Here is a 112,749-nt window from a genome sequence, read left to right on the forward strand (position 1 = left end):
GTTTGAAGCGCCCTCTGCCCATCTGCAATATCGAGGCTGCATTCGTCGCAGGACGGGATGCGGCGGCAGGTCGGGAGCACCGCCGTCAAGCGTATGGAGCCGGCCCGCCCGGCTTGGGAGGATTGCTTATGTTGTTGAATGGAAAGACCGCGGTTATTTCAGGCGCCGCCAGCAAGCGTGGCATCGGCCGCGCCACGGCGGAACTTTTCGCCCGCCACGGCGCCCGCGTCGCCATCGTGGATTTGGATGAAGCCGGCAGCATCGAAGCCGCGGCCTCGCTTGAAAAAGTGGATGGCGGCGAGCATCTCGGCGTCGGCGGCAATGTGGCGGATCGCGCCTCCTGCGAGGCAGCCGCGCAAAAAGTCATCGCCGCTTTCGGCAAGATCGATATCCTCATCAATAATGCCGGCATTACGCAGCCGGTGAAGACGCTCGATATCACCGGCGCAGACTGGCAGCGCATCGTCGATGTCAACATGACCGGTGTGCTGAATTTCAGCCAGGCCTTCATTCCCAATATGCGCGACAATGGCGGCGGCTCCATTGCCTGCATGTCATCGGTCTCCGCGCAACGTGGCGGCGGCATTTTCGGCGGGCCGCATTATTCGGCGGCCAAGGCGGGCGTTCTCGGTCTCGCAAAGGCCATGGCGCGTGAATTCGGCCCCGACGGCATTCGCGTCAACTCCGTCACTCCCGGCCTGATCCGGACCGACATTACCGGCGGCAAGCTGACCGACGACATGCGCCGCGACATTCTCAAGGGCATTCCGCTCAACCGTCTCGGCGACGCCATCGATGTCGCCAATATCTATCTCTTCCTCGCCTCGGACCTCTCCTCCTACGTCACCGGTGCGGTTGTCGACGTGAATGGCGGAATGCTCATTCACTGAAAACCACCTTTCGAAGCCGGGAAACCGGCTTCGATTTTTCTGACCGGGAGGAGGAAACCATGGCTCAGGGATATCGGCACGCAGATGCAACGAAGGAAGCGGCGCTGGCGAATGTATCGCTGGCGGAACGCGCCTGGCGCATCCGGCGCAACGCCCTTTTGATGGGTGAGGTGCAGGGACAGGGTTATGTCGGCCAGGCGCTCGGTATTGCCGATGTTCTGGCGGTGGCCTGGTTTCACACCATGCGTTACCGGGCGGACGATCCGCACTGGGAAGGCCGCGACCGGTTTCTGCTCTCCATCGGCCACTATGCGATTGCGCTTTACGCAGCGCTCATCGAGGCGGGCGTCATCCCGGAAGACGAGCTGGAGACCTATGGCTGCGACGGCTCGCGCCTGCCCATGTCCGGCATGGCCTCCTATACGCCGGGCATGGAAATCACCGGCGGATCGCTCGGCCATGGGCTTGGCATTGCGGTGGGCATGGCTCTCGGCCTTAAGCGCAAGAATTCCGACCGATTCATCATCAACCTGATGTCGGATGGCGAATTGGGCGAAGGTTCCACCTGGGAAGCCGCCATGGGGGCATCCCATCACAGGCTCGGCAATCTCATCAATCTCGTGGATTTCAACAATCAGCAGGCGGACGGCCCTTCCCGCGAGATGCTGTCCTCCGAACCCGTGGACGCCAAATTCGCGGCCTTCGGCTGGCATGTGCAGCGCGTGGATGGCAACGATATCGACAAGGTTCGAGATGCCTTCGATATCGCCATGTCACTTACCGATGATAGGCCGCGCGCCATCATTTTCGATACCCGGATGGGCCGCGGCGTGCCCTTTCTCGAAAACCGCGAAATCACCCATTTCATTCGCGTGGAAGCACATGAATGGAAGCTGGCGCTCGACGCGCTTGAAGAAGGACGGCCGCAATGAGTGCAGCAGCTCCGCAGAAGCGCCTCACCACATCGGCGATGATCGCCTCCATCGCCGCCGAAGGCCAGCCGACACGGCCTGCGCCCTTCGGTCACGCTCTTGTTCAGCTGGCGAAGGAACGCGAGAATATTGTCGGCCTCACCGCCGATCTCGGCAAATATACCGACCTGCATATTTTCGCCAAAGCCTTTCCCGAACGCTTTTATCAGATGGGCATGGCCGAGCAGCTCCTGATGAGCACTGCGGCCGGTCTGGCGCGCGAAGGTTTCGTGCCCTTTGCGACCACCTATGCGGTCTTCGCCGCCCGCCGCGCCTATGATTTCATCGCCATGGCGATTGCCGAGGAAAACCTGCCGGTGAAGATCGTCTGCGCCCTGCCCGGCCTGACGACGGGTTACGGCCCCAGCCATCAGGCAACCGACGATCTGGCGATTTTTCGCGCGCTGCCGAACATGACGATCATCGACCCGGGCGATGCGACCGACATAGAAGGCGCGGTGCCGGCCATTACGGATTATAACGGCCCCGTCTATATGCGCCTGCTGCGCGGCCAGGTACCGGTGGTGCTCGAAGAATATGGCTATCGGTTCGAACTCGGCAAGGCGAAGCTTATCCGCGATGGTGCGCAGGTCCTTTTCATATCGTCCGGCATATTGACGATGCGGGTTCTCGAAGCGGCTGCCCTGCTTGAGAAGGAGGGCGTCGGCTGCGCCGTGCTGCATTCCCCCACCATCAAGCCGCTCGATACCGCCTCGATCTTCGCGGAAGTGGACCGGGCGGATCGTCTGGTCATCGTGGCGGAAAACCACAGCGAAATCGGCGGGCTTGGAGAGGCCGTGGCGATGGCGCTGATGAAAAGCGGCCGGGCGCCGCGCCTGCGGCAGATCGCCCTGCCCGATGCTTTTCTGGATGCGGGTGCCTTGCCCACCCTGCATGACCGCTACGGCATCTCGACGGCGATGATCGTGGCGCGCGCAAGGGCGTGGCTGGAGAATGAAAGTTTTGAAGTACCGCACGGTTCGGTCTAAAGGCTGAAGCTGAAACATGGTGCGGAATCAGCCGGAGGGAGCCGGCGGTTTCAAGGGAGTGGAGCGCGTTATCCGCGTGATCGGACAACGCCGAGGGTGTTTGAATCCAGGGAGGAGAAAAATGAGTATTTCCATCAACAGGCGTATGTTCCTGACCGGTACCGGACTGGCACTGGCGGCGCCGGCCATTCTGACGACGGCCCGCAACGCCCGGGCCGCCACGACGTTGACGCTCGGCCATGGCGCGGCGCCCGGCAATCCGCGCACGATCGCGGCCACGAAATTCGCGGAACTCGTTGCCCAGAAAACCGAAGGCCGCGTGGCGATCAATGTCGCCGGTTCGGAAACGCTTGGCAGCGACGCCGCCATGCTGACCAGCCTGCGCACCGGGGCGCTGGATTTCACCGCCAACAGCCAGGGTCCGGTTTCGAGCGTTGTTCCAGAACTCGCGGCGCTCGGCCTGCCTTTCCTGTTCAGCAACGCCGATCAGGCGATCAAGGTACTCGAAGGCGATGTCGGCGCATCGCTCGATGCGCGCTTCCAGAAGGTCGGCATCGTGCCGCTAGACTGGTGGGACAACGGCATCCGCCATGTCTCCAATTCCAAACACGCCATCACCAAGCCGCAGGACGTCGCAGGCCTGAAAATCCGTACCCCCGCCGACCCGATGACGATGGATATTTTCAAGGCGCTCGATGCGGCGACGGTTCAGATCGCCTTCGGCGAACTCTACATCGCGCTTCAGCAGGGCGTCGTCGACGGGCAGGAAAATCCGCTCGTGAATATCGAAAGCTCCAAGCTTTACGAGGTCAACAAACATATCAGCCTCACCGCCCATAAATGGGAGTCCACCCCGTTCCTGATGTCCAAATTCGCCGAGGGGCGGCTGGGCAAGGATTTCGAGGCGGTCAAGGCGGCGGCGAAGGAGGCGGGGGCGCTTCAGCGCAAACTCTCGGCGGAAAAGGCAAGCGCGTCGCTGGCCGCCTTCAAGGCCAATGCCGCCATCGAGGTGGTGGAAGACATCGACCACGCCGCTTTCGCGAAAGCGACCGCGCAGGTGCTGGAGACATGGAAGCAGAAGCCCTTCGGCGATTTCGTCGCTGAGCTGGAAAAGGCCGCCAAGGGCTGACGATCAGGATGCCGGGCCGGTTCATGCCGCCCGGCCTCGCCTTCATGTCCACCGACAGGATCGGCGGGAGCCTCGCTCACACCGACATTCATACGGTTTCAGTTTTCAGGAGATGCGCCAATGCTCGAAGGAGCCTTGTCCGCCGCCAATCGCGTTGACAGTTTCATCGCCATCCTCTGCCGCATCATCATCGTGGCAACCGGCATTCTGCTTACGGTCATCATGACCGCAAACGTCATCGTCCGCTATCTATCGACATCCGGCGGGCTGGATTTTGCGGAAGAACTGCCGACCATGCTGTTTCCATGGTTCATCGTTGCCGGCATTACCCTTGCCGCGCAGAGCGGCGCGCATATGGCGGTTGAATGGATTTATGACAAGTTCGACGAACGCGGCAAGGTGGCGGTTCTGCTGTTCGCCAATCTCGTGACGGTCGCAAGCTTCGTCATTCTCGCGCAGCAGGCGCTTGTCGTCGCCGAGATCGCCGGCGCGGAAATCAGCCCTGTGCTGCAACTGCCCAACAGCATCGGATATTATTCCATCGCCTTCGGCGCGGCACTGGTCTCGATCACCACCGCAACGGCAAGCCTGCGCATTCTCTCCGGCGGCTGGCATGCGCGCCCGCACGGTGCAACCGAGGAGATGCCGCTATGACCATCGTGATGATCATTGCATTTTGTATTCTCATGATGATTGCGGTTCCGGTCGGTTATGCGCTGATCATCTCTGCGGGCGTCGCCGTGCTGTGGAACGGTTATGTGCCGCTTTCGATCGTGGCGCAGCAGGTTTACGACCAGACCCAGTCTTTCCCGATGCTGGCGCTGCCGTTCTTCATGCTTGCGGGCACGCTGATGCTCGGCGGCAAACTTGGAACCCAGCTTCTGGAGCTGGCCTCCAAGGCCATGCAGCGCTGGCGCGGCGGCCCGCTTTCCACCACCGTCATTTCCTCGGTCGTGTTCGGCGGCGTTTCCGGCTCGGCGGTCGCCAATGCGAGCGCGCTCGGCTCGGTGCTCATTCCATGGCAAAAGCGCCAGGGCTATCCCGCTCCCCTCTGTGCGGCCAACAATGCCACCTCGGCCGTCATCGACGTGCTCATTCCGCCGTCGATCCCGATGATCCTCTATTCGCTGGTCAGCGGCGTCAGTATCGCCAATCTGTTCATCGCCGGCATTCTGCCGGGCCTGCTCATGGCGGTCGGTTTCATCTTCGTCTGCTGGGCCATTGCCGTGCGGCGTGGCTATGCGGTGCGAGACGAACGCATCCGCAAGCGCGATCTGGCACTACTTGCATTCCGCAGCCTGCCGGCGATCCTTCTGCCGATCCTGATCATCCTCGGCCTGCGCTTCGGCTTTGCAACGCCGACCGAAGTGGCCGTTCTTTCCGTCGTCTATTCGCTCGTGCTCAGCATCTTCTTTTATCGCGATCTGACGTGGAAGCGTTTCTGCGACAATTTCGTCGAGGCTGGCTCCGCAACCGGCGTCGTCATGCTGGTCATCATGGGCAGTGCGGCGGTGGGCTGGGTGCTCACCTTCGATCAGGCGCCCCAGCATTTCGCCACCTGGGTGGCGGAGAATATCTCCAACCCGATCCTGATCATTCTGATGATGAACGTCCTGATGCTGATCATCGGCATGCCGCTCGATCTGCCGCCGTCAATCCTGCTGCTCGGACCGATCTTCGTGCCGCTTGCGGATATGATCGGGCTCGACCGGGTGCAGCTCGGCATGATGATGGTGATCAATCTCGGTATCGGGCTCTATACGCCACCGATCGGCACCACGCTCTTCATCTCGTCCTCCATAGCCAGAGCGCCGCTCGGCGCGACGACGAGGGAATTGTGGCCGTTCTTCACCATGGCGATGCTGCTTCTCATCGCAGTCAGCTTCATTCCTGCGCTCACGATCTACTGACGTTCGGCCCGTAGCAAATCGGCAGCCAGAAACCACCGGCCGGGTCTATCCGGTCGGTGGTTTTAGTATTCAAGACGTGCCGCCTACGTCGTTAAATCTGCTTTGTTCATGGTTTCGACGATCAAATCACGATCTGCGATGCACCCTTCACGAAATTTTAGGGGATTGCGGAACACATATGGAACATATAGTGTTCGTTCTGTATTTGTTTCGCGACTTCAACGACGATTCTCAAGGGTGTTTTCCTCATGCTCACGCGCAAACAGCAGGAATTGCTTCTCTTCATTCATGAAAGAATGAAAGAGTCCGGCGTGCCGCCCTCCTTCGATGAAATGAAGGACGCACTCGATCTTGCCTCCAAATCCGGCATCCACCGGCTGATCACCGCACTCGAGGAGCGCGGCTTCATTCGCCGGCTACCTAACAGGGCGCGCGCGCTGGAAGTGATCAAATTACCTGAGGCCTATGCGCCGGGTGCAAGGCCGCAGCGCGGCTTCTCGCCGAGCGTCATCGAAGGCAGCCTCGGCAAGCCAAAGACGCCGGAGCCGGCCCCTGCCCCCAAGGCGCCGGCCAATGATCTCGGCGGTGCAGTCACCGTGCCGGTCATGGGCCGTATCGCCGCCGGTGTGCCGATTTCCGCCATCCAGAACAACACCCATGATGTGGCCGTGCCGGTCGACATGCTCGGCTCGGGCGAACATTACGCTCTTGAGGTCAAGGGCGACTCGATGATCGAAGCCGGCATTTTTGATGGCGATACCGTCATAATCCGCAACGGCAACACGGCCAATCCTGGCGATATCGTCGTAGCACTGGTGGATGATGAAGAAGCGACCCTGAAGCGTTTCCGCCGCAAGGGAGCCTCCATCGCACTGGAAGCCGCCAACCCCGCCTATGAGACCCGTATTTTCGGGCCGGATCGGGTGAAAATCCAGGGCAAGCTGGTTGGGCTGATCCGCCGCTACCATTAATTGGCAGCCCGCTTTTTTCGCTAAGGGCGTCATCGAGACGATGGCGCTCCCTTTGAGGCATCTTGGCTTGTTCTCTGGAACAGAGCGGCTCTGCGGAAGTAAAGAGAGGGTGTGTTTCGCCCTCATCTCCGGGCGGTGAGGTAGATATGCCTCCTTCTCCCTGCCCTCACCTTGCCATTCATCAACGCGGCTTATGGGAGCCATGGATTATTTGCAATATTCCAAGGGCCATCCGCCGGTATAGAAATGCGCGTCATATCGGGGAAACACGTCATGTATGATCTTTATATCGCCAACAAGAACTATTCCTCATGGTCGCTGCGGCCGTGGGTGTTGATGCGCACGCTCGGCATCGCCTTCGATGAAAAACTCGTTCCCTTCGGCGAAGGCGTTTCCTTCTCCACCTTCTCGCCGACCGGCAAGGTGCCCTGCCTTGTCGATGAGGGCGTGACAATTTGGGAAACGCTGTCGATCGCCGAATATCTGGCGGAAAGACACCAGGGCGTCTGGGCGAGCGACAAGCAGGCACGGGCCTGGTCACGTTCCGCGGCGAGCGAAATGCATGCGGGCTTTTCCTCGCTGCGCAATCTCTACCCGATGTCGGTCGGCATTCGCGTAAAACCGAAGGGTGGCGATACCGGGCTTGCGGCCGATATAAAGCGCATCGATACGCTGTGGAGCGAAGGACTCGCGAAATTCGGCGGGCCTTTTCTTGCCGGCCAGAAATTCACGGCGGTCGATGCCTTCTTCTGCCCGGTGGCATTTCGTTTCCAGACTTATGGCGCGGAACTTTCGCCCGCGGCGAGAGCCTATTGCGACCGGCTGCTCACCCTTCCCGCCATGCGCGAATGGTACGAGGCCGGGCTGAAGGAAGTCTGGCGCGACGCGGCGCATGAAGAGGAAATTAGCGGGATCGGCGAATTGACGGCGGATCTGCGCATCAAGGCCTGACGACCCATGCTGGCGGCACTTTATTGTGATGCCGCCAGCAACCGCATGACGGCATCAGGCACGTCGTGATCGAAACGGCCGCTTTTCCAGTCGTAATAGCGATGTTCGCTCCAGGGCCTGTCCATGCCGGCGATTGCGGCGCGCAGTCTGCCGACCACCCCTGCCTGATCGCTGCCGGCGAAGTCCATTTCCAGCGAACCGATCCGCCGCAGGATATCGCGGTTCAGCAGAAGTGCGCCCGAGCGGCATTGGGAAAAGGACGTTCTGCGGGAGACGATAACGATATCGGCAATATCGCAAGCCTTTCCGGCAAAGCGGCCATCTTCCAAAACGATGATCCATTCGCCGCTTCCCGCGCGCGCAACGCACCATATGCCTTTGCTGCAGGTGAAAACACCGGGCTCGGCGTCTCTCAGGGCCGCCGTCATCTGCCGTGCAACCGCGCTCATCTCTTGCGGATCAAGCTTCGCCTTCGGGGCCAAAGCCACGGTTTTTGCCGTAGCCTCGGTCTTGAGAAAGACCGGCGGCACAGGCTGTTCCGGTAAAAGCAGCGCCCTTTGCCACTGGCCATAAACGAAACCCTGCGGCTGAGCCTTCGTCGTATAGGCTTTGCCGTCCTCCAGCAGCGCCACCAGCTCGCCATCCTCATGAACAAGCAAATCGGGCGGATCGCGATAGGCCGTGGCGGCTGACAGGCCAAAGGCAAGGAACAGAAGCGGCATGCCCAGAAGCGCAAGCCGGCTGCGCAGCAATGTCAACAGCAGAAAACCAGCCGAGGCGAGCCCCAGAAACCACCCGTGCGGCCGGCCCGTCGCAGCGCTTCCGCCCCAGGACGCCACCTCCTGCGCAACCTCGATGACGAGGGCCATGCCGTACCCCATGACCTTCAGAAATGGCGCATCCAGCCCGAAAGGCATCAACAGCATGGCGAAAAGGCCGAAAGGCATGACAATCAGCGACATCAGCGGCATGGCGGCCAGATTGGCGAAAAGTCCATAGGTGGTGACACGCTGAAAATGCTCGACCGAATAGATCGCCGTCGAAAGACCGCCGATCAGCGACGTCGTGATGACACCGCCAACGATGGCGCCCGCCGTTTGCGCCACCGTCATCCATGCCGGTTTGCGCCCGATAAACAGACGCTCGCGATCGATACGCCAGCGGCTCCAGGCGGCATAGGAGGCGACGAGCGCGATGGTCGCGGCAAAAGACATCTGGAAGCTCGGACCCATGATTTCCGAGGGCGAAAAAGCAAGAATGACCAAAGCGGAAAGCGCAACATTCCTGAGGCTGAGCGAGGGTTGATCGAACAGCACCGCGATCAGCATCACCGACATCATCAGCCAGGCGCGTTCGGCGGAGACGGCGAAACCTGAAATCAGATAATAGGCAAGCGTCATCAAGAGCGCGGCGAAAGCCGAAATCTTCTTCACGGGCCAGCGCTGCGCAAATGCCGGAAAAAGGCTGAAGGCAAGCCTCAGTCCCACGAAAAATATGCCCGACGCCAGCGCCATGTTGAGCCCGGATATGGCGACGATATGGGCAAGGCCGGAGAGCCGCAACGCTTCCATCGTTTCGGCGGATATGGCCTGTCTCTCATCGGTGACGATGGAGGCGGCAAAGGCGCCGGCATCGCCGCCGATGGTGTTGCGGATGCGCTCGGCAATGGCGGTGCGAAGGCCATAGAGCCGCATGTCGGCCCATTCCAGCCAGCCCGTCTTCGCGTCGATGCCGGGTGGAGTTACCGTCTGTGGCGGCTTATAGAAGAATCCGGTCGCGCCTATGCCCCTGAAATAGGAGGCGAAGGCGAAATCGTTGAGCCCCGGCAGAGCCGGGCCGGATGGCGGCGAAAGCCGCGCCTTGCCACGAATGGTCGCGCCGAGCGCGGCGGGCTCGCCTCCCCCGCGTGACAGGAGCGAGACCTTGCCCGGCGGGCGTGACAATGCCGGCGCTTCCGTTGCTGTGAGTTGCACCACATATCGCCAGTCCCCGCGCGCATCCACCTCCCTTCGGGTCACCGTGCCGGTGATGGTGGTGGTGACGGGCGTATCCAGCACCACTGTTCCCGCACGCCACGTTTCGACCCCGGCGAAAAGCATGCCCAGCAAAAGCAGCGCGAAAAGGCCGCAGGCCGTGGCTGCGAAGCCCGAGCGATATTTCGCGAAAAACGCCAGACCGGCGGCGATGAGACATGTGATCGCCAGAACGAGGAATGAAGGCGAGGTATTGAGGGAAAACCAGAGGATCGCACCGCAGCCGATGAAAACCGGAACGAAAAGAAAATCGTGACCGAATGCGCGCTCCTCGGCGACGCATACGGCGATTTTTTGAGAGGCGACAACTCGCAGTTTCGGCTTGCCGACAAGGGCGGGCGTACCATATGTCGCGACATCGCCGGTTCTACGAAGCGGATAAAGGATTTCCGCCGTGCCGGGCAAATCGCCCTGCATCGTTTCGGCATATCCGAAATGCTGTTTTTCCCCTTGACCGAGCAATCCGCGCCGCGCCCCTGCCGCACCGGGAACAGGTTTGCAGGCGGATGCGAGGGATTGCAATCCTTTCCTTTAACCCTGCGTTGACTGAGATTGAATTGCCATCGCCGGGAAAGACGGAAGCAAGGCAATTGCGTTTGCCGCAATGCACAATTTGACCTTTGGATAGCTTGGCATCTGCGCAAGGATCATATAGCTAATCGGTAGACGCTTAACCGCGGGGCGTGTCTCAACGCCCCCACCCGCATGTTTTCGGAGGATCAGTATGACGGAAAAAAGCGCTACAGTGACACTTGGCGAAAAGCAGGTCGAACTCCCGGTCAGGGAAGGCACGATCGGACCAAGCGTCGTCGATATCGCCACGCTGTACAAGCACACGGGCTCTTTCACCTACGACCCGGGTTTCACGTCGACGGCCTCCTGCGAATCCAAGATCACCTATATTGACGGTGACGAGGGCGTTCTGCTGCATCGTGGCTTCCCCATCGAGCAGCTCGCCGAACAGGGCGACTTCCTGGAAACCTGCTACCTTCTGCTTTACGGTGAACTGCCGACCGCGGCTCAGAAGAAGGACTTCGACACCCGCGTCACGCGCCACACCATGGTGCATGAGCAGATGAGCCGCTTCTTCACCGGCTACCGCCGCGATGCGCATCCGATGGCCGTCATGTGCGGCACGGTCGGCGCTCTCTCGGCCTTCTACCATGACTCGACCGACATCACGGATCCGCACCAGCGCATGGTCGCTTCGCTGCGCATGATCGCGAAGATGCCGACGATCGCCGCCATGGCTTACAAGTACCATATCGGCCAGCCCTTCGTTTACCCGAAGAACGACCTCGATTACGCCTCCAACTTCCTGCACATGTGCTTTGCCGTGCCGTGCGAGGATTACAAGGTCGATCCGGTTCTGGCCCGCGCCATGGACCGCATCTTCATCCTGCATGCCGACCACGAGCAGAACGCCTCCACCTCCACGGTGCGTCTTGCCGGTTCTTCGGGTGCAAACCCGTTCGCCTGTATCGCAGCTGGCATTGCCTGCCTCTGGGGCCCGGCTCATGGCGGCGCCAACGAAGCGGCGCTCAACATGCTCAACGAAATCGGCACGGTTGACCGAATTCCGGAATATATCGCCCGCGCCAAGGACAAGAACGACCCGTTCCGCCTGATGGGCTTTGGCCACCGCGTTTACAAGAACTACGACCCCCGCGCCAAGATCATGCAGAAGACGATGTACGAAGTGCTGGAAGCCACCGGCAACTCCGACGATCCGATCATGCAGGTCGCGCTGGAACTGGAAAAGATCGCCCTTTCCGACCCCTACTTCGTCGAAAAGAAGCTCTACCCGAATGTCGACTTCTATTCCGGCATCACGCTGAAGGCGCTCGGCTTCCCCACCACCATGTTCACCGTTCTCTTCGCGCTCGCCCGCACCGTTGGCTGGATCGCACAGTGGAACGAAATGATCGAAGATCCGCAGCAGCGCATCGGCCGTCCGCGCCAGCTCTACACGGGCGCCGGCAAGCGCGACTACGTTCCGGTTTCCAAGCGCTAAGCCGCGAAACCCCATAAATCAAAGGCCGGCAGGTTTTCACCCGCCGGCCTTTTTTGTTGGGCATCCGAATGGTTCTCAGTGGCGTGCGGCAACGCCCAGGAACTGCTTCAGTTCGGGTGTTGCGGGATTGGAAAATACCTCTTCCGGCGGGCCAATTTCATGCACCCTGCCCTCATGCATGAAGACGACGCGGGAGCAGACGTCGCGCGCAAATTTCATTTCATGCGTCACCATCAGGAGCGTCATGCCCTCGGCGGCGAGTTCCCGCACTACGGCCAGCACTTCCGCGACGAGTTCGGGATCGAGCGCCGAGGTGATTTCGTCGCACAGCAGCGCGATGGGCTGCATGGCAAGCGCGCGGGCAATGGCGACGCGCTGTTGCTGGCCGCCGGACAATTCATCGGGATAGGCCTCGAATTTATGCGCCAGCCCGACACGTTCCAGCATCTTGCGGGCAACGGCTTCCGCTTCCGGCTTCGGCGTCTTTTTCACCACGGTCTGCGACAGCATGACGTTACCGCCAACGGTCTGGTGCGGGAAGAGATTGAACTGCTGGAAGATCATGCCGACCTTCAGCCGCAGGGCTTTCAGATGCAGATCGTCTTCGAGAAGCTGCGCGCCGGCGACCGATATGGAACCGGCCGAGATCGTCTCCAGCCCGTTGATGCAGCGAAGCAGGGTCGATTTGCCCGATCCGCTCTTGCCGATGATGGCGATGACTTCACCCGGCTCCACATCGAGGTTGATGCCCTTCAGAACCTCGTTGCTGCCATAGCTTTTGCGGACTTCAGTGATTTCGATGAGCGACATTGAGCTTCCTTTCGAGGATCTGGCTGCTCTTCGACAGAGGCCAGCACAGCGCGAAATAGATGAGGGCGACGAGGCCATAAACGGTGAAGGGCTGGAAGGTGGCGTTGGTGACGACCGTGCCGGCCTTGGACAATTCGACAAAACCGATGATCGAGGTCACGGCCGTTCCCTTGATGACCTGCACGAAGAAACCGACGGTCGGCGGAATGGCGACCCGCATGGCCTGCGGCAGGATGACGTAGCGCATCTGTTGCAGGCGTCCCATGGCAAGGCTTGCCGATGCCTCCCATTGGCCTTTCGCGACGGATTCGACACAGCCGCGCCAGATTTCGGTGAGGAAGGCCGCTGCCCACAGGATCAGCGTCAGGCCTGCTGCCAGCCAGGCCGGCACATCGATGCCGAACAGGCCGAGGCCGAAAAAGGCGATGAAGAGCTGCATCAAAAGCGGCGTGCCCTGAAAAAGCTCGACATAATAGCGTGCGAAAGCCCGCATCGATTTTTTCCGGGAAATGCGCATGAAGAGCAGAAGCAGCGCCACCAAGCCGCCGCCGGCGAAGGAAACGAGCGACAGCAGCACGGTCCAGCGCGTGGCGAGCAGCAGGTTTCTGAGAATATCCCAGGTGGAGAATTCGATCATCGGACACTCCTGCGCGGAAAGATGAGGTTGCCGCCCATCACCAGCACCTGCCGGAGAAGGATGGCGAGCACGAGATAAATGACGGTGGAGACCATATAGGCTTCGAAGGCGCGGAAGGTGCGAGACTGAATGAAATTGGCCGCGAAGGTCAAATCCTCGGCGGCAATCTGCGAGACGACCGACGAGCCGAGCATGACGATCACCACCTGCGATGAAAGAGCGGGCCAGATGCGTTGCAGCGAGGGCACCAGAACCACATGCCGGAAGGTTTCGAAACGGGTCATGGCAAGGCTTGCCCCCGCCTCGAACTGTCCCTTCGGCGTCGCCTGAATACCGGCGCGGATGATTTCGCAGCTATAGGCCCCGAGATTGACCACCATGGCGATATTGGCGGCGGTCAGTTCCGACAATTGCAGGCCAAGCGACGGCAGGCCGAAAAAGATAAAAAACAATTGTATGAGGAATGGCGTGTTGCGAATGAGCTCCACATAGGTCGCGACCGGCGGCCGCAGCCATTTGGGCCCCAGCGCGCGCACCCAGGCGCAGACGATGCCAAGTGCGATGCCGAGAACGCCGCCAATGGCAATCAATTCCAGCGTAACGGCGATGCCTTTGGCGATCTGCGGATAATAGTCGAGAAGCCATCCAAAATCGAATGTGTATTTCACCCGATGCTTCCTTTCGGCGAGGACAAACCATGCGCCGGTCCCGCCTCAAAGCGAGGCCGGCGCATGCATTTTTCCGGGTTGCTCAGAGATCCTTGGGCAGGTCGGTTTTCAGCCATTTCTGCGCGATCGTGTTCAAGGAACCATCGGTCTTTGCGGTGGCGATGATGGCGTTGACCTTTTCAAGCAACGCCGGCTGTTCCTTGTTCAGGCCGATATAGCAGGGCGAATTCTTGATCAGGAACTTCAGCTCGGGGCGCTTTGGCGGGTTCTTGGCGAGAATGGCGGCGGCTACCACGTTGCCCGTGGCCACGGCTTCCACCTGGCCGGCGAGGAAGGCGGAGATCGTGCCGTTATTATCCTCGTAGCGCTTGATGGTCGTATCGGCAGGCGCCACCTTCGTCAGCTCCAGATCCTCGACAGCGCCACGGGTGACACCGATGGTCTTGCCGGACAAATCTTCCGCCTTGGTGACGGCAACCGAAGCCGGAGCGAACACGCCGTTGAAGAAAGGCGCATAGGCGGTGGAGAAGTCGATGACCTTTTCACGGTCCGGGTTCTTGCCGAGGCTCGAAATGACGAGATCGACCTTGTTGGTCTGCAGATAGGGAACGCGGTTGGCGCTGGTGACCGGCACGAGTTCAACCTTCACGCCCAGCTTATCGCCGATCAGATTGGCGACGTCGATATCGTAGCCCTGCGGCGCCATATCCGTGCCGACGCTGCCGAAGGGCGGGAAATCCTGCGGGACGGCAACGCGGATCGTGCCGCGGGAGGTGATATCACCGAGCGCATCAGCAAAGGCTGCGGGCGAAAAGCCGAGCGTTGCGGAAATCGCGGCAATGGCAAGCAATGAACGTCTGGAAATCATTGAGAATTACTCCTTGGGGCTTGAGGAAAGAGGCTGAAGTGAAAGGGAATTGCGAAGCTCGTAGAGCGGGTCCGGCCTGCGGGTGAGATCGAGACCGGTTTCGACTTCGTCGAGATGGCGGATGGCGAGTTCTGCGGCGCCATGAAAATCGGCAGCCTTGATCGCTTCGAAGATACGGCAATGTCCGTCATGCGACTGCTGTGCATGGAAATCGGACTGATAGAGCATGGAGATGAGGATGGTTCTCGCCGTCAGGTCGCGCAGCGTTTCGACGATGATGTCGTTGCCGGCGATTTCCGCGATGCGAATGTGGAAGTCGCCCATCAGGCAGGTCAGGCGCTGGCGGTCGCCTTTGGCAATCGCCGCCTTCTCCTCATCGAGATGATCGGCGAGGATGGCGATGCCTTCGGCGCTGATGCCGGAAAGATTGCGCAAGAGCCCATATTCGATAATGCGCCGCGCCTCATAGACCTTGATGGATTCTTCGGCGGAAGGCTCCACCACGAACCAGCCCCGGCGCGGGCTGACGGTGACGATGCCGCGCGTCTCCAGCCGCATCATCGCTTCGCGAATGCGCGTGCGCGACACGCTGAAAAGGCTGGCGAGCTGGTTCTCGCTGAGGCGGGTGCCCGGACGGATGCGCGCGGAAAGAATGCCGGAGATGATGGCGTCTTCTACCGCGCTCTGGGCGCTTTCTGATGTATGGCTATCTTGCATACAAGATTGAAAGCAAGAGGTGTGCCAGACGGAAATTTATGGGCCGGGAGCCATCCGATGGTCAGCCGTTTGCTGCACTAACGATCAAATGCAGTAAAATCGCGCCCTCGCCTGCCTGCATCGACAGCAGGACGGCAGCCCGTGGGAGTGAGTGCTTATTTGATTATTGTGAGGGACGAGCTTTGCTCTTCAGGACATCCAGAAGAATGCGGGCACCGGTTTCGCCCGGAGGCACATCCGTATGCAAACGCTGCTGCACGAGTGCATAACCTTCGAGCATCGCCTGCCGTTCAGTGGTGTCGGAAGACAGACGCTCTGCCCAGCGCAGCATCGAACCTGCCCTTACCACCTCGTTGAAATATTCCGGCACGACGGCGTAATCGGCAATCAGGTTCGGCAGAGCCCCTGTCCAGGTCTTCACCCGCTTGCTCAGCATGGTGAAAATCCAGTCCGTCTTGTAGACCGAGATCGTCGGTACGCCCGCTAGCGCGAGTTCCAGAATGACCGTGCCGGAAGCGGCAATCGCCGCATCGGCTTCAGCAAACGCGTTCCATTTGAAAGCGGAATCGATACCGATTTCGGGCCTGATATCCTCCGGCCATGAGGCCGCCAGTTCGCGGATGCGTTTTTCCTGACGCGGCACGGTGGGCAACAGAAACCGCGTCGGACCGTTGCGCTCGACAAAAGCTTTCGCCGCCGCCTGAAAAGGCTCCATCAGCCGCGTCGTTTCAGTGGAACGCGACCCTGGCAGGAGGAGAATGGTCTTCGGTTCGCCATTCGCCGGCAGAGAACGTTCCGCCCGCTTCTGGCGCACTGCCAGCACATCGGGATCGACGCTGAGGCGATGACCGACAAAAGTTGTCGGCGGACCGCCGAGACGGCGCATGGCTTCCGGCTCGAAGGGCAGCAGAGCCAGCACGTGATCGACATAGGAGAGCATCGCGGTGGCGCGATATTCCTTCCAGGCCCAGACGCTGGGGCAGACGTAATTGACGACCGGCAGATGCGGCAATTGTTTGCGGACTTTTTTCGCAACGCGATGGGTGAAATCCGGGCTGTCGATAATCAGCAGAATATCGGGCTTTGCGGCGGCGATTGCCTGAGCGGTCTGGTCGATCCGCGCAATGAGCTTCGGCAGTTTTTTCAGAACCTGCGTGAAGCCCATGATGGAGAGTTCGGAATAGTCGAACAGGGAAACCAGTCCCTGCGCTTCCAGCGCTTCGCCTCCGACACCCACCAGTTCTACAGGTCCCGTATATTGGGCCTTGAGCGAGCGGATCAGATCCGCGCCTAAAAGATCGCCGGATACTTCCCCGGCTATGACCGCCACTTTTAATGCCGCCGTCATCCGATCATGTCTCCGCCAAGTGACGTATCGATGCCGCAGACGAATATGCCCGCCTCATCGGCCGCTTTCAACATCGCCTCGCGATCGAGCACCAGCGCCCGCCCGGCTTCGACGGCGATGCCCGCCAGCCCGGCCCTTCGCGCATTCTCCACCGTTTCCACACCGATTGTCGGCAGGTCGGCGCGCACATCCTGCTGCGGCTTGCACAGCTTTACGAGCACCCCCCTGCGGCGCGGGGATATCCGTCCTTCCGCGCGCAATGCCGCAACGCGCGCCAGCATGGCATCCGTGCCCTCAACGCCTTCCAGCGCGACGATGCGGCCGCCGACGGCGACCGCGCCCTGCCCCACATCGAGCTTGCCGAGTGCAAGCGCGGCCTCAGCCGCCTTGCGTATATCGCGCAGATCATCCTCGGCAGGTTTTTGCGCACCGAAAGGACCTATCGCGGCCAGCAGGCCGGGCGCGATCTCGTGAGCGCCGATGACTTTTGCGCCGAGCGTGCCGATGATTTTGATGACCATCTGCAGAACGGCGTCATCGCCGCTCGACAGCAGCGTCCTCACAATGGACGGCAGTTTGAGCAGGATGCCGACTGTGGGGCGGATCTCGCGCCACTCCGGCCGCCGCGCCACACCACCGGACAGCACGACACGGTCTACCCGGTTTTCGCGCAGCAGACGGCCAAGCCCGGCGACATCGCCGACACTGATGACGGCATTGTCGAAACCGCTCCAGTCGAAACGGGAATCATCGCGCAACCGCACGATGAAAGGGTTCTCGCCCATCTCACGGGCGGCGGCCGCCACATAAAGCGGCAGCTGGCCGCTGCCGGCCACAATGGCGAGACGCCCGCCGCCTGTCACGGCTCACTTGCCCCGGTTGGGCGAAGAGATCGCGCGGTCGCTGTCCGCACCGATGAAATCGATGACTTCAAGCGCCTGCGGGCAATCCAGATAGTCGTTACGGTCGATGGCCGCCGCATTGCCGCGGATCGTGCCATCAGCCTCGAAAATCGCCTTGTAGACGCGCCTGACCTTGTGGATATCGGCACGCTCGATGCCGGCACGGGTCATGCCGACGACGTTCAGGCCGCCGAGGATGCCGGGATTGCCATTCAGCATGCCATAGGGAATGACATCGTAATTGACCGCCGAAAGTCCGCCGATGAAGGCCTGGCGGCCAATGCGGGTGAACTGGTGCACGGCGCAGCCACCGCCGAGAATAGCGCGATCCTCAATGGTGACATGGCCCGCGAGCATCACATTGTTGGACAGGACGATGTGGCTGCCGAGGCGGCAATCATGCGCCACATGCGAATTGGCGAGGAAGAGATTATCGTCACCGATAACGGTCTTGCTGCTGCCATCGGAACTGCCGGCGTTCATCGTCACGCCTTCACGCATGATGCAGCGCTCACCGATCTCGAGGGTCGTTTCCGAACCGTCGTGGCGAATTGCCTGCGGCGTGCCGCCGATGACCGCCATGGGATGGACGACCGAACCACGGCCGATCACGGTCAGGCCGGAAACAACGGCGTGATTGTGCAGCTGGACACCGTCATGCAGCGTGACTTTCGCGCCGACATAGCTCAGCGCACCGATGATGACGTTTTCACCGATCACCGCACCGTCTTCGATCACGGCGCTCGGGTGAATTCTGGCCGAGGCGGCAATCGTGCTCATTGCTGATCCTCGGGGATCATCATGGCGCCGACATCGGCCTCCGCCACCAGCGCGCCGTCCACCTTCGCTTCGCAATGGAATTTGAAGACATTGCCGCGCTGGCGCTGCTTGGCGACATGGATTTCCAGACGATCGCCGGGGATCACGGGCTTGCGAAACCGCGCATTGTCGATTGTCATGAAGTAGACCAGATGACCGCCCTCACCCTGGCTGCGAGCGCAGATCGCACCCGCCGTCTGGGCCATGGCTTCGACGATCAGAACGCCCGGCATGATCGGCCGGTCCGGGAAGTGACCGGTGAAATGCGGTTCATTGACCGTCACGTTCTTGATGCCAATCGCCGAGTTGTTACCGTCGATCTCGATGATCTTGTCGATCAGCAGGAATGGGTAACGATGCGGCAGAAGCTTCATGACTTCCAGAATGTCAGCCGCGCCCAGCGCCGTCTTCGTTTCTTCAGTCATTGTTTTTCTCTCCTGTTTTTTTATCACGCCCTTCAGCGCGCGCCAGAATTTCGGCCATGTCGCGCAGGAAATATTTCATTGGACGCGCGGGCGTGCCGCCATAACGGGCGCCTGCCGGAACGTCCGCCACAACGCCGCTCATCGCCGCGATCTGTACGCCGTCGCCAATGTTGATATGGCCATTGATGCCGGCCGCGCCGCCAATCATCACACCGTCGCCGATGCGGGTGCTGCCCGCAATGCCGACCTTGCTGACGATGCCGCAATGGCGGCCGATGCGCACGTTGTGGCCGATCTGGACCTGATTGTCGATCTTGGTGCCTTCGCCGATGACCGTGTCATCCATGGTGCCGCGATCGATCGTGGTGTTCGCGCCAATCTCGACATTGTCCTGAATGATGACCCGGCCGATCTGCACGATCTTCAACATGCCGCGCGGACCGGGAGCATAACCGAAACCGTCCTGACCGATGCGCGCACCGTTATGGATAATCACATTATTACCGATGAGGGCCGCAAGAATGCTTGCGCCGCCGGCAATGGTGCAATCGCGCCCGATCTGCACATCCTGCCCTATGATGACGCCGGGACCGATGCGCGTGCCCGCGCCGATATGAGCGCCAGCTCCAATCACGGCGAGAGACTCGACGATGACGCCCGCCTCCAGCTTTGCGGATGGATCGACATGCGCAGCATGGGAAATTTCAGCTTCCATCCGCGCGATCGGACCCGGACGCATGGCGGAGGGATGCAGCAAGGCACCCACCTGCGCAAAAAGCGTGTGCGGGTTTTTCGATATCAGCGCAGGGGTGTGAGACGGAAGCATGTCTACAAGGGCGGCGTCACAAATGACGGCGCCAGCGTCGCAGGTCTGCAGCTCATCGCGGTTCTTGCGCGAAAGAATATAGCAGAGCTGATCGGGTTTTGCCCGGTAGACCGGCGCAACGGACCGAATGATCCGCTCTCCCGCCGCGTCATCAGACAGTTCCGCCCCAAAACGGTCCGCGATATCTTTCAATCGCAGTCCCTCGTGGGGCGGAAAAAAGGCGTTGTATTCCATCAGCCGGAAACTCCAGAACGTTCAAAGTTGCAGTTCTGGACTGCCGATATCAGAAAGTGTTGGACATGCCAAACCGGAAACGCTGTTCCTCGTCGTAGTCTTCCTTGGCAATCGGCACGGCGTAGTCGACGCGGATCGGACCGAAGGGCGACGCCCACATCACACCGACACCGGCGGATGCACGGATGGAGTTGTCGTCCTTCACACCGGCGCTGTTGGCAACCTTGTTGCCATAGAGCGTGCCGGCATCCACAAAGCCAGCGAGACGCAGGCCGAAATCTTCCGGAACGCCAGGCATCGGAGCCGTGACTTCAGCAGAAGCGGCGAAATAGGTCGTGCCGCCGATGGAGTCGGAACCGATGCGCGGACCGATACCATCATTCTTGAATCCGCGAACCTGACGACCGCCAAACTTGAACTGATCGAATACCAGCAGGTTGTCACCCGTCGGCATGACGTGGCCCGCCTGACCCGTGATCGAACCAATGACATCGTACTCGTCAGACAGCGTGTAGAAGAAGCGAGCCTTGGCGTAAATCTTGTAATATTCGGAATCGCCGCCGAGACCTGCAAATTCGTTCGTCAGAGCAGCCTGCCAGCCTTCGCGCGGCATGTTGCGGTCGTCGAGCGTATTGTAGTTCAGCGTGTTCGAAATGATGGACTGTGTCCAATCACCGCCACGGATCAGGTCCTTGTAGGGCTCGGCAAGGTTGCTGCCGGTTTCCCAGTCGCCCTCACCGTCATAATTGATCTGCTTGTAGGTGTACTTGAACGTCGTCGAGAGGTCTTCGGTGATCGGCGCGGTCACGCGCAGCGAGAAGCCCTGCTCGTCGTAATCATAATAGTCTTCGCTGCGGCTCTGGCTCTTGAACAGGTCGAAACCTGCGGCAAGACGGTAGCCGAGGAAATAGGGTTCCGTGAAGGACAGCGTATAGCTGCGCGCATCGTCTTCACCCGCACCGGCGGCGAGACGGATGTACTGGCCGCGACCGAGGAAGTTCTTCTCTTCGATGGATGCTTCGAGCAGCACACCGTCGTTCTGCGAGTAGCCGGCGCCGATACCGAACGAACCCGTCGACTGATCTTCTACGTCGACAACGATGACGACGCGGTCAGGAGCACTGCCGCCGGCGGTCGAAATATTGACCTTCGAGAAATAGCCGAGCGCTTCGAGACGGCGCTTTGCTGCCGTGATGACCGTCTGATTGAACGCATCGCCTTCGGAAATATCGAACTCGCGACGAATGACGTAGTCACGCGTACGGGTGTTGCCGCGGATTTCGATGCGCTCGACATAGGCGCGCTCGCCCTGGTCGACAATATAGGTCACACCGATGGTGTTGCCAGCCATGTCACGGTCGCCGCGCGGCGTTACGCGGGCAAAGGGATAACCTTCGCCGGCCACGCGCTTGGAAATCGCTTCCATGCTCTGCTGAACTTCCTTGGCGCTGTAGCTTCCGCCCTGGTGGGTTTCCACGAGGCCCTGAAGCTCCGAACCGTCGACGCCCGGAACGGTCGATTCGACCGCGACGTTGCCGAAGTTGTAACGCTGACCTTCATCGACCGTGATGGAGATCGTGTATTCGTTCTTGGACTCGTCCAGCACAGCCTCGGAGGAGACGACCCGGAAGTCGGCGTAACCGCGGTTGTAGTAGAACTGGCGCAGCGCCTCTTCGTCGGCGCGCAGCTTGTCCTCGTTATAGACGTCCTTACGCGTCAGGAACGACAGCATGTTGGACTTCTTGGTATTGATGACGGCGGCCAGACGACCATCGCTATAGGCATTGTTGCCAACGAAATCGATGCGGCCGATCTTCGTGCGCTCGCCTTCATTGATGACGAAAGCAATGTTCACACGGCCCTGACCGACGGAAACGGTCTGCGTGGTGACTTCGACGTCGCTACGGCCGATGGCGGCGTAGGCTTCCTTGATGCGGGCAATATCCGCCGTCACGATGGCCTGATTGAACGGGCCGAGGGACTGGGTCTGCACAACGCCGGCGAGCTTGTCGTCCTTGATCTTGCGGTTACCGTTGAAGACCACCTGGTTGACGAGCTGGTTCTCATTGACGGTCACGACCAGCGTGCTGCCGGAAACACGCATGGAAACATTCGAGAAGTAACCGGTGGCGTAAAGACGCTTCACCGATTCATCGATGTCCGAATTGGAAAAGTTCTTACCCGGCGCAATGGTGATGTTGGAACGCACGGAGTCCGCACCGGACCGGTCGGCCCCGCGAACATCGATCCTGCTGATGACGGCCGCATTTGCAGCGCCAGCAGAGGCAAGCACGCCAAGGCCCGCAACCGAAGCAACACCGGCAGACAGAGCAACCGCCGACACAGCGTTCAAAAATCTTGAACCAGCCTTCATTTCAATTCTTACCTTTTTACGTTGTCCCTCAGCGGGCGGAACCCGACTCCGGCCATGTGCGTCGTTTTACCTGCTTTTCCCCTACAAGCAAGCGCGAACGTTAAATTCTGTTTACTTCGTGCTCCAGAGTGGCTCATTCGCCACTTCGGCATAAAAACAAGGTAAACAAATAACTAACAAAACCGTTAAAACACAATCCTCAGCCGATCAAGCTGCTGATATCATTCCATGTTGCAAAAACCATAAGACCCAAAATCATCATCATCCCGATACGGAACGCGACTTCCTGCGCGCCCGCGCCAAGCGGCCTGCCGCGAATGGCCTCGATGGCGTAGAACACCAGATGCCCGCCGTCCAGAACCGGCACAGGCATCAGGTTCAAAAGACCGATGGAGACGGAAAGAACGGCCGCAAGCTGGATAACGGCGGAAATGCCGAGCGTCGCCATCTGGCCGGAGGCCTGCGCCACACGCACCGGGCCGCCAAGCTGATCGGCATTCATGCGCCCTGTCACGAGATTGCCGATATAGTTGAATGTGCCGGTAATGACGTGGCCCGTTTCACGCACGCCTTCGACCAGCGCCTCGGACGTCGAATATTCGATATGGCGGAAATTGCCGCTGGTCTGGTCGGTGACGATGCCGATAATGCCCATTTCCAGCTTGTTGCCGAACTGGTCTGTGGTTTCGGTGCGGGTCGGGACCATCGGCAGTTTCAGCTCCTCGCCCGCCCTTTCGACCGTCACCGTGATCGGCGTGCCCGGCCGGATGCCGACGTAACGGCGGACATCCTCGAAGGTCATCACTTTTTCGCCATCGATCGCGATGAGCCGGTCGCCAGGCTGCACGCCCGCGGCAGCCGCCGCGCTGTTTTCACGGACTTCCGCCACGACCGGATCGGCAATCATCCGGCCGTAAATGCCGAAGAGCAGCGCGAAGATGAGAATGGCGAGAATGAAATTGGCGATCGGGCCTGCGGCAACCGTGGCCGCCCTTTTCCACAGCTTTGCGCCGGAAAGCGTCTGCGCCCTCTCCTCCAGCGACATATGCGACAGGCCGGAACTATCCGGCTTGCTCGCCGCATCCTCATCGCCGAAGAACTTGACGTAACCACCGAGCGGGATCGCCGAAATCTTCCATCGCGTGCCGCGTTTGTCGGTGAAACCAATCAGCTCCGGGCCGAAGCCGATGGAGAATGCCGTGGAACGGATGCCGCACCAGCGACCGACCAGATAATGGCCCATTTCATGGACAAAAACGAGCAGCGACAGCACCAGGATGAAAGGCACGATATAGCCGGTCAGAAAGCCGGTCGCCGCCATTACTGTGTTCATGACAATCTGCCCTTTGTGTCGTGACCTTTCGCGCCGCTCAGAAACCCGGCAACAGACCGCCGCCCGATCCGGGCACGTCGCCGGTTGCCGCCGCATGCACGAAAGCAATGAGGAATACCGTAAAGCAGGCGAAAACAAGACCGTCGACACGGTCCATGAAGCCGCCATGGCCCGGAATGAGATGACTGGAATCCTTGACCTGGAAACGCCGTTTCACGAAGGATTCGAAGAGATCGCCGATCTGGCTGAACACCGAGAGGATAAGGGCGAGCCCAAGCACCAGCACGCTGATCCTGCCGTGATAGGCCATGGACACCGCACCGCCGCCGATCACGGCCGCCACCGCCCCGCCGATCGCGCCGGACCAGGTCTTGCCGGGCGAGATCGAAGGCGCAAGCTTCGGCCCGCCAATGGCGCGTCCGACGAAATAGGCGAGAATATCCGTCGACCAGACAACGGCGAAGATAAACAGGATGGACACGAATCCGGTCAGCTCGTCACCACGGATGGCTGCCAGCGATATGCCGCTCAGGCCCGCATAAAAAATGCCGCCTACCAGCCACCAGTTTTTGCCGCGCAAAATTGGAAACAGCGCCGCCGTCAGCGTGAAGCCGGATAAGAGCGGCAGATCGAGCGAGGATTCGCCGAATATCGTATTGCCGGCGATGACGGCGACCGCGAACCAGCCCCAGGCATTGCCGGTCGAATTGGTCTCAGACAGCCGGGTAATCGTCGACCATTCATAATAGATGAGGATCGCCAGAAGGCCCGCGACGATGCGGAACAGAATGCCGCCATACCAGGTCGCGGCCAGAATGACCGCCGCCATGACGATTGCGGACACGATCCGCAGTCTGAGTTCACGGCTCATCAGGCGCCTGCCACGGCAACCTGCTCGGTGAGTGCACCGAAGCGGCGGTCACGCGTTGCATATTGCTCGATTGCGGAGAAGAATCGCTGGCGGTCGAAGTCCGGCCAATATTCGGGAACGAACAGGAACTCGGAATAAGCGGCCTGCCAGAGCAGGAAGTTCGACAGGCGCTCTTCGCCGCTGGTGCGGATGATGAGATCCGGATCGGGCATACCCGACGTGTCGAGTCTGGCCGAAATCATCTCTGGCGTAATGGATTCGGCATTAATCCTGCCTTCGGCGACATCGCGCGCAATCGCCGCCGTCGCACGCGCGATCTCGTCGCGGCTTCCATAATTGAAGGCGATCACCAGCGTCAGCTTGGTATTGTCCGCTGTCATCTGTTCCGCCTCTTCGAGGAGAGAACGGATGTCGTGCTTCAGCCCCTGCCGGTCGCCGATGATCCGCACACGGACATTTTCGCGGTGCAGTTCCGCAAGATCACGCCGGATGAAGGCTTTCAAAAGCCCCATCAGATCGCTCACCTCGGATTCGGGTCTGCGCCAGTTTTCCGACGAGAAGGCAAACAGCGTGAGATAGCGTATTCCGCAATCGCCGGCCGCGCGCACGGTCTCGCGCACGGCCTCCACACCGCGGCGATGCCCCATCACGCGCGGAAGACCGCGCTGCTTTGCCCAGCGTCCATTGCCATCCATGATGATGGCGACGTGCTCGGGTATGGAGGAACGTGTCGTCGTCGGCATATCGATCCAGTAACAGGGCAGCGCGGAATTAAAACGAATAAAATACAGGTCTATCGCGAACGATATCAGACCTGCATGATTTCCTTTTCCTTCTCGGCAAGCAAGCGGTCAATTTCCGAAATCGTGTCATCGGTCATTTTCTGAACCTTTTCCGACTGTCCACGGCTTTCGTCCTGACCGATGTCACCGTCCTTTTCGGCTTTTTTCAGACCATCCATGCCATCGCGGCGCACATGGCGAATCGCCACCTTGGACTTTTCGGCATAATCATGGGCGACCTTGACGAGCGATTTGCGGCGCTCTTCGTTCAGTTCAGGCAGCGGAATACGCAGGTTCTGGCCGTCGACGATGGGGTTGAGGCCGAGATTGGATTCGCGGATCGCACGGTCGACGGCGTTGACCATCGACTTGTCCCAGATGTTGACGCCGAGCATGCGCGGCTCCGGAACGGTGATATTCGCAACCTGGTTCAGCGGTACGCGCGAGCCATAAGCCTCGATGGTGACCGGATCGAGAATATTGGCCGAAGCGCGGCCGGTGCGCAGCGATGCGATATCGCTCTTGAATGCATTGATGGCGCCGTCCATACGGCGCTTGATATCGTTGAGGTCAACACCACTCATCTTGATACTCCATCTTGTCGGCCAAGCCGGCCGTAATCGCCCCTTGAGGCGGCATCGTTTTGATTATTTGTCGTGCACGATGGTCTTGCGGCCGCCGCCGGTCAATATCTGCGCAAAACCGCCCTTCTCGTGGATCGAGAAAACAATGATCGGAATGTGGTTTTCGCGGGCAAGCGCAACGGCGGCGATATCCATGACCGCCAGTCCCTTGCCGAGCACTTCGCTGTGGGTCAATTCGTCGAAACGGGTCGCCGTCGGGTCCTTCTTCGGGTCGGCGGAATAGATGCCGTCCACCTGCGTGCCCTTGAAGATCGCTTCTGCGCCCATTTCCGCAGCGCGCAAGGCCGCGGCAGAATCAGTGGTGAAGAATGGGTTGCCCGTACCGCCAGCGAAAATCACCACACGCCCCTGCGCGAGATGATGGAGCGCCGCACGCTGCGAGAAGCTCTCACAGATTTCAGGCATGGCGATTGCGGAGAGAACGACGGTATCGATGTTGAGCTTGCGCAGCGAGGTTGCGAGCGCCAGCGCGTTGATGACGGTCGCCAGCATGCCCATATGGTCGCCGGTCACGCGGTCGCCGCCCTTGGAGGCCACGGCAACGCCGCGGAAAATATTGCCGCCGCCGACGACAACACCGACTTCGACGCCCATCGCCCTCGCTTCGGCGATATCGGAAGCGATGCGGTCAGCCACCGCCACATCGATACCGAAACCCTGATCGCCCATGAGGGCTTCGCCGGAAGCCTTGAGAAGAACGCGTTTGTAGATCGGCTTGGAAGACATCATGACTCCTCGGAAATGTAACCGAAACGCGGATACACGAAGGGCACCGCGTTGTCACGCGATGCCCTCCCGTTTTCCCAAGATTGGGTAAATATAATCAGCCCTTGGCGACGGCTGCGACTTCGGCTGCGAAATCGCTTTCTTCCTTCTCGACGCCATCGCCGAGCAGCAGGCGAACCATGCCCGTCACTTCGATGGAAGCGCCGGCTTCCTTTTCGGCTTCCTTGACGGCAGCGCCGACGGTCAGGTCCGGGTTGATGACGAAAGCCTGCGACAGAAGGGCGACTTCTTCGAAGAACTTGCGCATACGGCCATCGACCATCTTTTCGATGATGGCTTCCGGCTTGCCGGATTCGCGGGCCTGTTCGATGAAGACGTTGCGCTCGCGCTCGGCAACGGCGGCGTCGACTTCTTCAGCGCGGATGGCGAGCGGGTTGGTCGCAGCGATATGCATGGCAACCTGGCGGCCGATGGAGTTCAGAACGGCCTTGTCACCTTCCGACTTCAGGGCAACGAGAACGCCGAGCTTGCCGATGCCGTCGCCGGCAGCGTTGTGGATGTAGGTCGCAACAACGCCGTGCGGAACTTCGAGCGCTGCCGAGCGGCGGAGCGTCATGTTCTCACCGATGGTGGCAATCGCGTCCTTGATGCTGTCGGCAACGGACTTGCCGGTTGCCGGATAGGTAGCAGCGGAAACAGCGTCAACGGTGCCGTTGGTGGTGAGGGCAACCTGGGCGATACCGCGGATGAGGTCCTGGAACGCATCGTTACGGGCAACGAAGTCGGTTTCGGAGTTCAGCTCAACGACGACAGCCTTGTGACCCATGGTGGCAACGCCGACCAAACCTTCGGCAGCCGTGCGGCCGGACTTCTTGTCGGCCTTTGCGATGCCCTTGGCGCGCAGCCAGTCGATCGCCGCTTCCATGTCGCCATTGGTCTCAGCGAGAGCCTTCTTGCAGTCCATCATGCCTGCGCCAGACTTTTCGCGCAGTTCCTTCACCATTGCGGCTGTGATTTCGGTCATTGTTTGCCTCTTATCGGTTCGATCGGTCAGCCGGCGGAATTTGCCGTGCCGAAGTTCTGGGTGATGACTGTACCCGGCCGCACACCCTTTGAAACCGGAGAGGATTTCAGGAAAGGGGCATGCGCATTCCCAAGTGCTGCGGCGTCTCCATGCATCGAGATGATGGGTGCCGCTGAAGTATGACAGCGTTATGAAGACTGCCTTCCGTTTCAACCGCATCGGACGCCAGCGATTTCATAAAAAACTTGGCGGAGCGCTTGAAACGAACAAGGCCGTCAACCCATTGAAGGTCTTTGACGGCCTTGTCATATCCTGGTCGAGGAGACGGCGACCGAGATCGCCGCCAGACAGGGCCTATATCAGGCGCCAGCCTCGTCTTCGAGAGCGGGCTCGATCGGAGCTTCTTCCGAAGCGCCGATGTCGCGGCCGGAAGCGCCCTGCTGACGGGCAATACCGTCGATGGCAGCGCGGGCGATCAGGTCGCAGTAAAGCGAGATGGCGCGCGAAGCATCGTCGTTACCCGGGATCGGGTAGTCGATGTGGTCCGGATCGCAGTTGCTGTCGATGATCGCAACGACCGGGATGCCAAGACGCTTGGCTTCTTCGATCGCGATCTTTTCCTTGTTGGTGTCGATGATGAACATCAGGTCCGGAACGCCGCCCATATCGCGGATACCGCCGAGAGCCTTTTCAAGCTTTTCGCGTTCGCGCTCGAGGTTCAGGCGTTCCTTCTTGGAGTAGCCCGAAGCTTCCGAGTTCAGGATCTCGTCGACCTTGCGCAGGCGCTGGATCGAGTTGGAGATGGTCTTCCAGTTGGTCATCATGCCGCCGAGCCAGCGGGAGTTGACGTAGTACTGGGCCGAACGCTTTGCGCTGTCGGCGATGATTTCGGACGCCTGGCGCTTGGTGCCAACGAACAGAACGCGGCCGCCACGGGCAACGGTGTCGGACACGACCTGAAGGGCGCGCGACAGCATCGGAACGGTCTGAGCCAGATCGATGATGTGGATGTTGTTACGGTCGCCGAAGATGTACGGCTTCATCTTCGGGTTCCAGCGGTGCGTCTGGTGGCCGAAGTGAACACCAGCTTCCAGAAGCTGGCGCATAGAAAAATCGGGCAATGCCATGCCTTGTTACTCCTTTTCCGGTTTAACCCCCGCGAAGCGAACAGCACCGATTTTCATCGATACCACCGGGCGGAACGGACCGGATTTCTCCCGGAACATCCCAAGCTTCGCGTGTGGAATGGTGAGCCGCATACAGTCGCCCGCATGAAAATGCAAGCATTTATGCGAAAAAACCGCAGAAACAGCCGCGTTTCAGCGGACAGGCTTGTTTTCGCAGGTTTCGGGCTTGAGAATATCGAGCTTCGCAAGCTTTCCCGTCAGAACGAAATCGCCGTAATCCATCGTCAGGTCGCGGGTGATTCCGTTTTCGTAAAGCTTGAACGACATGCGGTAGATCGGCAAAGCGTCGGTGCCGGTCTTGTCGTTGTAATAGGCGATCGTTACCGGCCAGAATGCCGCCTTGGCGAATTCACCCGCCTTGCCGGCGTCGGCATCGCCATCCTTCGGCATCTGCGACTTGCCGACGAGCGTGGAGGTGATCAGGCTTTCATCGCCATCGTCCGAACCGTCGAATATCCGGGATTCGAAGATGCGCTTTCCCTGTTTGGCATGTTCGATGACCTGAAACATATGCTGCGTCGGGAATTCGCTGGCGACGAGACTGACCTGGCGGGCATCCGGGCGGGTCAGATCGACCTTTACGCCATCGGTGCCGTCGGTCGCAGCGCCCTGCACTTCCTTGTCCAGCTTGTCGTCGGTGTAGGACTTAGTCTCGAAGGTGAATTTCTTGGCCGTCAGATCCTCGAAGGTCGTGGTCTGCTGGTCGGTCATGCGCACGGCATCGCCGGTGTTGATCTGCGTCACGAAACGGAAATCCGTCTTGTAGCCCTGACAGGCCGAGCCGGTGAACTCATAGACCATGCGACCCGTCATGCCCTCGATGCCGGATCGATCGGACGCATCCTTGAGTTCGAGATCGTAGACGGCGCGGTGGGCGACGAGATCGGGAACGGTGACCGGCAAGGCATTGGCAGCGTTCGACAGGCCGGTCATAAGCCCTGTTGCGGCAACGAAACCAAGCGTCCTGACAAACATGCAATATCTCCTGTTGGACTCGCCGCTCATATTGTACAAGCAACCGCCCGGCTTTTGGATCAACATCTTCTGAATGCCGGATTCTTGAAGGATTTACAACAAAACCGGAGACGAAAATGTCGGACGTCATCGAAGGCCGCCTCAAGGAACTTGGCTTTACGCTCCCCGTAGCCGCAGCACCAGCCGCAAACTACGTTCCATTCACCATCAGCGGCAATCTGCTTTATGTATCGGGTCAACTGCCGATGGAATCGGGCAAGATTGCGGTGACGGGCCTCGTTGGCCGCGATGTCGACGTGCCAGGCGCCCAGCGCGCGGCCGAACTTTGCGCCGTCAACATTCTCGCACAGGTCAAGGCCGCTTTGAATGGCGATCTCTCGAAAATCCGCCGTGTCATCAAGCTGAATGGCTTTGTTGCGTCGGTTCCAGAGTTCGTGGAACAGCACCTCGTCATCAACGGTGCTTCCAATCTCATTGCCAATGTTCTCGGTGAGCCCGGCAAACATGCCCGCGCCGCCGTCGGCATGGCCTGCCTGCCCTTCAATGCCGCCGTCGAAATAGACGCCATCGTGGAAATCGACGTATGACGCTGAAACTCTCCTGGCTGACGGCTCAGCCCGTCGCCCATCGCGGTTATCATGATCTCAATAAAGCGGTCTGGGAAAACACGCTTTCCGCCTTTTCCCGCGCCATCGAGGCCGGTTTCGCCATCGAATGCGACGTGCAGCTGGCCGCCGACAGTGTGCCGGTGATTTTTCACGACGACGACATGGCCCGCCTGACCGGCATCAAGGGCGATGTGCGCGAACGCACATCGGCCGAGCTGTCGCTTCTCACCGTCGGCCAGACCGGGGACCGGGTCCCTACCCTCAAGCAGCTTCTCACGCTCTGCGCCGGCAAGGTGCCGCTGGTCATCGAGCTGAAAGGCCGCGCCGGTGAAGGCGTCGACGACGGTTTTGCCGAGGCGGTGCTGGAAGACCTCGAGGGCTATAAGGGCCATGTCGCGCTGATGAGCTTCGACCACCATCTGCTGAAGGATCTGAAGGCGGCCGGCTCGCCCTGGCCGCTGGGTCTGACGGCCGAAGGCGACAAGCCGGAAGACTTCTTCAAACATGACGAAGCGATGCAGATGGCTCTCGATTTTATCTCCTATCATTGGGGTCATCTGCCCAACAGCTTCATCGAGGCGCAAAGAAAACTTGGCCTTCCGGTGATTACCTGGACGGTCAGGGATGAAAATGCGCGTGAGACTACCTATAAATATGCGGACCAGATGACATTCGAAGGTTTCGACCCGAGAGAGAACCCGTCCGCCACGGCATGACAGAAGACTATTCCATCAGCATTGCGCAATCCTTCAGGGATATCGATCCGGAAAGCTGGAAACGGCTTTCCGGAACCTCGCGCAATACGTTAGGAAAAATCTACAACCCCTTCATTTCCCATGAATTTTTATCATCCATGGAAGAATCGGGGTCAGCAACAGCCAAAACCGGCTGGCTGGGGCACCATCTGCTTCTCGAAAACGCCTCCGGTGCTCTCGTCGGCGCGGTGCCGGCCTATCTGAAGAACCACAGCAAGGGCGAATATGTCTTTGACCACGGCTGGGCGGATGCTTTTGAGCGGGCCGGCGGGCACTATTATCCGAAACTGCAATGCTCGATCCCTTTCACGCCGGCAACCGGACCACGGTTGCTAGTCTGCGAAAACGAGGACGAGACACGTTTCAAGGCGTTACTGGCCTCCGGTCTTGCGCAGGTGACGGAAAAGATCGGCATCTCGTCGGCACATGTCACATTTCTGGAAGAGAACGATCTCTCCGCCCTTCTGCCCCGCGATTTCCTGCACAGGACCGACCAGCAGTTCCACTTCATCAATGACGGCTATCGTGACCACGATGATTTTCTTGACGCCCTTTCTTCGCGCAAGCGCAAGGGGCTGAAAAAGGAACGCCGCGCGGCACTCGAAAACGGCATCGAGATCGACTGGCTAACTGGGAGCGACCTGACCGAGGATATCTGGGACCAATTCTTCGCCTTCTATATGGATACCGGTAGCCGCAAATGGGGCCGGCCCTATCTGACGCGGGAATTTTATTCGCTGATCGGCGAGCGCATGGCCGATGACGTGCTGCTGGTGATGGCGAAACGTGAGGGGCGCTATATTGCCGGCGCGATCAATTTCATCGGCTCGGATGCGCTTTATGGCCGCCACTGGGGCTGTATCGAGGATCACCCCTTTCTGCATTTCGAGGTCTGTTATCATCAGGCGATCGATTTCGCGCTTTCCAGGGGACTGAAACGGGTGGAAGCCGGCGCTCAGGGCGAACACAAGCTGGCGCGCGGTTACATGCCCGTCACCACCCACTCGGCGCATTTCATTGTCCACCCAGGCCTGCGCCGCGCTATTGCCGATTATCTTCAGCGCGAGCGCGAGGAAGTCGAGCATATCGGCGATTATCTTGATGAACACACGCCCTTCCGCAAGGGCGAGAGACAGGAACCGGACGTATAGTCCGCCATGAGGAGAGATCACGATGACGGCAAGCGCCTACGACGACAACAATATCTTCGCAAAAATCCTGCGCGGCGAGATTCCGAGCCACAAGCTTTATGAAGACGAGCATACGCTTGCTTTCATGGATGTGATGCCGCAGGCCCCCGGCCATCTGCTGGTCGTTCCCAAGATCGGTTCCCGCAACCTGCTCGATGCCGACCCGGAAGTGCTGGCGAGGACCATTCCCGTCGTGCAGAAACTCGCCTTGGCGGCCAAGGAAGCCTTCGATGCCGATGGCGTCTTCATCGCGCAGTTCAACGAACCGGCGGCTGGCCAGACCGTTTTCCACCTGCATTTCCACGTCATTCCGCGCAAGGAAGGTGAGCCGCTGAAGCCGCATTCCGGCGTGATGGCCGATGGCGACGTATTGAAGGCCCACGCGGAAAAGATAAAGGCCGCGCTTGCTTCGTGATGTTTGCCTAGCAGGCGCGTATCCTGCAAAGCCGTAGCACATCTCCACGCCGTCGCCCCGGACTTGGTCCGGGGTCCAGTGCGATCAAGTCATTGATCGCGAGAGAGTCTTCTTACGGCGCAGACGGGCCGTGGCTGGATTTCGGATCCAGTCCGGCATAACGAAAATGGTGTTTTTTCACTCCACAGGCCGATAGGCATTCTTTTCCGGCCAAGGCCAGCCCTCAAGCACCGCCATATCCGGCCGGAAAATCTCCACCTTCAGCGGATAGCAGGCCGCCGTATCGCTCGAATGCGTGGCGCTGCAATCACCGCCCGGGCAGGCGGAAAGCGCGCCGACAAGATCGATCTCCGCAAAAAGCTCAAGATAATCACCCGGCCGCACCGGGCTCGCCTTCATGAAATATTGGTGTTTGTCGCGGGTGAAACCCGTGCACATGAAGACATTCAGCACGTCATGCACATGCGGCTCCGCCTGCCGAAACGACAGGCCCCTGGCGGAGGCCAGCGCATTGGTCAGATTGGAATGGCAGCAATGGTGGTAGTCACCGCCGCTCAGGAGCTTGTTGGTATAGGGATCGCAGCGTGTGCCGATCACGTCATGCACACCGCCGCCGTCTTCGTCGAAGCCATACCATGATAGCGTATCATGCGTGATCGTCGCCATCGGTCGCAGGGACGGCAGGTTGCTCCACAGCCGGTTGCCGACCGAAACATGGGTGGCGTGCAGGGCGCGGGTCTTGCCGCTGAAAAACCGCTCGGTCAGATCATGGGCGTTCCAGAGGTTCAGGTCTCCGACTTGCCGACCTTCAACGCTTACAATGCGAAAGAAATGCCCCTTCGGCACATGAAAGCTGCGGCCGTCACGCGGCGGCACGATGACCTCATCGATCTTTTCCATGCTTCGTTTGGCTTCTTCCAGACGTGCGAGGTCCGGCATTTCAAGCGTCCCGTTCGGATAAACGACAACAGGACGGACGGCGCGGCGTTCAGCGGCGTCGACGGGTTCGGCGGCAGGCATGGGGGTCATAAAATCCTCGGGCAATCAAAATCTCGAGGCGAAATTGCGCCATGTGTGCCCGCCTGACAAGACGGGTTTTTCTTGCGCTCAGCCTAAGTCTTACTTACCCTTGAGACACCATGAAATTACCGCCGCTCACCACCCTCCGCGCATTCGAAGCCGCAGCCAGAAGAACGAGTTTTTCTCTGGCTGCGCAGGAACTCGGCATGACGGCGACTGCCGTCAGCCAGCATGTGCGCAATCTGGAGGCCTGGCTCGGTGTGGCGCTGTTCGAGCGGCATGCGAGGGGTGTGAGGCTTACCCCAGCCGGAAAGGAATTCGGTGTTACGGTTTCGACCGCCCTACGGCAGATCGCTTCTGGCGCTGCCAGGATCCGTCAGGGCCATGACCGCATGACCGTCCGCCTTGCCAGCCTGCCCTCTGTCGTGGCGCATTTTCTGACGCCCCGCCTGCCTCGCTTTCGGGCGCTTTACCCCGATATACAGGTATCCATCAGCTATTCCGGCGCGCATCACGCAATACCGGCCGATCTCACCATAGGACATGGCATCGCCTCCGGGGAAAACGCGGTAGCGCTTTTCAGCGCGGAGACACGGCCGACATGCGCGCCGGACTATGTCGCTAAATTCGGTCCTTTCGACAATGTTGACAGCCTGTTACGAGCGGAATTGCTACATGACGACACCGAGGCGGCCTGGCAAAACTGGTTCGCAGCCGGGGGAATATCCCTGCCCGATAGCGCCGGTCCGGTTTTCGCGGATTTCAATCTGCTCGTGACCGCACTCAAAGCCGGTCAAGGCATCGGCCTCTGCCCGACGGCGCTTCTTCATGACGAGATCGCCGAAGGTCGACTGACCGTGCTCTTCGACCGGGCGGCCGATACGGAGAAATATTACTGGCTGATGGAAGCCGAAGAGACGGCCGCACCGGCTAGACTTCTTGCGGATTGGCTTGTTGCGGAAGCCCGAGAGAGCGGTCTCTGAGGTGGAATAAACCAGTCTCAGAAACCGAGCGCGAACAACCCACCCGCCAGAAGCAGGATCGGCACAGCCACACCGACGATGACCCGCTGGCCTGCCATCAGAAAAGCGATGAAACCGAGTGCGGCGGCGCCGATGCGCAGCCACAGGGGGGATGCTTCCAGCGTTCCGGTTGGAAAGACGATCAGCTTGGCGGTGACGGCCATGACGAGCGCGGTGGCGACTGCCCTTACCCAGTGCAGCGCTTCGGAATCCTCCTTCAGGCGGTTACCGGCGAGAACGCCGAGCCAGCGCCAGAGATCGGTCGCCAGCCAGCCGGCAATCGCTATGAAGAGATAGGGCGCCCACCAATGTTCGGTCATCATGGTTCGCTCTCCGGTGAGACGGGTTTTATCCGGCGGCGGAACACGAGGCGGTCGATCAGATAGGCCGCCGTGCCCCCGCCGATCCCGGCATAGAGAATATCGAATTCCGGTGCGATGACCGCGAAGGCCGGCCCGGCGATGACGCCGATGACGAAGGCGACCTTGACGACGGAATGACGGGCCGAAGCCCAGATCGATGCCACGAAATAGACCGGTGTGAGAAAAAACAGCACGCCGGCGACAAGCGGCGGAAAGGCGGCGACGACGCCGTAACACAGGCCGACGATGATGGCGTTGACCACGGTGAGCGTCATGCCAAAACCGGCGAACCAGGCGGCGCGGGCTTCACGCGGTACCCTGGAAAGATTCTGTGTGGCAAAAACCCAGGCGGTGATTGCAACGAAATGCGAGAGAAACAGCAAAATCCATGTCGGCGTCTTCGCGCCGCGCATTTCCGGAACGATGGAGGCGACCATCGGCATCATCCGGACCGAGGACAGCGTCACCGCCAGAAAGCAGGCGGCAAGATTGGCGCCGCCGACCATCGAGCCGATCAGGATCATCTTGGCCGGCAGGGCCCAGATCATCAGCGTCATGAACACGGCTTCGCCGCGCGCGACACCGGATTCCAGCGCGAAAGCGCTGAAACCGACGAAAGATGTCATCAGAATGAGCGAGGGCAGCGAAAATATGCCCCGCATTCCCCTGAAAAACCAGCCGCTCAGGGGGATGGTATCGCTGTCGGCAGTCTGCATTGCTGACCCACTTGTGCATGTCACCCGAAACTGTGCCGCAGCTTCGGGGTAACGTCATGCATAAAACAAAGAATGAAACGCGCCGGAGGTATCAGGGAAAACGCGACGCGCTTCATACATGAAAATGCCGGGCTTTCGCCCGGCATCGGTTTATCGGTCGAAGACCTTGATCATTTCTTCTTCGGCACTTTCGGCACCGCATTGGTCTTGCGCCGCGGCTTGCTGTCCTCGTCCGACTTGTCGGCCTCGGCAACAAGGACATCCGCCTCTTCATTGGCCTTCGCCGCCTTGGAAGCAGGTTTCGTCTTGGCCTTTGCCTTGCCGGGCGATTTGGCCGCCTTCAGTTCGGCCTCCGGCTGCGGCTTCACGGGCGCCGTCTCCGGCAGGACCTCGAGCATGAGACCGTCGGAGCCGTCATCCTTCTTGCCGACGGTGACGCTGACGACACCGCCCTTCTTGAGCTTGCCAAAGAGGATTTCATTGGCGAGCGGCTTCTTGATGTTTTCCTGGATCACGCGCGACAGCGGGCGGGCGCCCATCTTCTCGTCGTAACCCTTCTCCGCCAGCCAGGAGATCGCATCTTCATGCAGATCGAAGGTGACGTTGCGCTCGGAGAGCTGGGTTTCCAGCTGCATGACGAACTTCTGCACGACCTTGTGGATGACAGCGGTCGGTAGCGGCGAGAACGGAATGATCGCATCCAGACGGTTGCGGAATTCCGGCGTGAACAGACGGTTGATCGCCTCTTCATCCTCGCCCGTGCGCCGGGAAGAACCGAAACCGATGGCGGATTTCGCCATTTCGGATGCGCCCGCATTGGTCGTCATGATGAGGATGACGTTGCGGAAGTCGATCTTCTTGCCGTTATGGTCGGTCAGCGAGCCATGGTCCATCACCTGCAACAGGATGTTGTAGATATCCGGATGCGCCTTTTCGATTTCGTCCAGCAGCACCACGGAATGCGGATGCTGGTCGACGCCGTCGGTCAGCAGACCGCCCTGATCGAAGCCGACATAACCGGGAGGTGCGCCGAGCAGACGCGACACGGTATGACGCTCCATATATTCCGACATGTCGAAGCGCAGCATCTCGACGCCGAGCGAGGCGGCAAGTTGCTTGGCCACTTCCGTCTTGCCCACGCCCGTCGGGCCGGAGAAGACATAGGAGCCGATCGGCTTGTTCGGTTCGCGCAGGCCCGCACGCGCCAGCTTGATGGCCGTGGCAAGCGCTTCGATGGCGATATCCTGACCGTAGACGACGGAACGCAGCTCCTTTTCAAGGTTGGCGAGAACCATCTCGTCGTCCTTGGAGACCGTCTTCGGGGGAATGCGGGCCATGGTCGCGATGGTGGCCTCGATTTCCCGCTCGGTGATCAGCTTGCGGCGCTTGGAGGCCGGCAGCAGCATCTGCGCCGCACCGGTCTCGTCGATCACATCGATCGCCTTGTCCGGCAGCTTGCGGTCGGAAATGTAGCGGGCCGACAGCTCCACGGCAGCCTTGATCGCCTCATTGGAATATCTGAGGTGGTGGTAATCCTCGAAATAGGGCTTCAGCCCCTTCATGATCGCGATGGCGTCATCGATGGACGGTTCGTTGACGTCGATCTTCTGGAAACGGCGGACGAGCGCGCGGTCCTTTTCGAAGAATTGCCGATATTCCTTATAGGTGGTCGAGCCGATGCAGCGGATCGCACCCGAAGACAAAGCAGGCTTCAAGAGGTTCGATGCATCCATCGCACCACCCGAGGTCGCGCCCGCACCGATGACGGTGTGGATTTCATCGATGAACAGAACCGCGCCCGGATATTCCTCAAGCTCCTTGACGACCTGCTTCAGCCGCTCTTCGAAATCGCCGCGATAGCGGGTTCCCGCCAGCAGCGTGCCCATGTCGAGCGAGAAGATGGTGTCATTGGCGAGCGCTTCCGGCACCTTGCCTTCGACGATGCGCTTGGCGAGACCTTCAGCAATCGCCGTCTTACCCACGCCCGGATCGCCCACATAAAGCGGGTTGTTCTTGGAGCGACGGCAGAGGATCTGGATCGTGCGGTTGACCTCGTCGTGACGGCCGATCAGCGGATCGATCTTGCCGTTTTTCGCCTTTTCATTGAGGTTGATGCAATAGGCCTTCAGCGCATCCTGCTGCTTCTTGGCGGAGGATCCGTCTTCCTCGGGATTGCTGCGGCTCGCCTTGTTTTCGCTTTCCGGTTCATCGGCACCGCGCGGCGTGCGCGTCTGCGACGTGCCCGGGCGCTTACCGATGCCATGGGAGATGTAGTTGACCGCGTCGTAACGGGTCATCTCCTGCTCCTGCAGGAAATAGGCGGCATGGCTTTCGCGCTCGGCGAAAATGGCCACAAGCACGTTCGCGCCGGTCACTTCCTCGCGGCCGGACGATTGAACATGGATGACGGCGCGCTGGATGACCCGCTGGAAGCCGGATGTGGGTTTGGAATCCTCGTCGTAACCCGTGACGAGATTCGTCAGTTCATTGTCGACGTAATCGCTGACAGTCTTGCGAAGCGCATCGAGATCGACATTGCAGGCGCCCATGACGGCTGCGGCATCCGCGTCGTCGATCAGCGCCAGAAGGAGATGTTCCAGCGTCGCATATTCGTGGTGACGCTCATTTGCAAAGGTCAGTGCCTGGTGCAGCGCCTTCTCGAGACTTGGGGAAAAAGTTGGCACGTTGCGATCCTCATTTCTTTTCCATGACGCATTGCAGCGGATGCTGGTGCTGTCGGGCGAAATCCATGACCTGGCTTACTTTCGTCTCTGCGACCTCATATGTAAACACCCCGCATTCGCCCACGCCGTGCTGGTGCACGTGCAGCATGATGCGGGTTGCCGCTTCGCGATCCTTCTGGAAAAAACGCTCCAGAATGTGGATGACGAATTCCATGGGAGTGTAGTCGTCATTCAGTAAAAGAACACGGTACAAATTCGGTCTTTTTGTTTTTGGCTTGACGCGGGTGATAACAGACGTTCCGCGGTTGGTGCCGCCGCCGTCTTCCCCTTCGCCCTCGCCCTGCATGTAGATCGGCCTAGCGATCATCTTTCATCATTCTCCAAACCGTTCTCAAACCCACAGTTCTTTGCCAGGAGGGAGAACTTCGCCTCTTCATATCTAGGTCGTTAAGACGCGATTTTAAGCCCCTTGCGAAACGGTGCAATCACTATTGCGTTTGCGAAGAGGCAAACCTCGGGAAAAGTGCGGATATGGGGGCAACCGGGGCGCAGGAAGACAGGGACCCGCAGTAGCGGCGCATTTTTCAGGCCGGATGCAATGGATGCGACAGGTCGCGGCGCAGCCGAATCCGGTTCGCCGCCGCCGGCCTTATTCCTTGTCGTCGAGCATTTCGCGAACGGCGATGGCGAGCTGCTTGAGCGAGAAGGGTTTCGGCAGGAAACCGAACTTCGCGTCCGCCGGCAGGTTCTTTGCGAAGGCATCCTCTGCATAACCCGAAACGAAGATGAATTTCAGGTCCGGATAGGATTTACGCAGTTCCCTCAGCAGCGACGGACCGTCCATTTCCGGCATCACGACGTCGGAAACGACGATGTCGACCTTGCCTTCCAGTTCCTCCATCACCTCCAGGGCTTCGGTGCCGGAGCCGGCCTCGTGCACGGTGTAGCCTCGGGTTTCCAGCATGCGCTTGCCGCCGCGCCGCACCGCTTCCTCGTCCTCCACCAGAAGCACGACGGCGGATTTGCCGGTCAGGTCCAGCGGCTCTTCCTTCACCGGCTCGGCTGCGATGACCGGAGCAAGCGCCGCCTCGCCGGGCTGCCCGTTGCTCTGAACGGCCTCCACCACATGGCGCGGCAGGTAGATACGGAAGGCGGTTCCCTTGCCCACTTCCGATTCGGGATAGATATAACCGCCCGACTGTTTGACGATGCCATAGACCATCGACAGGCCAAGGCCGGTGCCCTTGCCGACTTCCTTGGTGGTGAAGAAGGGTTCGAAAATCTTGTCCATGATCTCCGGCGGAATGCCCGTGCCGTTATCGGCAACGTCCACCATCACCATGTCCTCGGCCGGGAATTCCGGACGGCCAAGCGCTGCGATTTCCTTCGCGTCGACGTTGCGCGTCCTGATGGTGATCTTGCCGCCGTCGGGCATGGCGTCGCGTGCATTGACGCAGAGATTGATGAGCACCTGCTCGAATTGCGACAGATCCGTCTTTACCGGCCACAGATCGCGGCCGTAATCGACCTCCAGCTTGACATTGGTGCCGGAAATCAGCCTGTCCACCAGCATGCGCAGATCGCCGATCACATCCGTCAGGTTGAGGATGGCCGGACGCATGGTCTGCTTGCGCGAGAACGCCAGAAGCTGGCGCACCAGCACGGCCGCGCGGTTGGCGTTGCGCTTGATCTCCATGAGATCGGCGAAGCTCGGATCGGCAGGCCGCGCCTGTAGCAGAAGATGGTCCGACGACAGCAGGATGGCGGTCAACACGTTGTTGAAATCGTGGGCGATGCCGCCGGCGAGCGTGCCAACGGCATTCATCTTCTGCGTCTGCGCCATCTGGGTCTCGAGTGCCTTCTGCTCGGTCACCTCTATGGCATAGACGATAGCCACCTCTTCCGGTGCTTCATCGTCCTGATCGATGACGGCATTGACGTAGAAGCGGAAATGCCGGCCCTCGTCGCTCGGGTGGCGGGAATCGAAAGGCGCGATATCGCCCTGACGGTCCTTGGCCTCGGCCAGCGCCTGCTCGAGCCGCGGCTTCTCATTGTCGTGGATAACCGTCTCAAGCGCGACGCCGCGATCGATATCGTCGCGACCGACGACGCCGGAGAACAATTTCAGGAAGGGCGCGTTGATCCGCAGGATGCGGCCTTCGCCATCAAGCGAGGCAATCGCCATCGGCGTGTTGTTGAAAAAGCGGGTGAAACGCATGGCAGAGGAGGATTCCGTATCCTCCTGCCCCTTTGGGCGCATCAGGACGATGGTGCGGCTCTCGCCGGGCGCGCCATCTTTGGAGGTGACCTGATGCACGAGGCGGGCCGGCATGCTCTGGCCGTTCACCCGTCGCATGTCGAGATCGAGGATTTCAGTGCGCTTCGCCGTGCCCTGCGGATGCACCGATTCGATCAGCGCCATGCCCTCGCCGGCGACGATATCGGAAACGGTCATAGAACCGGGTGAGAACTGCGCCAGATCGATGCCGAGCCATTCCGACAGGGTAGCGTTCAGATAAACGATCTCGCCCTTGCGCCCGGCTGAAAAGAAACCGGCCGGGGCGTGATCGAGGTAATCGATGGCATTCTGCAATTCGCGGAAAAAGCGCTCCTGATCCTCGCGCTCGGGCGTGATGTCGGCGATCTGGAAGACGTGCAGCCCCTCGCCGCCCGCATCTTTCAGCACCCGGCCCTTCAGCCTGTACCAGTGCGGGCCTGCATTGGAATCCTCACCCAGCGGCTTCAGCAGCCGGAACTCTTCGTAGCCGTCGCGGCCTTCGCGCAGCACGTTGATGAGCCGGTAAAGCGCTTCGGTCGATTCTCGGCTGCGCGACAGGAGCGTTTCGAGACTCTGGATATCGCTCGCCTTGGTGGTGCCGCTCATCCGGCAATAGGTGGCATTGGCATAGACCATATGCCCCTTGGCGTCGGTGATCAGCGTGCCTTCGGGATGGGCCGAGAGAAAGCGGCGGGCAAGCCCGTCGGATTGCGACTGCGGCATGACCTCGATGAAACCGATGATCGACGATACCAGAAAGAAGATGCCCATCATGGCCAGCACGCCGAGAATGCCGAGCACGATTTCGTTTTCCAGAGAATCCTTGAAATAGACGAAGGCGGCAGCGGCGGCGATCAGAACCAGCGCCAGAAGCAGAATGCGCAAGACCGTGCCGGAACGGGCGCGCCTGTCCACCAGCGGAAGGTCGTTGTCGCTTGTCTCGCGCACCCGTGTCATCTTGGCCTCGCAGTCGTGCAGGTCGTCATTCGGTCAGCCCCGTTTCCCTGACGGAATCGGGCAGTAAAATTTCTTGTAGCAACTCGCTTGACCGGCAAAAAGCTCCGCCAGGACACAAAGGCTTAAAAACGCACAGCGAAAACGGCCTGAAAGGTGTATAAAAGCCTTAAAAGACTACGGCCTGGTACAGGTCAGCTCCTTCACCTGACATTGAATGCGCGGCGCGGAACAGACGATCTTGCCGTCAGCGACGGTACAAACCGAGCATCCGTCAGTGAAGTCGAGGCAGGAGGGATTATCGCGCACGAACTCCGCCATGGTCGCTGAGCGATCCGGTGCCTTGTCTTCGGCCCTCACGATCGAATGCGGAAGCGCGAAAAACGATGGCAACAGCAAAACAACCTGCATCAAATGCCGTGCGAGGGAGCCGTTAATGCACAATGACTGGGACATTCCGGAACGCTCCTTCGGCAAAAGAATTGCAACTTTCACCGTCTTTCAGCATTGAAGGACGAGATATGGCGCTTTGGTGGCGTCGTTACGGTTGAGGCGGCAATCCTGTGGGGCGAAATGAATAAACCTTGTATCGCGCCCAAAAAAATCGTCTTTTCCTGCTTGACGTTCACTTTATAAGAACCACGGCAATATTAATTGCCCAAGAAACGAAAAAGCCAAAAAATCTGAAGGGATGATCTCCATGATGGAAGATTTTATCGGCGCTTATGGAAACCGTCTCATCGTCGCCGTCGTCGGTGTGGGTGTGGCCCTGCTTGTTCTGGCGATTGCGCTGTGGCTTCTGCGCAGGCGCAGCGGTTCTGCCCCTTTCATCCGGGGCGGGCGTAACCGGCAGCCGCGCCTGCAGGTCCTCGATGCGACGGCCGTGGACGCACGCCGCCGTCTGGTGCTGGTGCGCCGTGACAATGTCGAGCATCTCGTCATGATCGGCGGCCCGACGGATATCGTCATCGAAAGCGGTATAGGCGCGATCCCCATTGTCAGGGACGTGCAGGAGCCGGAATTGAAGGCGCTGCCGCGCCAGGAAAGCGAGCAGAGGAGAGCCGAGCCGGCGATCCAGCAGGAACGTCGCCCCGCCCTGCCGCAACAGCAGCCCGTTGCGGCTGCGGCTCCCGTTTCCGCGCCTGAAGAACCCGTGAGGCAAGCACAGCGGCCGGAGCCGCCGGCACCTGTGCCGTCCCCGCGTCCAGCACCCGTTCCGACAGCCGCCACTCAGGTTCCGCCACGCCCATCGACCCCGCCGCAACCCGCACCCACGCCTTCAACGGCGCGCGAAACCGCGCCGCCGGCAAGACAGGCGGTACCCGAGCGGGAGACAGCGCGCGCCACGCCGCCGCCAATACCGGTTGCAACGGCTCCGGTCGCTGCCGTCTTGCCGATGGCGGCTGCGTCGCTCGACATGGCTGCGGCCCGAACGGAACCCAGGCGTGCCGAGCCCGTCGTGCCGGCTCCGGCACCGGTCGCACCGCCGATCCCTGCACAGGCGCCCGTCGAGGCAAAGGCGGAAGAACGGACCGCGGAATTCGCCCCGCGGGTCTTTGCCGCGCGCGAGCCGGTGATCGACCAGTCCATCGCCGCCGATTTTCTCGATGCTGCACGGGAGCGCGTCCTTCCCGACCTGAAGCTAGGACAGACAACGCCGCCCGCACCTTTCCCGCCCAAGCCTGAAAATCCGGCAGTGGCTTCGAACGACGCCGAGCCGAAATTTTCCGATGAGCTCGCCAGCGATTTCGAAAGCTTCCTCGAGGCGGAGATCGCCAAGAGCAAGGAGGCGGATAACGAACCGTCCGTCGTCCCTGTCGCGGAAAAGCAGGTCAAGCCGCAGCCAGCTTCCCCGCCTGTCACCGGCGCTTCACCGGATGGAGACATGCAGAAGGAAATGGCGCGTATCTTCGGAGAGCTTTCCGTGACCCGCGACCGCTGACGCGCGCGGGTCTTCCGACCAGAAATTCGAAGTTGAAAAAGGGCACGGAAGCGATTTCCGTGCCCTTATTATTTGTCATGCGATTTGCCGACCTCTCGGCCGCAGCGCCTTACTCGTCGCGATAGACTTTTTCGCGACGCTCATGACGCTCCTGCGCCTCAATGGAGAGCGTTGCAATCGGGCGGGCGTCCAGACGCTTGAGGCCGATAGGCTCGCCCGTTTCCTCACAGTAACCGTAAGTGCCGTCTTCGATCCGCTGAAGAGCTGCATCGATCTTTGAAATCAGCTTGCGCTGACGGTCGCGGGCGCGAAGTTCGATCGCCCGGTCCGTTTCGGAGGAAGCCCGATCGGCGAGATCGGGGTGGTTGGCGCTTTCTTCGGCGAGATGTCCGAGGGTCTCGCGCGCTTCTCTCAGGATGTCATTTTTCCAGGCGACCAGCTTCGCGCGGAAGTAAGCCCGCTGGCTGGCATTCATGAACTCATCGTCTTCCGAGAGCACATATTTGCTAAGATCGATCTTCTCACTCAACGCGATTCTCCTCGAAGAACATCTCAATGCGGCGGTGTATACTCCAATGATAGTGGCCGATTCAAGTCTGCAGATCAGTTTTCAGGCATTTTTAAAACTGACACAAAAATCATCTAAATGACTAATTTTTATCCTTTATTCGTATTGAAGCGAACTCTTCTTCAATCACTTCAACGCGACTTACCAACAGGAAAGAGGACTTGCGGTCCTGCAACCCTATCCTGTAGCATTCAGACCGTGCCCTGACATTCGAACGCCGGTCCCCGCCCTTGACAGCATCTTCCCCGAGCCGAGTTTATCTTCTGCGCCACGCCAAGGCCGCCTGGGCGGCGCCGGGAGAACGGGATTTCGACCGGGGATTGAACGAAGCCGGTTTTGCCGAGGCGGAGGTCATCGCCGACCTTGCCGCCGACCGGCATTACCGTCCCGATCTGCTTCTGTCATCCACGGCCGCGCGCTGCCGGCAGACCACGCAGGCCTGGCAGCGTGCCTTCAACGAAGGCATAGACATCTTCTACGTCGATGAGATGTATAATGCGCGCAGCGAAACCTACCTCTCCCTCATCGCTGCGCAGGCGCAGGCGCAATCGGTGATGCTGGTGGGCCACAACCCCACCATGGAGGCGACGCTGGAAGCGATGATCGGCGAAGATTTGCTGCATGCCGCCCTGCCCTCGGGTTTTCCGACATCGGGCCTTGCGGTTCTCGACCATGATGACGGCGCCGCAAACGGTAAAAATAGCTGGCGGCTGGTCGATTTTCTCGCGCCGGGCAAATAATCGCTGCGGCCCTTCGTAAGAATTTTGCAAAGCCGCCCTGCTGAAAATCCGCTGGAGCGCTTCTTTTTTGGGCAGCCATACCTTCCTATATTGCAGCCGTGACCGTTAAACACAGCCAGGAAACTGCCATTGCCGCCTTCTCTTACGTCCCTGACAGACAGCGCGCTTATCGCATTCGATAATCTGGCCGACCGTGCGAGCAACCTCACCCACCCGACATTGCGGCTTGGCGTCACCGGCCTTTCGCGGGCGGGCAAGACGGTTTTCATCTCCTCCCTCGTCCACAATCTCCTGAATGGCGGCCGGCTGCCGCTGTTCGAGGCCATGCGGTCCGGACGCGTCTCGAATGTGCGGCTGGAGCCGCAGCCGGATGACGCCATTCCTCGTTTTCAATATGAGGATCATATTCAGGCGCTGGTGCGCGATCGGCTGTGGCCGGATTCGACACGGGCGATCTCAGAACTCAGGATAACGCTGGATTACCAGAGCGCCAGCGGATGGGGCCGATGGTTTTCGGCCGGCAAGCTTTCCATCGATATTGTCGATTATCCCGGCGAATGGCTGCTCGACCTGCCGCTTCTGTCGCAGGACTATAAACAGTTCAGCGACGCGACCGTCGCCCTTGCCGGAAGCGGCATCCGCGCCGAACTGGCGCAGGAATGGCTGGCGATCGCCTCTTCGCTCGATATCAACGCACCGGCCGACGAGATGACGGCCCGACGTCTGGCCGAAAGTTTCGCAGCCTATCTGAAGGCCTGCAAATCCGACGAAAGATCACTCTCGACCCTGCCGCCCGGCCGCTTCCTGATGCCCGGCGATCTGGAAGGATCGCCCGCGCTCACCTTCGCGCCCCTTCCCGGCTTGACGGATGAGAAAGCGCCCAAAGGCTCGCTACGCGCCATGATGGAACGGCGCTATGACGCCTACAAGTCGATTGTGGTCAAACCCTTCTTCCGCGAGCATTTCGCCCGCCTCGACCGGCAGATCGTTCTGATCGACACGCTTCAGGCGGTCAATCGCGGCCCTGAAGCCGTGCAGGATCTGGAGCGGGCGCTGGGCGATGTGCTTGCCTGTTTCCGCCCCGGCACCAACAGCCTGCTGTCGTCGCTGATCGGCAGGCGCATCGACAAGGTGCTGATCGCCGCCACCAAAGCCGATCACCTGCATCACGAAAGCCACGACCGGCTGGAGCGCCTGACCCGCCGTCTGGTGGACCGCGCCATCACCACCATCGGCATGAATGGCGCCGGCATCGAGGTCATGGCGCTCGCTTCCGTGCGCGCCACCAGAGAGGCGAGCGTACGACAGGATGGCCACGAGCTGCCCGTTATCGTCGGCACGCCCATGGCCGGTGAAACCATCAATGGCGAGACCTTCGACGGCAATCGCAAGACAGCGATCTTTCCCGGCGATCTGCCCGAGGATCCGGAACCGCTTTTCCGCAGCATCGACAGGGATGGCGACAAGGCGTCGCTGCCGGACGTCAATGTCGTGCGCTTCCGTCCGCCGAACATAGATGAGCCGGGCAGCGGCGGCATCAGGCTTTCCGTTCCCCATATCAGGCTCGACCGCGCCATGCAGTTCCTGTTCGGAGACAAGCTCGCATGAAGCTTCCCACACAAAACGATCCGCAGGCGCGCCGCCCGGCCGCTTTCACGCTTGAAACAGAAGGGACGGCACGACCGTCCGCCGCACAGAAACGCGCGCCGCGCAGCTTCGACGCCGAGATTTCGCTGACGCCCGACGAGGACGATCCGTTTCTGGCGCCTGAGGAGATCGATGCCGCCGCCTTGCCGGTGGCGTCTCCGAAGAAAAGCCGCTTCTCCTTCGGCAAGCTTGCGCTCGGCGCGCTTGGCGTCTTGTTCTCGCTCGCCTTCGGGCTCTGGGCGGATCAGCTCATCCGCAACCTTTTCTCCCGTTCCGACTGGCTGGGTTACACGGCCACTACCGCTCTTATTGTGGCGCTTTTCGCCGTTCTCGTCCTCGTCGGCCGGGAAATCTTCGGCATCATGCGGCTTAACGCCGTGCAATCCTTGAAGGCCGATGCCGAGACGGCGAGCCTCGACAAGAGCCCGAAACCCGCACGCGCCATCGTCACCCGCCTGAATGCCGTTCTCTCCCACCGGGCCGAAACGGCCAAGGGACGTGCGGCGCTGAAGGAGACGGAAAACGATGTGATCGACGGCCCGCATCTGATCGAGCTTGCCGAACGTGAGTTGCTCGTTCCGCTCGACAGGCAGGCCCGCGCCCTCATTCTCAATTCGTCCAAGCGCGTCTCCGTCGTCACTGCCGTCAGCCCGCGCGCGGTGGTCGATCTCGCTTATGTACTGTTTGAAGTGACGCGGCTGGTGCGCGCCATGGCGGAGCTTTATGGCGGCCGTCCCGGTACGCTCGGCATGCTGAAACTCCTGCGCGATGTCGTCGCCCATCTTGCCGTCACGGGCTCGATCGCCGTTGGCGACGGGCTCGCCCAGCAGGTTCTCGGCCACGGTCTTGCCTCGAAACTCTCGGCGCGACTCGGCGAAGGTGTCATCAACGGCCTGATGACGGCGCGAATCGGCATTGCCGCGATGGATCTGTGCCGTCCGCTGCCGTTCAGGGCGGTGAAGCGGCCGGGGATCGGCGATTTCATGTCCGACTTGACGCCCGATTTAAGCGGTGGAAAAACCGGTGAAAAAGCCTGATTGCTCGGGTTTGGGCGGTTCAAAAGGTTACGAACGAAGCCGCAAATGAGAGTGAAATAAACCAAGCATTAACCATTCCGCCGGTAGATTGCAGCCTATCGAACAGGCATCTTCGCCGGGGAAAGTATCATGTATTCGCGCTTCTTTTCGCTTGTGGGCGGGCTTGCCGCCATATTGTCCGTCAGCGGCGGTTTCGGCATGTCTGACGTCCATGCGGCATCGCGCGATCGCGACGACGTGTTCTTCCGCTCCGTGGCCGGTGTCTGGAAAGGCCCGGGCGAGATCGTCGCCGGCAAATACAAGGGCACGAAGTTCACCTGCGATCTGACGGGCGAGCCGCTCGATGACAAGCAGACCGGCATCAAGCTCGGCGGCACCTGCCGCGTCGGCGTCTTCAGCCAACCCATGTCGGCCGTCATCAGCCAGAAGGGCAACTCTTACGAGGGCAAATTCCTCGACGGCGCCGAAGGCAAGGGACTGGACATCACCTCCGGACAGGTCAGCGGCGACAAGGTCGTCGTCGGCATCAACCGCGCCAAGCTCAACGGTGCAATGGTCGCCCGCATCTCGAACGACAATTCGATGAACATCACCATTTCGGTCAAGGTCGCCGACCAGATGATCCCGGTCATCGGCGTGACGCTGGCGCGCGATATCGACCAGCTCGCCGTCGGTTCGATCAAGCCGTAACGATTACAATCTTTTCAGCCATCACCAAGCGGGAGTGTCCACCACTCCCGTTTTTCGTTTGCGCTGACAATGCCCGTCTTGTCCGTCTGCTGAAGCCATTCCCGCACGGGCTTGCCTTTTACTTCAAGGTCGGGCGCGATATCGGCGAGCGGCATCAGCACGAAAGCGCGCTCCGTCATGCGCGGATGCGGTACTTCAATGGTTTCCGTTACGAGAGAATCATTCCCATAGGTGAGCACATCGATATCGATGGTGCGCGGGCCCCAACGCTCCGTGCGCACCCGCTTCATGCTCTTTTCGATATCGAGGCATGTTTGCAGCAGCGCGGGCGCTGAAAGCGAGGTTTCGACCAAGGCGCAGCAATTGAAGAAATCCGCCTGATCCGTCCTGCCCCAGGGCGGCGTGCGGTAAAGGCCTGAAACGGCCAGCAGTCGGCAATCGTCACGCGCATCGAGTTCGTGGAGCGCTCTTGCCATGGCTGCGGCGGGATCGCCGATATTGCCGCCGAGCCCCAAGGCGGCGACGGTCATCTTTTCAGGCACGGTGTTCAACGCTCACCTGCGCATAATCGAGAATACCGGGAACCGGCGCCGAGGGTTTGCGTACCGTGATCCTGAGCCAGACGATCTGCGGATAACGGGCGCGAAGCGCCTTGGCGATGTCGTTCGCCAGCGCCTCGATGAGATAACGGCGCTGGCCGACGACGATTTTTTCGATGACGGCGAAAGCCACGCCATAATCGACGGTGTTTTCGATATCGTCGGTTTCCAGCGCATCACCCGCCTCGACTTCCATCTCGGCATCGACGAAAAAGCGCTGGCCCAGCACCTCCTCCTGCTCGAGAAGGCCATGACGGGCGAAAAAAGAACAGTTTTTCAGGATAATGGTATAGCGGCTCATCGCATCGCCTCCATGGCAGGACTGTTTCGCCGGCAAGCCGCGCCACCTTCGGGACACGGCGTTCCGGCACTCGTTAATCTACGCATCGGCCTTTGCCGACGTTTTGGCAAGAACCGCATCGGCGATTGCCAGCGCATCGCGGGTTGCGGCGACATTATGCACGCGAAAAATCGAAGCGCCGGCAAGCCGCAGGATCGCGGTGGTCGCAGCCGTTCCGATATCGCGTTCATGGGCCGCATCCCGGCCCGTCAGCGACCCGATGAAACGCTTGCGCGACGTACCGGCCAGAACCGGCAGGCCGAAAGCGGCAAGTTCGCCGAAACGCGCCATCAGCGCGACATTTTCACTCTCGTCCTTGGCGAAACCGAAACCGGGATCGAGCACGACGGCGTCGCGGGCAATACCCGCATCCTCGGCGATCTCCAGCGAGCGATTGAGGAATTCGAACTGGTCGGCGATGACATCGGCAAGCTTCTGCCGGTCGCGGCCGGTATGCATGATGCACACGCCGGCGCGGGTGGCGGCGACCACACCGGCCATCTCCGCGTCTTTCTGCAGGCCGAAGACATCATTGACGATATGGGCGCCCGCCCCGACCGCCAGCCGCGCTGTCGAGGCGCGATAGGTATCGACAGAAATCAGCACATCCGTCTCGCGGCGCAATTTTTCGATGACGGGAAGCACCCGGTCCTGTTCCTCGGCTTCCGTTACTGCGGCCGCACCCGGCCGGGTGGATTCGCCGCCGATATCGATGATGTCAGCGCCCTCCTCCACACAGGTCAGCGCATGGGAAAAAGCCGCATCGACGGCGAGATAACGGCCGCCATCGGAAAAGGAATCGGGCGTAGCATTGACGATGGCCATAATACGGCCACGCCCATCAAGTTTCAGGGAGCGGCCATGGGCCGCTTGCCACGCGTTGCTGCCGGCTGTTATCACGTAACACGCGCCTTTCGGGAATAACGGAGTGTTATGCCAATTCTTATAAGTTCCGCTCCGCCTATGCAGCAAACCTTTTTCAAGTTCAACCGGAAGGCCGGGTCATGACCAAATCATCGCGTGCTCTTTGCGCCGCTTTAGCGGCCGCAGTGGCACTTTCCCTACCCGGATCGGCTTTTTCCGAAACCATCGTCCGCAAGACCTATTCCTATTTTTCGATCAGCGGCAAAACCGCCGCCGACCTCGACCAGCAGCTTTCCAGGCACGGCCCGCTGACACGCAATACCGGCGCGCGCCATCCCGGCGCCACCGAAATCAAATTCGGCGGCGAGCTCACCTATGTCGAGAAGAACGGCCTTTGCAGCGTCGGAACGGCCAAAGTGGTGCTGAATACACGCATCCTCCTGCCGCAATGGAAAAACCGCCGCCGCACCACGGCGGAACTGGCCTTCATCTGGGATACGCTGCTTGCCGATATCAAGCGCCACGAGGAGCGCCACGCGGAAATCGCCCGCACCCATGCCCGCTCGCTTGAAAGACAGCTGACGTCGCTTCGCTCGCAGAAAAGCTGCGAGACGCTGCAGGAAATGGTCGGCAAGATCACCCAGACGGTGATGGATGAGCATGACAAGGACCAGATGCGCTTCGACGTCGTGGAATCGAAAAATTTCGACGCCCGCATGACCCGACTTTTGAAAAACCGGCTCGAGCAGGGCCAGAATCGCCGCTGACGGCCGTTAGCCATATCTTCCAGAATCCCGGGGAAAATCACGGACATGACGTAACGTCATGTCCTATATCACCCGTGAATTCTCGCCGTGGTGCCGCCGGCAAGACTCATTGTAGCTTGTTTATACGGTTTGAAATGGTTGCGGCCCACGGCGGGTCCGACGGTTGCAACCGTCTCCGGTTCTCCCGGTGCGCACTTGAGGGCTCGCAGGTGTTTCCTCCCTCGCCTGCATGCTGCGTACCCGCCTCGCCCCGCTCCCCGCTACCAGGTGAGCGGGGCTTTTTCTGCGTTTAGCAATGACGAAAGATTTCAGCCCTGACGTTCGGGAACATGAACGACGAGACCATCGAGCTCGTCGTTCATCTTGATCTGACAGGAAAGGCGCGAGGTGGGGCGCACGTCGAAAGCGAAGTCCAGCATGTCCTCTTCCATCGGCTCCGGTCCGCCGACACGCTCCGCCCAGGCGTCGTCGACATAGACATGACAGGTCGCACAGGCACAGGCGCCGCCGCATTCCGCATCGATGCCGGGAATGGAGTTGCGCACCGCATTCTCCATGACGGTGGAGCCATTGCTCACGTCGAGTTCATGGGGCGTGCCATCAAAGGCAACGATGGTCAGTTTTGTCATGCCGGAAATCCAAAATGTGATCTAAGAACTGTTCTAAACACATAGAAAGGCCGGTCCGCCTTGGCAACCCGCTTCAAGGGCGCGCAGACGCAACCGGCCTTGCAAAATGCCAAATTTGATGCGTTACGCGTCAGCGGCAGAGCTTGAGGATGAAATTTTCGGCCTCGACAATGGTCGCCGCGAGTTTTGCGATCGCCGCGCTGTCATTGCCCTTATCCTCCACCACGGCTGCGGCTGCGGAAACGGCCGAGGCGCCGACGGCCTGCGCAGACCCCTTCAACCGATGGGCCGTCGCCATGACCGCCTTGTCGTCGGCGCCCGCCATTTCATGCAGGGCGGCGCGGGCGTTGCGGCTGAAGAGTTGCAGCACTTCGATCTCCAGATCCTTGTCGCCCATCGTCTGCCGGGCGAGATGATCGAAATCGATCGGTTTTTTACCGGCGGCGGGCGCACCGCCGCAATTGTCGGGAGCTTCGAACGCAATACTGACCGCTGCCATGGCTGAAATTCCTGTCTCGCCGTTTCCTGTTTCGTGTCACATCTGTGTCGTATTCACGCATCCGGGCCGCTGCTATCGGCTTAAATTACGGCGTGACGCGGGCGAAAATCTTCTGCTATGGTTAATTTATGTTAAACTTATGCGAAACAAGGCGTTCAGCGTGAAACTCAGGTTTAAAAACTGTTAAAAAGCCGACACTTCGCCACCGCCGCAAATCCGCATTAATTGTTTCGAACACCTAAATGTGTCACTACGGTACTGCCGTTCCCACGAGGCTTAAGCTCAAGCTTTGTTATTGCGGCACAGTGATGTAATTTCGCCCGAAAGCTGGACCACCAGCAATTCGGGATTTGGTAAATGGCGGAATTGTTCTCTCTTTAAGGGATAATGTTCCGCTGGCATGATGGCGGCAGTCCGCTTGCGGAACGCAAGTGGTCAACGGCATGAAGCCGGGCGTATGTGTAACGAGGCGTAACCGCATGGCGAATAACAAGATCAGCGACTCTGTCGACGAGACTGCATTTCAGGCGTTGGAAGACGCCCTGCAGCTTGGTGCTTTCGAAGAAAAGCCGGAGACGCGGAAAACTGCAGCGCCGAAGCAGCCGGAGGCCAGATTGAAGGAAGCAAGCAGACAGACCCCTGCTCCCGAGGCCGCCCGCGCGCCCGCCGAACAGACGCCAAGGTCGCCCAATCTCGAAGCGGCCAATGACGGCTCCAAGCGCAGCCCGGCCATGATCCTCAAATCGCTGGAAGGCGGCTCCATCGGCGGCGCGCTGCGCAACGCCACGATCATGTCGGTCATCTGGGCGCTCGGCGGTCTTGGCATCGCACATCTTCTTTATGGCAACGCGCTGTGGAACATCGCCTCGCTGGCCGATCTCACCGCGATCCCCGGCCTGATGGCGATAGTCGTCGGCATCCTCGTTCCCATCATGCTGTTCTTCGCCTTTGCGATCATGATGGCGCGTGCCCGCGATCTGCGGAATGCCGCCCGCTCCATGGCCGAAGTCGCCCTTCGCCTTGCGGAACCGGAAACCGTGGCATCCGACCGCATCATGTCGGTCGGCCAGGCGGTTCGCCGTGAAGTCTCGGCCATGAATGACGGTATCGAGCGCACAATCGCCCGCGCAACGGAACTCGAGACCCTCGTGCATTCCGAGGTCAACGCGCTTGAGCGCAGCTATGCCGACAATGAACTGCGCGTGCGCAGCCTCGTTCAGGAATTGACCGCAGAGCGTGACGCCATCGTCAACCACGCCGAGCGCATCCGTTCCTCCATCGTCGGCGCGCAGGAACAGATCAAAGAAGAGCTTTCCATCGTCGGCGAAGAGCTTTCGATGCGGATCGCCACGACCGGCGAGGCCTTCGCCTCGATGATCGACACCCGCTCGGCCGCGCTTTTGGAGAAATCGCGCGCCTCGACCGAAGCGATGGGCAGCCTGATCGCCGCCAAGACCGAAAATCTGCTTCAGGCGTTGAATTCCTCCGGCGCGACGCTGTCCAACGAATTCGATATGCGCCTGCACAACCTCACTTCGACGCTGGATGAGCGCGGTGAAGTCCTGCTCGAGCGTTTCGCGATCCATGCCTCGACGCTGGATAGCGGTGCGGAAAGCCTCAACAGCGCGCTTGAAGAGCGCACCCGCCAGCTCAACGAAACGCTGTCCACGCGTACGCTCGAACTCAACCGCAATATCGATCGCGGCCAGCAGATCATCGGCGGTTCGCTGGATACCGTGCTCGACAAGCTGTCCACGACGCTTGAGGAAAAGGGTCTCTCCTTCCGCCAGAGCCTGCAGAGCACGGCGGACGATGCGATCATGGATCTCGATCTTCGCTCCGGCCTCTACGAGGAGCGGATGCAGGCGACGGTCGGCCAGGTCAACTCTGCCTTCGACGAGCATGTCGCGCAGTTCGCCAGCGCCTTCGACCAGCGCGCCGGCAGCCTCGACAGCAAGCTGATGGAAAGCCTCGCCCGCATCAACGAGACCGTTGCCGGCGGCTCCGAAGCGCTCGACACCATGCTGAGCGCCGGTCTGGAGCGCATCGGCACCACCATGACCGATCAATCGCTGGCGCTCGCAACCGCGCTCGGCACGGGTCAGGAAATGCTCGAAAGCGCGCTTGAAAGCCGGACGCAGGCCTTCAGCGACGCAATCGGCCAGCGTACCGCCGAAATCACCGATGCCTTCACCAGTTCGCACGAGAAGATCGACGCCGTGCTGGCGGAACGCAGCAATGCCCTGTTCGGCGCGCTTTCGGCCAGCCAGAACCGTTTCGATGAAGCGCTCGCCAGCCGTTCGATGGCGATTACCGGCTCCGTCTCCGGCACGGCCGAACGTCTCGCCGCCATGCTCGACGAACGTGCCGCCGCGATCAACAACGTCGTCGCCGATGTCGAGCGCCGTCTTGCCGAAACGCTCGAAACCCGGGCGGCGGCCATCACCGGCGCGGTTTCCGGCATCGAGGACCGCATTTCCGACACGCTGGAAAGCCGCACGGCTGCCCTGCACGACGTCGTCTCCGGCGCGGAGAGCCGTATCGCCGATACGCTTGACGGCCGCACGGCCGCGCTTTCCAGCGCCATTTCCGGCGTCGAGGAACGTATTGCCGACACGATGGACAGCCGCACGCTGTCGCTCGACATGACCTTTGCCAATGTCGAGGAAAGACTTTCCGAGACGCTCGACAACCGCACCTCTGCCCTTACCGGCATTGTCGCAAGTGCTGAGGAAAAGATTGCCGGCGCGCTCGACAGCCGCACGGCCACCTTCGGAGAGGTAGTCGCCGGTGCTGAAACCCGCATCGCGGAAACGCTGGATGGCCGCACCGCAGCCCTCAACGCCGTTGTCTCCGGTGCCGAAGAACGCATCGCCGATGCGCTCGACAGCCGTACCATGGCGCTCGACATGGCATTCTCCGGCGCGGAAGAAAAAATCACCGAAGCGCTCGACACCCGCACCGCAGCCCTTGGCGAACTGGTGGCCGGCGCCGAGACCCGCATCGCCGGGGCGCTCGACAGCCGAACCGAGTCGCTGAAGACCGTCGTTTCCGGGGCGGAAGAGCGGATCACCGATGTGCTCGACAGCCGCACCATGGCGCTCGATATGAGCTTCTCCGGTGTCGAGGAAAAGATCGCCGATATTCTCGACGGTCGCACCACAGCCCTGCAGAATGCCGTTTCCGGCGTCGAAGATCGCATTGCCGGCGCGCTCGACAGCCGCACTGCGGCCCTCTCGGGCATCGTCTCCGGTGCGGAGGAGCGCATCGCGGATGCGCTCGACAGCCGCACCATGGCGCTCGACATGGCGATTTCCGGCGTCGAGGACCGTATTGCCGAGGCCATGGATGCCAGAGCATCGTCGCTTTCGCTTGCCGCAGCCGGCGTCGGCCAGCGTCTCGAAGCCACCGCATTCACGCTTGAAAATGCGCTTGCCAGCGGCCATGAGCGGCTCGAAACCATGCTCGGTTCGCAGGCTGAACGTATTGCCGGATCGCTGGAGCGCAATAGCGGCCTGATCGAGCAGAGCGTCTCGGGTGCGGCCAACCGCATCGAAAGCGTTGTCGAAGACGGCAGCATCCGTTTTGCCCAGACGGTGGAAGAAGGCGTGTCCCGCCTCGAAAGCAATCTGTCGCAATCGCATGAGGATATTCGCACCGCGCTCGATCAGCGCCAGGCGGATCTTGCCGCGACGCTCAGCTCCGCCACGACCCAGATGGGCGACATGCTCTCCGAACAGGCGATGATGATCGGCACCACGGTCGCGTCCAGCGCCAGCATGCTCGAACTGTCGCTCGAAACCCAGCAGGAAACGCTGCAGAAGGCGATCGACGGCAGCGCGCAGACGCTGGAAGAGCGCCTGCGCAACAGCGCCGGTGACATCGCCGTCAAGATCGGCGAGGCTGCCCGCGAAATCGGCGGCGCGACGGATGCCCTGTCCTCGAAAATCGAGACCTCCATCGGCAACGTCACCACCCGTCTCGACGAGACCGGTGCCCGTATCGAGACCTCGCTCGATACGCTGCAGGCACGCGTCGGCGGCGATCTCGCCAATGTAAACACCTCTATCGAGGATGCCGGCCGCCGCTTTGCCGAAGCGCTGGAAGACAAGACGGCTGTGTTCGCCCGCGCCAGCGACGAGGCGGCCGAGCGTATCACGGGCATTCTGGACGAACAGACCACGCGTGTCGCAGACACGTTCGAAAACCGGACCAGCCGCCTGGCAGAGACCTTTGATACCGGCACTGCCCGTATCGATGAACGCCTCGGCACCATGGACCGGGCGTTGACCATCGGTCTTGAAAACGTCAACCGCACCATTGAAGGCAAGGCGAGCGATCTCGCCGTCAGCCTGCGCGGCGCGGTCACCTCTGCCACCCAGAGCATCGGCGAAGAAGCCGTGCGCTCCACCTCCCTTCTCGCCAAGTCCGGTTCGGAATTCGCCGAACAGGTGCAGGCGCAGAACGAGGCCTTCACCAAGGCCATCGAGGAACGCTCCGGCGAGATCGTCAACCGCATTTCGGATGCCCAGACCCGTCTTTCCGGTCAAGCCGCCGCCGTCGCTCAGACCTTCTCCGAGGCGGGCAACATCATCGTCAACAAGGTTGCCGAGGCTGAAGCCGTCGTCCGCTCTCAGGTCGGCGTGATCTCCGAGACGCTCACCGGTGTCGAATCCGCCCTCGACGCCCGCGGCGAATCCATCCGCTCGGCGCTGGACAACCGCACCCGCGAACTCAACTCGATGCTGGCCAGCCGCTCCGCCGAGCTTTCGCGCCTGATCGAGGAGAAAGCCAAGCCTGTCGTCGACGAATATGCCACCATCGGCCGCGAAGCCGCCGAGAAGATCGTTTCCGCAGCCCAGCAGAGCGCAGACCTTCTGTCGCAGAGCAACAGCGGTATGGTCGGGATGGTGGAACAGGCGATCAGCGACTATGCCGCTGCCGGAACGGATGCGGCAAGTAAGCTCGTCGCGGCCACCCGCCAGAGCACCGACATGCTGTCGGAGACGCATACGGCCATGGCGGACGCCGTCGAACAGGGCATCGACAAATATGCCCGCGCCGGCAGCGATGCGGCCAACAAGCTGGTCGCCGCCACCCGCCAGAGCACGGATATGCTGTCGCAGACGCATAACAGCATGGCGGAAATCGTCGAACAGTCGGCAACCAACTTCAACTCTGCCGTCGAGCGCGCCGCACAGGGCTTCGGCGCGGCAGACGAGGCATTGAACGCCTCGGCGACCCGCTTCTCCGAATCCGCGTCGCAGGCCGCCGACATGGTGTCCAGCTCCAGCCGTCTGCTCGAAGGAAAGATCGACCGCCTGTCGAATATTTCCGGCCAGACGCTGGCGCAGGTTGCCGGCATCGTCGGCCGTTTCGAGGAACATTCGAAGGTGCTGAGCCAGGCTTCCGAGCTTCTCAATGCCGCACAGTCGAGCCTCGTCGGCACGCTGGAGGAGCGCCAGGACGCGCTGCGCAGCCTGTCGGTCGGCCTCGTCAAGCGTTCCGAGGAAATCGAAAGCGCCATGCGCAATGTCATCGGCGTGGTGGAAACCACGCTCAACGAGGCCGAGGAGCGTTCGCAGAACGTCGCCGGCAATCTGCGCGACAATCTGCAGGCCTCCTTCTCCGATATAGGCCGTTCGCTCGATGAGACCGAACAGCGCGCCCGCTCGGCGGCACAGACCATGCGGGGCGCCCTGCTCTCCGCCGGTCAGGATGCCAGCCGCTCGATTGAAAGCACGCTGTCCGACGCGCAGAAATATTCCGACGAGCTGGTCAACCGCCTGCGTGGCGGTGTCGAATCCTCGCTTTCGGAAGTCGACAATCTTCTCGGCAGCGCCTCGGAAAAATCGAATGCCGCCGCAGCCAGCCTCAAGGAGACGCTGCGTCAGGCGGTGGAAGAAGCGGTCAGCCGCTTCGCCGGCGCAACGGACGAAATCCGCCGCTCAAGCCACGATATCCGTCGCGAACTGGATGCGACCCGCGCGGAACTGAAGCGCGGCGCCTTCGACCTGCCGGAAGAGGCCAAGGAAAGCGCTGCCGCCATGCGCCGCGCCGTTTCCGAACAGATCAAGGCCCTGCAGGATATTTCCCAGCTCGTTGGTCGTTCGACCCACCAGATGGAAGTCTCCGAACCGGTCGCCCGCGCCATCGCCGCAACCCAGCCGGCGGCCGAGCGCCGTGTCGAGGCGCGTCCGCAGCCGGCAGCCCCGGCTCCGGCTCAGCAGCAGCGCCCGGCCCAGCCGCAGCCTGCTCCCGCACCGGCCGCATTGCGCGGCACCCTGCCGCTTGAGAACCGTCAGGTCGAGAACCGTCAGGCGCCTGCCCCGGCCCAGCCGGGTGCTCCGGCCGGACGCCGCGAAGAAGGCGGCGGCTGGATCAGCGATTTGCTGCGCGGCGCATCACAGGAAACGCCAGCGGCGTCCGCACCTCGCTCCGGCGCGGAACAGCAGCCGACCCGTGCGGCCGATACCCGCAATCCGCGCCACATGGTGGAATCGCTGAACTCGCTCTCGGTCGACATCGCCCGCGCCATCGATCACGACGCCTCCGTGGAGCTGTGGCGGCGCTACCAGCGCGGCGAGCGCGACGTCTTCACCCGTCGCCTCTACACGCTGAAGGGTCAGACCACCTTCGACGAAATCAAGCGCAAATATGAGCGGGAAGCGGAATTCCGCACCGCCGTGGACCGCTACATCACCGATTTCGAGAAGCTGCTTGCCGACGTGGCCCGCACCGACCGCGACCGGAGTGTTACCCAGTCCTACCTCACCTCCGATACCGGCAAGGTCTATACGATGCTTGCCCATGCGGCGGGCCGGTTCAACTGAGCCGATTGACGCTGAAATGACAAAACCCCGGTCAAGACCGGGGTTTTTCTTTTGGCTCTGCTCGCTGTTTCATCGCTCCTCGAAGACATCGAACTGAGCGGGTGACGCTGAAATCAAATCTCGAACGTGCCCGAGGCAACGCGCACCGCGTGGCCGCCGATGCGGGCGCGGGCGATTTCGCCGTCCTTGACGTCCATACGCAGGTGGATATGGGACGGTCGTTCCATCTCCACGCCCTGCTCGATCAGCAGCGGATAATGGCCGTCGGTCAGGCCGTCGAAATGGTGGATGGCGCCGGAAAGGGCAGCGGCGGCGGAACCGGTGGCGGGATCTTCCGAAATGCCCATATCCGGAGAGAACATGCGGGCGTGGAACTTCGCAGCGTGATTGACGCCCCCGCGACAGTAGATATAGGCCGCCGTCAGGCGCCCTTCGACCAGCGGCGCGGTGCGCAGCCAAAGATTGGCATCGAAATCCATGTCCCTGATGGCGGCGATATTGTGCAGCGGGACGATGAGGAACGGCACCCCCGCCGTCCAGATCGACGGTACATGGTTTTCAAAGCCGAGATGCGCCTCACTGACGCCCAATGCATCGGCAAGCGCGGTGTGATCGAGCGGTAGTTCCACGCGCGACGATTTGCGCGGCAGGTCGAATTCCGCGAAGCTGACTGCGCCGGCACGCATCTTCACCGCGCAACGCACCGGACCCACCTGCTCTTCCAGCACGCAGACCATATCGATATCGTCATCGCCCTCGCCGCGATTTCGTTCGGCAATGGCCACCGCCGCGCCGACTGTCGGATGGCCTGCGAAGGGCAATTCACCCGAGGGCGTGAAGATGCGCAGCGAAGCCGCATGGGCCGGATTGCTGGACCGATTGACGAAAACCGTCTCGGAGAGGTTCATCTCCCGCGCGATCGCCTGCATCGTGGCCTGGGGAAGATCATCGGCGTCATACATGACCGCCAGCGGGTTTCCCGCCATTTTCGTCTCGGTAAAGACATCGTAGATATCGTAGTTCAGCGCCACATCCGTCTCCTGCCACTCGTCATTCCGACTGCCCTGGCAAACTGCATCAGGCCGTCCCGCATCGCAACCCTTGTCGGCGGGCGTAAATCAAGAAGCTGTGGACCGGAGCGGTGCAGTCCGCCGCCAGGGAACGGCTGCGTCTTCGAAAGGCCTTGTCGCCAGCCGCCGTCTTCATGTACCAAGGGTGCGTCTGGCGGCTTGTTATCGACCTTCCTGTTGAGGTTTGAAGATTTCGAGCCGCTTCAACGGGTTACAGCGCCTTGCGTGGACGGGTTCCGGTCTGCGCCGTTGTCGAGGGAAGCGGATGTCGCATTCTACCTATTCACTGTCCTTCGTCGCCTCCGCAACCGAGGAGGCCCAGACGGCGCTGAAAGAGCTGAAAGGCATATACGGCGATACGCCGTTCGAAGAGGCGGAGGTGATCGTCGCGCTCGGCGGCGATGGCTTCATGCTGCAGATTCTCAACGAGACGATGAATTCCGGCAAGCGTGTCTATGGCATGAACCGGGGATCCGTCGGCTTCCTGATGAATGACTACCGGGTGGACGGCCTGCTGGAGCGCATCGCGGTGGCGAGCGGCAATGATTTCCATCCCCTGCGCATGACGACGACGGATTCCGACGGCGACGAGTTTACGGCACTCGCCATGAACGAGGTCAGCCTGTTTCGCCAGTCGCATCAGGCCGCCAAGCTTCGTGTGGAGGTGGACGGCAAGGTGCGGCTTGAAGAATTGATCTGCGACGGCATGATGGTGGCGACGCCGGCAGGGTCGACAGCCTACAATTTCTCCGCCCATGGACCCATCCTGCCGCTGGAATCGCCGCTGCTTGCGCTCACCCCGGTCAGCGCTTTCCGGCCGCGGCGCTGGCGCGGCGCACTTTTGCCGAATAAGGTAACGGTCGATATTCATGTTCTCGAACGCGACAAGCGCCCGGTGAATGCGGTGGCCGACCACACCGAGGTGAAATCCGTTCGTCACGTTCGGATCGCACAATCGCAGGACAGGACGGCCAGAATTCTCTCGGATCCGGATCGTTCATGGTCGGACCGGGTTCTCGCCGAACAGTTCAACAATTGACGCCCACAATCGACAATGGCCATGCAACTGACAAGACCTATCCTCGCTGCCTTTCTTTTCGCCGCCGCCGTGCTTCCCGCGCGGGCGCAGACGGAAGCGATTGACGCGCTGCCGGTCTCGGCGATCTTCGTCGTCAGCAGCGGCATGTGGGAAGATCGCAATCTTGAACCGGTGAAAGGCCCAGACGGACAGCTGCGGCCGCCGCCTGCCTCGCCCACGCGCGGCTATTACAAGGTCATCGCCATCCGCCAGGGCGACGGCACGGCGAAAATCTACCTGCAACGCATCGTCTTTACCGCCGAAGGGCCGAATCTCCTGGAAAATATCGAGCTGGAAGAATTCAGCCAGATGAAGTCCTATGTCACGGATATTCGTCCCGAAAGCTCGAATGGCGCACCCGCCTCGCCCTGCCTGTTCGTGACCGTCTACCTGAAGACGGACCCGATAGCCAAGGAAGCGGAAAGCTGGACGATCCTGATCGACGAGCTGGGCGAGATGAAGATCGAGAAAGCGTCCAACTGATCGGCCCGATGCGCGGGCCGGGCAAGGTTACGCTTGCAGTGCCTCCGGCCCGGCAAGAACCGCTCCGAAATGATGTTTCCACAATCTCGCCCCGAGTTCACCACTGCGGTCGAGACTGGAGCCCACCGTAAGCCACGGCAACAGCGTGGGATGCAGCCCCGCATCGAAGAGGGCAAAACCGGCAGCCAGCACGCAGGTATCGGCCTGAATGCCGCAGACCAGGACCCTGTCGAGTTTCAGCGACAGAAGATGGTCGATGACCTCCCGGGGTGGCGCATAACCGTGTTTGATGAAAACGCGATCTGCCGCAACAAGCGACTCGTCGTCCCTGCCCGGTTTCCAGCCGAGTTGCCGCTCGAAGGGTGTTACGCTTTCATCATGGCGCTCGACGGTGGCAATGCTGGGCATTGTCAGGGCGAGAGCGGATATTTCCGCCACCAGCGCAGCCGGCGGATTGAAGCTTGGCTGGACGTCGACGATATAAAGCGCCTGTTTCATGCTTGTCCTCCAACGAAAAACCCCTCGCAATGGGTTTGCGAGGGGTAATCTTTTTCAATCGACGCACTTGGCGCGTCAGTCGATATCCGCGACTTCCACATCCGCGCCGCCGCTGATGCGATGCGCGAGGGCCGCTTCCATGAATTCGTTCAGGTCGCCATCCAGCACGTTGCCGGGTGCGGTGCTTTCCACGCCGGTGCGCAGATCCTTGACCAGCTGGTAGGGCTGCAGAACGTAGGAACGGATCTGGTGACCCCAGCCGATATCGGTCTTGGATGCGGCCTGGGCGTTTGCCGCCTCTTCCCGCTTCTGCAGTTCCACCTCGTAGAGGCGGGCGCGCAGCATGTCCCACGCCTTGGCGCGGTTCTTGTGCTGGGAACGCTCCTGCTGGCAGGCAACGGCAATACCGGTCGGAATATGCGTGATACGCACGGCCGAGTCGGTGGTGTTGACGTGCTGGCCGCCTGCGCCGGACGAACGATAGGTATCGATGCGGCAATCGCTCTCGTTGATGTCGATCTGGATCGAATCGTCGACCACCGGATAAACCCAGACGGAAGAGAACGATGTGTGGCGACGCGCATTGCTGTCATAGGGCGAAATACGAACAAGGCGATGCACGCCCGATTCCGTCTTCAGCCAGCCGAAGGCATTGTGGCCCTTGACGAGGATCGTCGCGGACTTGATGCCGGCTTCTTCGCCGTCGTGAACTTCGAGCACCTCGACCTTGAAACCTTCGCGGTCGGCCCAGCGGGTATACATGCGCAGAAGCATGTTCGCCCAGTCCTGGCTTTCGGTGCCGCCGGCGCCGGAATGCACTTCGAGGTAGGTATCGTTGGTATCGGCTTCGCCTGAAAGCATGGCTTCCACCTGACGGCGGTTCGCCTCGCTCTTCAAAGCTTTCAATGCGTCTTCGGCGTCCTTGACGATTTCGTCGTCGCCTTCCATCTCGCCGAGTTCGATCAGCTCGATATTGTCCCTGAGCTGCTGCTCAAGCGCCTTGACGCCATTGATGCTGTCATCCAGCTGCTGGCGTTCGCGCATCAGCTTCTGGGCTTCGGTGGCATCGTTCCAGAGGGTCGGGTCCTCTGCCTTGTTATTCAACCAGTCCAGTCGTCTTATCGCCTGGTCCCAGTCAAAGATGCCTCCTCAGCAGGCTTATGGCCTGCTTGATTTCGTCGACTACGTTCACGATTTCATTGCGCATTTCGCTGGTTCTTCACCTTCATTGAAACTCGTTGCTCAAATAAATGCGGGGGGCGCGGATGTAAAGACCCGCGCCCCCGCCAAACGTCAGGAGTGATATCAATAAAGACCGCCGCCGCCGCCGGTGATGGCCTGCTGCGCCTGCGGCGAGGTCTTCAGAATGTCTTCCTGCGACATGTATCCGTCATCGCCGATGACAGAGAAGGTGGAAGCAGGACCCGTGCCGGGCTTGAAGGCTTCCATGATGGTGTCGGGCTCGCCCTCGACCGCCGCCATGCCGGTCTTGCGGTTGACGGCGACGAAGTTCATGCCGCTCGGTACGATGAACTTGCTCGGCTCCATGTGCTTGGCCGCATCGGAGATGAACTCGCCGAAGATCGGCGCGGACAGCGAGCCACCGGTGCCGCCACGGCCGAGCGGTGCAGGCGAATCGAAGCCGATATAGAGGCCGGCGACCATGTCCGGCGTGTAACCGACGAACCAGGCGTCCTTTTCATCGTTGGTCGTGCCCGTCTTGCCGGCAACCGGCAGATCGACCTTGATCTTGCCCGCCGCCGTGCCGCGCTGCACGACGCCTTCCAGCATCGAGGTCGTCTGATACGCGGTCATCGGGTCGAGAACCTGTTCGCGATTGTCGACGATGACGGGCTCATCCTGGTTCTGCCAGCTGGTGGCGTTGCAGCCCTCGCAGGCGCGCTCCTCATGCCGGAAGATCGTCTTGCCGTAGCGATCCTGAATGCGGTCGATCAGTGTCGGCTTGATCTGCTTACCGCCATTGGCGATGACCGAATAGGCCGAGACCATGCGCATCACGGTCGTTTCACCCGAACCGAGCGACATGGACAGAAGCGGCGGCATCTTGTCGTAGATACCGAAGCGTTCGGCATATTCCGCGACCAGATTCATGCCCATGTCCTGCGCCAGACGCACCGTCATGAGGTTACGGGATTTCTCGATACCGAGACGCAGGGTCGACGGACCGGCGGAACCGCCGCCGTAATTCTGCGGCTTCCAGACCTGATTGCCGGAAACGACCTCGATCGGCGCATCGAGAATGACCGACGCCGGCGTATAGCCGTTATCGAGTGCCGCCGCGTAGATGAACGGCTTGAAGGAGGAGCCCGGCTGGCGCATCGCCTGTGTCGAGCGGTTGAATTCCGACTGCGCATAGGAGAAACCGCCGACCATGGCCAGAACACGGCCGGTATGCGGGTCCATCACCACCATGCCGCCCTGCACTTTCGGCGGCTGGCGCAGGCGGTATTCATTGCCGGAATTGGAAAGCGGCTGTGCATAGATCACATCGCCTGCCGCCACGACGCCGACCGGCGACTTGGCGGTGGCCTTCTTGCCGGTCGCATCGCGGAAAGCCCAGCGCATGTTTTCAGCGGAGATATGGCCGCGCGTGCGCTTGTCGCCATCTTCCGTTTCCGTGTCCGGCTGTACGCCGATATCGACGCCATCGGCAGCGACGGCAAGCACCACAGCGACTTTCCATTCCGGAACGTCGCGCAGGCCCTTGACCTTGGCGAGCGCCGCCGTCCAGTCACCCGCCGTCTCGATCTTTTCGACGGGTCCGCGGAAACCGCGACGCTCATCATATTGCACCAGACCGTCCTGAAGCGCCTTGCGTGCTTCCATCTGGATCTGCGGATCGAAAGAGGTGCGGACCGAGAGCCCGCCTTCGAGAAGCGCTTCCTCGCCGTATTTCTCGACGATCTGGCGGCGAACTTCTTCGGCGAAATAATCGGACGCGAAGATATGCGCGCCACCGCGACGCAGATTGACGCCAAGCGGCTGCTTTTTGGCGTCCGTGGCGTCGGCGACCGTGATGTAGCCGTTTTCGGCCATGCGGTCGATCACCCAGTCGCGGCGCTCGAGAGCCGCCTTTTCGCGGCGGATCGGATGGTAATTGGCCGGCCCCTTCGGCAGCGATGCGAGATAGGCGGTTTCCGCAATCGTCAGTTCCGTCACCGATTTGTTGAAATAGGTGAGCGCCGCGCCGGCAATGCCGTAGGAATTCAGGCCGAAGAAAATCTCGTTGAGATAAAGCTCGAGAATCTTGTCCTTGGAATAGGTCTGCTCGATGCGGAAGGACAGAATGGCTTCCTTGAGCTTGCGGTCGATGGTCTGGTCGTTGGTGAGCAGAAAGTTCTTCGCCACCTGCTGGGTGATGGTGGACGCCCCGACCGGACGGCGGCCGGAGCCGAGATTCTGGATATTGACGAGAATGGCGCGGCCGAGGCCGAAGACATCCACACCCGGATGGTTGTAGAAATTCTTGTCTTCCGCCGAAAGGAAGGCCGCCTTCACCCGGTCGGGAATGGCCTGGATCGGCAGGAACAGGCGTTTTTCATGCGCATATTCCGCCATCAACGCGCCGTTGCCGGCATGCACGCGGGTCGTCACCGGCGGCTCATAGGTGCTCAAAACTGCGTAATCCGGCAGGTCCTTCGTCACGCCGTGCAAATAAATCGCACCGGCGGCGGCGGCGCACAGGAAGAGCACGCTGGCCAAGCCGAAAAAATATCCAATCAGTCTGATCATACCAAGCTACCGATAATTCGAATCGTAACCATCAACGCCCGACGATATACGGGCGCATCCTTGCATATCGCGTGCCGTTTTGCACACCATACCTTCGATGACAAGCCGGATACGGCAGCATTCGCTGATATGTTACCGGGCGGCAGGCCCGCAATCGCGCTGCGGACGCTTTGCGGATCGCCACCGAATCCACTTTCCGAGTAACGCGGCGAATGTGAGTAAAATAGGGCTTCGCCTTCGTAATCGTCCGCAAGACCCAAGAATTGAACAGCTTTTCGGCGGTCAATGGCAGCGCGGCAACAGCATTGCCGCTCGGCCGGCTGCCCTCTCAGCCGCCATTTGCCATGGCCTTGGCGCGGTATCGCCCAACGGCGGTTGCCAGCGTATCGGCCACCTTCTTGCGCCATTCCCCATCGAGAAGCAGCTTTTCGTCTTCCGGATTGGAGAGGAAACCGAGTTCCAGCAGCACCGACGGCACATCGTGCGCGCGCAGCACCATGAAACCGGCGTAACGGTGCGGATTGTTGATGAGCCCAACCTGCCCCTCAAAGGAGGAGACGATGTTTTCAGCCAGCGTCACCGAAAAGGCCTGCGTTTCACGGCGGGTGAAATCGAGAAGAATATCGGCGACTTCCGGCGGCTCGCTGGAGGCAGCGACGCCCGCGATCTGGTCGGACTTGTTTTCGCGCTCCGCCAGTTCCTGCGCCTGCCGGTCCGATGCCCGGTCCGACAAGGTATAGACGGTCGCGCCCCGGATGCCCTTTTGCTTCAACGTATCCGCATGAAGGGAAATAAAGAGATTGGCATTGTTCTGGCGGGCGATGGTCACCCGTTCCGACAAGGCGAGAAAGGTATCGGAATCGCGCGTCAGGAAAGCCTTGATGCCGGGTTCGCGGTTCAGCCGCTCGGCAAGTTCCCTGGCGAAAGTCAGCGTGATGACCTTTTCCTCGGTGCCCGTGGTGCCGCCGGTGGCGCCGGCATCGATGCCGCCATGGCCGGCATCGACCGCGATGACGAATTCCGCTGGCCGCGACGTCTTGTCATCCGGCGTGATCGCGGCAGTCGTCACCGGGGCCGGCGCCTGCCACTGCTGATCCTTCACCAGTTCCGCGAACTTGCCCTTGGTGGTGATTTCCGTATCGAGCACGAAATGGAAAGATTGGCCATTATCGGTCTTTTTGGTTTCGGCAACCGCCACCTGAACCGGCTTTTTCGCCGTCAGCACGATGCGGGCGCTGTTCTGCCCCATGCTGCCGAAACGGATATCCGAAAAAAGACCGGTCGGCTTCAGGTCGGATGCGGGAAAGCTGAAATTCACCGCCGGAAAGTCCACAACGATGCGGGCGGGCGAATCGAGATAGTGAACGTCGAATTCCGGCTCTTCGGCGAAGTCGAGAACGATGCGCGTGCGCGCCTCATCGCCGATGATCCGCGCCTGATGGACGACGAGCGGCTCCACGGCATGGGCTGCCGGCGCGGCGGAAACAGAGGCGACGACGGAAAATGCCAGAGCCGCCGCAAGCCGCGCGATTCGCGCGCCAAGCCGCCCTCTCCCACCGAATATCGCTGCGTTGCGCGTGAAATTCATGGTCTTCAAGAAATTCCGTATTTCAGTCATTTTCGATAAACGGCGAGGAAAAACGCCGGTAACGGTGCCGTTTCAACCACGCCGTACGATAGTTTGCGCGTTTGCGCCCCACAATCGCAGGCCTTGGTGAACCAATTGTTAACCCGGAAATTCCACCAATAATATGGCATATTTAGCCAGCCTATTGCTATTATGACAGAGAAAACATACAACACGGATGAGGGTTAAAAGTGTTGACGGGATAGATGCCCGCCGGCTGCCAATCGAAAAAGACGCTGGCGCTGCAAATCGGGCAATCATCTGCCGTCGTTACATTTATCCTGAAACTCGATCAATTCCGGCCGTGGCCGGAGACCTACCCGGTGGCGCTGCCACCGCCGCTCTGAGGAGAGCAAATTCATCGGATCCCAAGGGGTCTATATATTATTGTCGTTCCGCCTGGCCAATGATGTCGCAGCAGTTTTCACATGAACCGGATACCAGGAGCAGGCCAAGCGCCTCGCCGTCGGTCCGGATGCTGCCAGTTTACAGACGCCCGGCAGGAGACTTCATTTCCGGCACATCCTTGCACTCATATGAAAGGCTCGTCCGTGTGGCGGGCCTGTTCTCGTATAAAACAAGGCTGCGCCGAGGAGCACAGCTTACATGGCAGACAAAATGCTTATCGACGCCTCCCACGAAGAGGAGACACGCGTAGTCGTTGTCCGTGGGAACCGGATCGAAGAATTCGATTTCGAATCGGAGCACAAGAAACAGATCCGCGGCAATATCTACCTTGCCAAGGTCACGCGGGTTGAACCCTCGCTTCAGGCGGCCTTCGTCGATTACGGTGGAAATCGCCACGGCTTTCTCGCTTTTGCGGAAATCCATCCGGACTATTACCAGATTCCGCTCGCCGACCGTCAGGCCCTCCTGAAAGCGGAAGCCGAGGATCATCGCCGTAGCGACGATTTCGAATCCGCTGATGCACCCGAGCCCGGCGCCCCCATGATCGACCTTTCGCAGGTGGATCAGCCGGATGTCGGCATTGTTTCCGCCAGCGAAACCACTGAAACGGTCGTCGTGGAAGAGACTGCGCCTGCCGCGGAAGAGGTTTCCGGAGAAGTGGCCGTCGAGGCCGTAGCCGAAGAAGCGCCCGCCGAGGAAGAAAAGCCGAAGAAGCGCACCCGTCGCCCCCGCGCCAAGAAGAAGACGGCGGAAGAAGAAGCCGCAGCGGCCGAGGCCGCCGAAGCTTCTTCCGAAGACGACGGCAGCGCCGGCGGCGAAATGGCCGCCATGGTCGATACCGACACGATTTCCGAGGAAGTCGAGGGTCTTCGCCGCGGCAATGACGATGATGACGACGACGATGACGATCACCACGAAAAGGAAGTGATCGAATCCGTCGGCGCCGAAGACGCGATGGAAGAGGTTCCGGACCGCGTCGCCCGCAAGCCGCGCAAGCAGTATCGCATTCAGGAAGTCATCAAGCGCCGCCAGATTCTTCTGGTGCAGGTGGCCAAGGAAGAACGCGGCAACAAGGGTGCGGCGCTCACCACCTATCTGTCGCTTGCCGGCCGTTATTCCGTGCTGATGCCGAATACGGCGCGTGGCGGCGGTATTTCCCGCAAGATCACCCAGCCGACCGACCGCAAGCGCCTGAAGGAAATCGCACGCGATCTGGAAGTGCCGCAGGGCATGGGCGTCATTCTGCGCACCGCCGGCGCAAACCGCACCCGCGTCGAAATCAAGCGCGACTTCGAATATCTGATGCGCCTGTGGGAAAATGTCCGCACGCTGACGCTGAACTCCACCGCTCCCTGCCTCGTTTACGAGGAAGGCTCGCTGATCAAGCGTTCGATCCGCGATCTTTACAACAAGGATATCGGCGAGATCATCGTTTCGGGCGAAGACGGCTATCGTGAAGCCAAAGACTTCATGAAGATGCTGATGCCGAGCCATGCCAAGGTGGTTCAGCCTTACCGCGACATTCACCCGATCTTCTCGCGCTCCGGTATCGAAGCCCAGCTCGACCGGATGCTGCAGCCGCAGGTGACGCTGAAGTCCGGCGGTTACCTCATAATCAACCAGACGGAAGCGTTGGTTTCCATCGACGTCAACTCGGGCCGTTCGACCCGTGAGCATTCCATCGAGGAAACCGCGCTCACGACCAACCTCGAAGCGGCGGAAGAAGTGGCGCGCCAGCTGCGCCTGCGCGACCTTGCCGGCCTTGTCGTCATCGACTTCATCGACATGGAAGAAAAGCGCAACAACCGCTCTGTCGAGAAGAAGCTCAAGGATTGCCTGAAGAACGACCGCGCCCGCATCCAGGTCGGCCGCATCTCGCATTTCGGCCTTCTGGAAATGTCGCGCCAGCGCATCCGCGCTTCGGTGCTGGAATCGACCACGCAGGTCTGCCAGCATTGCGGCGGCACGGGCCATGTTCGCTCGGAATCCTCCATCGCGCTGCATGTGCTGCGCGGCGTCGAGGAATATCTGCTGCGCAACACCACCCACAACATCACGGTGCGCTGCACGCCGGAAACAGCGCTCTACCTGCTCAACCACAAGCGCGGCACGATCGTCGATTATGAAGGCCGCTTCGGCGTGTCGATCATCATCGCTGCTGACGCCGGCGTCGGTGCGCAGCATTTCGCCATCGATCGCGGTGAAGCCGTCGAAAATCCGGTGAAGATCGAAAGCCTCATCCAGATGCTGCCGAACTTCGTGGAAGAGGAAGACGATTTCGTCGCCGAGGTGGAAGAGGACGAAGACGAGGAAGAAATCGTCAAGGCGCAGAGCACCGAGCCACGCCAGCAGCAGCAGGGCGACAATGGCGAGGAAGGCAAGCGCAAGCGCAAGCGTCGCCGCCGCCGTCGCGGCAAGGGCGGTCAGGGCGAGCAGAACGGCGCGCTCGACGCCCAGTCCGGCGATGCGGAAGGCGATGATGCCGAAGGTGACGACGATGGCGTCGAAACCGATGAAGCCGATGCTGAAACCGAAAACGGTGCAGCGGAAGCGGTAACCTCCGAAGAGGACGGCAAGCGCAAGCGCCGCCGTCGCGGCAAGCGCGGCGGACGTCGCAACCGTGCGGAAGACGAGGCGCTCGATGCTGCCGACTCGGAAGCCGAAGGTGAAAGCGAAGAGGCTTCCGCCGAAGCATCCGTAACCGAAGAGCCGACCGCCGCAGAGGTGGTGGAAGGTGCGGTTGCCGAGGTCGCGGAAGACGAAGTGCCGAAAAAGCCGCGGCGCACCCGCAAGGCAAAGGCCAAGACTGAAACCGAGGAAGCGCCGAAGGCCGAGGCCGTTGAAACGGTGGAGCCGGTGATCGTCGAAGAAACCGTCGTCGACGTCGCAGTTGAAGAAGCGGGTGAGGCATCGGCCGATCTGGCTTCGGAAGCGGAAGCACCGGCCACGGAAGAAAAGGTCCGCGCGAACCGGGGCAGCAATGTCTCGAGCTCGGAGCCGGTGGTCACCTCTTCCGGTTCCTCCACCCCCGCCGATGGCGACGAGCCGAAGCCCCGCAAGGGCGGCTGGTGGCAGCGCAAGGGCTTCTTCTGAGAGAAGCCACATCCTCAATAAAAGACGCCCGCAACGATGTTGCGGGCGTTTTCTTTTATCGGCGCAAAGAACAGGGCGTTTTTTTGAGCCGCTGACATTTCCTCATACCCGTGCTTGTCAGAGGGATGAGGAGTGGGAAAGGCCCACCCGTCAAACAGACCGCGTCAGCCCGCCATCAACGCGGATATTCTGACCGGTAATATACCCTGCCCCCTCAGAGGCAAGGAATGCCACGGTGGCGGCGATCTCCTCGCTCTTGCCGTAACGCTGCATCGGCACGCTCTCGCGGCGTTCCTCCGTCGCCGGCAGGCTGTCGATCCAGCCGGGCAGAACATTGTTCATGCGCACATTGTCGGCCGCATAGGTATCGGCGAAAATCTTGGTGTAGGAGGCAAGGCCGGCGCGGAACACGGCGGATGTCGGGAACATGCTGCTCGGTTCGAAAGCCCAGGCGGTAGAGATGTTGACGATGGCACCCGCCTTCTGTTTCACCATGACGGGGGCGACAATCCGTGTCGGGCGGATGACGTTCATGAGGTAGACATCGAGGCCGGTGTGCCATTGCTCGTCGGTAATATCGAGAATGGAGGCACGCGGGCCATGGCCGGCGCTGTTGACCAGCACATCGATGCGGCCGAATTTTTCGAGCGTCAAATCCGTGAGCCGCTGGAGATCGTCATTGGACTGGTTGGAGCCGGTGACGCCGATTCCGCCCAGCTCCTGCGCCAGCGCCTCTCCCTTGCCAGAAGAGGACAGGATTGCGAGTTTGTAGCCATCCGCGGCCAGACGTTTCGCCACGGCAGCCCCCATGCCGCTGCCGCCTGCCGTTACAATCGCTACTTTTTCCGTCGACATCGCTTTTCTCCTTGGCCAATCCTAAGTGTTCGCACCACATTGGCCCATCTATAACGGGTTTCAAAGGCGAGTTCGAACCAGAAAGCCTTGCAGCGGCATGCAGAAAAACTGATGCTGGAAATATCAGCCTAAGCTGTTCCGTCTGCCGGATGGGCTTTCCGGCTATCGGCCGGCGCTTCCTCCCTCTCCTCCAGGCCGTAGTCGCGGATCACCTGCGCGATACGCAGCCGGTAATCGGAAAAAACACCGGACCGGCCCAGCGACTGCGCGGCGCGATGCGGCATGGTGTTGCGCCATGCCCTCACCGCTTCCTCGTCCCGGAAAAAGGACAGAGACAGCATCTTGTCCGGATTGCCGATGCTTTGAAACCGCTCGACGGACAGGAAGCCGTCGATGGTTTCCAGTTCTGCCCGCAGGCCTGCCGCGATGTCGAGGTAATGCTGCTTCTCGCCTTCAGCAGGCCAGACCTCGAAGATAACGGCGATCATTGTCCGCCTCCGGCGTGCGGAGCGGAGGCGAGACGCAGGAAAAGCCGGTCCTCTCGGCGAATGAACTGTTCGCGGCGGGCGAATTCGTAATTTTCCCACCCCGCAGGATCGGCGGCGAGCCGTGCCCGGTAGGCTTCGTAAGCGGCGAGATTTTCGATGTTGTAGACACCGTATGCAATGGTGCTCGATCCTTCCTTCGGCGCGTAATAGCCGATCAGATCGGCCCCGCAGCGCGGTATCGCCTCACCCCATGTGCGGGCATATCGTTCAAAAGCGTCGACCTTGAAAGGATCGATCTCGTAGCGGATGAAACAGGTCAGCATCGTTTGTCTCCTCGTGGTTTGCCTCTCCCTTCTACGCCATTGCCTTGCATCAATGCTTCGGCTATCATCGAAGCATGAAAGACGGACCCCTGATCGCCAATGTCGCCGCGCTGATCGGCGACCCTGCCCGCGCCAACATCCTGACGGCGCTGATGGACGGACGTGCGCTGACCGCAAGCGAGCTTGCCGAAGCCGCCGGCGTGACGTTGCAGACCGCCAGCGGGCATCTGTCGAAGCTCTCCGAGGCGCAACTCTTGAAAGCGGAAAAACAGGGACGTCACCGCTATTTCCGTCTTTCCGATGAGGATGTGGCGCATGTTCTTGAAGCGTTGATGGGTCTTGCCCAACGTACGGGCGCGGTCCGCGTCCGCACGGGACCGAAGGACAAGGCGCTGCGGGAAGCGCGCATCTGCTACGATCATCTGGCCGGAGAGAGCGGCGTGGCGCTACTTGCCGCCATTAGCGCAAAGGGGCTCGTGACGTTAGGCGACGATCCTGCCCTTACGGAGAGCGGACGCGACTTCTTCTCGAACTTCGGCATCGACCTTTCGCCGCTCGAAAAGGCCCGTCGCCCGGTCTGCCTGCATTGCCTGGACTGGAGCGAACGCCGCCATCACCTCGGCGGCGGGCTTGGCGCATCGCTGCTTGAAGCGATGCAGCAGCGGGACTGGCTGCGGCGCGGAAACGGCCGTGTGCTCACCTTCACTGCAAAGGGCGAAAAGGCGTTCAACAGCACCTTCGGCTGCACGCCCGCCTGATTTCCCTAATCGGATGATCCCGGCTTATTTCAGCCAGCCGGCGATACGTCCAACGGCCTCGGCGATATCCGACACGGAACCCGCATAAGAAATGCGCAGCGCCCTGTGGCCTTCCTCGGGATCGAAATCCATGCCGGGCGTCGCCGCCACATCGATTTCCGCCAGCATGCGCTTGGCAAAATCCATGCTGTCGTTGGAAAAGCGGCTGGTATCGACATAGGCGTAAAAAGCGCCATCCATCGGGGATGCGAGCGGCAGGCCGATCTCCGGCAAGCGCGCCATCAGGAAATCGCGGTTGGTGCGATAGCTTTCCCGGTAGACATCCAGCTCCTCCGCCGCCGAAAAAGCTGCGGTCGCCGCAAGCTGCGACAGTTCGGGCGCGGAAATATAAAGGCTCTGGGCCAGACACTCGATCGGACGGACCAGATTTTCGGGCAGCACCATCCAGCCGATGCGCCAGCCGGTCATGCAATAATATTTGGAGAAGGAGTTAATGATCACGGCATTGTCGGTGATTTCGAGCGCGCTCGTCTCTTCGCCGACAAAGGTAAGGCCGTGATAGATCTCGTCGGAAATGAAAGCCATGTCGCGGCTTTCGCAATAGCTGGCGAGCCGCTTCAGCGCCTCGCGGCCGGTAACCGTGCCGGTCGGATTGGCCGGGCTTGCCAGAAGCACGCCCTTCAGCTTGCAGCCGGCTTTCGTCTCTGCCCGCTCCAGACTTGCCGGCGTCAGCGTATAGCCGGTTTCGGCGGTGACCGGCACTTCCACGACATTGAGGCCGAGAGCCTTCAGAATATTGCGATAGGCCGGATAGCCGGGCCTTGCGATGGCGACATAATCGCCCGCATCGAAAAGGCTGAGGAAAGCGAGATTGAAGGCCGCAGACGAGCCCGTCGTCACGGCGATGCGGGCCGGATCGATGGCGACCTGGTGGCGCAGCCGGTAATGGCCGGCAATCGCCTCCCGCAGCTCGCGCAGGCCGAGCGCGTCTGTGTAACCGATCCGCCCATGCTTTAGCGCCGCCTCAGCCGCCGCAAGCGAGGCTTTCGGTGCGGGATGGGAGGGCTGGCCGACCGCCATGGAAATGACGGGGCGGCCCGCCTGCCTGCGCCGATTCGCTTCCGCCAGAATATCCATGGCGTGAAAGGGTTCGACTGCGCTCCGCTTCGACATCGTAATCAAGGGCATGCTCTTTCCTGAACCGTATTTCAGAGACTTGCCGCAGAATCACAATCTTCACAATCATGCGATCATAATGCGGACAAGTATTTTTGCCGTATGGCATTTGGCTTAAAGTAAGGTAATTGCCTTCATAAGATTTCAAGAGGCTCCGGCCGCACAGAATGAGGACCGATATGGCGCATTTTCTCCGTTCCACCCTTCTCGCCAGCGTGACGGCCCTTTCGACGGTATTCGCCTCCCTGCCCGCCCACGCGCTCGACGAGCAGCAGAAGAAGGAGATGGGCGAGTTCATCAAGCAATATCTGATCGAGAACCCGGAAATCATGCTCGAGGTTCAGGATGCGCTTGAGCGCAAGCAATATGCGGCGCGCAACGCCAAGGCGGCGGAAGCCGTCGCCGACAACAAGAAGGCCATCTTCGAATCGAAATTCGATCTGGCGCTCGGCAACCCGGATGGCGACGTCACGCTGGTCGAGTTCTTCGACTACAATTGCGGTTATTGCAAACGCGCCATGGGCGACATGGACAATATTCTGAAGAGCGACAAGAAGGTGCGTGTCGTCCTCAAGGAATTCCCGATCCTCGGACCGGAATCGGTTGCGGCCCACCGTGTCTCCAACGCCGTGAAATTGCTTGCGCCGGCCAAGTATCCCGAATTCCAGCGCACGCTGCTCGGCGGCCGCGGACGAGCGAATGAGGACAGCGCCATGGAAGTCGCGACCTCGCTCGGTCTCAAGGAAGCCGATATCCGCAAATCGATGGCGGAGAACCCCAATGACGAGCAGGTGCAGGAAACTTACAAGCTGGCAACCAGCCTCGGCATCACCGGAACGCCGTCCTATATCGTCGGCGACGAGGCGGTTTTCGGCGCGGTCGGCGCCGACCCGCTGAAGGAAAAAATCGCCAATATGCGCAGCTGTGGAAAAGCCACCTGCTCCTGATTGCTAAAAAAGCCACTGCATTCCCTGTGAGATGCCTGCCAAGCGGCCGGTTTAGGGCTTGCGGGGGCTTTTCCTTGACGGCTGCGCAGTCTATAGCTGTCGCTGATTTTCTTATGGAAACTTGAATGAGCAACATCATCATCGTCATCAACGGCCCCAATCTCAACATGCTGGGAAAAAGGGAACCGGGTATCTATGGTGGCAAGACGCTGAAGGACATCGAGAATGATTGCCTTCAAGCCGGTGCCGATCTCGGTTTCGCAGTGGAATTCCGCCAGTCCAACCACGAAGGCGTGCTGGTGGACTGGTTGCAGGAGGCGGGCGAGCGGGCGGCAGGCGTCGTCATCAATCCCGGCGCCTACAGCCACACATCCATCGCGTTGCATGACGCCATTCGCGCGATTTCCACGCCCGTCGTGGAAGTGCACATTTCCAACATCCACGCCCGCGAAGAGTTCCGTCACAAATCGATGGTATCACCTGCGGCAAAGGGCATGGTCTGCGGTTTCGGACCATATGGATACATCATGGCGCTTCACGCGCTGAAAAACATCACGGCATAAAAAGAAACAAAGAATAGGGTTTGTCATGTCTGAAAAGAAACAGGGTATCGACAAGGAACTGATCCGCGAACTCGCGAATATCCTCAACGATACCGACCTTTCGGAAATCGAAGTGGAGCAGGAAGACCTGCGCATCCGCGTCTCCCGCGCCGCCCCCGCTCCCGCCACGGTCTATGCTGCGGCGCCCGCCGCTTATGCGCCCGCGCCGGCAGCTCCCGCTGCCGCACCGGCAATCGCAGCACCGGCCGCCCCTGCAGCCGCCGCAGCACCCGCCCGTAACCCGGCCAACACCGTGTCCTCGCCGATGGTCGGTACGGTCTATCTTTCGCCTGCCCCCGGCGCACGTCCCTTCATCGAAGTGGGCGCGACCGTCAAGGAAGGCCAGACCATCCTCATCGTCGAAGCCATGAAGACCATGAACCAGATCCCGGCTCCCAAGTCCGGCAAGGTCGTGGAAATCGTCGTCAACGACGCTCAGCCCGTGGAGTATGGCGAAGCCCTCGTGGTCATCGAATAAAGGCGGTTCAGCATGGTTTCGAAGATCCTCATAGCCAACCGCGGCGAGATCGCGCTACGCGTCCTGCGCGCTGCCAAGGAGCTTGGCATTCCGACGGTGGCCGTGCATTCCACGGCCGACGCGGACGCCATGCATGTGCGCCTTGCCGACGAAAGCGTGTGTATCGGCCCGCCGCCCTCGCGTGACAGCTACCTCAACATCCACCAGATCGTTGCGGCCTGCGAAATCACCGGTGCGGACGCCGTTCACCCCGGCTACGGCTTCCTGTCGGAAAACGCCAAGTTCGCCGATATTCTCGACGCGCACGGCATCACCTTCATCGGGCCGACCGCCGAACATATCCGCATCATGGGCGACAAGATCACCGCCAAGCAGACGGCGCAGGAACTCGGCATTCCCGTGGTTCCCGGTTCCGATGGCGAAGTGAAGCCTGAAAACGCGCTCGAAATCGCCCGGACGATCGGCTTCCCGGTCCTCATCAAGGCGACGGCGGGCGGCGGCGGCCGCGGCATGAAGGTGGCCAAGACCGAAGCCGATCTGGAAGAGGCCGTTGCGACGGCACGCTCCGAAGCGGCAGCAGCCTTCGGCAACGATGCCGTCTACATGGAAAAATACCTCGGCAAGCCGCGCCATATCGAAGTGCAGGTTTTCGGCGATGGCGAAGGCAATGCCGTTCACCTCGGCGAACGCGATTGCTCGTTGCAGCGCCGTCACCAGAAGGTGCTGGAAGAAGCCAATTCGCCGGCCCTCACCGTCGAACAGCGCATGAAGATCGGCGAGATTTGCGCGAGCGCCATGCGCAAGCTGAAATATCGCGGTGCGGGCACCATCGAGTTCCTCTATGAAAACGGCGAGTTCTATTTCATCGAAATGAACACCCGTCTGCAGGTGGAGCATCCGGTGACGGAAGCCATCACCGGCATGGATCTCGTGCAGGAACAGATCCGGGTTGCTTCCGGCCAGGGCCTGTCGGTCACGCAGGACGATATCGAATTCCATGGCCATGCCATCGAATGCCGAATCAATGCCGAGGACCCGCGCACCTTCGTTCCCTCGCCGGGCACGCTGACCTACTTCCACACGCCGGGCGGCCTTGGCGTGCGCGTCGATTCGGGCGCCTATCAGGGCTACAAGATCCCGCCCTATTACGACAGCATGATCGGCAAGCTGATCGTCCACGGTCGCGACCGTGACGAATGCATTCGCCGCCTGCGTCGGGCGCTCGACGAATTCGTCGTTGATGGCATCAAGACCACGCTGCCGCTTTTCCAGGATCTCCTCCAGAACGAGGATATCCTGAAGGGCGATTACGACATTCACTGGCTGGAAAAATATCTGGCCGGTGACGCGTCTCACTAAGACGATATGGTTGGGCGGCGCAGCAGAAATAACGGCATAACGGTCGATATTCTGCTGCGCGCCTATTCCGCCGGCCTGTTCCCAATGGCCGATTCGGCTGACGATCCCGAGCTTTTCTGGGTCGAGCCGGAAATTCGGGGAATCATCCCGCTCAATGGTTTTCACGTTTCCAAAAGCCTCGCCAAGGCGATGCGCAGGAAGCCGTTCGAGATTCGCTTCAACACCGCGTTCGAAGCGGTGATGGCCGGATGTGCGGCGGAAGCGCCGGACAGACCAAGCACCTGGATCAATGCCACCATCCGCAGGCTCTATAACGAGTTGCACCAGATCGGCCATGCACACAGCGTGGAGGCGTGGGAGGGCGAAGAGCTTGTCGGCGGACTTTATGGCGTCTCGCTGGGCGCCGCTTTCTTCGGCGAGAGCATGTTTTCCCGCCGCACCAATGCATCGAAGATTTGCCTCGTGCATCTGGTCGAGCGTTTGCGGCAGCAGGGATTTACGCTGCTCGACACGCAATTTACGACCGAACATCTGAAGACATTCGGGGCAATCGATATCCCAAAATCGGAATATGCCACGATACTTGAAGCGGCTGTCGACAGGCCGGACGTACCCTTCGAAAAATTGTCTGCGCAAGAAAATCCACGCTGAAAACAACCTGAGATTTTGCTTGCAACCCTCAAAAACATGACTTATCCGATCATGATATATGGTTCACCGGGGGATTGTCATGCGCTGGATTGCGGCCTTGTTATTGATGTTGACGCCGGCGGCGAATGTCACGGCTGCCGAACAGCGCCCGAACCCGCAGGCCGCCTGGCGAAGCGAAATTTCCCGAGCCTTGACGGGCGTAACCGGCCGCCCGGAATTCAAGGTCGTGCGGACGAACAAGAAGCAGGTGCTCCTTGTTACTTTCCGCGTTGACCCGGCGGGAAAGATGCAGGCTGTTCAGGTCAAAAACATAAGGGATAGCACCTATCAGACAAGAACGGCCGTAAAGATGGCATTTTCTGAAATCAGGTTCCCCTCACCTCCCGCCGGCGATCAGCCCAACAAGTTCACCGTTCCGATCGTGATCGAGCCCGAACTGACGCGGGAGGAAATGATCGAACAACTGGAAAGCAAAAGCAAAGCCCTGGCCGATTTGGCCGAGAAGCTCAGACGCCAGAAATAGGCGCGGTCGTGGGTTAATTACTTGCTTGCCGTTGAGGGAGCGGGAACTTCCGAGTCCTGCTTGCAGCCCGTCAGCCACACGTCGTAGATGGGGTGTTCCACGGCGTTCAGGCCGGGGCTGTCGGCGAACATCCAGCCCGTGAAAATCCGCTTGATCTTGCGGTCGAGGGTGATTTCATCCACCTCGATGAAGGCATCGATCTTCTGCGCTTCCGTCTGGTCACGGGAATAGCAGACTTTCGGCGTCACCTGAAGCGCGCCGAACTGCACGGTCTCATCGATATAGACATCGAAGGAAGTGATGCGGCCGGTGATCTTGTCGATGCCGGAAAACACCGCCACGCGGTTTTCAAGACGAGCAGCAGAAACGGGCGAAATGAGGATGACAGCAGAGACCGCTGCAAACAGCGAGACTGTCAGCGCACGCAAAGAACGATCCCGCGTGAATTTCCTCATACGATATGTCTCCAAATATTTGCCTGTGTCGAACCGCCGACCGGATCAACGCCTAAGGGCGGAATGTGGCAAAAACCGGTGAGGCCGGATGCAAGCGCGGTGTTTTGCACAACACCGCGCATCGCAAGATGCTTAGTTGCCGGGGGTCCAGGCGTCGTAGTCGCCGGTCACGCGCGGGCGCTCGCCAGCCACGGCCAACGATCCCTGCGGGCGATAGGCCTTGGACGAACCGGTGAGGTTCGGCTGGTGCGGCTTCTGCCAGTCGCGCGCAACGTAGCTTTCCTGGCTCGGCGGCACGTCGGTGCGGTAATGCATCCAGCCATGCCAGCCGGGCGGAATGGCCGACGCTTCGGCATAACCGTTATAGATCACCCAGCGGCGCGGCATGCCCCAGGAGGTGGTGCCGCCTTCGTAATAGGTGTTGCCCAACTCGTCCTGTCCTACCTCCTTGCCGAAACGCCAGGTATGAAACCGCGTTCCGATCGTCTGGCCGTTCCACCAGGTGAAGATTTGCGTCAGGAGAGTCTTCATTCTACGTTCCTCGGGCTTGAATGCGCCGCAGCGATTTTCCGTGCACGGCACAAGACATGCTTATGCCGCCCCTCACGGCAATTGTCCAGCATTTCGAGATATATCCGCGCTATTTCAGCTTCATCCTGAAGCCTAAATGCCGCTTCTCGAAACCCAGCCGCTCGTAGAAGCGGTGCGCATCCAGCCGGGCCATGTTGGACGTCAGCTGCGCGGCGTTCAGGCCCTGCCGGCGGGCTTCTTCCAGGCAATGATTGATCATCACCGCGCCGATGCCTCGACCGCGCATGTCGGCGCGCGTCTGCACCGCCTCGATCACCATGGACTTTGCCCCTCGCCCGACGAGTTTGGTCAGGATCGCCGTCTGGAAGGTGCCGACAACGTCGCCGTCCAGTTCCGCCACATAGAGCGTTTCGCTCGGCGACGCTTCGATGGCGCGGAAAGCGGCGAGATAATCCGGCTGCGCCGATTCTTCCGCCGTATCGCCGTGGCCGCCGATCTCGTCGGCGGCAAAAATGGCGGCGAGTGCCGGAAGATCGTCTTCGCGCGCCGTGCGGATGATCAGTTGTTGAAGTGTCTCATTCATCGGGTCAGGCTCTTTTCCATAACGACGCCGGGCAGACCCTCGATGCCCGCCATGCGCTCGATTCGGTCGACCTCGACAAATCCGACGCCTTCATAAAAGGCGATTGCGACAGTATTTTTAGGCTCGACTTCCAGCCGCATGATTTCCGCATCCGGAAAACAGGTTTCGAGTTCGGCGAAGAGATCGCGGCCGATGCCCTGCCGCTGAAGGTCAGGCGCGACATAGAGCTGGTGCAGCAGGGCCGTCTTCGCCATCTTGGTGGACATGGAGCCATAGGCCATGCCGCCAATCCGCTTGCCGTCGTCAGCCACCAGAAACTCGCCGCCCTTTTTCTCGATACGGTCCTTCATGGCCTGCGGCGAATGCCATGCGAGGATCAGCTGGTTCACCTTGTCGACGCCATAGATCGCATCATAGGTCGCGTGCCATGTCGTGGCGAGCAAGGTGCGGACCGGCTCGATGTCCCGCAGACTTGCCGTGCGGATGAAAAACATGTTTGGGCTCCGTCTTGAAACAGAAAAGCCGGGCGTTGATCCCGGCAGAAGTGATGTCAGTCCCTCGTACCCGACGTCATCCTCGGGTCTGTCCCGAGGATCTGAGCACGTTGATGCCTTGTGGGTCGTTAGATCCTCGGGACAAGCCCGAGGATGACGGATGAGAGCTTTCTGCCTCGATACCTGTGAGCACGAGGCAGCGTCCGCTTACTCTTCCTCGATACCGAGCTTGGCCTTCACCAGCGCCTGCACCGCCTGCGGGTTGGCCTTGCCGCCCGTCGCTTTCATGACCTGACCGACGAACCAGCCGGCGAGCGTCGGCTTTGCCTTCACCTTCTCGACCTGATCCGGGTTGGCGGCGATGATCTCGTCGACGGCCTTTTCGATGGCGCCGGTATCGGTCACCTGCTTCATGCCGCGGGCTTCAACGATCTCAGCCGGGTTGCCGCCCTCGTTCCAGACGATCTCGAACAGGTCCTTGGCGATCTTGCCGGAAATGGTCTCGGCCTTGATGAGATCGATGATACCGCCGAGCTGTTCCGGCGAAACCGGTGTCGTCTCGATATCCTTGCCCGATTTGTTCAGCGCGCCGAGCAGATCGTTGATGACCCAGTTGGCGGCAGCCTTCGCATCGCGGCCGGCGGCAACGGCTTCGTAATAGTCAGCAATCGCTTTTTCCGACACGAGGATCGAGGCGTCATAGACCGACAGGCCGAGATCGGCGACGAAACGGGCCTTTTTGTCATCAGGCAGTTCCGGCAGATCGACCTTCAGCGCCTCGACGAAGGCATCGTCAAATTCGAGCGGCAGCAGGTCCGGGTCGGGGAAATAGCGATAATCATGCGCATCTTCCTTGGAGCGCATGGAACGCGTTTCGCCCTTGCCGGGATCGAACAGGCGAGTTTCCTGATCGATGACGCCGCCATCTTCCAGAATGGCGACCTGGCGGCGCGCCTCATATTCGATGGCCTGACCGACGAAGCGGATGGAGTTGACGTTCTTGATTTCGCAGCGCGTGCCGAAACCTTCGCCCGGACGGCGCACGGAGACGTTGACGTCGGCGCGCATCGAGCCTTCATCCATGTTGCCGTCGCAGGTGCCGAGGTAACGCACGATGGAACGCAGCTTGGTGAGATAGGCCTTGGCTTCGTCCGACGAGCGCATGTCGGGCTTGGAGACGATTTCCATCAGCGCCACGCCCGAACGGTTCAGGTCCACGAAGGACATGGTCGGGTGCTGGTCGTGCATGGACTTGCCGGCATCCTGCTCCAGATGCAGACGCTCGATGCCGATTTCGATATCTTCGAAATTGCCCTGACGGTCCGGACCGAGCGAAATGGTGATGGTGCCCTCACCGACGATCGGGTCCTTGAACTGCGAAATCTGGTAACCCTGCGGCAGGTCCGGATAGAAGTAGTTCTTGCGGTCGAAGATCGAGCGATGGTTGATCTTGGCCTTCAGGCCAAGACCGGTGCGCACCGCCTGCTTCACGCATTCCTCGTTGATGACGGGCAGCATGCCGGGCATGGCCGCATCCACCAGCGACACGTTGGAATTCGGCGCATTGCCGAAGGTGGTCGATGCGCCGGAAAACAGCTTGGAATTGGAGAGAACCTGCGCATGCACCTCCATGCCGATCACGATTTCCCAATCGCCGGTGGCGCCGGGAATGAAGCGTTTCGGGTCGGGGGTGCGCACGTCTACAAGGGTCATCTGAAGCTCACGATATACGGGTTCTTTGGCCTTGGTGGGTAGAACAAATGGAGCGCGGGCGCAAGACATCTTGCACCCTCTCACGCCAGGCCCGGGTTTTTCGCCGATACAGGATACGCGTTTTTTACGCTTCCCGGTTTCAATTCACGTCATGGTGACGATCGCTCTCTGTTTCATAACCTATATCGCCTTCAATCTTTTCGTCTTTCTTGTCTATTGGTGGGACAAGGAAGCAGCGAGAAATGGCGGATGGCGTATCCGGGAAAGCACGCTGTTATCGCTTGCGCTCATCGGCGGCAGCCTGGGCGCAATCTCGGCACAACGGCTGCTTCGGCATAAAACGCGCAAGGAACCGTTCCGCAGCGTCCTGATATCGATCGTGATATTGCAGCTAGGCCTTGCCGCATCGCTCGCCATCATGCCGGATTGGCCGATGCGGCTGGTGGACGCTCTGCAAACTCTGTCTCAGAAAGCCGGCCCATAAAGACCGCTCTCGACCTCGGCCAATTGCTTCTGCAGGCCTACCGACTGCACTTCGCGGTCGAGTTTCGGCGCATAGGAGACGGAGAGCCAGCGGACGCTATAGCCATGGTGGCGGAAAAAGGCGACTGCCGGCTCATTCTGGGCATGGGTTTCAAGCCGGATGGTCTCGAACCCCCTGTCCTCAATCAGCCTTTCAACATCGCCCAACAGGTGACTGCCGACACCTCTGCGGTGAAAATCAGGATCGATCCAGAAATCGGAAATCGTCTCGTCGAAATGCTCCCGCGCCGCCCAACCCGCAACCGAGCCGCCAAACTCCGCCACCCTGATCGCCAGCCATGACGAGCGGGTAAAATTGGAAAAGGCGCTGGCCGCATTGTCATAAAGGGTCGGGGTGATGCCGAGAGCCGCGGTAGCCTGTCGCCATGCCCTGAGGCCGATGGCCGCCAGAACCTCCGCTTCCTGCTCATGCGCATTGCGAATGACGATCAAGCCGCGCCCTCCATGGCCGTTGAAATTAAACCATTGCCAGGGCGATTCGACCAGCATGGTTTTCTCGCACCTGGCGGGACTTGACCGCCTCGGCTTTGCCCGCTACCCAAAAGGAGCAAGAACGGAGTTTTTATGTTCGCTCAATCGGAGTCCCGGTAAAGGCCCTGCCCGCAAGTTTATTGCGCGCCGGGCCATGCTGAAACCGAGCCGGATGCCTTAACGGCACCCGGATTTGCTTTCACGCGTCTATATGACGCCGACCGGACTTCCAAAAATGGACATTTCCCGCGCCGAACAGCGCATTCTTCACCTGCTCGCCCAGGGCGGCAGAATTGAACTCGTTCGAGACGACGCCCATAAAATCGAAAAACTCGCGCTCTACACGCGTGACGGCTGGATTTTCAGCGGCCTCGATCTCCTCACCTTCCGCAAACTGAAACGGAAGAGAGCCATCGCCTCCTCGGGCGGCAAGCCCTACCGCATCACGACGCGCGGGCTGGAACTCGTGCGGGGTGAGCTGGACAATCGATGAAAAACAAACGGGCGGCATTGGATGCCGCCCGTTCGTGTAGAAAGCTTAGTGAATCCGCTTACCACCACTTGGCGGGCGTGAACTTGCCGGCTGCCTGCTCGATGGCGTGCGCCGTCTTGAACAGCGTTTCTTCCTCGAAAGGCTTGCCGATAAGCTGCAGGCCGAGCGGCAGGCCCTTGCCGTCAAGGCCGGCGGGAACCGAAAGGCCCGGAAGACCGGCCATGTTGACGGTGATTGTGAAAACGTCCTGCAGGTACATCTTCACCGGATCGGATGCGAGTTCCTCGTCACCGACTGCGAAGGCGGAAGACGGGGTGATCGGCGCCAGAATGGCATCGACGCCTTCGTGGAAGACGTTTTCGAAGTCGCGCTTGATGAGGGTGCGGACCTTCTGCGCCTTCAGATAATAGGCGTCGTAATAACCGGCGGACAGCACATAGGTGCCAACCATGATGCGGCGCTGCACTTCCTTGCCGAAGCCGGCGGCGCGGCTCTTTTCGTACATGTCGGCAATGTCCTTGCCGTCGACGCGCAGGCCGTAACGGACGCCGTCATAACGGGCAAGGTTGGACGAGGCTTCCGCCGGCGCGACGATGTAGTAAGCAGGCAGCGCGTATTTGGTGTGCGGCAGCGAAATATCGACCACTTCGGCACCGGCATCGCGCAACCACTCGACGCCCTTGGCCCAGAGCTTTTCGATTTCTTCCGGCATGCCATCGACGCGATATTCCTTCGGAATACCGATCTTCAGGCCCTTGAGCGACTGGCCGATGGCCTTTTCGTAATCCGGCACCGGCAGGTCCACGGAAGTCGTATCCTTGGAGTCGACGCTTGCCATGGTCTTCAGCAGGATCGCGGCATCGCGCACGTCGCGGGCAATCGGGCCGGCCTGATCGAGCGAAGAGGCATAAGCGACGATGCCGAAGCGCGAGCAGCGGCCATAGGTGGGCTTGATGCCGACGGTGCCGGTGAAGGCTGCCGGCTGGCGGATGGAGCCGCCGGTATCGGTTGCGGTCGCGCCGGCGCACAGATGCGCGGCCACGGCTGCGGCCGAACCGCCGGAAGAACCGCCGGGCACCAGCTTCTGGTCGGAGCCATTGGCGCGCCACGGGTTGATGGCCGGGCCGTACCAGGAGCTTTCATTGGACGAGCCCATGGCGAATTCGTCCATGTTGAGCTTGCCGAGCATGACGGCGCCCTGATCCCAGAGGTTCTGGGTGACGGTGGATTCATATTTCGGCTTGAAGCCGTCGAGAACATGCGAACATGCCTGGGTGTGCACGTCACGGGTGGCGAACAGGTCCTTCACGCCGAGCGGAACGCCTTCCAGCTCGCCAGCCTTGCCGGCGGCGATGCGTTCGTCGGAGGCTTTTGCCATGTCGCGCGCCTTTTCGGGCGTCAATGCGACATAGGCGTTCAGCGCGCCGTTGGCCGCATCGATGGCGGAGAGATAGGCGTCGGTCAGCTCGAGGGCGGAAAATTCTTTGGCCTTCAGCTTTTCGCGGGCTTCGGCAATGGTCAGGCTCGTCAGGTCGGTCATGGTCGGCAACGGCTTTCGAAATCTTGGAAAAATCGGGCGGCAGAGGCGGTCGGCTTATTCGACCACTTTCGGGACCATGAAGAAGTCCCGGTCGGTCGCAGGCGCATTGGCGACAATGTCTTCCGCCTTGTTGCCGTCGGTCACCACGTCGGCGCGTTTTTTCATGTCCACCGGCGTCACCGAGGTCATCGGCTCAACGCCGTCGACGTTCACTTCCGAAAGCTGCTCCACGAAACCGAGTATGCCGTTCAGCTGGCCGAGCATATTCTGTGCTTCTTCTTCGCTGACTGCGATACGGGCAAGGCGCGCAACGCGCTTTACGGTGGCGAGATCGACGGACATGGTTCTACTCCGGTCAGAATTTTCCTACCCGCTATAATCACCATGTCCGCCATTCGCAACGGTAGAAAGCATGTCGTGCAAAAGAGTGACGTTGTTTTACGCTCACGACATGCCCGGGCAAAATGTCAGAAGGACAGCGTATCGCCGGCCTTCGGCGTGTGGACGCGCGCTTGCGCCCCTTCCATGCCGGCCACGAACTTCTCCGGCGTCTGGTCGATGATCGGGAAGGAACCGTAATGGCAGGGAATGACATTGCCGAAATTGAAGAAGCGCTGGCAGGCGAGCGCGGCGACGGCTCCGCCCATGGTGAAGCGGTCACCGATCGGCACAAGGCCGATATCCGGCTGATGCAGTTCATTGATGAGTTTCATGTCGGAGAAGATGTCGGTATCGCCCATGTGATAGACGGCCGGGCCGTCTTCGAAATGCAGCATCAGACCGTTGGCATTGCCGAGCGAATGGGAAACACCGTCTTCGGTGATCTGGGCGGAGGAATGCAGCGCATTGGTGAAGGTGACGGAAAAATCGTCGAAATGCACCGTGCCGCCGGTATTGCCCATATCGACCTTCGCGACGCCCTTGGCGGAAAGCCAGGCGGCAAGATCGGCATTGGCCAGCACGGTGGCACCCGTTTCGCGGGCAAGCTGGACGGTATTGCCGACATGGTCGCCATGGCCGTGAGTCAGGAGAATATGGGTGATGCCTTCGGCTGCCGACTTTCCATCCTGTCCGGCAAAACCGGGGTTACCGGTGAAGAACGGATCGATGAGGATCTTCGCGCTACCGTTTTCAAGGCGGAAGGCGGAATGGCCGAGCCAGGTGATTTTCATGGGAAGTTCTCCTTTGTATTACCGGTATATTATGACATAGGACGGCCTGAACAACCGCACTACCAATATTTAAGAGAGGCGACCATGGCCGCAAATGATGACGAGTACGTGTATGACGAGGCGACCGGTGAATGGCGACCGGCCTCCGAACTGGCTGCAGAAGCGGCGCGTGCGAATGAAGTGCGCGATGCGGCGGGCAATGTGCTGGCGGATGGCGATTCCGTCACTCTGATCAAGGATTTGAAGGTCAAGGGCACCAGCACGGTCATCAAGCAGGGCACCGTCATCAAGTCGATCCGCCTGACCGATAATCCGGAAGAGATCGATTGCAAACATGATGCGGTGAAGGGGCTGGTGCTGCGCACCGAGTTCGTCCGCAAACGATAAGGACAACACGCGACATGGCAACACTCACCATTGAGGAACTGGCGCAGGCGCTTCAGCCGGGACAGGCGATCGCCGGCCTCGACCTCGGCACGAAGACGATCGGGCTTGCCATGTCGGACCTGTCGCGGCGTTTCGCAACGCCGCGCCCCGTCATCAAACGGGTGAAATTCACGCAGGATGCGGAAGTGCTGCTGGCCTTCGCCGAAAAGGAAAAAGTTTTCGCTTTCATCATCGGCCTGCCGATGAACATGGATGGTTCGGCCGGTCCCCGCGTGCAGGCGACGCGCGCCTTCGTGCGGACGATGGGCGAAAAAACTGCCCTGCCCTTCATTTTCTGGGATGAGCGGCTTTCGACGGTCGCAGCCGAGCGCGCATTGCTGGAAATGGACGTCTCACGCGCAAAGCGCGCCGAACGCATCGATTCGGCCGCCGCAAGCTTCATTCTTCAGGGCGCGCTGGACAGGCTTTCCGCACTCACCCGCGCGGCCGACTGACGGCCCTGCCACCACGCCGCAATCTGCTTTCTCTTGCGGAAGGCGAGAATCGCAAAAACGATCAGGCTGTCGACAGCGATGGCGCGCGCCACCAGCGGCGGCAGGCTTTCCGGCGGCAGGCCGAGAATATTGCCGTAAATCTCGAACACCAGATCATGGGTCTGGCGTGTGAGCATGTAGAAGCCGAAGCTCATGTCGTAATAGGAAAGCCAGTACCAGCTGCCCAGCAGCGCGACGGGACCGGCCCAGAGGATCAGAAACCACTTCATGCCGCCTGCCCCCGCACAAACATCGTATCGGGAACGCCGGCAAGCACCGCCCAGCGCACCACGGCCATAAGGCAGAGGTTCAGCGCCGGCGCGTCGATATCCAACGGCAGCATCACAAAAAACGTCATCATGACGCCTAAAGCTGTCCAGCGGCTCACTTGCGGCTCCCTTATGCGCAGTCATTGCGCATGGTTAACATTTCGTTAATCCACACTGGACCGGCAGCCATGGCGAGGCAAACGAAAGCTGTCATTATGGTTAACGACGGGCGGCCGGCATGTGGAAAAGAACGTGATCGCGTGAACGGCCGGATGCGCCGGGCGGTTGCCGGCCCGGTGAAAACATGACTGATTTTTCTTTAATGCGCAGGTCCAGGCGCGACTGTATTCCGCCTGCGGAAACCGGTTCAGCCGTAAACGCCGCGCACCAGCCTTTTGACGGCAGTGGCGATCTTGTCCCAGTCCCGGTCCGATTTCAGCGGTACGCCAGCGAACTGACCGCTGGTGGCAGCGGAAATGACAAGGTGCTGAATGGCGGCGAACAGTACGGCATTGACCGCCGCTGTATCCACCCCCTTCGGCGCCGCCAGCGAACCGCGCATACGCTCCAGCCATTTGCCGAGCGATTTGGCGCGGGCTTCGGCAAGCTGTCTCACCTGCGGTGAACCGTCAGACACTTCCCAGGCGATGATCTTGCAGACGAGAGGATCGCTGCGCAGCGCATCCATGAAATAAAGCGCCAGCTTTTCCATGAGGTCGCCATAGGTCAAAAGGAACATGCCGCCGGTATCTTCCGGAATGCGATCCTTCACCCAGGAACCGAGGTCCTCGCCGATCGCCTCGATCAGGCCATCGAGGCCGCCGAAGTAACGGTAGATGAGCTGCTTGTCGCAGCCGGCGCGGCGGGCAACGGCATTGATGCCAAAACCCTGAAATCCCTCTTCGGCAAGCAGCGACCGCGCCGCATTAAAAATCGCCTTCTCGGTCTGAGCGCGATCCTTGATGCGCTTTTCCGGTCTGTCGGCTGAAATCGCCTCTGCGGTCGCCAGCATGATTCCCTACCCGTGTTTTGAAAGGCCTTCCTCAACGGGTTAACAAAGCATGAAGGGAAGAACAACGTGGCGGGGCGGATGAGGAGAAGGTTTTTGTGGATGAGCCGGCCGCCAGACCAAAATCGACGGCTTTAAATTTTCTGTATTTTCTGTATTATTCAGGAAATACAGACTTGAGGATTCCTCATGAAAAGAAAATCTATTTCCACGGCGGAGTTTATGCGACATTTCGGTCGCTACCATGACGAAGCGCAGAAATCGCCCATTTTGCTGACGAAGCATGGGCGACCTTCTGTCGTGGTGGTGCCGGTCGAACTTTTCGAAAAAATGCTGGGAAGCGACGATCCGCGCAGGTCTTACGCTGCTGGTGAAATGCCCGATGAATTGGCCGCCATGTTCAACACCCAGTTGGAGAAAGACTCCGAAGAATATCGGACATCCCGCGATGAGCAGGACAGATAATGTCCAAGTTCAGACGCGGTGATATCGTTTCCTATCCCTATTTGTGGCGATGGCAGTCTGCGGCTAATCCAACGCGTGACCATGGGGAAAAAGATCGCCCCGTCTGCATGATCCTGACGATTACGGACGCACAGGGCTTGTCCCATATATTGCTGCTGCCCATTTCATCGAAACCGCCGCAGGACAGCCAGCAGCGGGCAATCGAAATACCGAAGCTCGAGCTTCGGCGCGCAAAACTAACCGGCTATGATCGCGGCTGGATCACCGTCAGCGAATGCAATTACGACGTGATCGAACGATCCTACCATTTCAACGCTCTTCAACAGCCCATCGGGCGTTTCAGCGAGACATTTCTTGAAGACATTCGCACTGCCTTTGCACCGTTTCTGGCGGCAGGGGCAGCGCGGGTCATTAGAACCTGAATTACTCCAGCGCCATGCCGAACCACACGCTGCCCGGCGTTTCGTGGCTTTCGAGGCGTTTGAACCCGCGGGTTTCCCAGAAGCGCATGCCCGCGTGGTTGCGTTCGCTGGCGCCGAGGTGGATGCCGAAGACGTTGTTCTGTCTCGCCATATCGAGCCAGCGCGACAGAAGCCGGGTGCCGCCGCCCTTGCCCTGCGTGCGCGGCAGGAGGTTCATGTGGATATGCGCCGGAAACGGATCGGTGAGCCAGGCGGGCGTGCGGCGCGGATGGTGGATGAACTGGGCGCGGCGCTGGTCGGCGTCCCATGTCTGCTGGTCGCCGCCGGGATCGGGGTAAAGGCTGCGCAGATGCGGCCACCATTCCCGCTCCAGCCGCTCTTCGTGCACCGCCGTATCGAGAGCGCCGACGATATAACCGCACACACCTTCCTCATCCTCCGCCACGAAAACGGCATCGGGCCAGAGATGCAGATAGGGGACGGAATAGATATGCCCGACCATGCGGCCATCATTGTAAAGGGCGGTGGCGTCCTGCCCGGCATCGCCGGTGGCGAGGCTTATGGCGTAGAGCGCGTCTTCATCCTCGGCGCGGGCGGAACGGAAGGTCAGCATTGGCAGCCGCCTTCCCTTGTCGCGCATCGATGCACGAAAGTGTCACGACAGATCAGAACACGCTTTACGCCATTGCTGTTTTTCAAATCCGAGACCCCTCCCGCCGGGACTGCAAAACCTTCATCCGCATGCATCGGTCAAGATGCAGGCGGATAAAGAAGATCGATTATATAATTCGGATCGAAGCGGGAATCGAGCATGCCGTAAGTATGCCGCCAGCCGCCTGCGAGACGGGTCTCGAGGAAGGCATCGGCGATCTTGCCGGCGCCGAGACGGCAAAGCTCGGCGGCAGCGGCCGCAAGCGCGAACTGCTCCACCAGCAGGCGGGCCGCTCCCTCGTCACGCTCGGCAAGGGCGATTGCAGCGCGCAGCACGTCGGTGGTCTTCTTGCCGGCTGCACCCAGATCACGCTCCAGCGTCTGGAAGACGAGATCGAACAGATCCTTGCCGCGCTGGAGAACCCGCAGCACATCCAGCGCCATGACGTTGCCGGAACCTTCCCAGATGGCGTTGACGGGCGCTTCGCGATAGTGGCGGGCAATCGGCCGCTCTTCCACGTAACCGTTGCCGCCAAGGCACTCCATGGCCTCATAGATAAGCGCCGGCGCGATCTTGCAGCACCAGTATTTCACGATGGGCGTCATCACCCGCGCATAGGCGGCCTCGGCCGGATTGTTGCGGGCAGCGTCGAATGCCGTCGCCAGCCGGAAGGAGAGCGCAGTGGCCGCCGCCACATCCAGCGCCATGTCGGCGAGAACGCGCGTCATGATCGGTTGCGTGACCAGCATCTTGCCAAAAACCGAACGGCCACGGGCATAATGCACGGCTTCGGCAAGCGAGGCGCGCATCATGCCGGCGGAGGCAAGCGCGCAATCGAGCCGCGTCAGCGTCACCATGTCGAGAATGGTGCGGATGCCGCTGCCGGGATCGCCCAGCAGATAACCGAAGGCATCGGTGAATTCGACTTCGGCGGATGCGTTGGAGCGGTTGCCGAGCTTGTCCTTGAGGCGCTGGAAGTGCAGGCCGTTCTTCGAACCGTCTTCCAGATAACGCGGCACGAGGAAGCAGCCCATGCCGTCGCCCATCTGGGCGAGCATGACGAAACCGTCGCTCATCGGCGCGGACAGGAACCACTTGTGACCGGACAGGCGATAGATGCCCTCGCCCACTCGCTCCGCCGTTGTGCGGTTGGCGCGCACATCCGTGCCGCCCTGTTTTTCCGTCATACCCATGCCGATGGTGACGGCGGTTTTCTGCAGGGCCGGTTTCTGCGAGGAATCATATTTGCGCGAGAGAATCTTCGGCGCCCATTCCTTCTGCACGCGCGGCGAAGCCATGATGGCGGCGACGGAGGCGCTGGTCATGGTCAGCGGGCAAAGATGCCCGGCCTCCAGCTGCGAGGTCAGGTAGAATTTCGTGGCGCGGGCCTTGTGCTCATTGCCGCGCGTATCGGGAGAATTCTCCCAGACACTGGAATGCAGGCCTGACGACATGGAACGGCGCATCAGCGCGTGCCAGGCGGGATGGAATTCCACCTGATCCAGACGTTCGCCGCGCGGACCGTGGGTATGCAGCTGCGGCACGCCCTGATTGGCCATGCGCGCCAGTTCCTGCGCCTCATGCGACGTGACGTAACGGCCGAGCTGGTCGAACTCATCCCTTAGATTGCGCGACAGGCCGGAGGTCAGGTCGACGATCAGCGGATCGGAACGATAGGCGTTGATACCGGACCAGAGGCTTGGCTGGTTCAGTTCGGCGAGCGTTTCTTCTGTCCGGGAATTCTGGGTCATCCGCTGCTTCTAGCTGTTTTGTACTGGCGTTGCATAGTGGGGTGATATTGCATAATTCCACCCGCAGGAAGCGATTGAGACGATTAAACCGCCGCTTTCAGCATTTTTCGGGAGTGATCCTGATTTAGGTATCCGGCCCGCAGAATACCAAACACGTTTCCGGCAAGATCAACGACAGTCCCCAAAAAAGCCGCGCAGAAGTTGCAGCAACAACCGGCGGGCATGCGGATAAACGCATTCTCCATAATCTGCGGCCTGACGTGGAACCTGCAGCAGGCTTTTTCGGTTGGCGACTTTGCTGAACGGCTTGCACAGGGAGGAGACCATGGAGGCCAGCGTAAGAAAGCTCTTCGAGCGATATGAGCGATTTTTCAACAAGTCTCTCAAGGGTGACATGGATATGGAGGAGGTCGCCTCCCTCTACGCCTCCGACTTCATCGCCGCCTCCCCCGCCGGAGTGATGACCGGAAAGAACGATGACCACTTGAAGCAGGTCATGATGAAGGGTTACGAGCGCTACCGGACGATCGGAACGAAGGAGATGCGCATACGCGACATCCGTATCTCGCCCATCGATGACCACCATTGCCTTGCCCATGTTGCGTGGACGGCGACCTTTGCTCGCAAACGGCAACCGGATGCCGCAATCGATTTCGATGTTCATTACTTCGTCCAGAGGCTGGACGGAGCGCCGAAAGTTTTCGGCTGGGCGTCAGGAGACGAACAGGCGCTTTTGAAGGAGCATGGCATCGTCTGATGCCTGCGCCTTCCATCGTCGGGCCGTTTGCCTCAAGGGTTGGGGAAACATCGCCATGTTTTCATTTCAGGAGTTGCGGGCGCTTGCCCCGCGACCATGCAGTCTCTATAGAGCGCAGGACCGAATTCCGCCGCACTCCTGAGGCGTGTTCACAGCGAATGGGAGCGCGCGGATCAGCATTCGGGCGTTCCGGGCATTTTCACGGGAAAATGCGGCGCCCGTCAGGAGGCAAACCGCATGGTCTTCTTCCCCCATCGCCATCTCCTCGGCATCAAGGGGCTTTCCCATCAGGATATTACCCTGCTTCTCGACAAGGCCGACGAGGCGGTGAAAATCAGCCGCCAGCGCGAGAAAAAGACCTCGACGCTTCGGGGCCTGACGCAGATCAACCTGTTTTTCGAAGCCTCGACGCGCACGCAGTCCTCCTTCGAGCTTGCCGGAAAGCGTCTCGGCGCAGACGTGATGAACATGTCGGTCGGCAATTCCTCGGTGAAGAAGGGCGAAACGCTGATCGATACGGCGATGACGCTGAACGCCATGCGCCCGGATGTGCTGGTCGTGCGCCATTCCTCCGCCGGCGCCGCCGCGCTGCTCGCGCAAAAGGTCGCCTGCTCCGTCGTCAATGCCGGCGACGGCCAGCATGAGCACCCGACGCAGGCGCTGCTCGACGCACTGACCATCCGCCGCGCCAAGGGCGAACTGTCCGGCATTACGGTGGCGATCTGCGGCGACGTGCTTCATTCACGCGTCGCCCGCTCCAATATCATCCTGCTCAACCAGATGGGTGCGCGCGTTCGCGTCGTCGCCCCCGCCACGCTGCTGCCCTCCGGTATCCGCGACATGAGCGTGGAGGTTTTCCACGACATGAAGGAAGGGCTGAAGAACGCCGATGTGGTGATGATGCTGCGCCTGCAGCGCGAGCGCATGTCCGGCTCCTTCGTGCCTTCGGTGCGCGAATATTTCCATTATTACGGCCTCGATGCCGAAAAGCTGAAAGCGGCGAAGGAAGATGCGCTGGTCATGCATCCCGGCCCGATGAACCGCGGCGTGGAAATCGCCTCCGACGTGGCCGACGGTCCGCAGAGCGTGATTGAAAGTCAGGTGGAAATGGGGGTTGCCGTGCGCATGGCGGTCATGGAAACCCTGCTTGTCTCGCAAAATCAGGGTGAGCGCGTATGAGTGCCGTTACCGTTCTCAACAATCTCCGCATCGTCGATCCATCCCGGAATCTTGACGAGACCGGCAGTGTGATCATCGGTGCCGACGGCACCATTCTGGCGGCCGGCAAGGATGCGCATAATCAGGGCGCTCCCGAAGGGGCGACCGTTCGCGACTGCAAGGGTCTGCTGGCTGTTCCCGGTCTGGTGGACGCCCGTGTTTTCGTGGGTGAGCCGGGTGCCGAACACCGCGAAACCATCGAATCCGCCTCGCGCGCGGCAGCGGCCGGCGGCGTCACCAGCATCATCGTCATGCCCGATACCGATCCTGTTATCGATGACATCGCACTCGTCGAATATGTGAAAAAGACGGCGCGCGACAAGGCGCTCGTCAATGTGCATCCCGCAGCAGCCCTGACCAAGGGCCTGAATGGCGAGGAAATGACCGAATTCGGCATGCTAAAGGAAGCCGGCGCGGTGGCCTTCACCAATGGCCGCAAGGCGCTTTCCGATACGCTGGTGCTGCGCCGCGCCATGACCTATGCGCGCGAACTGGGCGCAGTGATCGCGCTCGAGACGCGCGACAAATATATCGGCGGCGGTGACATGAACGAGGGGCTTTTCGCAAGCTGGCTCGGGCTGTCGGGCGTTCCGAAGGAAGCCGAGATCATTCCGCTGGAGCGCGACCTGCGCATTGCCGGGCTGACACAGGCGATCTACCACGCCGCCAAGATTTCCGTGCCCGAATCGGCGGAAGCGATCCGCGTTGCGCGGCAGCGGGGCGTTAAGGCCACCTGCGGCATCTCGATCAACCACCTCACGCTCAACGAGAACGATATCGGCGAGTACCGCACCTTCTTCAAGCTTTCGCCGCCGCTGCGCGCCGAAGACGACCGCAAGGCCATGGTGGAGGCACTGAAGGACGGCACCATCGACATTATTGTCTCCTCGCACGACCCGCAGGATGTCGACACCAAGCGCCTGCCGTTTTCGGATGCGGCGAGTGGCGCGGTGGGGCTCGAAACCCTGCTGGCCGCAGCGCTGCGCCTGCACCACAGCGGCGAAGTTCCGCTGATGCGGCTGATCGATGCGCTCTCCACCCGCCCGGCGAAGATTTTCGGACTGGATGCCGGAACGCTGAAGGCGGGCGCGAAGGCCGATATCACGCTGATCGACCTCGACGAGCCGTGGCTCGTGGCAAAGGAACAGCTGGTCTCGAAATCCAAGAACACCCCGTTCGAGGATGCCCGTTTCAGCGGCCGCGCGGTTGCCACTTATGTGGCTGGCAAAGCCGTTCATTCCTTGGCATAAGATCACCGACAGAGATCACGCGGCCAGCGCGACAGAGGGGACGTTTGAATGAGTGCTTTGACTGACTGGCAGACGGCGCCTGCCCTTCTCGCGCTTTCGGCGCTGATCGGCTATCTGTTCGGTTCCATTCCCTTCGGCCTCATTCTCACCCGCATGGCGGGGCTGGGCGACGTTCGCAAGATCGGCTCCGGCAACATCGGCGCGACCAATGTGCTGCGCACCGGCAACAAGAAGCTCGCCGCAGCAACCCTGCTGCTGGACGCGCTGAAGGGCACGGCGGCGGTGTTGGTCGCCAATGCGCTCTGGGGTTACGAAGCGTCGCTGGTCGCCGGTTTCTTCGCCTTCCTCGGCCACCTGTTTCCGGTGTGGCTCGGCTTCAAGGGCGGCAAGGGTGTGGCGACCTATATCGGCGTGCTTTTGGGGGCCGCACCGCTGATGATGCTGGCCTTTGCGCTCATCTGGCTCGCAACCGCCTTCATCACCCGTTATTCCTCGCTATCGGCGCTTTTGGCCATGCTGGTCATTCCCGTGGCTCTCTGGGCGCTCGGACCTGAAAAGACGGCGCTGCTGGTGACGCTGCTGAGTGCGATTTCATGGTGGAAGCACCGGGAGAACATCGCGCGCCTGCTGGCAGGCACTGAAAGCAGGATCGGGCAAAAGGGCTGAGACCCATTTGAGGATATGCCATGCCGCATGAGGAAACGACACGGCAGGGCATAGAGCTTTCCGCGCGGCAGCGTGTCGCCTGGCTGAGGCTGATCCGCAGCGACAATATCGGTCCCGTTACCTTCCGCGAACTCATCAATCATTTCGGCAGCGCCGAAAAGGCGCTCGACGCCCTGCCCGAGCTTTCAAGGCGCGGCGGCTCGTCGCGCAGCCCGCGCATCGCCACGCAGGCGGAGGCAGAAGGTGAGATCGAAACGGCCGAAAAATTCGGCGCGCGTTTCGTCGGCATCGGCGAACCGGATTACCCGCCTGCCCTGCGGCAGCTGGATGGCGCGCCGCCGTTGATCGCCATGAAAGGATCGGCAGCGACCGCGACAAGACCGAGCATCGGCATCGTCGGCTCGCGCAACGCCTCCATCAACGGCGCGAAATTCGCCGCCATGCTGGCGCGCGATTGCGGCCGCGCCGGCTATACCATCGCCTCGGGGCTGGCGCGCGGCATCGATGCGGCCGCACACCGGGCAAGCCTTGCAACCGGCACGGTTGCCATGCTGGCCGGCGGCCTCGACCGGCCTTACCCGCAGGAAAATTTCGGGCTCTTGCAGGAGATATATGAGCAAGGCGGCGCGACGATTAGCGAAATGCCCTTTGGATGGGAACCGCGCGCCCGCGATTTTCCTCGCCGCAACCGATTGATCGCCGGTGTCTCCCTCGGTGTCGTCATCGTCGAGGCGGCGGAGCGCTCCGGTTCGCTGATAACGGCAAGGCTTGCCGGAGAAGCGGGGCGGCTGGTTTTCGCCGTACCCGGCTCCCCGCTCGATGCACGCTGCGACGGCACCAACCGGCTGATCAAGGAAGGCGCGATGCTGACCACGGGCGCGGCCGATATTCTGGAAGCGCTGCGGCCGCTGATGGAGCCGCAATTGCCCTATGAACGCAAGATCGAGGAACCGAGATCCGACACCGAGATGTCACCACCAGGGGACGACGAGCGCAGCATCATCGCCGCCGCTCTCGGTCCCTCGCCCGTGGAAACGGACGATATCATCCGTCACACAGGTTTTTCCGCTGCAACCGTTCATCTGGTGCTGCTGGAGCTTGATATTGCCGGACGTCTAAACCGGCATGCCGGGGGGCGTGTGTCGCTCTTCATCGCGGATTGACAGCTTGCGCCGTCCGCTCTGGATATCGCCGACTTCGACATAGGCCATCTCGATCAGATAACACAGCATGTCGGCCCCCTCACGGCTTGCGACCTGCCGCAGTTCCGCGAGCATCTGGCGAATGTAAGCCAAGTTCTCTCTGGTCCCTTCATTATCGGCATTATTGTTTGTTGCGTTGGGGACCATATATCTATCCTGCAAAATTTGCCTGAAACGAAGAGCAATAAGTCGATTCAAATGATGTTGCCCATCATAACCAATTTACCAAAGATTGCAATACAACAATAGATTATCCATAGGTTGCAATCACCTTGAAGCGATAAAATCGGCCTTGCCTCTTGACCCGCGCGCATTACCTGTCCATGTCGAAATATAAAGAAGGCGAATTGCGGCATTGCGCCGTGACCCGGCCACGTTAACGGACCAGTTCCAGAGAAAAACAATATGAATGTCGTCGTCGTAGAATCTCCTGCCAAAGCCAAGACGATCAACAAGTATCTTGGCTCGGGCTACAAGGTTCTTGCATCCTTTGGCCACGTCAGAGACCTTCCTGCCAAGGACGGATCGGTGCTGCCCGACCAAGATTTCGAAATGTCCTGGGAGGTCGACAGCGCATCCGCCAAACGCATGAAGGATATTGCCGATGCGGTAAAATCCTCCGACGGCCTCATTCTCGCAACCGACCCGGATCGCGAAGGCGAGGCCATTTCCTGGCACGTTCTCGATCTTTTGAAGAAGAAGCGCGTCCTCGGCGACAAGCCGGTAAAACGCGTGGTCTTCAACGCCATCACCAAAAAGGCCGTGCTGGACGCCATGGCGAACCCGCGCGACATCGACGTGCCGCTGGTCGACGCCTATCTTGCCCGCCGCGCGCTGGATTATCTCGTCGGCTTCAACCTGTCGCCGGTGCTGTGGCGCAAGCTGCCCGGCGCGCGTTCCGCCGGCCGCGTTCAGTCGGTTGCGCTGCGTCTCGTCTGCGACCGCGAATCCGAAATCGAGCGTTTCGTCTCCGAAGAATACTGGAACATCAGCGCGCTTCTGAAGACACCGCGCGGTGACGAATTCGAAGCCAAGCTGGTTTCGGCCGATGGCAAGCGCCTGCAAAGCCGCTCGATCAAGACCGGAGACGATGCGAACCGGCTGAAGGCGCTGCTGGAAGGCGCAACCTATGTGGTCGAAAGCGTCGAGGCGAAACCGGTCAAGCGCAATCCCGGCCCGCCCTTCACCACTTCGACGCTGCAGCAGGCGGCCTCCTCGCGCATGGGCTTTTCCGCCTCGCGCACCATGCAGGTGGCGCAGAAGCTTTACGAAGGCATCGATATCGGCGGCGAGACCGTCGGTCTGATCACCTATATGCGTACCGACGGCGTGCAGATGGCCCCGGAGGCGATCGATGCCGCCCGCCGCGCCATTGGCGAGCAGTTCGGCGGCCGTTATGTGCCGGAAAAGGCGCGCTTCTATTCCACCAAGGCCAAGAACGCCCAGGAAGCGCACGAGGCGATCCGCCCGACCGATTTCAACCGCACGCCGGATCAGGTGAAGCGTTACCTCGATCCCGATCAGCTGCGTCTTTATGACCTGATCTGGAAGCGCGGCATAGCGAGCCAGATGGCCTCGGCGGAAATCGAGCGGACCACGGTGGAAATCCTTGCCAGCAATGGCGGCGAAAAGGCAGGCCTGCGCGCCGTCGGTTCGGTGATCCGCTTCGACGGCTTCATCGCCGCCTATACCGACCAGAAGGAAGATGGCGAGCAGAGCGATGACGGTGACGACGAAGGCCGTCTGCCGCCGATCAACGAGCGCGAGAACCTCGCCAAGCAGAAGATCAATGCCAGCCAGCACTTCACCGAACCGCCGCCGCGTTATTCGGAAGCCTCGCTGATAAAGAAGATGGAAGAACTCGGCATCGGCCGTCCTTCCACCTACGCGGCGACGCTGAAGACGCTGAGCGACCGTGAATATATCGTCGTCGACAAGCGCAAGCTGGTGCCGCATTCGCGCGGCCGGCTGGTGACGGCTTTCCTCGAAAGCTTCTTTACCAAATACGTCGAATACGACTTCACCGCGGCCCTTGAAGAAAAGCTCGACCGGATTTCCGCCGGCGAACTGGACTGGAAGCAGGTGCTGCGCGATTTCTGGAAGGATTTCTTCGCACAGATCGAAGACACCAAGGAACTGCGTGTCACCAACGTTCTGGATGCGCTGAACGAGGTTCTGGCGCCGCTGGTCTTCCCCAAGCGCGAGGACGGTTCCGATCCGCGCATCTGTCAGGTTTGCGGCACCGGCAATCTTTCGCTGAAGCTCGGCAAATACGGCGCTTTCGTCGGTTGCTCCAACTATCCGGAATGCAACTACACCCGCCAGTTGACCTCGGACGGTTCGGAAGCCGAAGCTGCGGCTTCGAACGAGCCGAAGGCGCTGGGTGCCGATCCTATGACCGGCGAAGAGCTGACGTTGCGCTCCGGCCGTTTCGGGCCCTATATCCAGCGCGGCGACGGCAAGGAGGCCAAACGCTCCTCGCTGCCCAAGGGCTGGAAGCCTGAAGATATCGACCACGAAAAGGCCTTAGCGCTCATCAACCTGCCGCGCGATATCGGCAAGCATCCGGAAACCGGCAAGATGATTTCCGCCGGTCTCGGTCGCTACGGGCCGTTCCTTTTGCATGACGGTTCCTATGCGAACCTTGAAAGCATCGAGGACGTGTTCTCTATCGGCCTCAACCGTGCCGTGACCGTGATTGCCGAAAAGCAGAGCAAGGGACCGGGCCGCGGCCGCAGCGGCACGCCGGCGGCGCTGAAGGAACTGGGCGACCATCCAGATGGCGGCGCGATCACCGTTCGCGACGGGCGTTATGGCGCTTACGTCAACTGGGGCAAGGTCAACGCCACCATTCCGAAAGGCCAGGACCCGGCTTCGGTGACGCTGGACGAGGCGCTGGTGCTGATTGCCGAGCGCATCGCCAAGACCGGCACCGGCGGCAAGCCTGCCAAGGGCAGGAAGACAACTGCCAAAAAGGCCGATGGTGACGCCGCAGCAAGGCCGAAGGCGACCAAGGCCAAGGCGGCAACGAAGAGCAAGACGGCCGCCAAGCCGAAGGCAGCGGCCAAACCCAAGAAAGCAGCAGAGTGAGCAAAGCGCCGCGTCAGAGACAGGGTTCAGCCAGCGACGGTTTCGGACGCACCGGACGCGGCAAGCGGGTCAGTGAAGGTGAAGGCATCATCCATGGCGAGGTGCCTTCCCGCGAGGTGCTGCTGAAATTCATCGCCGACCATCCGCAACAGGCCTCCAAGCGGGAAATCGCCAAGGCTTTCGGGCTGAAAGGCGAGAACCGCGTCGTTCTCAAAGCGCTGCTGAAAGAACTTGAAGTCGACGGCATGGTGCATAAGAGCCGCAAGTCGCTGACGCGGCCGGGCGGCCTGCCACCGGTCACGGTTCTCGATATCACTACCCGTGACAAGGACGGCGAATTGATCGGCCGCCCGGCCGAATGGCCGGAGGATATGGGTGCGGCGCCGGCAGTGCTCATCCGCCAGTCGTCGCAGGATCGCGGCAAGAAGGCCCCCGCGGCGGGTCTTGGCGACCGCATTCTGGCGAAAATCTTCCCCTCCAAGGAAAGCTCCGGCCCGGCCTATACGGCCCGCGTCGTCAAGCTGATCGACCGCCGCCAGAACGCGCTGCTCGGCGTGTTCAAGGAGACGGCGGGCGGCGGCGGACGCCTGATGCCGATCGACCGGCGCGGCGAGGAAATGGTCATCGACCCCGACGGCGTCGGCGATGCAAAAGACGGAGATCTGATCGAGGTGGAAACCTCGCGCAACAGCGGCCGTTACGGGCTGACGCGCGCCAAGGTGCTATCGGTCATCGGCTCCGTTGCCTCGGAAAAGGCGATCTCGATGATCGCGATCCATTCGCACGGCATTCCGCATATCTTCCCCTCGAACGTTCTGGCCGAGGCGGATGCCGCCAAGGCGGCCAGCATGTCGCACCGCGAGGACTGGCGCGACCTGCCGCTCATCACCATCGATCCGGCCGACGCCAAGGACCATGACGATGCGGTCTATGCCGAGCCCGACACGTCGCCCGACAATCCTGACGGTGTCATCGTCACCGTCGCCATTGCCGATGTCTCCTGGTATGTGCGTTCCGGTTCGCCGCTGGACCGCGAAGCGCTGAAGCGCGGCAACTCCGTCTATTTCCCCGACCGCGTCGTGCCGATGCTGCCGGAGCGCATCTCCAACGATCTCTGCTCGCTGAAAGAAGGCGTCGACCGCCCTGCCCTTGCGGTGCGGATGATCTTTTCGAAGGAAGGCCGCAAGGCCGGCCACACCTTCCACCGCATCATGATGAAGAGCGCTGCCAAGCTCTCCTACCAGCAGGCTCAGGCGGCCATCGACGGACGGCCGGATGACAAGACCGGCCCGCTGCTGGAACCGATCCTGAAGCCGCTGTGGCATGCCTATGCGGTGATGAAGCGCGGCCGCGACCGCCGCCAGCCGCTGGAACTCGACATGCCGGAGCGCAAGATCCAGCTGCGACCAGACGGCACAGTGGACAAGGTCGTCATCCCCGAACGTCTCGATGCGCATAAGCTGATCGAGGAAATGATGATCCAGGCGAATGTCGCCGCCGCCGAGACGCTGGAAAAAAAGAAGCAGCCGCTGGTCTATCGCGTCCACGATGCGCCCACACTTTCCAAGCAGGAGGTGCTGCGCGAATTCCTCGGCACCATCGGCATTTCCATGGCCAAGGGTGCGGCGATGCGCGCCAATTCCTTCAACGGCATTCTGGCCCGCGCGCTCGATACGCCGCACCAGATCATGGTCAACGAGATGGTGCTGCGCAGCCAGAGCCAGGCGATCTACAGCCCGGAGAATATCGGCCATTTCGGCCTCAACCTGATGAAATATGCGCATTTCACCTCGCCTATCCGCCGTTATGCCGACCTCATCGTGCATCGCGCGCTGGTGGGGTCGCTTGGCCTCGGCGAAGGCGGCATCACACCGCAGGAAGAGGCGACGCTGGACGATATCGCCGCCGAAATCTCGACCTTCGAGCGGCGCGCCATGGCAGCAGAGCGCGATACCGTCAACCGGCTGATCGCGCATCATCTCTCCGAACGGGTGGGCGAAGAATTCGATGGCCGCGTCGGCGGTGTCACCAAGGCGGGACTTTTTGTCGCGCTTCCGCAATTTGGCGCTGACGGCTTTGTTCCTATATCTACACTCGGAACCGACTATTTCCTTTACGATGAGGCCCATCAGGCCCTGACAGGAGAGAAGACGGGCCTCGGATACCAGCTTGGCGACACGGTTCAGGTGCGGCTTGCGGAAGCGGTGCCTTTGGCAGGCGCGCTTCGTTTCGATATGCTGAGCCCGGGGCGCAAGATGCCGGTCGGCACGCGCTCGTTCCACAAGGCAGGCCGGCGGACATCGCGTCCTGCCGCAAAGCCCGGAACGCGACCGCCCAGAAGGCGACGATAACAAGACCGCTTCAGGCGGTTGAAAAACGGGAGAAGGACTTAAGGATGAGTGCACATCAGGGCTCGGAAACAGTCACCTTCGGAGACGATAGCGCGGAACGGCCGCTTGGCCGCTCGATCATGCGGGGAATGGCCAATCGCTGTCCTGCGTGCGGCAGCGGACGCCTGTTCCGGGCCTTTCTGAAGCCGGTGGACGCCTGTGCCGCCTGCGGCGAAGAAATGCACCACCACCGGTCCGATGACCTGCCGCCCTATATTTCCATCGTCATCATCGGCCATATCGCTGTCGGCGGTTTCATGATGACCGATATGGTGTTTTCCGTTCCCATGTGGGTGCATTTCGCCATTTGGGTGCCGATCACCATTCTCGCCGCGCTTTTGACGCTGCAACCCATCAAGGGCGGTGTCATTGGCCTGCAATGGGCGCTGAAGATGCACGGCTTCGACCGAAAACAGCAAAAAGCGCAGATCGACGGCTCATCGCACTGACGGCGGGCGGGACCTTGCAGGTGACTCAGCTTCCCCGGCGTGCCGAAACGGCGAGCGCGCCCATGCGGCCGCGTGACGCCGCCTCCATCATTCTGTTCGACCGTTCCGGCTCCCAGCTCAGGGTGCTTATGGGCCAGCGCAGCAGCGCCCATGTCTTCATGCCGGGCGCCTATGTGTTTCCCGGCGGCAAACGCGATCCGCGAGACCATGCGCTGCCCTTTTCGGGCGATCTGCATCCCGCCGTCCTCCACAGCCTCACCGCTTCCGCAGCGCGGCGGCTGAGCGCTGCCGGCGCGAGAGCTCTGGCGCTTGCCGCCGCGCGCGAGCTTTTCGAGGAAACCGGCGTGGATCTCGGTTTGAGCACCAGGGGTCCCGATCTTTCCCGTTTCCGATATGTGGCCCGCGCCATCACCCCACCCGGCAATGTGCGGCGCTACGACACGCGATTCTTCTGCTGTTATGCCGACGAATTGCGGCTGGATACCCGGCTAACCCGTGATTCCGACGAGTTGCACAATGTGCAATGGCTTGACATGACAGACCTTTCCGGTCTGAACATGCCGAAAATCACGCGTACGGTTCTCGAAGATGTCACAAAACTCATGATAGGTGATCCCTCATTGCCCTTTGAAAGCCCCGCGCGGCTCTATGTCACGCGCCACGGCCGGTTCATTCGAGACTTTGTATAAAGGCCGTCATGTCACAAATGAAATGCGAAGAAGCGGACGCCATTCACTGGCCCTCACTGATCGCCGCCATTTCCGCCATCAGTGCGGTCGGTGTCGCCATCGGCCTTGGCCTTCCGCTCCTGTCGATCATCCTTGAGAAGCGCGGCATATCTTCCACCATGATCGGGGTGAATTCGGCCATGGCCGGCGTTGCGGCGATGATGGCGGCCCCCGTGACCACCAAGATCGCCCATGATTTCGGCGTGGCGCGAACCATGCTGTTCGCAGTCGTCGTTTCGGCGCTGAGCGCGCTCGGTTTTTATTTCGCCGAGGCCTTCTGGATGTGGTTTCCGCTGCGAATCGTTTTCCACGGCGCCACCACCACGCTTTTCATTCTTTCCGAATACTGGATCAACATGACCGCGCCGCCCAGGAAACGCGGCATGGTTCTCGGCATCTACGCCACCGGCCTTGCGGTCGGCTTCGCGGTCGGTCCGCTGCTGTTTTCCGTGGTCGGCAGCGAAGGCATATTGCCGTTTCTGGTCGGCGCGGCGATCATCCTGCTCGCCGCGATCCCGATATTCATGGCGCGCGGCGAGAGCCCGGAGCTGGACGAGCGGCCCAATCACCATTTCGTCCGTTATGTCTGGCTAGTGCCCATGGCGTCCGCGGCTGCCTTCGTCTTCGGTTCGGTGCAGGCCGGCGGCCTTTCGCTGTTTCCGATCTATGCGACGCGGGAAGGCTTCAACGAATCGCAGGCAGCGCTTCTCCTTACCGTGATGGGCATCGGCAATATGGTCTTCCAGATACCGATCGGCCTGCTTTCGGACCGGATGAAAGACCGGAGGACGATGCTGGGGCTGATGGCCTTTGCCGGCGTCTGCGGCACGCTGGCGCTGCCTTTTCTGGTGGAAAGCTGGCTTCTGGTGGCGGCCCTGCTGCTGTTCTGGGGCGGACTGGTCTCGGGCATGTATACTGTCGGCCTCACCCATCTCGGATCGCGCCTGAAAGGCGCCGATCTGGTCGCCGCCAATGCCGCCTTCATCTTCTGTTACGCCATGGGCACCATTGCGGGGCCGCAGGCCGTGGGCATTTCCATGGACCTTGCCGGAACCGACGGCTTCGCTTGGTCGCTGGCGGTATTTTTCGGGCTTTACGTGGTGCTTTATATCGTCCGTTTTGTTTTCCGGGCAAAACAGGCTTGACTTTTCAGGCGCGATACGTAGTTTCGCGCCAGATTTAGCCGAGGTGAGAAGCGCCTGCGGCTTCTCTTTTGTTTAAAGGCAGGACGACCATGGCGAAAGCTACAACAATCAAGATCAAGCTGCTGTCGACAGCCGACACCGGTACCTTCTACGTCACCACCAAGAACAGCCGTACGTTCACGGACAAGATGACGAAAACGAAGTACGACCCGGTTGTACGCAAGCACGTTGAATTCAAGGAAACCAAGATCAAGTAATTTCTTGATCGGTCTCCGACAAAAGCGCGCCCAACGGGCGCGTTTTTTGTTTGTGCTGAAGGAAGAGGCTGCCACCAGCCTTGTCGCACCCAGAGGCTTTGCAGGCGGCCAATAAGCCCCGCCTCCCCGCTGCCTCGGAAATTGCCGCCGTTACTGGCAAGCGCGCAAGCAGCCATTGGTAAGCCGACCATATGGCCTGACGCCCCACCCGCCGCCGCAATCATTCAGATGCTCAAAAAAAGTATCCCAAGGGCTACGGCCATCCGCCCTGCCCCGTATCACGACCTCGCACATGACGTGAACGAAGACGACCGCACAAGCAGCTACGCTGCGACACGCACACCACGAACAGGCAATTTTCGGGAAGAAGGCGGTCGGCCAACGATGCGATTACGGCACGAGGAACCGATTCGGACATCGTCAGCCGACCGACCCCACGATTCAGGAGATGCGGCGGACCTGAGCATCATGGGGCATTCAAACTACGCAATACCAGCCCCTGACGAGCGAAATCGCGACGGCTAAGCCGCTATCATTCATCATCACAAGACGGATAAACCGCCGGAAGAACTGTTACTCTCAATAGGGAGTGTGCGCAGAAGTAAAATAAAAATCAACAAATTCTTAAGCCAGAGATACATCACCTGGGAAACATGGTTAAGTATACAAAGCTGGCACACTATAGTTGCCGGAGAGATTGAATTCAACGTATTTTTCAACTTGAACTCTATTTATATCGCCAATCTGCATCTTTTCATTGCAAAGCGTTAAAATACATCCCAGGTCAATGGCTTGCAGTCTCGCGACGCCCGCCCCGTATCCCCGAATAACTATTTCGCCGGGATATGACGGAGAGATTGCGCAATATTCTTAGTTAATCCGCCGCTGACGCTCAGGCAGCGGCGGCAACGACGCGGTTGCGACCAGCGTGTTTCGCCTCGTAGAGCGCCTTGTCGGCCTGCTTCAGGATTTCATCCGGTGCGCCGAAGGCGCCACTGCTGGTGGCGATACCGAGGGAGGCGGTAATGCTCAATTCCCGGTCGATGGAACGAACATAAAAAGGCTTGTCCTCCACGATCGCCCGCAGGCGCTCGGCGACGCTTGCCGCAAGCTCCATCGGCGTATCGGGCATGACGACGACGAACTCCTCCCCGCCATAACGGCAGGCGAGATCCGCGCCGCGCACCGTGCTGCGGATGCGCGCTGCAAATTCCCGCAGCACCTCATCGCCGACATCGTGACCATAGGTGTCGTTGACCAGCTTGAAGCGGTCTATATCCGTCATGCAGATGGAGATCGGACGGCCGCGAACGGCAGCACGGTCGAAGAGTATCTTCAGGTGATTATCGAGGTAACGGCGATTGTTGAGGCCGGTCAGCCCGTCGACAATGGCGAGTTCCATCGTGTGCTGGAGATTGAGCCGCAGATGCTCGTTGTAACGCTTGCGCCTGATCTGCGTCAGCGAGCGCGCGACGAGTTCGTTCGGATCGATCGGGCGTAGAATATAGTCATTCACGCCGAGATCGAGCGCCCGCGCCACCATATCGTCCGCCCCCTGCTCCGCCACCAGAAGCAGCGGCAGGAAACGGGTGCGTTCCAGCGAGCGAAGCTGTGAGCACAGCCGCAGCGGATCGTAATTCTCGAAATTGGAATTGACGATGACGAGCTCGAACGGATTGCCCGCGGCCTTGAGCAAAGCCGCCTGCGGCTCGGTGACGGCATCGACCTCGGCAACCGGCTTCAGCGCCCGTACGATACGTTCCTGCGAGCTGGCGCGGCCATCCGCAACCAGCACGCGGCCGGGCGTCTGCATCAGGCCATCGCTGCGCAGCATCTCCTCGATGCCGATCTGCCGTGCGGTTTCGGCGCGCAGCCGCAACTCGTCGCTGACGGCCTTGAGGCGCACGAGGCTTTTGACACGGGCGATGAGTTGAAGGTCGTTGACCGGCTTGGTGAGAAAATCGTCGGCGCCGGCCTTGAGGCCGCGCACGCGGTCCGACGGCTGATCGAGTGCCGTGACCATCACCACCGGAATATGTGCGGTATTCGGATTGGCCTTCAGTCTTTCGCAGACCTCGAAACCATCCATGCCCGGCATCATGATATCGAGCAGGATGATATCGACCTGCTCTTCGTCGCAGATCGCCAGCGCCTTGAAACCATCCTCGGCGGTGACGACATCGAAATATTCCGCCAGAAGACGGGCTTCGAGAAGCTTCACATTGGCCGGAATATCGTCAACAACCAGAACTCTCGCCGTCATAACCGTTCCCCAGTCGCCTCACGCATCGCCCAGATAAGTCTTGATGACTTCGATGAACTTCGGAACGGAAATCGGCTTCGATACATAGGCCTCGCATCCGCCCTGGCGAATCCGTTCCTCGTCGCCCTTCATGGCGAAAGCCGTGACCGCGATGACCGGAATGACATGCAGCTCATCATCTTCCTTCAGCCACTTCGTCACCTCCAGCCCCGAGACTTCCGGAAGCTGGATATCCATGAGGATGAGGTCCGGGCGGTGCTTGCGGGCGAGATCGAGCGCTTCCATGCCGTTGCGCGTCTGGATCGTCGTATAACCGGACGCCTCGATCAGATCGCGAAAGAGCTTCATGTTCAGCTCGTTGTCTTCGACTATCATGACCTGCTTGGGCATGGTGAGCAGTCCCCGTTTCGCTTTGAAACCTTCATCCAGACATATAAGTTGCCAGAGAACCGATTCCATCGTCCATTTGTTGCGCAAGGCTAGAGGGATTTGGTTTCAAAATAGGTAACTTCGGGGAAGAAATGCTGCGCGATACGAAAAACAAAGGCAATGCCGGCCAGGATCCGCAAGAAACGGCAGCCGCCATACTTGGCTGGCTGGCAAACGAGCCGGAAATGCTGGCGCGTTTTCTGGCGCTGAGCGGGTTGCAGGCCAATATGCTGCGCCAGGCCGTCAACGATCCCGGCTTTCTTGCGGGGCTCACCGATTTTCTGATGAGCCATGAACCGGATCTCATGGCGTTTTGCGCCGCGACCGATACTTCCCCCGAAACAGTGGCGGCCGCCTGGCATCACTTTTCCGGGCCGGGGCTGGATTCAGGCGTGTATTGACGGGTCGCCCCCTTGAGCCGTTGTCACGGCCGGAGTATGGTCGGCAACGTTCTGGTTTTGTTTTCGCTCCATGTCCACGTCGCAACCCTATGATCCCGGTTTTTGCCGCGACTGTCTGGCCGGCCAGCCAGAGGGGCTGAGGCGTTGCCGCGCCTGCGGCAGCCCGCGCCTCGTTTATCATGCCGAACTCTACGATCTGAGCATTGCCCATATCGACTGCGACGCTTTTTATGCCTCCGTTGAAAAACGGGACAACCCGGAACTGGCCGACAAGCCTGTGATCGTTGGCGGCGGCAAGCGCGGGGTGGTTTCCACCGCCTGTTATATCGCCCGCATTCACGGCGTGCGTTCCGCCATGCCGATGTTCAAGGCGCTGGAAGCCTGTCCTGACGCCATCGTCATCAAGCCGGATATGGAGAAATACAGCCGTGTCGGGCGCGAAATCCGGGCGATGATGCAGGAATTGACGCCGCTGGTGCAGCCGCTTTCCATAGACGAGGCGTTTCTCGATCTCTCCGGCACCGAAAAGCTGCATCACGATCCACCGGCCCGTGTGCTGGCGAAATTCGCCCGGCGCGTGGAAAAGGAAGTGGGCGTGACCGTTTCCGCCGGGCTTTCCTATTGCAAATTTCTGGCCAAGGTCGCGTCCGACCTGCAAAAGCCGCGCGGCTTTTCAGTGATCGGCGAAACGGAGGCGCTGTCCTTTCTGGCGGCACGGCCGGTCACCACCATCTGGGGCGTGGGCAAGGCCTTTGCGGCGACGCTGGAGGCGGACGGTATCCGCATGATCGCGCAGTTGCAGGAGATGGAGGAAAGCGAACTGATGCGCCGTTATGGCGTGATGGGGCAACGCCTCTTCCGGCTTTCGCGCGGCATCGACGAGCGGCACGTGCACAATAACGACCCCGTCAAAAGCGTCTCTTCCGAAACCACCTTCTTCAACGATATTTCCCGCCATGAGGATCTGGTGCCGATCCTGCGCTCACTTTCCGAAAAGGTTGCCTGGCGGCTGAAGAAGAGCGGCATTGCCGGCCAGACGGTGGTGCTGAAGATGAAGACGGCAGACTTCAAGCTTCGCACCCGCAACCGCAAGCTGGACGACCCCACGCAGCTTGCCGACCGGATTTTCCGCACCGGCCTTTCGCTGCTGGAAAAGGAAACGGACGGCACCAGGTTCCGCCTCATCGGCATCGGCCTCAGCGATCTGCGCGATGCGGGCCTCGCCGATCCGCCCGATCTCGTCGACAAACAGGCGGGGCGTCGGGCCGCAGCGGAAGCGGCGATGGACAAGCTGCGCGACAAGTTCGGCAAGGGCAGCGTCGAGACCGGCTACACGTTCGGAACGCGCAAATAACAGTTGCGGGATTGTGCGACAGGTCGCGCAATCCTGTCCTGGCCGCCTCGCGCCGGATATATTTTAGATTTTACACAAATTAGTGATGTTGCGAATGATCGGTCCTTAAACTTCATTAAACTTCGCATGATTGAGTGAGGCAAGTTTTGTACATGTGGTGTATTGCGTCATGTCCCTCCGCCTCCGTCTTATGGCCGGCATGCTGTCGGCCAGCATTCTTGCCTTTCCGGCGCTTGCCGCTGACAGCAGGTCCCTGCAGATACTGGTATCGAAAAGCGACCAGTCGCTTTCGCTTTATGAGAACGGCGAAATCGTCGCCACCTCGAAAGTCTCCACCGGCAAGGCAGGGCATGAGACACCGAGCGGCATCTTCTCGATTCTGGAAAAGCGCAAATACCACGAGTCGAATATCTACTCGGCCGCGCCCATGCCCTTCATGCAGCGGCTGACATGGTCCGGTATCGCGCTGCACGAAGGCAAAGTGCCGAACTATCCGGCCTCGCATGGCTGCGTGCGCCTGCCGTCCAAATTCGCGAAGTCTCTCTTCGGAGACACCAAAACCGGTGTGCATGTCATCATCACCGACCGGCCGGTCTCGCTGCGCTTTGTGCAGCATCCGGCGCTGTTTCAGCCGCGCGACGATGCCGATGACGGCAAGCTGCTTCTTTCGGATGTGGAATTGCGCCCGGCGACCTTCGATGCGGCTTTGGGGACGGTCGAGGTCGCCGTCAATGAAAAGACCCAGGCCCTCAAGCCGGCGGCGAAGACCAGGGAGCCCTCGCCCCTGCGCATTCTCATCACCCGGCGTGGCGAGCGGGAAAAGGTGATGGATATTCAGACCGTGCTGACCCGCCTCGGTTTCGACGCCGGTTCAGCCGATGGTTATGCCGGGGAAATGACGATCAGCGCCATCAATGCTTTCAAGCGCTGGAAGGGGCTTAAAACCACCGGCCCGCTTCTGACCGACGCCTTCGTGACGGCGCTTTATGCCTCCGCTGGTGAGGACCACCCACCGACCGGCCAAATCATGGTGCGACAGGATTTCAAGCCGCTGTTCGAAGCAGCCATCGACATCAAGGACCCGGAAGTCGCGCTCGGAACCCATTTCTTCGAAGCCGTATCCGTGGATCGCGCCGCCGGAACCGCCGAATGGAACGGCGTGACGCTGGAAAACCATCTGCCTGCAGCGGCCCGCAAGCGGCTCGGCATCTCCGTTACCGAAGCCCCGGGCGGTTTCGATCAATTGAGCGCCGTGCTCGGCCGCCTCGAAATTCCCACGGAAATACGCAGCCGGATCGAGCAGGAGCTTTCAAGCGGCAGCTCGATCACCGTTTCCGATATCAGTCACCAGCTGGAGACAGGCACTGGAACGGACTTCATTACCGTGACCAAAGAAGGCCCGGTATGAGCGACGTGTGAGGCCTCAAGCCTCACACCAGTTCCACATCGACGACACCGGGTGCGGACCGCAGCGCAGCGGCGATCTCCGGCGAGATGCGGTATTTCTCCGTCAGCTCCACCTCGATCTCACGGCTGCCCTCATCCTTGATGACGATGAAATAGACAGACCCATCGCCTTTCGTATTGAGGTGGCGGGCCACCGTTTTCAGCGGGCCGGAATCGCGCACATAAACACGCAGCGCCTTCTGCATCTGCACGGATTTCTCTTCCAGTGACTGTGCCGTCTGGATACGCAGGCCGATACCTTCCGGGCGCTCTTCTGCCTGCACCGTGATGACCAGCGATTTGCCGACCTCGAGCAGATCGCGGAACTGGCCGAGCCCTTCGGAAAAGAGCACCGCCTCATATTGGCCCGATGCGTCCGAGAAGGTGACGATGCCCATCTTGTTGCCGGTGCGTGTCTTGCGCTCCTGTTTGCCAGTCACCGTGCCGGCCAGACGCCCGGCAGTTGCGCCCTGTTTCACCGCGGCGGAAAAATCGGCGAAATTCTGCACCCGCAGCTTTTCCAGCACGGGGCGATAGGTATCGAGCGGATGGGCGGTGAGGTAAAAACCGAGCACCTGATATTCGCGCAGCAGCTTTTCGGAGGCAAGCCACGGCTGGAAGGCGGGAAGGATAAGCTTTTCCGGGCCGCTTCCACCACCGGAGCCGAACATGTCCGACTGGCCGATGGTGCGGTTGTTCTGCGCCATCTGCGCATAACCGATGATGCGGTCCAGCCCGCCGATCAGCTCGGCGCGGTCGCGGCCGAAACAATCGAAGGCGCCGGCATTGATCAGGCTTTCCAGTACACGCCGGTTGATCTGCTTGGGATCGATGCGCAGGCAGAAATCCTCAAGGCTCGTGAAC

The 112,749-nt window shown here is 60.4% G+C and carries 111 protein-coding genes (1 of these 111 cut by a window edge); 51 read left to right on the forward strand and 60 right to left on the reverse strand.

Annotation, left to right across the window (positions count from 1 at the left end; translation table 11 throughout):
* Positions 1–128 precede the first annotated feature (128 nt).
* From ACQZ5G_RS03020 to ACQZ5G_RS03055, 8 genes are all read left to right on the forward strand, one after another.
* Positions 129–890, forward strand: a complete 762-nt coding sequence (locus ACQZ5G_RS03020; RefSeq protein WP_448736948.1) for an SDR family NAD(P)-dependent oxidoreductase — start codon at positions 129–131, stop codon at positions 888–890.
* A gap of 59 nt (positions 891–949) precedes the next feature.
* The gene (locus ACQZ5G_RS03025; protein ID WP_174056732.1) at positions 950–1,822 is read left to right on the forward strand and encodes a transketolase; all 873 of its coding nucleotides are present in this window, start codon (positions 950–952) and stop codon (positions 1,820–1,822) included.
* Positions 1,819–2,850: a transketolase family protein gene (locus tag ACQZ5G_RS03030; protein WP_448736949.1), complete on the forward strand. Its 1,032-nt coding sequence runs from the start codon at positions 1,819–1,821 to the stop codon at positions 2,848–2,850. The genes ACQZ5G_RS03025 and ACQZ5G_RS03030 overlap by 4 nt, the downstream gene beginning before the upstream one ends.
* A 121-nt stretch (positions 2,851–2,971) precedes the next feature.
* Entirely contained in the window at positions 2,972–3,979 is a 1,008-nt protein-coding gene (locus ACQZ5G_RS03035) for a TRAP transporter substrate-binding protein (RefSeq protein WP_448736950.1), read from the forward strand.
* 120 nt (positions 3,980–4,099) lie between these two features.
* A complete protein-coding gene (locus tag ACQZ5G_RS03040; protein ID WP_448736951.1) occupies positions 4,100–4,633 on the forward strand; it encodes a TRAP transporter small permease in 534 nt (177 codons plus the stop codon).
* The gene (locus ACQZ5G_RS03045; protein WP_448736952.1) at positions 4,630–5,889 is read left to right on the forward strand and encodes a TRAP transporter large permease subunit; all 1,260 of its coding nucleotides are present in this window, start codon (positions 4,630–4,632) and stop codon (positions 5,887–5,889) included. The genes ACQZ5G_RS03040 and ACQZ5G_RS03045 overlap by 4 nt, the downstream gene beginning before the upstream one ends.
* A 248-nt stretch (positions 5,890–6,137) precedes the next feature.
* Positions 6,138–6,860, forward strand: a complete 723-nt coding sequence (gene lexA, locus ACQZ5G_RS03050) for a transcriptional repressor LexA (protein ID WP_035261730.1) — start codon at positions 6,138–6,140, stop codon at positions 6,858–6,860.
* A 273-nt stretch (positions 6,861–7,133) separates the two neighbouring features.
* Complete coding sequence (locus tag ACQZ5G_RS03055) at positions 7,134–7,811, forward strand: glutathione S-transferase family protein (RefSeq protein WP_448736953.1); 678 nt, start codon at positions 7,134–7,136, stop codon at positions 7,809–7,811.
* A gap of 20 nt (positions 7,812–7,831) precedes the next feature.
* On the opposite strand, the gene ACQZ5G_RS03060 is transcribed toward ACQZ5G_RS03055, so the two are convergent.
* Positions 7,832–10,261, reverse strand: coding sequence for a ComEC/Rec2 family competence protein (locus tag ACQZ5G_RS03060; RefSeq protein WP_448737072.1), 2,430 nt, complete (start codon positions 10,259–10,261; stop codon positions 7,832–7,834).
* 307 nt (positions 10,262–10,568) lie between these two features.
* Between ACQZ5G_RS03060 and gltA the strand changes: the two genes are divergently transcribed.
* A complete protein-coding gene (gltA, locus tag ACQZ5G_RS03065; protein ID WP_003502585.1) occupies positions 10,569–11,858 on the forward strand; it encodes a citrate synthase in 1,290 nt (429 codons plus the stop codon).
* A gap of 75 nt (positions 11,859–11,933) precedes the next feature.
* Here the strand turns inward: gltA and ACQZ5G_RS03070 are convergent, their stop codons facing one another.
* From ACQZ5G_RS03070 to ACQZ5G_RS03160, 19 genes are all read right to left on the reverse strand, one after another.
* On the reverse strand, positions 11,934–12,668 hold the full coding sequence (locus ACQZ5G_RS03070) for an amino acid ABC transporter ATP-binding protein (protein ID WP_448736954.1): 735 nt from the start codon (positions 12,666–12,668) through the stop codon (positions 11,934–11,936).
* Entirely contained in the window at positions 12,646–13,305 is a 660-nt protein-coding gene (locus ACQZ5G_RS03075; RefSeq protein WP_003521390.1) for an amino acid ABC transporter permease, read from the reverse strand. Before ACQZ5G_RS03075 ends, ACQZ5G_RS03070 begins: the two co-directional genes overlap by 23 nt.
* Positions 13,302–13,973 carry an amino acid ABC transporter permease gene (locus ACQZ5G_RS03080; protein WP_035261720.1) on the reverse strand — a complete coding sequence of 224 codons (672 nt, stop codon included), beginning with the start codon at positions 13,971–13,973 and terminating at the stop codon, positions 13,302–13,304. Before ACQZ5G_RS03080 ends, ACQZ5G_RS03075 begins: the two co-directional genes overlap by 4 nt.
* 82 nt (positions 13,974–14,055) lie before the next feature.
* On the reverse strand, positions 14,056–14,841 hold the full coding sequence (locus ACQZ5G_RS03085; RefSeq protein ID WP_003521393.1) for a transporter substrate-binding domain-containing protein: 786 nt from the start codon (positions 14,839–14,841) through the stop codon (positions 14,056–14,058).
* 6 nt (positions 14,842–14,847) lie between these two features.
* Positions 14,848–15,558, reverse strand: a complete 711-nt coding sequence (locus ACQZ5G_RS03090; protein WP_003521395.1) for a GntR family transcriptional regulator — start codon at positions 15,556–15,558, stop codon at positions 14,848–14,850.
* 163 nt (positions 15,559–15,721) lie between these two features.
* Entirely contained in the window at positions 15,722–16,906 is a 1,185-nt protein-coding gene (lpxB, locus tag ACQZ5G_RS03095; protein ID WP_448736955.1) for a lipid-A-disaccharide synthase, read from the reverse strand.
* Positions 16,903–17,769: an LpxI family protein gene (locus tag ACQZ5G_RS03100; RefSeq protein ID WP_448736956.1), complete on the reverse strand. Its 867-nt coding sequence runs from the start codon at positions 17,767–17,769 to the stop codon at positions 16,903–16,905. Before ACQZ5G_RS03100 ends, lpxB begins: the two co-directional genes overlap by 4 nt.
* 3 nt (positions 17,770–17,772) lie before the next feature.
* Positions 17,773–18,588, reverse strand: coding sequence for an acyl-ACP--UDP-N-acetylglucosamine O-acyltransferase (lpxA, locus tag ACQZ5G_RS03105; RefSeq protein ID WP_448736957.1), 816 nt, complete (start codon positions 18,586–18,588; stop codon positions 17,773–17,775).
* A complete protein-coding gene (gene fabZ / locus ACQZ5G_RS03110; RefSeq protein ID WP_448736958.1) occupies positions 18,585–19,052 on the reverse strand; it encodes a 3-hydroxyacyl-ACP dehydratase FabZ in 468 nt (155 codons plus the stop codon). The genes lpxA and fabZ overlap by 4 nt, the downstream gene beginning before the upstream one ends.
* Positions 19,045–20,112, reverse strand: a complete 1,068-nt coding sequence (gene lpxD / locus ACQZ5G_RS03115) for a UDP-3-O-(3-hydroxymyristoyl)glucosamine N-acyltransferase (RefSeq protein WP_448736959.1) — start codon at positions 20,110–20,112, stop codon at positions 19,045–19,047. Before lpxD ends, fabZ begins: the two co-directional genes overlap by 8 nt.
* Before the next feature lie 49 nt (positions 20,113–20,161).
* Positions 20,162–22,486 carry an outer membrane protein assembly factor BamA gene (gene bamA / locus ACQZ5G_RS03120; RefSeq protein ID WP_003521403.1) on the reverse strand — a complete coding sequence of 775 codons (2,325 nt, stop codon included), beginning with the start codon at positions 22,484–22,486 and terminating at the stop codon, positions 20,162–20,164.
* A gap of 199 nt (positions 22,487–22,685) precedes the next feature.
* On the reverse strand, positions 22,686–23,807 hold the full coding sequence (gene rseP / locus ACQZ5G_RS03125; protein ID WP_448737073.1) for an RIP metalloprotease RseP: 1,122 nt from the start codon (positions 23,805–23,807) through the stop codon (positions 22,686–22,688).
* A gap of 49 nt (positions 23,808–23,856) precedes the next feature.
* A complete protein-coding gene (locus tag ACQZ5G_RS03130) occupies positions 23,857–24,690 on the reverse strand; it encodes a phosphatidate cytidylyltransferase (protein WP_448736960.1) in 834 nt (277 codons plus the stop codon).
* A complete protein-coding gene (locus ACQZ5G_RS03135; RefSeq protein WP_059752791.1) occupies positions 24,690–25,433 on the reverse strand; it encodes an isoprenyl transferase in 744 nt (247 codons plus the stop codon). Before ACQZ5G_RS03135 ends, ACQZ5G_RS03130 begins: the two co-directional genes overlap by 1 nt.
* Before the next feature lie 65 nt (positions 25,434–25,498).
* Positions 25,499–26,056: a ribosome recycling factor gene (frr, locus tag ACQZ5G_RS03140; RefSeq protein WP_003521407.1), complete on the reverse strand. Its 558-nt coding sequence runs from the start codon at positions 26,054–26,056 to the stop codon at positions 25,499–25,501.
* Between the two features lie 63 nt (positions 26,057–26,119).
* Positions 26,120–26,842 carry a UMP kinase gene (gene pyrH, locus ACQZ5G_RS03145; protein WP_065116199.1) on the reverse strand — a complete coding sequence of 241 codons (723 nt, stop codon included), beginning with the start codon at positions 26,840–26,842 and terminating at the stop codon, positions 26,120–26,122.
* Between the two features lie 97 nt (positions 26,843–26,939).
* Entirely contained in the window at positions 26,940–27,866 is a 927-nt protein-coding gene (gene tsf, locus ACQZ5G_RS03150) for a translation elongation factor Ts (protein WP_003521408.1), read from the reverse strand.
* Between the two features lie 359 nt (positions 27,867–28,225).
* Positions 28,226–28,993 (reverse strand): 30S ribosomal protein S2, encoded by a 768-nt coding sequence (gene rpsB / locus ACQZ5G_RS03155; protein WP_003496241.1) that lies wholly within the window; start codon positions 28,991–28,993, stop codon positions 28,226–28,228.
* Between the two features lie 192 nt (positions 28,994–29,185).
* Positions 29,186–30,028, reverse strand: coding sequence for a cell envelope integrity EipB family protein (locus ACQZ5G_RS03160; protein ID WP_003521409.1), 843 nt, complete (start codon positions 30,026–30,028; stop codon positions 29,186–29,188).
* 116 nt (positions 30,029–30,144) lie between these two features.
* Here ACQZ5G_RS03160 and ACQZ5G_RS03165 point away from each other — a divergent pair, with 116 nt between their 5' ends.
* The 4 genes from ACQZ5G_RS03165 to ACQZ5G_RS03180 are packed head-to-tail and all read left to right on the forward strand — an operon-like array spanning position 30,145 to position 32,996.
* A complete protein-coding gene (locus tag ACQZ5G_RS03165; protein ID WP_003521410.1) occupies positions 30,145–30,615 on the forward strand; it encodes a RidA family protein in 471 nt (156 codons plus the stop codon).
* Complete coding sequence (locus tag ACQZ5G_RS03170; protein WP_448736961.1) at positions 30,612–31,352, forward strand: glycerophosphodiester phosphodiesterase; 741 nt, start codon at positions 30,612–30,614, stop codon at positions 31,350–31,352. Before ACQZ5G_RS03165 ends, ACQZ5G_RS03170 begins: the two co-directional genes overlap by 4 nt.
* The gene (locus tag ACQZ5G_RS03175; RefSeq protein ID WP_448736962.1) at positions 31,349–32,542 is read left to right on the forward strand and encodes a GNAT family N-acetyltransferase; all 1,194 of its coding nucleotides are present in this window, start codon (positions 31,349–31,351) and stop codon (positions 32,540–32,542) included. Before ACQZ5G_RS03170 ends, ACQZ5G_RS03175 begins: the two co-directional genes overlap by 4 nt.
* Before the next feature lie 22 nt (positions 32,543–32,564).
* Positions 32,565–32,996, forward strand: coding sequence for an HIT family protein (locus ACQZ5G_RS03180; RefSeq protein WP_448736963.1), 432 nt, complete (start codon positions 32,565–32,567; stop codon positions 32,994–32,996).
* A gap of 177 nt (positions 32,997–33,173) precedes the next feature.
* Here the strand turns inward: ACQZ5G_RS03180 and ACQZ5G_RS03185 are convergent, their stop codons facing one another.
* A complete protein-coding gene (locus ACQZ5G_RS03185) occupies positions 33,174–34,025 on the reverse strand; it encodes an urea carboxylase-associated family protein (RefSeq protein WP_448736964.1) in 852 nt (283 codons plus the stop codon).
* Positions 34,026–34,135: 110 nt separating this feature from the next.
* Between ACQZ5G_RS03185 and ACQZ5G_RS03190 the strand changes: the two genes are divergently transcribed.
* Positions 34,136–34,999 (forward strand): LysR substrate-binding domain-containing protein, encoded by an 864-nt coding sequence (locus ACQZ5G_RS03190; protein WP_448736965.1) that lies wholly within the window; start codon positions 34,136–34,138, stop codon positions 34,997–34,999.
* 17 nt (positions 35,000–35,016) lie between these two features.
* Here the strand turns inward: ACQZ5G_RS03190 and ACQZ5G_RS03195 are convergent, their stop codons facing one another.
* From ACQZ5G_RS03195 to ACQZ5G_RS03220, 6 genes are all read right to left on the reverse strand, one after another.
* Positions 35,017–35,361, reverse strand: a complete 345-nt coding sequence (locus ACQZ5G_RS03195) for an AzlD domain-containing protein (RefSeq protein ID WP_020810566.1) — start codon at positions 35,359–35,361, stop codon at positions 35,017–35,019.
* Complete coding sequence (locus ACQZ5G_RS03200; RefSeq protein ID WP_020810567.1) at positions 35,358–36,116, reverse strand: AzlC family ABC transporter permease; 759 nt, start codon at positions 36,114–36,116, stop codon at positions 35,358–35,360. Before ACQZ5G_RS03200 ends, ACQZ5G_RS03195 begins: the two co-directional genes overlap by 4 nt.
* A 170-nt stretch (positions 36,117–36,286) precedes the next feature.
* Positions 36,287–38,800 carry an ATP-dependent Clp protease ATP-binding subunit ClpA gene (gene clpA, locus ACQZ5G_RS03205; protein ID WP_448736966.1) on the reverse strand — a complete coding sequence of 838 codons (2,514 nt, stop codon included), beginning with the start codon at positions 38,798–38,800 and terminating at the stop codon, positions 36,287–36,289.
* A gap of 10 nt (positions 38,801–38,810) precedes the next feature.
* The gene (gene clpS / locus ACQZ5G_RS03210; protein WP_003521420.1) at positions 38,811–39,167 is read right to left on the reverse strand and encodes an ATP-dependent Clp protease adapter ClpS; all 357 of its coding nucleotides are present in this window, start codon (positions 39,165–39,167) and stop codon (positions 38,811–38,813) included.
* Between the two features lie 282 nt (positions 39,168–39,449).
* Complete coding sequence (cckA, locus tag ACQZ5G_RS03215; protein ID WP_448736967.1) at positions 39,450–42,035, reverse strand: cell cycle histidine kinase CckA; 2,586 nt, start codon at positions 42,033–42,035, stop codon at positions 39,450–39,452.
* A gap of 174 nt (positions 42,036–42,209) precedes the next feature.
* Entirely contained in the window at positions 42,210–42,488 is a 279-nt protein-coding gene (locus tag ACQZ5G_RS03220; RefSeq protein WP_448736968.1) for a hypothetical protein, read from the reverse strand.
* A gap of 235 nt (positions 42,489–42,723) precedes the next feature.
* Between ACQZ5G_RS03220 and ACQZ5G_RS03225 the strand changes: the two genes are divergently transcribed.
* Positions 42,724–43,974 carry a flagellar biosynthetic protein FliO gene (locus tag ACQZ5G_RS03225; RefSeq protein ID WP_448736969.1) on the forward strand — a complete coding sequence of 417 codons (1,251 nt, stop codon included), beginning with the start codon at positions 42,724–42,726 and terminating at the stop codon, positions 43,972–43,974.
* A gap of 109 nt (positions 43,975–44,083) precedes the next feature.
* Here the strand turns inward: ACQZ5G_RS03225 and dksA are convergent, their stop codons facing one another.
* A complete protein-coding gene (gene dksA, locus ACQZ5G_RS03230; protein ID WP_003496274.1) occupies positions 44,084–44,503 on the reverse strand; it encodes an RNA polymerase-binding protein DksA in 420 nt (139 codons plus the stop codon).
* A 302-nt stretch (positions 44,504–44,805) separates the two neighbouring features.
* Between dksA and ACQZ5G_RS03235 the strand changes: the two genes are divergently transcribed.
* The 4 genes from ACQZ5G_RS03235 to ACQZ5G_RS03250 all read left to right on the forward strand — a co-directional run bounded on the left by ACQZ5G_RS03235 (position 44,806) and on the right by ACQZ5G_RS03250 (position 48,656).
* The gene (locus ACQZ5G_RS03235) at positions 44,806–45,282 is read left to right on the forward strand and encodes a SixA phosphatase family protein (RefSeq protein WP_448737074.1); all 477 of its coding nucleotides are present in this window, start codon (positions 44,806–44,808) and stop codon (positions 45,280–45,282) included.
* 129 nt (positions 45,283–45,411) lie between these two features.
* Positions 45,412–46,890 carry a YcjX family GTP-binding protein gene (locus ACQZ5G_RS03240; protein ID WP_059752773.1) on the forward strand — a complete coding sequence of 493 codons (1,479 nt, stop codon included), beginning with the start codon at positions 45,412–45,414 and terminating at the stop codon, positions 46,888–46,890.
* Positions 46,887–47,966 (forward strand): TIGR01620 family protein, encoded by a 1,080-nt coding sequence (locus tag ACQZ5G_RS03245; RefSeq protein WP_448736970.1) that lies wholly within the window; start codon positions 46,887–46,889, stop codon positions 47,964–47,966. The genes ACQZ5G_RS03240 and ACQZ5G_RS03245 overlap by 4 nt, the downstream gene beginning before the upstream one ends.
* A 129-nt stretch (positions 47,967–48,095) precedes the next feature.
* Positions 48,096–48,656 (forward strand): hypothetical protein, encoded by a 561-nt coding sequence (locus ACQZ5G_RS03250; protein ID WP_448736971.1) that lies wholly within the window; start codon positions 48,096–48,098, stop codon positions 48,654–48,656.
* A 14-nt stretch (positions 48,657–48,670) separates the two neighbouring features.
* Here the strand turns inward: ACQZ5G_RS03250 and folK are convergent, their stop codons facing one another.
* From folK to folP, 3 genes are all read right to left on the reverse strand, one after another.
* Positions 48,671–49,186, reverse strand: coding sequence for a 2-amino-4-hydroxy-6-hydroxymethyldihydropteridine diphosphokinase (gene folK, locus ACQZ5G_RS03255; RefSeq protein WP_448737075.1), 516 nt, complete (start codon positions 49,184–49,186; stop codon positions 48,671–48,673).
* A gap of 4 nt (positions 49,187–49,190) precedes the next feature.
* Positions 49,191–49,556 carry a dihydroneopterin aldolase gene (gene folB, locus ACQZ5G_RS03260; RefSeq protein ID WP_003502532.1) on the reverse strand — a complete coding sequence of 122 codons (366 nt, stop codon included), beginning with the start codon at positions 49,554–49,556 and terminating at the stop codon, positions 49,191–49,193.
* A 78-nt stretch (positions 49,557–49,634) separates the two neighbouring features.
* Complete coding sequence (gene folP / locus ACQZ5G_RS03265; protein WP_448736972.1) at positions 49,635–50,420, reverse strand: dihydropteroate synthase; 786 nt, start codon at positions 50,418–50,420, stop codon at positions 49,635–49,637.
* A 179-nt stretch (positions 50,421–50,599) separates the two neighbouring features.
* Between folP and ACQZ5G_RS03270 the strand changes: the two genes are divergently transcribed.
* A complete protein-coding gene (locus ACQZ5G_RS03270) occupies positions 50,600–51,226 on the forward strand; it encodes a DUF922 domain-containing Zn-dependent protease (protein WP_448736973.1) in 627 nt (208 codons plus the stop codon).
* 308 nt (positions 51,227–51,534) lie between these two features.
* Here the strand turns inward: ACQZ5G_RS03270 and ACQZ5G_RS03275 are convergent, their stop codons facing one another.
* Together ACQZ5G_RS03275 and ACQZ5G_RS03280 are read right to left on the reverse strand one after the other, a co-directional pair.
* Positions 51,535–51,855: a 2Fe-2S iron-sulfur cluster-binding protein gene (locus tag ACQZ5G_RS03275; protein ID WP_003502527.1), complete on the reverse strand. Its 321-nt coding sequence runs from the start codon at positions 51,853–51,855 to the stop codon at positions 51,535–51,537.
* 130 nt (positions 51,856–51,985) lie between these two features.
* Positions 51,986–52,354, reverse strand: a complete 369-nt coding sequence (locus ACQZ5G_RS03280) for an Hpt domain-containing protein (RefSeq protein WP_020810827.1) — start codon at positions 52,352–52,354, stop codon at positions 51,986–51,988.
* A 479-nt stretch (positions 52,355–52,833) separates the two neighbouring features.
* Between ACQZ5G_RS03280 and ACQZ5G_RS03285 the strand changes: the two genes are divergently transcribed.
* A complete protein-coding gene (locus tag ACQZ5G_RS03285; protein WP_448736974.1) occupies positions 52,834–59,187 on the forward strand; it encodes an apolipoprotein A-IV repeat region-like domain-containing protein in 6,354 nt (2,117 codons plus the stop codon).
* 113 nt (positions 59,188–59,300) lie between these two features.
* Here ACQZ5G_RS03285 and ACQZ5G_RS03290 read toward each other — a convergent pair whose 3' ends face one another.
* Positions 59,301–60,218 (reverse strand): PhzF family phenazine biosynthesis protein, encoded by a 918-nt coding sequence (locus ACQZ5G_RS03290; RefSeq protein WP_065653944.1) that lies wholly within the window; start codon positions 60,216–60,218, stop codon positions 59,301–59,303.
* A 304-nt stretch (positions 60,219–60,522) separates the two neighbouring features.
* Here ACQZ5G_RS03290 and ACQZ5G_RS03295 point away from each other — a divergent pair, with 304 nt between their 5' ends.
* Entirely contained in the window at positions 60,523–61,296 is a 774-nt protein-coding gene (locus ACQZ5G_RS03295) for an NAD kinase (protein ID WP_020810264.1), read from the forward strand.
* 21 nt (positions 61,297–61,317) lie between these two features.
* Positions 61,318–61,818, forward strand: a complete 501-nt coding sequence (locus ACQZ5G_RS03300; protein WP_448736975.1) for a hypothetical protein — start codon at positions 61,318–61,320, stop codon at positions 61,816–61,818.
* A 27-nt stretch (positions 61,819–61,845) separates the two neighbouring features.
* On the opposite strand, the gene ACQZ5G_RS03305 is transcribed toward ACQZ5G_RS03300, so the two are convergent.
* The 4 genes from ACQZ5G_RS03305 to ACQZ5G_RS03320 form a co-directional block, all read right to left on the reverse strand.
* A complete protein-coding gene (locus tag ACQZ5G_RS03305; protein WP_080852169.1) occupies positions 61,846–62,316 on the reverse strand; it encodes a cysteine hydrolase family protein in 471 nt (156 codons plus the stop codon).
* Positions 62,317–62,391: 75 nt separating this feature from the next.
* Positions 62,392–63,523, reverse strand: a protein-coding gene (gene prfB, locus ACQZ5G_RS03310; protein ID WP_170985729.1) for a peptide chain release factor 2 whose coding sequence is annotated in 2 segments (ribosomal slippage) — positions 62,392–63,453 and positions 63,455–63,523 — 1,131 coding nt in all. Because the reading frame shifts where the segments join, the coding sequence is not laid out codon by codon here.
* A gap of 98 nt (positions 63,524–63,621) precedes the next feature.
* Positions 63,622–66,069 carry a penicillin-binding protein 1A gene (locus ACQZ5G_RS03315; RefSeq protein ID WP_080852171.1) on the reverse strand — a complete coding sequence of 816 codons (2,448 nt, stop codon included), beginning with the start codon at positions 66,067–66,069 and terminating at the stop codon, positions 63,622–63,624.
* A gap of 328 nt (positions 66,070–66,397) precedes the next feature.
* Positions 66,398–67,657, reverse strand: coding sequence for an N-acetylmuramoyl-L-alanine amidase (locus ACQZ5G_RS03320; protein WP_448737076.1), 1,260 nt, complete (start codon positions 67,655–67,657; stop codon positions 66,398–66,400).
* Positions 67,658–68,302: 645 nt separating this feature from the next.
* Between ACQZ5G_RS03320 and ACQZ5G_RS03325 the strand changes: the two genes are divergently transcribed.
* The gene (locus ACQZ5G_RS03325; RefSeq protein WP_448736976.1) at positions 68,303–71,197 is read left to right on the forward strand and encodes an Rne/Rng family ribonuclease; all 2,895 of its coding nucleotides are present in this window, start codon (positions 68,303–68,305) and stop codon (positions 71,195–71,197) included.
* Positions 71,198–71,347: 150 nt separating this feature from the next.
* On the opposite strand, the gene ACQZ5G_RS03330 is transcribed toward ACQZ5G_RS03325, so the two are convergent.
* The 3 genes from ACQZ5G_RS03330 to ACQZ5G_RS03340 all read right to left on the reverse strand — a co-directional run bounded on the left by ACQZ5G_RS03330 (position 71,348) and on the right by ACQZ5G_RS03340 (position 72,863).
* On the reverse strand, positions 71,348–72,052 hold the full coding sequence (locus tag ACQZ5G_RS03330; RefSeq protein ID WP_080817141.1) for an SDR family oxidoreductase: 705 nt from the start codon (positions 72,050–72,052) through the stop codon (positions 71,348–71,350).
* A 128-nt stretch (positions 72,053–72,180) separates the two neighbouring features.
* Positions 72,181–72,540 (reverse strand): antibiotic biosynthesis monooxygenase family protein, encoded by a 360-nt coding sequence (locus ACQZ5G_RS03335; protein ID WP_448736977.1) that lies wholly within the window; start codon positions 72,538–72,540, stop codon positions 72,181–72,183.
* Positions 72,537–72,863 (reverse strand): NIPSNAP family protein, encoded by a 327-nt coding sequence (locus ACQZ5G_RS03340; protein ID WP_448736978.1) that lies wholly within the window; start codon positions 72,861–72,863, stop codon positions 72,537–72,539. Before ACQZ5G_RS03340 ends, ACQZ5G_RS03335 begins: the two co-directional genes overlap by 4 nt.
* 74 nt (positions 72,864–72,937) lie before the next feature.
* On the opposite strand from ACQZ5G_RS03340, the gene ACQZ5G_RS03345 reads away from it, so the two are divergent.
* On the forward strand, positions 72,938–73,621 hold the full coding sequence (locus ACQZ5G_RS03345; protein ID WP_448736979.1) for an ArsR/SmtB family transcription factor: 684 nt from the start codon (positions 72,938–72,940) through the stop codon (positions 73,619–73,621).
* A 24-nt stretch (positions 73,622–73,645) separates the two neighbouring features.
* Here ACQZ5G_RS03345 and ACQZ5G_RS03350 read toward each other — a convergent pair whose 3' ends face one another.
* Positions 73,646–74,803, reverse strand: coding sequence for a pyridoxal phosphate-dependent aminotransferase (locus ACQZ5G_RS03350; RefSeq protein ID WP_448737077.1), 1,158 nt, complete (start codon positions 74,801–74,803; stop codon positions 73,646–73,648).
* Positions 74,804–74,976: 173 nt separating this feature from the next.
* On the opposite strand from ACQZ5G_RS03350, the gene ACQZ5G_RS03355 reads away from it, so the two are divergent.
* The 6 genes from ACQZ5G_RS03355 (at position 74,977) to ACQZ5G_RS03380 (ending at position 79,357) form a co-directional block, all read left to right on the forward strand.
* On the forward strand, positions 74,977–75,744 hold the full coding sequence (locus ACQZ5G_RS03355) for a DsbA family protein (RefSeq protein ID WP_003521455.1): 768 nt from the start codon (positions 74,977–74,979) through the stop codon (positions 75,742–75,744).
* 125 nt (positions 75,745–75,869) lie between these two features.
* Positions 75,870–76,307 (forward strand): type II 3-dehydroquinate dehydratase, encoded by a 438-nt coding sequence (gene aroQ / locus ACQZ5G_RS03360; RefSeq protein ID WP_077982408.1) that lies wholly within the window; start codon positions 75,870–75,872, stop codon positions 76,305–76,307.
* A 25-nt stretch (positions 76,308–76,332) separates the two neighbouring features.
* Positions 76,333–76,824 carry an acetyl-CoA carboxylase biotin carboxyl carrier protein gene (gene accB, locus ACQZ5G_RS03365; protein WP_137003401.1) on the forward strand — a complete coding sequence of 164 codons (492 nt, stop codon included), beginning with the start codon at positions 76,333–76,335 and terminating at the stop codon, positions 76,822–76,824.
* Positions 76,825–76,836: 12 nt separating this feature from the next.
* Complete coding sequence (accC, locus tag ACQZ5G_RS03370; protein WP_065653954.1) at positions 76,837–78,183, forward strand: acetyl-CoA carboxylase biotin carboxylase subunit; 1,347 nt, start codon at positions 76,837–76,839, stop codon at positions 78,181–78,183.
* Between the two features lie 6 nt (positions 78,184–78,189).
* Positions 78,190–78,834: a leucyl/phenylalanyl-tRNA--protein transferase gene (aat, locus tag ACQZ5G_RS03375; RefSeq protein WP_448736980.1), complete on the forward strand. Its 645-nt coding sequence runs from the start codon at positions 78,190–78,192 to the stop codon at positions 78,832–78,834.
* Between the two features lie 79 nt (positions 78,835–78,913).
* Positions 78,914–79,357 (forward strand): hypothetical protein, encoded by a 444-nt coding sequence (locus ACQZ5G_RS03380; RefSeq protein ID WP_448736981.1) that lies wholly within the window; start codon positions 78,914–78,916, stop codon positions 79,355–79,357.
* 17 nt (positions 79,358–79,374) lie between these two features.
* Here the strand turns inward: ACQZ5G_RS03380 and ACQZ5G_RS03385 are convergent, their stop codons facing one another.
* The 5 genes from ACQZ5G_RS03385 to gatB form a co-directional block, all read right to left on the reverse strand.
* Positions 79,375–79,812, reverse strand: a complete 438-nt coding sequence (locus ACQZ5G_RS03385; RefSeq protein ID WP_065653957.1) for a DUF2155 domain-containing protein — start codon at positions 79,810–79,812, stop codon at positions 79,375–79,377.
* A gap of 132 nt (positions 79,813–79,944) precedes the next feature.
* Positions 79,945–80,343 carry an NADH:ubiquinone oxidoreductase subunit NDUFA12 gene (locus ACQZ5G_RS03390; RefSeq protein WP_448736982.1) on the reverse strand — a complete coding sequence of 133 codons (399 nt, stop codon included), beginning with the start codon at positions 80,341–80,343 and terminating at the stop codon, positions 79,945–79,947.
* 109 nt (positions 80,344–80,452) lie between these two features.
* Positions 80,453–80,926: an N-acetyltransferase family protein gene (locus ACQZ5G_RS03395; RefSeq protein ID WP_448736983.1), complete on the reverse strand. Its 474-nt coding sequence runs from the start codon at positions 80,924–80,926 to the stop codon at positions 80,453–80,455.
* Entirely contained in the window at positions 80,923–81,420 is a 498-nt protein-coding gene (locus ACQZ5G_RS03400) for an N-acetyltransferase family protein (protein ID WP_448736984.1), read from the reverse strand. The genes ACQZ5G_RS03395 and ACQZ5G_RS03400 overlap by 4 nt, the downstream gene beginning before the upstream one ends.
* 207 nt (positions 81,421–81,627) lie before the next feature.
* Positions 81,628–83,133, reverse strand: coding sequence for an Asp-tRNA(Asn)/Glu-tRNA(Gln) amidotransferase subunit GatB (gene gatB / locus ACQZ5G_RS03405; protein WP_003521466.1), 1,506 nt, complete (start codon positions 83,131–83,133; stop codon positions 81,628–81,630).
* A gap of 151 nt (positions 83,134–83,284) precedes the next feature.
* Here gatB and ACQZ5G_RS03410 point away from each other — a divergent pair, with 151 nt between their 5' ends.
* A complete protein-coding gene (locus ACQZ5G_RS03410; protein ID WP_448736985.1) occupies positions 83,285–83,617 on the forward strand; it encodes a DUF1294 domain-containing protein in 333 nt (110 codons plus the stop codon).
* Here ACQZ5G_RS03410 and ACQZ5G_RS03415 read toward each other — a convergent pair.
* Entirely contained in the window at positions 83,599–84,108 is a 510-nt protein-coding gene (locus ACQZ5G_RS03415; RefSeq protein ID WP_035217587.1) for a GNAT family N-acetyltransferase, read from the reverse strand. The two genes, ACQZ5G_RS03410 and ACQZ5G_RS03415, sit on opposite strands and share 19 nt — an antisense overlap.
* A 274-nt stretch (positions 84,109–84,382) precedes the next feature.
* Here ACQZ5G_RS03415 and ACQZ5G_RS03420 point away from each other — a divergent pair, with 274 nt between their 5' ends.
* Positions 84,383–84,640 carry a YjhX family toxin gene (locus tag ACQZ5G_RS03420; protein ID WP_003521470.1) on the forward strand — a complete coding sequence of 86 codons (258 nt, stop codon included), beginning with the start codon at positions 84,383–84,385 and terminating at the stop codon, positions 84,638–84,640.
* Positions 84,641–84,698: 58 nt separating this feature from the next.
* On the opposite strand, the gene gatA is transcribed toward ACQZ5G_RS03420, so the two are convergent.
* From gatA to ACQZ5G_RS03435, 3 genes are all read right to left on the reverse strand, one after another.
* Positions 84,699–86,180 (reverse strand): Asp-tRNA(Asn)/Glu-tRNA(Gln) amidotransferase subunit GatA, encoded by a 1,482-nt coding sequence (gene gatA, locus ACQZ5G_RS03425; protein ID WP_448736986.1) that lies wholly within the window; start codon positions 86,178–86,180, stop codon positions 84,699–84,701.
* A 54-nt stretch (positions 86,181–86,234) separates the two neighbouring features.
* Positions 86,235–86,522 (reverse strand): Asp-tRNA(Asn)/Glu-tRNA(Gln) amidotransferase subunit GatC, encoded by a 288-nt coding sequence (gene gatC, locus ACQZ5G_RS03430; protein ID WP_003521472.1) that lies wholly within the window; start codon positions 86,520–86,522, stop codon positions 86,235–86,237.
* Between the two features lie 125 nt (positions 86,523–86,647).
* Positions 86,648–87,352, reverse strand: coding sequence for a metal-dependent hydrolase (locus ACQZ5G_RS03435; RefSeq protein ID WP_448736987.1), 705 nt, complete (start codon positions 87,350–87,352; stop codon positions 86,648–86,650).
* Between the two features lie 84 nt (positions 87,353–87,436).
* Between ACQZ5G_RS03435 and ACQZ5G_RS03440 the strand changes: the two genes are divergently transcribed.
* Both ACQZ5G_RS03440 and ruvX read left to right on the forward strand, forming a co-directional pair.
* Positions 87,437–87,739, forward strand: a complete 303-nt coding sequence (locus ACQZ5G_RS03440; RefSeq protein WP_003521474.1) for an alkylphosphonate utilization protein — start codon at positions 87,437–87,439, stop codon at positions 87,737–87,739.
* Positions 87,740–87,753: 14 nt separating this feature from the next.
* A complete protein-coding gene (ruvX, locus tag ACQZ5G_RS03445) occupies positions 87,754–88,233 on the forward strand; it encodes a Holliday junction resolvase RuvX (protein ID WP_003521476.1) in 480 nt (159 codons plus the stop codon).
* On the opposite strand, the gene ACQZ5G_RS03450 is transcribed toward ruvX, so the two are convergent.
* The 3 genes from ACQZ5G_RS03450 to ACQZ5G_RS03460 all read right to left on the reverse strand — a co-directional run bounded on the left by ACQZ5G_RS03450 (position 88,185) and on the right by ACQZ5G_RS03460 (position 89,553).
* Entirely contained in the window at positions 88,185–88,502 is a 318-nt protein-coding gene (locus ACQZ5G_RS03450) for a DUF6105 family protein (protein WP_003521478.1), read from the reverse strand. The two genes, ruvX and ACQZ5G_RS03450, sit on opposite strands and share 49 nt — an antisense overlap.
* Positions 88,499–88,633 carry a hypothetical protein gene (locus ACQZ5G_RS03455; RefSeq protein WP_256366667.1) on the reverse strand — a complete coding sequence of 45 codons (135 nt, stop codon included), beginning with the start codon at positions 88,631–88,633 and terminating at the stop codon, positions 88,499–88,501. Before ACQZ5G_RS03455 ends, ACQZ5G_RS03450 begins: the two co-directional genes overlap by 4 nt.
* 275 nt (positions 88,634–88,908) lie before the next feature.
* The gene (locus ACQZ5G_RS03460) at positions 88,909–89,553 is read right to left on the reverse strand and encodes a TetR/AcrR family transcriptional regulator (RefSeq protein WP_003521480.1); all 645 of its coding nucleotides are present in this window, start codon (positions 89,551–89,553) and stop codon (positions 88,909–88,911) included.
* A gap of 186 nt (positions 89,554–89,739) precedes the next feature.
* Between ACQZ5G_RS03460 and ACQZ5G_RS03465 the strand changes: the two genes are divergently transcribed.
* Together ACQZ5G_RS03465 and ACQZ5G_RS03470 are read left to right on the forward strand one after the other, a co-directional pair.
* Positions 89,740–90,015 (forward strand): type II toxin-antitoxin system Phd/YefM family antitoxin, encoded by a 276-nt coding sequence (locus ACQZ5G_RS03465; RefSeq protein ID WP_174029326.1) that lies wholly within the window; start codon positions 89,740–89,742, stop codon positions 90,013–90,015.
* Complete coding sequence (locus ACQZ5G_RS03470; RefSeq protein ID WP_269830841.1) at positions 90,015–90,437, forward strand: hypothetical protein; 423 nt, start codon at positions 90,015–90,017, stop codon at positions 90,435–90,437. Before ACQZ5G_RS03465 ends, ACQZ5G_RS03470 begins: the two co-directional genes overlap by 1 nt.
* A 1-nt stretch (position 90,438) precedes the next feature.
* On the opposite strand, the gene ACQZ5G_RS03475 is transcribed toward ACQZ5G_RS03470, so the two are convergent.
* Entirely contained in the window at positions 90,439–91,050 is a 612-nt protein-coding gene (locus ACQZ5G_RS03475; RefSeq protein WP_448736988.1) for a GNAT family N-acetyltransferase, read from the reverse strand.
* Between the two features lie 137 nt (positions 91,051–91,187).
* Entirely contained in the window at positions 91,188–92,840 is a 1,653-nt protein-coding gene (locus tag ACQZ5G_RS03480) for an acyl-CoA dehydrogenase family protein (RefSeq protein WP_020808932.1), read from the reverse strand.
* Between the two features lie 325 nt (positions 92,841–93,165).
* Here ACQZ5G_RS03480 and ACQZ5G_RS03485 point away from each other — a divergent pair, with 325 nt between their 5' ends.
* The 5 genes from ACQZ5G_RS03485 (at position 93,166) to dprA (ending at position 97,894) form a co-directional block, all read left to right on the forward strand.
* Entirely contained in the window at positions 93,166–93,597 is a 432-nt protein-coding gene (locus ACQZ5G_RS03485) for a DUF6841 family protein (RefSeq protein WP_448736989.1), read from the forward strand.
* A gap of 237 nt (positions 93,598–93,834) precedes the next feature.
* Entirely contained in the window at positions 93,835–94,776 is a 942-nt protein-coding gene (locus ACQZ5G_RS03490; protein ID WP_003521487.1) for an aspartate carbamoyltransferase catalytic subunit, read from the forward strand.
* On the forward strand, positions 94,773–96,065 hold the full coding sequence (locus ACQZ5G_RS03495) for a dihydroorotase (protein ID WP_003521488.1): 1,293 nt from the start codon (positions 94,773–94,775) through the stop codon (positions 96,063–96,065). Before ACQZ5G_RS03490 ends, ACQZ5G_RS03495 begins: the two co-directional genes overlap by 4 nt.
* 48 nt (positions 96,066–96,113) lie before the next feature.
* A complete protein-coding gene (gene plsY / locus ACQZ5G_RS03500) occupies positions 96,114–96,731 on the forward strand; it encodes a glycerol-3-phosphate 1-O-acyltransferase PlsY (protein WP_448736990.1) in 618 nt (205 codons plus the stop codon).
* A gap of 20 nt (positions 96,732–96,751) precedes the next feature.
* Positions 96,752–97,894 (forward strand): DNA-processing protein DprA, encoded by a 1,143-nt coding sequence (dprA, locus tag ACQZ5G_RS03505; RefSeq protein ID WP_448736991.1) that lies wholly within the window; start codon positions 96,752–96,754, stop codon positions 97,892–97,894.
* Here the strand turns inward: dprA and ACQZ5G_RS03510 are convergent.
* Entirely contained in the window at positions 97,847–98,080 is a 234-nt protein-coding gene (locus ACQZ5G_RS03510; RefSeq protein ID WP_003521491.1) for a hypothetical protein, read from the reverse strand. The genes dprA and ACQZ5G_RS03510 overlap by 48 nt on opposite strands.
* A 258-nt stretch (positions 98,081–98,338) precedes the next feature.
* Here ACQZ5G_RS03510 and topA point away from each other — a divergent pair, with 258 nt between their 5' ends.
* From topA to rpmG, 6 genes are all read left to right on the forward strand, one after another.
* Positions 98,339–101,023, forward strand: coding sequence for a type I DNA topoisomerase (gene topA / locus ACQZ5G_RS03515; RefSeq protein WP_448736992.1), 2,685 nt, complete (start codon positions 98,339–98,341; stop codon positions 101,021–101,023).
* Entirely contained in the window at positions 101,020–103,374 is a 2,355-nt protein-coding gene (rnr, locus tag ACQZ5G_RS03520; protein ID WP_448736993.1) for a ribonuclease R, read from the forward strand. Before topA ends, rnr begins: the two co-directional genes overlap by 4 nt.
* A gap of 44 nt (positions 103,375–103,418) precedes the next feature.
* Positions 103,419–103,862 carry a DUF983 domain-containing protein gene (locus ACQZ5G_RS03525; protein WP_059752697.1) on the forward strand — a complete coding sequence of 148 codons (444 nt, stop codon included), beginning with the start codon at positions 103,419–103,421 and terminating at the stop codon, positions 103,860–103,862.
* 62 nt (positions 103,863–103,924) lie between these two features.
* Entirely contained in the window at positions 103,925–104,551 is a 627-nt protein-coding gene (locus ACQZ5G_RS03530; protein WP_003521495.1) for an NUDIX hydrolase, read from the forward strand.
* Positions 104,552–104,568: 17 nt separating this feature from the next.
* On the forward strand, positions 104,569–105,735 hold the full coding sequence (locus ACQZ5G_RS03535; RefSeq protein WP_162144073.1) for an MFS transporter: 1,167 nt from the start codon (positions 104,569–104,571) through the stop codon (positions 105,733–105,735).
* 89 nt (positions 105,736–105,824) lie between these two features.
* Positions 105,825–105,992, forward strand: coding sequence for a 50S ribosomal protein L33 (gene rpmG / locus ACQZ5G_RS03540; protein ID WP_003496403.1), 168 nt, complete (start codon positions 105,825–105,827; stop codon positions 105,990–105,992).
* An 892-nt stretch (positions 105,993–106,884) separates the two neighbouring features.
* On the opposite strand, the gene ACQZ5G_RS03545 is transcribed toward rpmG, so the two are convergent.
* On the reverse strand, positions 106,885–108,255 hold the full coding sequence (locus tag ACQZ5G_RS03545) for a PleD family two-component system response regulator (protein ID WP_020810655.1): 1,371 nt from the start codon (positions 108,253–108,255) through the stop codon (positions 106,885–106,887).
* Positions 108,256–108,273: 18 nt separating this feature from the next.
* Positions 108,274–108,645, reverse strand: a complete 372-nt coding sequence (locus tag ACQZ5G_RS03550; protein ID WP_003521498.1) for a response regulator — start codon at positions 108,643–108,645, stop codon at positions 108,274–108,276.
* A 131-nt stretch (positions 108,646–108,776) separates the two neighbouring features.
* On the opposite strand from ACQZ5G_RS03550, the gene ACQZ5G_RS03555 reads away from it, so the two are divergent.
* The 3 genes from ACQZ5G_RS03555 (at position 108,777) to ACQZ5G_RS03565 (ending at position 111,847) form a co-directional block, all read left to right on the forward strand.
* Positions 108,777–109,085 carry a DUF3572 domain-containing protein gene (locus ACQZ5G_RS03555; RefSeq protein WP_003521499.1) on the forward strand — a complete coding sequence of 103 codons (309 nt, stop codon included), beginning with the start codon at positions 108,777–108,779 and terminating at the stop codon, positions 109,083–109,085.
* 70 nt (positions 109,086–109,155) lie between these two features.
* Positions 109,156–110,439, forward strand: coding sequence for a DNA polymerase IV (locus ACQZ5G_RS03560; protein ID WP_448736994.1), 1,284 nt, complete (start codon positions 109,156–109,158; stop codon positions 110,437–110,439).
* A 169-nt stretch (positions 110,440–110,608) separates the two neighbouring features.
* Complete coding sequence (locus ACQZ5G_RS03565; protein ID WP_448736995.1) at positions 110,609–111,847, forward strand: L,D-transpeptidase family protein; 1,239 nt, start codon at positions 110,609–110,611, stop codon at positions 111,845–111,847.
* Between the two features lie 22 nt (positions 111,848–111,869).
* On the opposite strand, the gene dnaE is transcribed toward ACQZ5G_RS03565, so the two are convergent.
* Positions 111,870–112,749: the 3' end of a DNA polymerase III subunit alpha gene (gene dnaE / locus ACQZ5G_RS03570; RefSeq protein ID WP_448736996.1), read on the reverse strand. 2,621 nt of this gene lie beyond the right edge of the window; 880 of the gene's 3,501 nt are visible here — the last part of the coding sequence; its start codon lies beyond the right edge, outside the window; it ends in the stop codon at positions 111,870–111,872.

Source organism: Agrobacterium sp. 22-214-1, from assembly GCF_053522465.1.

Coding starts and splice junctions, on each gene's coding strand:
- ACQZ5G_RS03315 (WP_080852171.1), bottom strand. CDS start 66,069: ATGATCAGACTGATTGGATATTTTTTCGGCTTGGCCAGCGTGCTCTTC.
- ACQZ5G_RS03465 (WP_174029326.1), top strand. CDS start 89,740: ATGAAAAGAAAATCTATTTCCACGGCGGAGTTTATGCGACATTTCGGT.
- ACQZ5G_RS03400 (WP_448736984.1), bottom strand. CDS start 81,420: ATGTTTTTCATCCGCACGGCAAGTCTGCGGGACATCGAGCCGGTCCGC.
- ACQZ5G_RS03480 (WP_020808932.1), bottom strand. CDS start 92,840: ATGACCCAGAATTCCCGGACAGAAGAAACGCTCGCCGAACTGAACCAG.
- ACQZ5G_RS03495 (WP_003521488.1), top strand. CDS start 94,773: ATGAGTGCCGTTACCGTTCTCAACAATCTCCGCATCGTCGATCCATCC.
- ACQZ5G_RS03345 (WP_448736979.1), top strand. CDS start 72,938: ATGAAAGACGGACCCCTGATCGCCAATGTCGCCGCGCTGATCGGCGAC.
- ACQZ5G_RS03180 (WP_448736963.1), top strand. CDS start 32,565: ATGACGGCAAGCGCCTACGACGACAACAATATCTTCGCAAAAATCCTG.
- ACQZ5G_RS03490 (WP_003521487.1), top strand. CDS start 93,835: ATGGTCTTCTTCCCCCATCGCCATCTCCTCGGCATCAAGGGGCTTTCC.
- rseP (WP_448737073.1), bottom strand. CDS start 23,807: ATGGCGGCGACCGGCTTTCTGACCGGCTATATCGTGCCTTTCATCCTG.
- ACQZ5G_RS03270 (WP_448736973.1), top strand. CDS start 50,600: ATGACCAAATCATCGCGTGCTCTTTGCGCCGCTTTAGCGGCCGCAGTG.
- topA (WP_448736992.1), top strand. CDS start 98,339: ATGAATGTCGTCGTCGTAGAATCTCCTGCCAAAGCCAAGACGATCAAC.
- ACQZ5G_RS03550 (WP_003521498.1), bottom strand. CDS start 108,645: ATGCCCAAGCAGGTCATGATAGTCGAAGACAACGAGCTGAACATGAAG.
- ACQZ5G_RS03190 (WP_448736965.1), top strand. CDS start 34,136: ATGAAATTACCGCCGCTCACCACCCTCCGCGCATTCGAAGCCGCAGCC.
- ACQZ5G_RS03275 (WP_003502527.1), bottom strand. CDS start 51,855: ATGACAAAACTGACCATCGTTGCCTTTGATGGCACGCCCCATGAACTC.
- cckA (WP_448736967.1), bottom strand. CDS start 42,035: ATGACACGGGTGCGCGAGACAAGCGACAACGACCTTCCGCTGGTGGAC.
- ACQZ5G_RS03455 (WP_256366667.1), bottom strand. CDS start 88,633: ATGATGACGTTTTTTGTGATGCTGCCGTTGGATATCGACGCGCCGGCG.
- lpxD (WP_448736959.1), bottom strand. CDS start 20,112: ATGGAATACAACGCCTTTTTTCCGCCCCACGAGGGACTGCGATTGAAA.
- gatA (WP_448736986.1), bottom strand. CDS start 86,180: ATGACCGACCTGACGAGCCTGACCATTGCCGAAGCCCGCGAAAAGCTG.
- ACQZ5G_RS03335 (WP_448736977.1), bottom strand. CDS start 72,540: ATGATCGCCGTTATCTTCGAGGTCTGGCCTGCTGAAGGCGAGAAGCAG.
- accC (WP_065653954.1), top strand. CDS start 76,837: ATGGTTTCGAAGATCCTCATAGCCAACCGCGGCGAGATCGCGCTACGC.
- ACQZ5G_RS03420 (WP_003521470.1), top strand. CDS start 84,383: ATGGACATTTCCCGCGCCGAACAGCGCATTCTTCACCTGCTCGCCCAG.
- clpS (WP_003521420.1), bottom strand. CDS start 39,167: ATGATCGCTAGGCCGATCTACATGCAGGGCGAGGGCGAAGGGGAAGAC.
- ACQZ5G_RS03060 (WP_448737072.1), bottom strand. CDS start 10,261: ATGCAGGGCGATTTGCCCGGCACGGCGGAAATCCTTTATCCGCTTCGT.
- ACQZ5G_RS03170 (WP_448736961.1), top strand. CDS start 30,612: ATGACGCTGAAACTCTCCTGGCTGACGGCTCAGCCCGTCGCCCATCGC.
- ACQZ5G_RS03485 (WP_448736989.1), top strand. CDS start 93,166: ATGGAGGCCAGCGTAAGAAAGCTCTTCGAGCGATATGAGCGATTTTTC.
- aroQ (WP_077982408.1), top strand. CDS start 75,870: ATGAGCAACATCATCATCGTCATCAACGGCCCCAATCTCAACATGCTG.
- plsY (WP_448736990.1), top strand. CDS start 96,114: ATGAGTGCTTTGACTGACTGGCAGACGGCGCCTGCCCTTCTCGCGCTT.
- lpxA (WP_448736957.1), bottom strand. CDS start 18,588: ATGAGCACGATTGCCGCCTCGGCCAGAATTCACCCGAGCGCCGTGATC.
- ACQZ5G_RS03040 (WP_448736951.1), top strand. CDS start 4,100: ATGCTCGAAGGAGCCTTGTCCGCCGCCAATCGCGTTGACAGTTTCATC.
- ACQZ5G_RS03355 (WP_003521455.1), top strand. CDS start 74,977: ATGGCGCATTTTCTCCGTTCCACCCTTCTCGCCAGCGTGACGGCCCTT.
- folK (WP_448737075.1), bottom strand. CDS start 49,186: ATGACCGTCGCCGCCTTGGGGCTCGGCGGCAATATCGGCGATCCCGCC.
- ACQZ5G_RS03410 (WP_448736985.1), top strand. CDS start 83,285: ATGGTGACGATCGCTCTCTGTTTCATAACCTATATCGCCTTCAATCTT.
- ACQZ5G_RS03475 (WP_448736988.1), bottom strand. CDS start 91,050: ATGCTGACCTTCCGTTCCGCCCGCGCCGAGGATGAAGACGCGCTCTAC.
- ACQZ5G_RS03555 (WP_003521499.1), top strand. CDS start 108,777: ATGCTGCGCGATACGAAAAACAAAGGCAATGCCGGCCAGGATCCGCAA.
- gatC (WP_003521472.1), bottom strand. CDS start 86,522: ATGTCCGTCGATCTCGCCACCGTAAAGCGCGTTGCGCGCCTTGCCCGT.
- ACQZ5G_RS03440 (WP_003521474.1), top strand. CDS start 87,437: ATGGCCGCAAATGATGACGAGTACGTGTATGACGAGGCGACCGGTGAA.
- ACQZ5G_RS03330 (WP_080817141.1), bottom strand. CDS start 72,052: ATGTCGACGGAAAAAGTAGCGATTGTAACGGCAGGCGGCAGCGGCATG.
- ACQZ5G_RS03385 (WP_065653957.1), bottom strand. CDS start 79,812: ATGAGGAAATTCACGCGGGATCGTTCTTTGCGTGCGCTGACAGTCTCG.
- rpmG (WP_003496403.1), top strand. CDS start 105,825: ATGGCGAAAGCTACAACAATCAAGATCAAGCTGCTGTCGACAGCCGAC.
- ACQZ5G_RS03030 (WP_448736949.1), top strand. CDS start 1,819: ATGAGTGCAGCAGCTCCGCAGAAGCGCCTCACCACATCGGCGATGATC.
- ACQZ5G_RS03395 (WP_448736983.1), bottom strand. CDS start 80,926: ATGAATGAGACACTTCAACAACTGATCATCCGCACGGCGCGCGAAGAC.
- accB (WP_137003401.1), top strand. CDS start 76,333: ATGTCTGAAAAGAAACAGGGTATCGACAAGGAACTGATCCGCGAACTC.
- ACQZ5G_RS03295 (WP_020810264.1), top strand. CDS start 60,523: ATGTCGCATTCTACCTATTCACTGTCCTTCGTCGCCTCCGCAACCGAG.
- ACQZ5G_RS03175 (WP_448736962.1), top strand. CDS start 31,349: ATGACAGAAGACTATTCCATCAGCATTGCGCAATCCTTCAGGGATATC.
- ACQZ5G_RS03435 (WP_448736987.1), bottom strand. CDS start 87,352: ATGAAAATCACCTGGCTCGGCCATTCCGCCTTCCGCCTTGAAAACGGT.
- ACQZ5G_RS03250 (WP_448736971.1), top strand. CDS start 48,096: ATGTATTCGCGCTTCTTTTCGCTTGTGGGCGGGCTTGCCGCCATATTG.
- ACQZ5G_RS03025 (WP_174056732.1), top strand. CDS start 950: ATGGCTCAGGGATATCGGCACGCAGATGCAACGAAGGAAGCGGCGCTG.
- ACQZ5G_RS03380 (WP_448736981.1), top strand. CDS start 78,914: ATGCGCTGGATTGCGGCCTTGTTATTGATGTTGACGCCGGCGGCGAAT.
- ACQZ5G_RS03085 (WP_003521393.1), bottom strand. CDS start 14,841: ATGATTTCCAGACGTTCATTGCTTGCCATTGCCGCGATTTCCGCAACG.
- ACQZ5G_RS03525 (WP_059752697.1), top strand. CDS start 103,419: ATGAGTGCACATCAGGGCTCGGAAACAGTCACCTTCGGAGACGATAGC.
- lexA (WP_035261730.1), top strand. CDS start 6,138: ATGCTCACGCGCAAACAGCAGGAATTGCTTCTCTTCATTCATGAAAGA.
- rpsB (WP_003496241.1), bottom strand. CDS start 28,993: ATGGCATTGCCCGATTTTTCTATGCGCCAGCTTCTGGAAGCTGGTGTT.
- pyrH (WP_065116199.1), bottom strand. CDS start 26,842: ATGTCTTCCAAGCCGATCTACAAACGCGTTCTTCTCAAGGCTTCCGGC.
- aat (WP_448736980.1), top strand. CDS start 78,190: ATGGTTGGGCGGCGCAGCAGAAATAACGGCATAACGGTCGATATTCTG.
- ACQZ5G_RS03535 (WP_162144073.1), top strand. CDS start 104,569: ATGAAATGCGAAGAAGCGGACGCCATTCACTGGCCCTCACTGATCGCC.
- ACQZ5G_RS03510 (WP_003521491.1), bottom strand. CDS start 98,080: ATGGTCCCCAACGCAACAAACAATAATGCCGATAATGAAGGGACCAGA.
- ACQZ5G_RS03285 (WP_448736974.1), top strand. CDS start 52,834: ATGGCGAATAACAAGATCAGCGACTCTGTCGACGAGACTGCATTTCAG.
- lpxB (WP_448736955.1), bottom strand. CDS start 16,906: ATGACGGCGGCATTAAAAGTGGCGGTCATAGCCGGGGAAGTATCCGGC.
- ACQZ5G_RS03200 (WP_020810567.1), bottom strand. CDS start 36,116: ATGCAGACTGCCGACAGCGATACCATCCCCCTGAGCGGCTGGTTTTTC.
- ACQZ5G_RS03280 (WP_020810827.1), bottom strand. CDS start 52,354: ATGGCAGCGGTCAGTATTGCGTTCGAAGCTCCCGACAATTGCGGCGGT.
- folP (WP_448736972.1), bottom strand. CDS start 50,420: ATGGCCATCGTCAATGCTACGCCCGATTCCTTTTCCGATGGCGGCCGT.
- folB (WP_003502532.1), bottom strand. CDS start 49,556: ATGAGCCGCTATACCATTATCCTGAAAAACTGTTCTTTTTTCGCCCGT.
- ACQZ5G_RS03300 (WP_448736975.1), top strand. CDS start 61,318: ATGCAACTGACAAGACCTATCCTCGCTGCCTTTCTTTTCGCCGCCGCC.
- gltA (WP_003502585.1), top strand. CDS start 10,569: ATGACGGAAAAAAGCGCTACAGTGACACTTGGCGAAAAGCAGGTCGAA.
- ACQZ5G_RS03075 (WP_003521390.1), bottom strand. CDS start 13,305: ATGATCGAATTCTCCACCTGGGATATTCTCAGAAACCTGCTGCTCGCC.
- fabZ (WP_448736958.1), bottom strand. CDS start 19,052: ATGACTGAAGAAACGAAGACGGCGCTGGGCGCGGCTGACATTCTGGAA.
- ACQZ5G_RS03130 (WP_448736960.1), bottom strand. CDS start 24,690: ATGAGCCGTGAACTCAGACTGCGGATCGTGTCCGCAATCGTCATGGCG.
- ACQZ5G_RS03045 (WP_448736952.1), top strand. CDS start 4,630: ATGACCATCGTGATGATCATTGCATTTTGTATTCTCATGATGATTGCG.
- ACQZ5G_RS03135 (WP_059752791.1), bottom strand. CDS start 25,433: ATGCCGACGACGACACGTTCCTCCATACCCGAGCACGTCGCCATCATC.
- ACQZ5G_RS03325 (WP_448736976.1), top strand. CDS start 68,303: ATGGCAGACAAAATGCTTATCGACGCCTCCCACGAAGAGGAGACACGC.
- ACQZ5G_RS03470 (WP_269830841.1), top strand. CDS start 90,015: ATGTCCAAGTTCAGACGCGGTGATATCGTTTCCTATCCCTATTTGTGG.
- ACQZ5G_RS03220 (WP_448736968.1), bottom strand. CDS start 42,488: ATGTCCCAGTCATTGTGCATTAACGGCTCCCTCGCACGGCATTTGATG.
- ACQZ5G_RS03195 (WP_020810566.1), bottom strand. CDS start 35,361: ATGATGACCGAACATTGGTGGGCGCCCTATCTCTTCATAGCGATTGCC.
- ACQZ5G_RS03225 (WP_448736969.1), top strand. CDS start 42,724: ATGATCTCCATGATGGAAGATTTTATCGGCGCTTATGGAAACCGTCTC.
- ACQZ5G_RS03560 (WP_448736994.1), top strand. CDS start 109,156: ATGTCCACGTCGCAACCCTATGATCCCGGTTTTTGCCGCGACTGTCTG.
- ACQZ5G_RS03165 (WP_003521410.1), top strand. CDS start 30,145: ATGTCGGACGTCATCGAAGGCCGCCTCAAGGAACTTGGCTTTACGCTC.
- ACQZ5G_RS03160 (WP_003521409.1), bottom strand. CDS start 30,028: ATGTTTGTCAGGACGCTTGGTTTCGTTGCCGCAACAGGGCTTATGACC.
- ACQZ5G_RS03185 (WP_448736964.1), bottom strand. CDS start 34,025: ATGACCCCCATGCCTGCCGCCGAACCCGTCGACGCCGCTGAACGCCGC.
- ACQZ5G_RS03305 (WP_080852169.1), bottom strand. CDS start 62,316: ATGAAACAGGCGCTTTATATCGTCGACGTCCAGCCAAGCTTCAATCCG.
- gatB (WP_003521466.1), bottom strand. CDS start 83,133: ATGACCCTTGTAGACGTGCGCACCCCCGACCCGAAACGCTTCATTCCC.
- ACQZ5G_RS03245 (WP_448736970.1), top strand. CDS start 46,887: ATGAAGCTTCCCACACAAAACGATCCGCAGGCGCGCCGCCCGGCCGCT.
- ACQZ5G_RS03565 (WP_448736995.1), top strand. CDS start 110,609: ATGTCCCTCCGCCTCCGTCTTATGGCCGGCATGCTGTCGGCCAGCATT.
- ACQZ5G_RS03450 (WP_003521478.1), bottom strand. CDS start 88,502: ATGAAGTGGTTTCTGATCCTCTGGGCCGGTCCCGTCGCGCTGCTGGGC.
- ACQZ5G_RS03545 (WP_020810655.1), bottom strand. CDS start 108,255: ATGACGGCGAGAGTTCTGGTTGTTGACGATATTCCGGCCAATGTGAAG.
- bamA (WP_003521403.1), bottom strand. CDS start 22,486: ATGAAGGCTGGTTCAAGATTTTTGAACGCTGTGTCGGCGGTTGCTCTG.
- ACQZ5G_RS03340 (WP_448736978.1), bottom strand. CDS start 72,863: ATGCTGACCTGTTTCATCCGCTACGAGATCGATCCTTTCAAGGTCGAC.
- dprA (WP_448736991.1), top strand. CDS start 96,752: ATGCCGCATGAGGAAACGACACGGCAGGGCATAGAGCTTTCCGCGCGG.
- ACQZ5G_RS03460 (WP_003521480.1), bottom strand. CDS start 89,553: ATGCTGGCGACCGCAGAGGCGATTTCAGCCGACAGACCGGAAAAGCGC.
- ACQZ5G_RS03035 (WP_448736950.1), top strand. CDS start 2,972: ATGAGTATTTCCATCAACAGGCGTATGTTCCTGACCGGTACCGGACTG.
- ACQZ5G_RS03530 (WP_003521495.1), top strand. CDS start 103,925: ATGCGGCCGCGTGACGCCGCCTCCATCATTCTGTTCGACCGTTCCGGC.
- ACQZ5G_RS03090 (WP_003521395.1), bottom strand. CDS start 15,558: ATGCAAGATAGCCATACATCAGAAAGCGCCCAGAGCGCGGTAGAAGAC.
- frr (WP_003521407.1), bottom strand. CDS start 26,056: ATGAGTGGTGTTGACCTCAACGATATCAAGCGCCGTATGGACGGCGCC.
- ACQZ5G_RS03390 (WP_448736982.1), bottom strand. CDS start 80,343: ATGAAGACTCTCCTGACGCAAATCTTCACCTGGTGGAACGGCCAGACG.
- tsf (WP_003521408.1), bottom strand. CDS start 27,866: ATGACCGAAATCACAGCCGCAATGGTGAAGGAACTGCGCGAAAAGTCT.
- ruvX (WP_003521476.1), top strand. CDS start 87,754: ATGGCAACACTCACCATTGAGGAACTGGCGCAGGCGCTTCAGCCGGGA.
- ACQZ5G_RS03070 (WP_448736954.1), bottom strand. CDS start 12,668: ATGTCGCTCATCGAAATCACTGAAGTCCGCAAAAGCTATGGCAGCAAC.
- ACQZ5G_RS03320 (WP_448737076.1), bottom strand. CDS start 67,657: ATGAATTTCACGCGCAACGCAGCGATATTCGGTGGGAGAGGGCGGCTT.
- ACQZ5G_RS03055 (WP_448736953.1), top strand. CDS start 7,134: ATGTATGATCTTTATATCGCCAACAAGAACTATTCCTCATGGTCGCTG.
- ACQZ5G_RS03020 (WP_448736948.1), top strand. CDS start 129: ATGTTGTTGAATGGAAAGACCGCGGTTATTTCAGGCGCCGCCAGCAAG.